This window comes from Stenotrophomonas sp. ZAC14D1_NAIMI4_1 (assembly GCF_003086775.1).
Taxonomy (GTDB): domain Bacteria; phylum Pseudomonadota; class Gammaproteobacteria; order Xanthomonadales; family Xanthomonadaceae; genus Stenotrophomonas.
This window is the reverse complement of record NZ_CP026001.1, coordinates 2,397,135-2,508,589: the sequence shown is the minus strand read 5'-3', so window position 1 is coordinate 2,508,589 and position 111,455 is coordinate 2,397,135. Positions and strand designations below refer to the sequence as shown.

The window sequence follows — 111,455 nt, the reverse complement described above, 5'->3', positions numbered from 1 at the left end:
CTGTGACGCCACGCCCAGCTCGTCGAACAGGGCGGTCAGCAGCGGATAGTGCTCGGGGTTGAACACGATGAAGCCGGTATCCACCGACAGCGGGCGCCCGTCTACCTCCACCTGATGGGTGTGGGTGTGACCGCCCAAGTAGTCGTTGGCTTCGTACAGGGTGACTTCGTGCTCGCCGTCCAGCCAGTACGCGCTGGCCAGCCCTGCAATGCCCGAACCGATGACCGCGATGCGCATGCTCAGTCCTTCGCCTTGGCCAGCACCCACTCGGGAATCGGCTTGAGACCACTGACCAAGCCCACCGCGGCCAGCAGCCGCAGCCCGTACCAGGTCAGGTCCACTTCCCACCAGCGGAAGCCCTGGCGGGCCGTCCCCGGGAAGAAGTGGTGGTTGTTGTGCCAGCCTTCGCCAAAGGTCAGCAGGGCCAGCCACAGGTTGTTGCGGCTGTCATCGCGGGTGTCGAAGCGGCGGCTGCCGAAGCGGTGGGCCAGCGAATTGATGGTGACCGTGGCATGGAAAAGCACTACGGTGGAGATGAAAAAGCCCCACACCAGCAGCTGTGGGCCCGTGGTATTCAGGCCGGGGGCCACGCGCTCCAGCAAGGCGCCGATGGCGTAGAGGGCTGCGGCCAGCAGCACCGGTACCGCGATATCGAAGCGGTCCAGCCAGCGCAGTTCGGGATAGCGGGCCAGATCGGGCACGCGGGACAGGTCGGTGGCGAAGGCCTCGCGGGTCAGAAACCAGCCCATGTGGCTGCGCCAGAAGCCACCGGTAACGGGCGAATGCGGATCCTGCGGCTGGTCGGCGTGGCGATGGTGGTGGCGATGGTGGGCGGCCCACCACAGCGGGCCGCGCTGCACGCTGGCCGCGCCGATCACCGCGAACACGAACTGCACCGGGCGCGATGCGTGGAACGTGCGATGCGAGAAGTAGCGGTGGTAGAACCCGGTGATGGCGAACATGCGCACCGCATACAGCGCCAGCGCTACCGCGACTGCGGTCCACGACACCCCCACCCAGATCACGCCCAGGCACGCCACGTGCAGCAGCACGAAGGGCACCGCGCGCAGCCAGTCGATGCGGCCGCGATGCGCCGCATCGGCCTGCGCTGCAGCGGCCTCGGTATCGAACCAGCGTCGCAGGGTGCGCAGCAGTCGCTCACGTCGGCGTGGAAGGGGCGCGGCGGCGGACATGGGCGAGGTCTCGAGGGCGTGTCTGTCTACATCTACGCGACAGGGCGCCAATTGGATGCAGTGAATGCGGATCGCGTGCGGCTTCACCTGCTGCTCACGGTGCAGCTCGCCACCAGCGGCTGCGACCAGGCCTGCTGCCATTGCGCCAGCGGCTGCGGCGACGCGGGCGCGGCGAAGCGGACAATGACGGCCGGATAGGCGCCGCGTGCATCGCGGAGGTTGCTGGTGCCGCGGAACTCGAGCAGGCGGCGGTCATCATCGGCATACACCAGCGACAGCCGGGGGGCGACCACGCCGTACCACGCCGCCAGGCGCACCTCGATGGCCTGCGCGGGGATGCCCTGCCAGTGCAGTGCGCCGGTCCGGCGCACGCTGACCGGGTAGAAGCGTTGCCGCCCCGGGACCAGGAAGGGCAGCTGGACCTGCTCGCCCTTCATCAACGCCGGCCAATGCGCGCGCACCGCCGCGTCGAAACCGGTGTCGATCACCGCGTCGGCGGGCAGTGGCACGCGGGCCTGGCGTTCGGCCTCCGCCGCGCTTTCCTTCCAGTCGATGCTGACCCGTGTGCCGGCCACCACCACGCGTGCGGCCTGGCCGCTGCGCCCGTCCTGCAGCAGGTAGCCCCGTGCCAGCGGCTGCGCGGTGCCCGGCAATTCCTTGCGGGCGAACGGGCGGCCATCCGGGCACAGGTACTGCACCCAGCGCTGCGCGCCCTCGGGCGCCCCGCGCCGCCAGTGCACTTCGCGGTAGGCGGGGGTGCCGTCGGCCAGGCTGGCAATGCCTTCGGTACGCAGCAGGGGCGTGGCGCTGGCCACGGTGGACAGGTACAGCAGCAGCCCGGCGGTGTGCATGAGGGGTCCTGGCGGTTGGCCTGCAGGTGATACGCATGGCAGCCCGGGTTGGATGCACGGCAGCGGGCTGCATCCAAACCGGCCTCTGCTGCGTACAGCACACAGACCCCCTTCACCTGCCTGATCGCCGCCCGGATGTACCCTGACGCCGCCAGCCCTTCCTTTGACTTCGATACCGCGCGCATCGTGTCCAGTTCCCAGCAGCCGAGCAACGAGCCGACGAACTGGACCGGTGACATGGACGGTGTGGCGCGCCTGCGCGACCGCGCCTGTTTCATGCGCATCTATGACCACTTCATGCCGCGGCTGTGCGTCTACCTGCGTGGCCTGGGGGCGCCGGAGGCGGTGGCCGAGGAATTGGCCCAGGAGTGCCTGCTGCGCCTGTGGCTGCGCGCCGCCGATTACGATGCGGCGCAGGGGGCGCTGAGCACCTGGCTGTACCGCATCGCGCGCAACCTGCAGATCGACCGGGTGCGCCATGAACGCAGCTGGATGCAGGTCCAGGCCGCGGTGGAGGAGGCGTCCAGCAGTGATGCGCAGTCGCACAGCAGTGCCGAGCACTATGCTGACCAGGCCAGGCTGCGCCAGCGCATCAACGAACTGCCGGCGGTGCAGGCACGGCTGGTGCGCATGTCCTATTTCGAAGCCAAGAGCCACGGTGAAATCTCCGAGGCGCTGGGGATGCCGCTGGGTACGGTGAAATCGCACCTGCGCCGGGCATTCCTGCAGCTGCAGTCGAAGGTGGGGGGCATGCCATGAACCCGCACCACCACCTGCATGAATCGACCCTGCTGAGCTACGCCGCCGGCGCGTTGCCCGCGCCGCTCAGCGTGGTGGCCGGTACCCACCTGGAGCAGTGCCCGCACTGCCGCCAGCGCCTGCGCGAGGCCGAGGCCATCGGTGCGGCGCTGATTGAACAGACCCAGCCGATGGTGGTCAGCGGGCGCGGCCCGGCACTGCGTGCAGCCATGCTGGCCGAGCTGGAGCGCAGTGAGCCTGCCGTGGCTGCCGTCGCCGTCGCCCGGCCGGCCGAGCCGCCGGTGGAGCGGCCTGAAGTGAATGCGGACCACCTGCCGGCCTCGTTGCATCCGTACTTCGGGCGCTCGCTGGGGGGACTGCGCTGGCGCTGGATCGCCCCGGGCGTGCATTGCATCCGCTCCGCAGAAATGCCGTCGCTGATCATGCTGAAGATCGCACCGGGCAAGTGCCTGCCGATGCACAGCCACGGCCGCAGCGAGCTTACCCAGATCCTGCGCGGTTCCTACAATGATGCGCTGGGCCTGTTCGCACCGGGCGATGTGGCCGACCTGGATGAAGATGTGGAGCACCAGCCGGTGACCGCACCCGGCGTGCCCTGCATCTGTGTGTCGGCGCTGGATGCCCCGCTGGTGTTCAGTGGTTGGCTGGCGCGCAAGATCCAGCGGTTCGTCAAGCTGTAGCACGCTGGGAGGAGGACCCATGGACAACGGCAATGCGCTGCGGGTGCTGGTGGTAGGCGCCACCGGGCTGGTGGGCCAGGGCGTGCTGCAGGCGTGCCTGCAATCGGCCGATGTGGCCCGGGTGGCCGCGCTGGTGCGGCGGTCGGGCAGCGTGGCGGGCAACGTCGATGAGATCGTGCTGCCGGACTTCCTGCGAGCCGCCACCTTGGGCGATGCGCTTGCGGGATTCGATGCCTGCTTCTATTGCGCCGGTGCGCCGCCCGTGGGTACGCCCGAGGCCGAGTACCGCGAAGTGACGCTGCAGGTAACCCGCGCCGTCGCTGACGCGTGGGCGGCGGCGAACCCTGGAGGATGCTTTCTGTACGTATCCGGTGCACATGCCAACCCGGGCAGCCGCATCATGCCGCTGCGGGTGAAGGGCGAGACCGAGCAGGCGCTGGCGCAACTTCCGGTACGCACGGTGATGCTGCGACCGGCGGGCGTGCGGCCGGTATCCGGTACGGGCACGCGGCACGCGCTGCTCAAGCCGTTCTATCTGCTGGCCCGCCCGCTGATGGCGGTGGCCGAAGGGCTGCTGCCCGCGCTGACCACCAGCAACCGGGCCATCGGCCAGGCAATGATCGCGCTGGCCGGGATGCCGGCACCGCCGGCGGTCGTGGAATGCGCGCAGATCAACCGGCTGGCGCGTGGGCCTTCAGCACGCTGACCACCGACTCCGCCAGATCGCTGCGGGTAAATGGCTTTGACAGCAGGGGCGCCGAGCGGCCCTTGCTGCCTACCGCATCGTGGTCACGCGGGTAGCCGGACGTGAACAGCACGGCCACGCTGGGCCAGCGTTCGCGTACCTGCCGGCCCAGCTCCCAGCCTGACATGCCCGGCATCACGATGTCGGAGAACAGCAGATCGATCTTCGCGTCCGGGCGTTCCAGCAGGCGCAGCGCGGACGGACCGTCGTGCGCTTCCAGCACCCGGTAGCCCAACTGGCGCAGCGCCTCGACGGTGTAGGCGCGCACGTCGTCGTTGTCTTCGGCGACCAGGATGGTTTCTTCGCGCGGTTCGTAGCCGGCCAGCCCGGTGGCTGCCACGGCGGTTTCACAGGGCAGCGCCAGCGACGAGCGCGGGAACATCATGGTGATGCTGGTGCCGCCGCCCTCCACCGAATCGATGAGGACGTGGCCACCGGACTGCTTGACGAAGCCATGCACCATCGACAGGCCCAGGCCGGTGCCACGGCCCACCTGCTTGGTGGTGAAGAAGGGCTCGAAGACCTTGGCAAGCGTATCGGCCGACATGCCGTGGCCGTTGTCGCGCACGCGCAGCATCACATACTCGCCGGGCGTTGCATCGGGGAACAGCGAGGCATAGTCATGGTCGAGGTGGCTGTTGTCCACTTCCACCACCAGGCGCCCACCGTGGGACATCGCGTCGCGCGCGTTCACCGCCAGGTTGAGCACCGAGGCTTCGAGCTGGCTGAGGTCCAGTTCGACACACCAGAGGCCCTCGGCGGTGCGGATGTCGAGCTGGACCAGCTCGCCCAGTGCCCGCTGCAGCATGTCATGCATGCCCAGCAGGGCATCGTTGAGATTGACGGCCTGGCTGCGCAGCGGCTGCTTGCGGGCGAAGGCCAGCAGGCGCTGGGTGAGGCTGGCCGCACGACCCACACCCTTCAACGCGTTGTCCAGCGCACGCGCAGTCATGTTGCCGGGCTGGCCGTCGCGCTGGTTCAGCAGCATCGCGTGTTCAACGTTGCCGGCGATCACGGTCAGGATGTTGTTGAAGTCATGGGCGATGCCACCGGTGAGCTGGCCCACCGCCTCGATCTTCTGTGCCTGCCGCAGCGCATGTTCGGCGTGGATGCGGGCCGTGGTCTCCACGGCCTCGGAAACCACTGCATTCACCGCACCCTCGGCGCCCTGCAGCGGGCGGAAGGAGAAATCAAAGCTGCGGTGGCCCGTCGGCAGTTCAAGGTCCATCGCCTGCAGGGCGCTGCGCCCCTTCGCGGCATCGCCCACCGCCTGCTCGACCATGCGCGCAAGCTCGGGGGTGCCGGCAAACCACGGCGACTCCCAGAAGGGCAGGCCGATGACATCGTCCTTTTCGGCCAGTACCGCAGCGAGCGAGGCAACATTGGCATCGACAATGCGGCCAGACGTATCGAGCAGGACCTGATGCTGGAAGCTGGACTCGAAGATGGCCTGCAGGCGCCGCTTGCTACCCTGCAGTTCGGCGGTACGCGCCTGCACCTGGCGCTCCAGTGACTCGTTGTCCTCACGCAGCGCCAGCTCGGCACGCTTCAGCGAGGACACGTCGCTGCCGAGGCAGGTATAGCCGGTGACGCTGCCATCGGCCGCACGCTCGGGCACGCAGTCCATCTGCACGAAACGTGACTCGCCGCTGCGATGGACCAGGGTGGTCTGGAAGCTGGCCCGCTCGCCGGCCAGTACCCGCTGCAGGCTGGGCAGGGCGTTGACAAAGGCCTCTTCTCCGCCGATCTCGGCAGCAGTGCGGCCGAGGATGCCCTGCAGGTCGGCGCCGTGCCAGTCAAGGAACGCCTTGTTGGCAAAGCGATAGCGGTGGTCGGTGTCGAGGTGGGCGATCAGCGCCGGCACCGCATCGGTGATCTGTTGCAGCTGCGCCTGGCTCTCGTCCAGCGCGGCCCGGGCATGGGCCAGCTGGCTGCGCTCGCTGGCCTCCTGGCGGGCGCGGCGGATCGCATCGGGCAGCCGCTGCAGGCGCTGCTTGACCACGTAGTCGCGCGCGCCGCGGGTGAGCGCCTGCACGGCCAGTTCTTCGGTCAGGGTGCCGGAGACGAAGATGAAGGGAATCTGCGGCGCGCGCTCGCGCGCCAGGTCGAGCGCGGCGTCGCCGTCGAAGCCCGGCAGCACGTGGTCAGCGAGGATGACGTCGAAACGATCACTCTCGATCGCTTCGATGAAGGCATCGCGGGTCCACAGGCGCTCGATCTCGAAATCCAGCCCGGCCCGCTGCAATTGCGCCGTGATCAGCTCCGCATCGAGCGCGCTGTCCTCCAGCATGAGGATGCGCAGGTGCGACGCGCGGCGCGTGGCATCACGCATCGCGGGGACCTGTTCCGATGGACGGGTGCGGCGGCGGCTGGTTGGTGATGCCCCAGAACATGCCCAGGCCCTGGATGGCGTCGAAGAACTCCTTGAAGTCCACCGGCTTGACCACGAAGGCATTCACGCCCAGCTGGTAGCTGCGCACCAGGTCCTGCTCCTCGCGGGACGAGGTGAGCATGACGATCGGCGTACTGCTGAGCGACGCGTCGTTGCGCACCTGCTCCAGGACTTCCAGGCCATTGATCTTCGGCAGTTTCAGGTCGAGCAGCACCACCACCGGGCCGCCATGCTGCGTGCCAGCATAGGCGCCCTCGCAGCGCAGGTAGTCCAGCGCTTCAGCGCCGTCGCGCACGTGGATGACGTCGTTCAGCAGCTGGCAGCGCGCCAGCGCAGCCATCGTCAGCTCGGCATCCTTGGGGCTGTCTTCAACCAGAAGGATGGGCCGCAGATCCCTCATGGGTGTTCTCCGTTTTGATGGGGCAGGGTGAAATACAGCGTGGCGCCCTTGCCAGGCACGCCCTCGGCCCAGGTGCGGCCGCCATGGCGGCCGACGATGCGGCGCACATTGGCCAGGCCGATGCCGGTGCCTTCGAATTCCTCGACGTGGTGCAGGCGCTGGAACACGCCGAACAGCTTGTCGACGTAGCGCATGTCGAAACCGCAGCCATTGTCGCGGACGAAGAAGATGTCTTCCTCGTTGGTGCGTTCGCAGCCGACCTCGATGATGGCGTGCTCGCGTTCGCGGGTGAACTTGACCGCATTGGACAGCAGGTTCTGCCAGACCAGGCGCATCATCGTCGGGTCGGCCTCGATGACCGGCAGCGCGCCGACCTTCCACTCGACTTCGCGCCCGGCATGGTCGAAGGCCAGGGTGCGGCGTACATCGCTGACCAGGGCGCCCATGTCCAGGCGCATGCGCCCCAGCGTCGAGCGGCCCATCTGCGAGAAGCTCAGCAGGTCATCGACCAGCGTGCCGGCCGACTTCGCCGATTCGACGATGGTGTCCAGGAAGCGGCGCTCGGTGGCGTTCAGGCGCTCGGCGGCGGAACTGCCGAGCAGCTCGGAATAGCCCACGATATGGCGGAACGGAGCGCGCAGGTCATGGCTGACCGAATAAGAGAAGGCCTCCAGCTCCTTGTTGCTGCGCAGGAGCTGCTCGTTGAGCTCGGCCATCTCTTCGGCCTTGCGCAGCACGATGTCGACGATGGCGGTGCGCATTTCATGCGCCGCATCGCGGTCGGCATCGGTCCAGGGCAGGCTGCGCTGCTGCACGGTCTCCTTCCACGCCTCGAAGGAATGTCGTGGCGAAAGAACCGTCCCCGGTGCCGCGGTCTTGCGCGGGTCGCCGCCCCAGCGCACGGTGCGCACCACTTCGGGGCGGAACCACATCAGGAAACTGTCGTGCAGCTGCGAGATCGACACCGCCAGCAGTCCACTTGCCGTGTCGGTGAGGGCCTCGCCCGCGGCCCACGCGCTGGCCAGGTGGTCGGTCGCATGGACTTCATCGCCGGCGTGCTCGGTCGCCAGCCAGCGGGCGATGTCCAGCACTTCATGGCGGCTGGGGCACTGGCCCACCAGCAGGCAATCACCCTTGTGCACGATCGCCGCGCCGGCCGCGTTGGTCAGTGACATCAGGCTGGCCGGATCCTGGCGCAGCGCGGCCATGAACTCCTCGTCGCCAGCCATGCGCCCCAGCAGCCGCACCAGCACCGAACGCCGGTTGATGCGTTCTTCCACCGCACGTGCCCGTTCCTTCAAGGCAATCTGCAGCGAGACGATCTGGCCCATGAACTCGCACGCCGTGCGCACCGGGTAGGGCAGGCGGCGGGCGTCCGCGCTGTGGCAGGACACCAGGCCCCAGAGCTGGCCCTCGTGGATGAGCGAGACCGACATGGATGAGCCGGTGCCCATGTTGCGCATGTACTGCAGGTGCACCGGCGAAACGCTGCGCAGCACCGACAGGCTCAGGTCGGTCGGCGCTGCATCGGCATGCCGTGCGGCGCGTACCAGCGGCACTGCGCTGTAATTGGCATCGGCGATCAGGCGCACGCGGTTGCGGCGGTAGAGCTCGCGCGCCTGTGCGGGAATGTCCGATTCCGGGAAGCGCAGGTCGAGGTAGGAGGGCAGAACACCGTTGCCGTCCTCGGCGATGACGATGCCGTTCCAGCCGCTGTCGAACTGGTACACCAGGGTGCGGTCGAAGCCGGTCATCGCGCGCATGTGCTCGGCGGCGATCTGGCACAGCGCCTCCACCGTGCTGGCCGTCTCGATGGCGGCCATCAGTTGCCGGATGGCGGGATACAGCGCTTCAAGCGAGGTCGGCTGGCCCGCAACCGGCGATTCCAGTTCCAGCAGCACGGCCTGCGCCGAGCGGTGGGCCAGTACCTGGTGGCGGCCATGCTCCGCAAGATCGATGGAACCCAGATGCAGCGAACTGTCCGTCGCCAACTGGCGGACCGGCTCGACGCAGTCTGCCAATGCGCCGCCCAGGACCGTCTCGAGCGTCTGCCCGAGCGGATCGCCGAAGCGCTCGAGCAGCGCGGGTTCGCTCACTGCGCGCTCAAGCACCTCCAGGGATGCCGGGTCGATCACCAGCAGCACGCCGTAAGGCTGGATCGCCCCGGGGGTGTGGATGGGCTCCCGCGCGCAGAGATCCAGCGCGACGTCCTGCGAGGTCTCAGTAGAGGCCATCAGCAACGCTCGCAATTCGGGGCAGGTTGGCAGCGCCGCAATGCACGCCACGACGCACGTCTGAGTCGGAAGAAAAAGCCATCGCCACATGGTGAAGCAAAAACCGTGATTCGCATACAACTCTTTCATGTGAAGACGAACGCGCAACGCACTGAACAATTCAGGATCAAGCGCTACATCGGCGGGAGGGATTTCGCGGAACCTGCATCAGGGCTGCACAAGTGCTGCACGCGTACTTGCCTAGATTGCACTGCATCCCTCTCCTGGCGACGCCGCGTGGACCTGCAGCCTTCCGTTCCGTTCTCCTTCCCCCGTCGACCCATGCCGGACAGCGGCCACTTTGAGTTGCTCGATGTCAACGCCCTGCAGGATCCCTGCAGTGGTCGCATCGTCCACCTTTACGCTCTGGTGGCGCGCTGCACCGCCTGCGAGACGGTGTTCAAGGCAGAAGAGGGCGCCGGCCTGGTCAGTACGTCGTCCGCCCGCGTTGTGCGGTGCCCCGCTGGCTGTGGCCAGCAGGCCTTCAGCGGTGCCGCGCTGCGGCAGTGGCGGGCAGCGGCCGCACCCGCGGCCTGATCCGCGCGGTTACAGCTGCGCTGGATTGAGCTGCCAGACCGCATGGTTGAGTGCGGTGGCAAAGCCGACCCAGGCCAGGTAGGGCAGCAGCAGCCAGGCTGCCAACGCACGACGGCGTGCAAACGCCAGCATGGTCGCCACGATCAGCACCAGCAACAGCAGGATGTCGGCGAACGCTGCCGCACCGAGCTTCCAGCCGAAGAACAGCCAGCTCCACAGCACGTTGGCGACCAGTTGCGCGACATAGAGCCCAAGCGCGGTCCGGTTGGCGCGCCAGCCGCCGTGGCGCCAGACCAGCCACGCACTGATCGCCATCAGTACATATAAGAGTGTCCAGACCGGCCCGAACACGCTGGCAGGTGGCGCCCACGAGGGCTGTGCCAACTGGCCATAGAAGGTGGCGGCCGAGATCGAAGCGCGGGCACCCAGTGCCGCAGCCACCAGGGTCACGGCCAGCCAGCCCACCAGGCCGAACAACTGTCGTCTGTGATTCATCGTTGGTCCTTCCGATCGGTATGCAGTGCTGTGTGTCTACGCATGTGCCGCTGTATTGGATGCAGGCGCCGCCACGGTCAGTCCGCGGCGCCGGGACCGGCGTCAGCAGGGAGCAGGGCAGGGCGCCCGTCAAACCATTCCCGTGCGCCCGCCAGGTGCCACTGGCGTTGCTTGCCATCCAGTTCAATGCCAGCGCCGAGCAGGCCCCAGCGCAGGTAGAGGTCACCTCGCTTGTTCTGATCGAGCAGATCCAGGCGCGCACGTAGGGACAGGCGCTCGTTTTCCGCCTGCAGGCCATCCAGCACAATGTGGCCGGCCTGCCAGCGCAGGCGGGTCGAGGCATTCACCTGCCCGGCATCCAACAGCGACAGCACCCAGCGCGGATAATCGCCGCGCTCGGCGAACACCGCCAGCAAGGGGCCGGCATCACTCATCGTCAGATCGGCGTTGGCATCGACCCGGAACGGCGCCTGGGCATCGATGCGGCCCTGCTTGAACTGCACGCGGCCCTCCCACGGGGCCTTGCGGTCCTGCTGGCCGACCTGCACGTTGCGCAGCTGCACCGAGGTGCCGGACAGGTCGAAGTAGCGCTGCTTGAAGTCGCCGCGCCGCAGGGTTGCGTCCACCTGGGCATTGCCCAGCAGGTCCAGCCCGGCCACCCGCATCCGTGCCCCGCTGCCCAGCAACGTGGCCGTGCCGTGGCCGACGCGGCCATCGGTATCCAGCTCCACATCGCCGGTGAGCGTGCCAGTGCCACCCAGCAGCCTTACCTGCTCCTTGCCCAGATAGCGGTTGTAGGCGGTCAGGTCGGGAATGGTGGCGTTGTTGAAGCGCAGCCGCGCGCGCATGTCCTTGCGGAACTCGCGCAGCCGGCCATCACCACTGAGCTGCAGGGCCAGGTCGCGGCCGTCGAACAGGGTGTCCCCCTTGTCACCACCGGCGCGGGCATTGAAACGCGGCACGCGTACATCCAGCACCGCGCGGGTGGGCGTGCCGGGCTTCAGTTCACCGTGCGCGCTAGCCGTACCGGCCATGCGTACGCCCGCCACCTCGGCCGACGCCGCGGCCTCGGGAATGTCCACCGTACTGCCAGCGGCAAGCTCGCCCTGCTGCAGCTGCAGGTCGGCACGCACGGTGCCGCCGCCATCGAGCTGCAGCCATGGTTTGCGCAGGAACAGCGCGGGTATCCAGTTGAGCGAGGTGAACGTCCATTCGCCCTGCACGCGGCCGGAGGTGCGTTCGATGAGCTGGGCGGGCTCGCGGAAGGGAATCTCGCGTCCGCCGATGCGCAGGTCGGCATCCAGCGAGGCACCCGTATCCTCGCGTGCCGGCAGGCGTGCCTGCAGGCGGATGTCCTGTGCGGCGTCCATCTGCAGGGCCAGCGTGCCGCGATCGGGCGCGCCCGCACCGGCCTGCAGCGGCACGCGCCACACGGCGCGGCTGCCCGGCTGCAGGGTGCCGCCACTGAGCGTGATGTCTGCCTGCAGCTGCCCGGTGCTGGGTGAACTGGAGACCGCCAGCGTCCGTGCATCGGTGTCCACGCGGATGCCATGGCTCCGCGCATCCACCTTCAACGCGCCGTGGATGATCTCGAACTTGGCGATGCCCGGTGCCTGGTCGCGGTAGTGCCAGGGGTAGCCGAAGCGGGCCTCCACCTTCATCGCGTCCAGCAGCTGCACGCCGTCATAGCTGGCGCTGGCATCGGCGAAGGAGACCTGGGAGTCATACAGTTCCGAGGGGCCGCCGCGCAGCTGCTTGCGGAACCCCACGGTGCCGCTGCCCTTGCCGATGATGAGCAGCTTGCCGAAGCGGGCGTGCTGGATGGAATCGGTATGGATGGCGTCGAAGCGCAGGGTCCACCCCTGGTTCCCGCGGGGCGGCGGTGGCACCACGTCCTCGACGCGGGTGACCTCGGCCGACACCCCCGTGGCCTGCAGGCGCGGCACGCGCACTTCGCGCCGGAACAGCGGCCACAGTGCCAGCCGGGCGCTGGCACGCTCGGCATGCAGGACATACACCGTATGGTTCACGTGCCCGCGCATGTGCACGTTCCAGGCAATGACATGGCCCGGCAGCAGGGTGATTGCCGGGCCGGTGCGCATCACGAACTTCTGCGGCTTGTGGTTGGTGACCCGGTCGAACAGGGGCGTGTTGAGGAACAGGTTGCCCGCCAGCAGGTAGGCGGCGTAGACCCCGGCAATGCTCCATGCCAGCACCCGCCAGGGGCGCGGCCATTGTTTGAAACGTACTGGAAATGCGGGCATCCGGGCTCAGGGACGGGTGGGCGTGCGCCACTATCGCGAAGATGACTGCGTGGCGATGTGAATGCCTGTGGAGGCAAGCGCTGGCGCTCTGTGACCCGTGACGGGGCGTGTGATCTGAATTTCACATGCCGAAAACGTCTTCACAGTGCTTAATACGCTTCCTGACGAGTGGGGGCTCGTCCTTCAGGGTCGGTCCCCGGCGTTTCCAACTACCTGGACCGTACCCATGGCGGCATTGCAGCAGCGCACCATCGATCTCATCCGCGAGCATCAGTCGACCCTGATCGCGCAGTGGCGGGACAACCTCAACGCCGCCGGGCAGAACGACGACAGCCGCATCGGCGCGCGCGACCTGGACATCCAGGTCAACGAATTCTGGCAACTGCTGCTGCCCGCCCTGTCGGCGGTCGATGCAGCCAACCTGCATGGCGGCGAATGGCAGGGCATCCGCCATTTCCTCGAAGATCTCTCGCGCGACCGCGCGATCAAGGGTTTCAGCTCGTCGGAGACGGCCACCTTCATCTTCTCGCTGAAGCGGCCGCTGTTCCAGCTGCTGCAGCAGCACCACAGCGGTGACCCGCAGTCGCTCGGCGAGCAGCTGTGGTCGATCTCCGAACTGCTGGACGTGCTGGGCCTGCACACCGTGAAGGCGTTCCAGCGCACCCGCGAGGATGTCATCCAGCGCCAGCAGGAAGAAATGCTGGAACTCTCCACCCCGGTGGTGAAGCTCTGGGATGGCGTGCTGGCGTTGCCGATGATCGGCACGCTGGATTCGCAGCGGACCCAGGTGGTGATGGAATCGCTGCTGCAGCGGATCGTCGATACCGGCTCGGAAATCGCCATCATCGACATCACCGGCGTGCCCACCGTGGATACGCTGGTTGCCCAGCACCTGCTGAAGACCGTCACCGCCATCCGCCTGATGGGTGCCGACGCCATCATCAGCGGCGTGCGTCCGCAGATCGCGCAGACCATCGTGCACCTGGGCCTGGACCTGCAGGGCATCGTCACCAAGGCCAACCTGGCCGACGCACTGGCCCTGGCGCTGAAGCGGAACGGCGTGACCGTCAGCCAGGCCAACCGCTGATGGACCGCATCCCGATCCTGCAGATGGGCGACCTGCTGCTGGTCACCATCCAGGTGGACATGCACGACCAGCTGGCCCTGAACCTGCAGGACGACCTCAGCGAGCGCATCCGCCGCACGTCCGCGCGCGGCGTGCTGATCGACATCTCCTCGCTGGACATCGTCGATTCCTTCATCGGCCGCATGATCGCCACTATTTCCGCGCTGTCGCGGGTGATGGATGCGACCACCGTCGTGGTGGGCATGCAGCCGGCCGTAGCCATCACCCTGGTCGAGCTGGGGCTGGACCTGAGCGGCGTACGCACGGCATTGAACGTGGAGCGCGGCATGAAGCTGCTGCGCCAGAGTGATGAAGCGCCATGACCGCACGCCAGGGGACGTTACCGGTGCGGGTGGAGCAGGACGTCGTGCTGGCCCGCCAGGCCGTGCGCCAGGCCGCGGTGGCCTGCGGGCTGCGCCTGGTCGACCAGACCAAGCTGGTGACCGCAGCCAGTGAGCTGGCGCGCAACACCGTCATCTACGGCGGTGGCGGGCAGATGGACTGGGAACTGCTGGATGAAGGGCTGCGCCGTGGCGTGCGCCTGGTGTTCTCCGACCAGGGCCCCGGCATTGCCAACATCGAGCAGGCGTTGACCGATGGCTGGTCGTCGGGCAAGGGCATGGGCCTGGGCCTGTCCGGCTCCCGGCGGCTGGTGGATGTCTTTGAGCTGGACAGTGCACCGGGCCAGGGCACGCGCATCACCATCACCAAATGGACGTGAGTTTCTCCGGCCACGTCACCCGCGTCGTGGCCGTGGAGGAATCGACCCAGGTCGGACAGGTGCGCCGTGAGGCGCTGGCCCTGGCGGCGCGGATCGGTTTCGATGAAACGGACAGCGGCCGGGTTGCACTGGCGGCCAGCGAGCTTGCCAGCAATCTGCTGCGCCATGGCGGTGGCGGCAAGGTCCATCTTTCGGTCGTGCAGGGGCGCGACGCCCGTGGTATCGAGCTGTACACCGTGGACGCTGGTCCCGGCTTCGTGCTTTCGCAGGCGCTGGTGGAAGGCTATTCCACCGGCGGCAGCCAGGGCCTGGGCTTGGGGGCGGTCAAGCGCCAGGCGGCGCTGCTCGACAGCTGGTCGGATGCGCGTGGCACGATCGTCGTCGCCCGCATCTATCCTGATCGTGCCGGTCCACGCGTTGACCTCGCCTATGGCGCCCTGCGCCTTGCCATGCGGGGTGAAGAAGCCTGCGGCGATGCCTGGCACCTGTCGGTGCGCGAAGGGCAGGCAACGCTGACCGTGATCGATGGCCTGGGCCACGGCCTGCCTGCGACCGATGCGGCGCAGGCCGGCACGCGCGCGGCCGCGGAGGCGGGCGTGGAGTCACCGAATCCGCTGATTGAAGCGCTGCACCGGGCCATGTCGGGCACCCGCGGCGGCGCCGTCGCCGTGGCGACCCTGCCGCTGGCCGGGGGTGAGCTGCAGTTTTCCGGGATCGGCAACATCAATGCCGGCATTGCCGACGCCGCGACCTACCGCGGCCTGGCCTCGATGCCCGGCATCGTCGGCGTGCAGTACCGCAAGGCACAGGCATTCAACGTTCACGCCGCGCACGGCACCCTGCTGCTGATGCACAGCGATGGGCTGCAGGGACGCTGGCGGTTGCAGGACTATCCGGGCCTGGTGCATCGCCACCCGGCCCTGGTGGTGGCCGTGCTGCAGCGTGATTTCGACCGTGGGCGTGACGATGCCAGCATCGTTGCCCTGCGCATGGGAGCGTGGTGATGGGGCAGGAGCAAATGCAGGAAGAAAACGCGCGCCTGGCGGCCGAGAATGCCGCGTTGCGGGCGGAGCTGGAAGAAACCAACCAGGGCGTGCTGGCGCTGTATGCCGAGCTGGACCAGCAGGCGGTGCAGCTGCGCGAGGTGTCCGATCTCAAGAGCCGGTTCCTGTCCTACATGAGCCATGAGTTCCGCACGCCGCTGGGCTCCATCCTCAGCATGACCCGGTTGCTTGAGGACGGCTTCGACGGGCCGCTCAACGATGAACAGCTGCGCCAGGTGCGCTTCGTCAGCGCCTCGGCTTCGGAGCTGCGCGAGATGGTGGACGACCTGCTGGACCTGGCCAAGATCGAGGCGGGCCGCATCACGATCTCGCCGGGCTGGTTCGACCTGATGGACCTGTTCGCCGCCCTGCGCGGCATGTTCAGGCCGCTGGTGGAGAGCAACCAGCGCATCGAGCTGGTGTTCGAGGATCCGCCGCCGCTGCCGATGCTCTACACCGACGACAAGAAGCTGGCACAGATCCTGCGCAACTATATTTCCAACGCCATCAAGTTCACCCCGGAGGGGCAGGTGGTGGTGTCGGCGAGGATGGAAAGCGAGGTCGAGGTCCGCTTCACCGTGCGCGACACCGGCATCGGCATCGCGCAGGAGCTGCTGCCAGCGCTGTTCGAAGACTTCGTGCAGGTGGATTCGCCGCTGCAGAAGCGCCTGCGCGGCACCGGCCTGGGCCTGTCGCTGTGCAAGCGCTTTGCCGAACTGCTTGGTGGCCGCGTTGCGGTGGAAAGCCTGCCCGGCAGCGGCTCCGCCTTCCATGTCATCCTGCCGGTAGCACTGGACGAGGCGACGGAGGCCGCCAATGCCCCACTTTGATCGCATACTGGTGGTGGACGACAACGCGGCCACGCGGTATTCCGTGCGGCGCGTGCTGGAGCACCATTGCTACAGCGTAAGTGAAGCCGCCACCGGGCAGGAGGGGCTTGACCGGCTGGCCGGCTCGGAGTTCGGCGCGGTGGTGCTGGACGTCAACCTGCCGGACATGAGCGGCTTCGACGTGGTGCGCCAGCTGCGTTCGCAGGCGCGCACCCAGCTGCTGCCGGTAGTGCACGTTTCGGCCGCCTCCATTGCTACCGGCGACATGATCACCGGCCTGGACAACGGCGCCGATGGATACCTGATCCACCCGGTGGACCCGGATGTCCTGCTGGCGACCCTGCGCAGCCTGCTGCGCGCGCGCCGGGCCGAAGAAGCATTGCGTGACGCAGACGCGCGGTTCCAGGAGATCTTCAGCCAGGTCAACGCGCCCATTGCCGTGCTCGATGAGCAGCTGCAGGTCCACGAGAGCAATCCCGCGTTCGCGCGCCTGCTCAGCGACGCCGATGCCAATGGCTCCCTGTTTGCCATGATGGGCAGCAACAAGGAGTTTGTGCTGGACCTGCAGGACGCACTGGCCCGGCAGGAGCGCTGGCAGGGCGTGCTGGTCATCGCGGGCCGGCAGGGCCTGCGCACCACGCAATGGCGGCTGACGCCGGACCGCCGCACCGGCCATGGGCTGGTAGTGGTGGAAGATGTGACCGAGCATCACGTGCGCGCCCGCGCACAGCGCGCCGAACTGGAAACAGCCACCAGCGAGCTGGCCCACCAGATCGCCGAGCGCACCCGTACCGAAGGCGAGCTGCTGCAGGCACAGAAGATGGATTCGCTGGGCCAGTTGACCGGCGGCATCGCCCATGATTTCAACAACCTGCTGACCACCATCATCTCCGGCCTGGACATGATCGAGCTGGCCGTTGCCTCTTCCCGGCTGGAAAAGGTGCCCCAGTACAGCAGCATTGCCGCCGCATCGGCCCAGCGCGCCGCCGCCCTGACCCAGCGCATGCTGGCGTTCGCGCGCAAGCAGCCGCTGGATTCGCGTCCCTTCGACCTGGTCGCACGCACGCGCTCGCTGGAAGACCTGCTGCGCCGCTCGATCGGCGAGAACATCGAGCTGGAGTTCGAGCTGGGCGAGGAACCGCTGGTGGCCATCGCCGACGTCAACCAGTTCGAGAACGTGGTGTTGAACCTGGTCATCAATGCCCGCGACGCACTTGCGGGCCGCGGCCTGATCCGACTGCGCGCCGAAGCCTGCGAGGTCCAGCGGGAGAACAAGTTGACGCCGGGCCGCTATGTCAGCCTCAAGGTGATCGACAACGGGCCGGGCATCCCGCTGGACCTGCTGGACAAGGTCTTTGAACCCTTCTTTACCACCAAGCCGCAGGGCGAGGGCACCGGGCTGGGCCTGTCGATGACCTATGGTTTCGCGCGGCAGTCAGGCGGGGTGGCGCGCATCGCCAGCGAGCCGGGCGAGGGGACTGAGATTGAATTGCTGCTGCCTGCCGGTGAACCGGTCCAGACCGATGCCAGCATCGACCAGGCCGCCCCCCCACGTGGCCAGTCCGAGCGCATCCTGCTGGTGGATGACACCGATTCGGTCCGGATGATGGTCGGCGAGATGCTGTCCGAGGCCGGCTACCAGGTCACGCTGGCGGCGGATGCCCGCCAGGCGCTGCGCCAGCTGAGGCATGACCCCGCATTCGACCTGCTGCTGTCCGACGTCGGCCTGCCGGGCATGGACGGGCGCGAACTGGCCGATGCCGCGCGCGAGATCAATCCGGTACTGCCGGTGCTGTTCATCACCGGCTATACGGAGCGCGCCGCGGTGCGCGAGACCTTCCTCGGGACCGGCATGAGCCTGCTGCCCAAGCCGTTCAGCCTGCTGGAACTGATGGCCGCCGTGCGCGCGGCGCTGTAGCCGTATGGGCTACGCTTGACGCATGTCCCAGAGCCCTGAACTGCTGCGTCGCCTGCTGCGTGCCATGGACCAGATCGACCGGGCCAGCCACGAAGACTGGCCGGTGCTGCGCCTCGCGGAAGTCAGCGCGGTTTCGCCGGCCCACTTTGCACGCGCGTTCAAGCAGGCCTTCGGCGTACCTCCTCACCGCTACCTGCTCAGCCGCCGCATCGAGCGCGCGGTCGCCCTGTTGCGGGAGACCGATCTTCCTGTCACCGAGATCGCTGCACTGACCGGCTGGGTCAGCCTCGGCACGTTCGGGCGCATCTTTCGCGACATTGCCGGCGACAGCCCACGGGCGGTCCGCGAGCGCGAGCGCAGCAAGCTGGATGCCCGTGCGCCGATGCCGGAATGCCATGCGCGTGCCGCGCAGCGCCCCGACCTGAAGACCGCAGTTTTGGAGAAGCGACGCCGCGCCGCGCTTGATAGCGTGAGCCCCACTACAGAGGAGGGGTTATGACCGGTACCGTGAACGTGGTGGGCCTTTATGTGCGTGACCAGGACGAAGCACTCGATTTCTACGTCAGGATCCTGGGCTTCAGGGTGCATACCGATGTCGGCAGCGGTGAGTATCGTTGGCTTACCGTGCAGGCTGCAGGTGATGAGGGCTTCCAGCTCGGGTTGTTCAAGCCAGGGCCGCCGGTGCACGACACGGCGACCGCACAGGCATTGCAGCAATTGGTCGCCAAGGGCGCGATGCCGCCCCTGGTGCTGGCTGTCGAGGATTGCCGCGCCAGCCATGCGCAGCTGCTGGCCAAAGGCGTTGAATTCACCCAGGAGCCGGTCGAGCGCTACGGCGCGGTCGACGCTGGATTCCGTGATCCATCCGGCAATGGCTGGAAAATGATCGAGCGACCAGCGAAGGAGCGGGTGGCGCACTGAGATGGCGTGCGCACAGCGTCTGCGTGGATGGGGTGGCTGCGGCCACCCCGGGTGCAGTGATCTGCGAATCCGGCAGGCGTCTCAGCCTGGCAGCTCGCACTGCATCTTGCCGTCCACGTAATAGGGCTTCGGCACGTTCGGGTTTTCGCTGGTCTTCTCGAAGACCACCTCGAACGAGTCCGATTTTGGCGTTCCCTTGCGGTCGGTGCAGGCGTCGCTGAGTTTCTTCTTCACTGCGGTGATGCCGGCATCGCGGTTGGCGCCGTCGGCGCTGTTGGTCAGGTTCACCGTTTCGGCCAGGGCCAGCGGGCTGAGGGCCAGCAGGCTGGCGGTGACGATCAGGCTGTGCAGACGGGTCATGCAATCTCCTCGTGCGTTCCATTGCGGGCGCGCCGCAGGCGTGCGACGCGCAGACAGCATAGGCAACGCCGGTTAAGGCACCGTGCTCGGCCATCGAAGCAGCGGCGCTGCGACCGATTGTCGCGCCGATGCTAGTGGGAACCATTCGCATCTGATATGATTTAACGCGCCCTTAACCAGCGCCGCTGCCGCCGCCCCAGGCGCGCCTCCTATCAGCAGGTCCCCCATGTCCCATACCCGTTCTTTTGCCCGCGAGCCGATGCGCTCGCTGCTGTCCGTGTCCGTTGCCACGCTGCTGGCGCTTCCGATTGCCGCACAGGCCCAGTCGGCGATGCCGGACGGTGCCACGCCCACCGATCTGGATGCAGTGCACGTCAACGCCTACCGCACGATCACCCACACCTCGGGTGCAACCAAGACCGATACCCCGGTGGCGGAGATGGCCAAGTCCGTCTCGGTCATCGCCCGTGAGGAGCTGGACGCACGCGGCGTGCAGAACCTCAATGAGGCGATGCGCTACGTGGCCGGTGTCTCGCTGGAAAGCACCGGCATCGACAACCGCGTGGATGATTTCCGCATCCGCGGCTTCGATGCCGGCAGCTGGAGCAACAACGTCACCGTCGATGGCATGCGCGCCCCGCAGGGTGGGCAGTGGAACCGGACCATGGTCGACAGCTGGAACCTGGACCGCGTGGAAGTCCTCAAGGGCCCTTCGGCCGTGATGTACGGCCAGGTGGCACCGGGCGGCATGGTCAACCAGGTGAGCAAGACACCCACCCCGGACCAGCAGCAGGTGCTGCAGCTGGGCGTGGATGGCAACGGCCAGTACAGCACCGCCTTCGACGTAGGCGCCGGCAGCGATGACAGGCGCCATCTCGGCCGCCTGGTTGGCCTGTACCGCGACGGTGACACGCAGATCAAGCACACCGAGCAGGAGCACTGGTTCCTCGCCCCCAGCTATACCTGGCAGATGGCCGAACGCACCCGCCTGACCGTGCTGGGCCTTTACCAGCGCGATGATGGCGGCTCGACCTACCAGTTCCTGCCAATGGCGGGCACCCTGGTGGCCACGCCCCACGGCCACATGAAGAACAGCACCTTCATCGGTGAGCCGACCTGGAACACCTATGACCGGACCATCTGGTCCGGCGGCTGGTTGTTCGAACACGCCTTCAACGACCATTGGACGCTCAGCCAGAGCGCGCGCCGGTTGAACGTGGAATCGAGCTTCCGCAGCGTGGTGACCAATGGCGCGCTGAACGCCGATGGCCGTACGCAGAAGCGTCGTTCCACCTGGGGCGAAGGCGATTCGCGCGGCGATACCGCCGATACCCGCCTGACCGGCAAGTTCAGCACCGGCGCGGCCGAACACACCCTGCTGGTGGGCGTGGACTGGCAGAAGGCCGACTGGACCGCCGCGCGCGGCGCGATGGGCACGGCCACCGATACGCCCACCGCCATCGACATCTTCAACCCGGTCTACAGCGGCTACATCCCGGCCACCACCTCGATCAGCTACTCCGGTGGCATCAACCGCCAGACCGGTGCCTACCTGCAGGACCAGATCGCGCTGGACAAGTGGCGCTTCACCGTCGGCGGCCGTTACGACTGGACCAAGGATGACACCTGGACCCAGGCCTACACCGTGGCCAGCGATCGCTTCGGCGCACGCGCACCGAGCCACATCAAGAACGATGCCTTCAGCGGCAACGCCGGCATCCTGTACGTGGCCGACAACGGCCTGACCTCGTACCTGAGCTATGCCGAATCGTTCCAGCCGGCCGGCAGCACGGCCACGCAGTCCTTTGAGCGCACGGCGTTCGATCCCATCACCGGCAAGCAGTGGGAAGTGGGCCTGAAGTACCAGCCCGCCAGCTTCGACGGCCTGATCACCGTGTCGGCCTACGACCTGCGCCAGCAGAACGTGCTGACCGATGATCCGGACAGCAGCCACAACACCTGCGGCACCACGGGCACCAGCCAGTGCCAGGTGCAGGATGGCGAAGGCCGCGTGCGCGGTGTCGAACTGGAGGGCCGTGTCACCCCGCTGCAGGGCTTCAGCGTGATCGGCGCTGCGTCGTGGATGGAGTCGGAAGTCACCCGCAGCAACAACGGCTACCGCGGCAAGGAACTGGCGATGGTGCCCGACTGGACCGCCTCGCTGTGGGGGGATTACACCTTCCAGGCAGGTGCCCTGGAAGGCCTGAGCCTGGCGGCGGGTGTGCGCTACAACGGCACGAGCTATGGCGACAGCGCCAGCCTGTACCGCATTCCGTCCTACACCCTGTGGGATGCGGCCATCCGCTATGACGCCGGCCTGCATGGCGCAGTGGGCACGCTGCTGTCGTTGAACCTGAGCAACCTGGCCGACAAGCGTTTCGTGTCGACCTGCACCGGCGTGTCGTCGTGCTACTACGGCACCGGCCGCACGGTGACGGCGACGGCGCGATTTTCCTGGTGACGCGCACCTGGTGATGCGCACCTGGTGATGCAAGGCTGCCGCCGCACCCGGAAGGGGCGGCGGCAGCGCCGATCACGCGGCTGCGTTGGCGGCGTACGCGGCCAGCACGGCCGGCAGCGCGTGCATCGACTCGAAGATCACGTGGACACCGGCTGCACGCAGGGCTTCGGGCGTGCTGTGGTACTGGCCGCCCGGGCTGTAACCGAAGACCGTGGCGCCGGCAGCAACGCCCGCGGTGGCGCCGGTCACGGTGTCTTCGATGACCGCGCAGCGGGTCGGATCGACGCCCAGCGACGCGGCGGCGGCAAGGTACACATCGGGGTGCGGCTTGGTCCGCGGCTGGTCCTGGCCACTGAAGATCTGCCCGCCGAAGGCATCGAGGATGCCGATCTTGCCCAGCTGCAGGCGCACCTTCAGCAGATCGGCGCCCGAGGCGCAGGCGATCCTGCCGCCGGTGGCCGCCTGCAGCGCACGCACGGCGGACGGTGCGCCGGGTATTTCAACCAGGTCGCGCTCCAGCGCCACGTTGCGCTGGTGGCGGAATTCATCCAGCCACGCCTCGGTGAAGGGCTTGCCGGTGCGTTCCTCGATCAGGCCAGCCAGGCCCGCCACGGATTTGCCGAGGAAGATCTCGCCGGCCTGCTGCTGGGTCAGCGGCCAGCCGCGCTCGGTCAGCATTTCCGAAAGCACGCGGGCCACCAGCGGCTCGGAATCGACGAGGACGCCATCGCAGTCGAACAGCACGGCATCGAAGGGGAAGGGGGACATCAGGAACTCCTTGCAACAACCAACGGGGGAAGCTGCCCGTCATTTTCCCACAGGCGGCGGCGGGGTGCGCTGCGCCTCGATGAACGCCGCGATCCGCTGCAGCGTGGCCGCGTTGCCGGCGGTGTAGACGATCATCGACAGGTCCGGGCGTGCCTCCACCGAGAACGTCGAGAATTCCAGCTCCAGCGGGCCCAGCTCCGGGTGCTTGAGCCGCTTGCTGCCATCGCCTTCGCTGGCCACATCGTTGCTGCGCCAGAGCGCCGCGAACTCGGGGCTGCTGGCCGAAAGCTCGGCCGCCAGCTGCGCCACCTCCGCCTCGGCACCGGCGCGGATCGCGTCGGCCCGCAGCGATGCCACCACGAAGCGTGCAACGCTGCTCCAGTCTTCCTGCGCCGCGCGTACCCGGCTGTTGCTGAAGATGAAGCGCAGGATGTTGCGCTCGCTGGGCGGCACCTGCGCGTAGTCGGTCAGCAGTACCGTGGCGGCGTGGTTCCAGGCGACCACATCCCAGGTCGGGGTGCGGATCAGCGCCGGGCTGTAGGGCAGGGCATCGAGCACCCGCTGCAGGCGCGGCGAGATGCTGTCACCGCTGCGGTATTTCACTTCCGGCGGGCGGCCCAGCCCCAGCATGTACACGTGCTCGCGTTCTGCATCGGTCAGGCGCAGGGCGGACGCGATGCGGTCCAGCACCTCGGCCGAGGGTGCGCCACCGCGGCCCTGTTCCAGCCAGGTGTACCAGGTCGGGCTGATGCTGGCCCGTTGCGCCACCTCCTCGCGACGCAGGCCTGGCGTGCGTCGGCGGCCGGTGGCGAAACCGAAACTGGCCGGATCCAGCCGTGCGCGGCGGCTCTTGAGGAATTCTCCGAGCGAGTGCTGGTTCATGCCGTTCCCTGCCTGTCAGTCGCTATACCCGTATAACGTCACTACTTTAACAGGATGCGCGGAGCCGGATACTGGTCCCACTTTCCAGCGGAGCAGCATCCCATGCGTGTATTCCTGACCGGCGCCACCGGCTTCATTGGCCGCCGCGTATGCGAGCAGTTGCAGGCGGCAGGCCATGAGGTCATCGGCCTGACCCGCTCGGACGCGGGCGCCGAGGCCCTGCGTGCCGCAGGCGCCCACGTGCAGCGCGGCGAGCTGGGCGACCTGGCCAGCCTGCGCGCAGGCGCGGCGGCAGCCGATGCGGTGATCCACACCGCGTTCGACCACGATTTCAGCCGCTTCGCCGCCAACTGCGAGCAGGACGCGGCCGTGATCGGCGCACTGGGCGAGGTACTGAAGGGCTCGCCGCGCCCGCTGCTGATCACCTCCGGCGTCGGCATGGGGGAGGCCGCGCCCGGCCAGCCGGCGCTGGAAACCGTGTTCAATCCTGGCCATGGCAACCCGCGCATCGCCTCCGAACGCGCGGGCAACGCGCTGCTCGACGCGGGCATCGACGTGCGGGTGATGCGCCTGCCGCAGGTGCACGATACCTTCCGCCAGGGCCTGATCAGCTACTTCATCGACATCGCGCGGAAGCAGGCGGTGGCCGCTTACGTGGGCGAGGGCGGCAACCGGTGGTCTGCGGCCCATGTGGATGATGTGGCCCGTGCCTACGTCCTGGCCCTGGAGCGCGGCCACGCCGGTGAGCGCTACCACGCCGTGGCCGAGGAGGGCATCAGTGCCCGCCGCATCGCCGAGGTGGTGGGTGCGGGGCTGGGCGTGCCGGTGCGCAGCATTGCTGCGGAAGACGCGGCCGCGATGTTCGGCTGGTTCGGCCTGTTCGCCGGCATGGACCTGCCGGCATCGAGTGCACTGACCCGGCAGCGCCTTGGTTGGCAGCCGGTCGGCCCGACGCTGCTGCAGGATCTGCAGGACATGGAGTATCGCGAGGGGCGCTGACTACGGATGAATGGCCCTGCACCGCGCTTGCATCCGCAGGCGCGGATACTGCAGGCCATCGATCCCCGCACGGGGTTGCCGGGGTCACCCTTCATGCCACGCCGGAAAACGCTGCGCATCGCCACCTTCAACGTCAACGGCATCGGCCCGCGCCTGCCGCATCTGCTGGCATGGCTGGACCGCGAAGCGCCCGATGTGGTGGCCCTGCAGGAGCTGAAAGCCACCGATGCTGCCTTCCCGGCAGCCGAGCTGGAGCAGGCGGGCTATGGCGCGATCTGGTGCGGCGAGGCGCGCTGGAACGGCGTTGCGCTGCTGGCGCGGGATGCGGTGCCGATCGAAAGCCGTCGCCGGCTGCCGGGGGATCCCAAGGACAGCCAGAGCCGCTATCTGGAAGCGGCCGTGCATGGCATCGTCGTTGGCGCGCTGTATCTGCCCAACGGCAATCCGCAGCCTGGCCCGAAGTTCGATTACAAGCTGCGCTGGATGCAGCGGCTGCTGCGCCATGCCCGCTCGCTGGTCGATCTGCCCCACCCGGCGGTGCTGATGGGCGACTTCAATGTCATCCCCACCGACCTGGACGTGTATGACCCCAAGGCCTGGAAGCGTGACGCGCTGTTCCAGCCCGACGTCCGCGAGGCATTCGAGCAGCTGCTCGCGCAGGGCTGGCGCGATGCGCTGCGCGAAATACACGGGGAAACGGTCATCTACACCTTCTGGGATTACTTCCGCCAGCACGCCGAGCGCGACCGCGGCCTGCGCATCGATCACCTGCTGCTCAACCCCGCATTGGCGCCGCGCCTGCAGGACGCAGGCGTCGACCGCTGGGTGCGGCTGCAGGAGAAAGCCAGCGATCACGCGCCGACGTGGCTCACCGTCAGCATCTGAATCCTTCATCGTGGCTGTAGGCGCTGGTCGTGAGGATGCACTGCCAAAGCATTCATCCATTGGACACGCCGGCAAGACAGCAATGTGATCGGGCAGCGCCTACGTTGCAGTTCTATCCCTTGCGATTGACACGAAATGCTTGCTCCGGTGCTGCCTCCCCCATTGTCCAACCTCGCCCGGCAACGCCTGCTGCAGGTGCCTGGTCTTCCACTTCCGGGCCAGGGCCACACACTGGAGCGCTGGCGGGCGCTGGCTGCCCTGGGCCATGAAGACCTGTGTCTGGCCAAGGTGCTTGAGGCGCATCACGATGCAGTGGCGATCCTGCATGAACTACGCGTGCCCGTCCCAGCAGAGCAACTGCTGGCGGTGTGGGCGGCTGAAGGCCCCGCCAGTACGCTGCGGGCCGAGCACACGGGACGCCTGCGCGGTGACAAGCCCTGGTGTTCTGGAAGCAATCTGGCCGACACCGCGTTGGTGACCGTGCGCGGTGAGTCGGGCGTCCAGTTGTACAAGGTGGACGCGTCGCAGTGGCACTGCATGGAGAGCGAGCCGTGGCCGGCCGCCGGCATGGCCGGCGTGCCCTCCACCACGGTGCGCTTCGACGACGCTGAGGCCGAAGCGGTCGGGCCCGTCAACGGTTACCTGGAACGTCCCGGCTTCTGGCACGGTGGTGCCGGCATCGCCGCGGTCTGGTTCGGTGCGGCGACCGCGCTGGCCGAGCGCATGCAGCACGCCTGCAGTGAGGGCCTGCGTGCACGCCTGCTGGGCAAGGCTGACCTCGCGCTGGCCCCGGCAGCGGCACTGCTGCGCGAACTGGCCCATGCCATCGATGCAGCGCCACAGCTTACCCACCGGGTGCAGGTCGTGCGCGTGCGCAGCGTGGTCGAACGCGCCGCCACGCAGGTACTGGACCTGGCCGGCCGCGCGCTTGGCCCGGCGCCGATGTGCATGGAAGATGCCCATGCGCGCCGCTGGGCCGATCTGACCGTGTTCATGCGGCAGAGCCATGCCGACAAGGATTGGGAATGGCTGGGCGGACAGTGCGCCCGGCAGGTGATGCCATGGGCGCTGTAGCCACCATCCACGGGCAGGGCTCTGACGAACGCGCATGGGAGCACTGCGATTGGCTCTGGCAGCAGCCCGAGACGCCTTTGGCCGAACTCGTTGCCGGGGCAGGGCGCATCGTGGTGGTCGCGCCGCATCCGGATGACGAGGTATTGGCCTGTGGCGGATTGCTGTGTGCGGCGGCAGCCATTGGCGTGCCGGTGCAGGTGGTGGCGGTGACCGACGGCGAGGCCTGCTATCCGGGCGAAGCCTGGTGGACACCGCAGCGCCTGCGCCAGGCACGCCGCGAGGAACTGCGCGACGCCCTTGGCGAGCTGGCCATCGATGCTGCGTCCATCGTCCACCTTGGCATTGCCGACGGCGGGGTCAGCAATCACGAAACGGGCCTGGAAGATTGGTTGTGGCAGACGCTGCGCGAGGACGACCTGGTGCTGGCACCGTGGCGCTTCGATGGACACCCCGACCATGAAGCAGCGGGCCGTGCTGCCTGGCGTGCCGCGCGTTCGGCCGGATGCCAGCGCCTGGAGTATCCGGTGTGGGGCTGGCACTGGCTGGACCCAGGTTGCGCCCACATGGCCTGGGAAGCGCCACGCCTGCTCGATATTTCCGCTGTCGCCGCGCGCAAGCGTGAGGCCATCGCCCAGTTCCGCACCCAGACCGGCAATGTGCCCCGGCTGCAGGCCGAGCCCATCCTTCCGGCCCACGTGCTCACCCGCTTCTACCGTACCCACGAGGTCTACTTTGCATGAGCGCCCAGCCTTACTTTGACGAAATCCACGCCAATGAAGATCCCTTCGGCTACCGCACCCGCTGGTACGAAGAGCGCAAGCGCGACCTGCTGATGGCCAGCCTGACACGACCCGGTTTCCAGCGCGGCTGGGAGCTGGGCTGCTCCAACGGGGTGCTCACCGAGCGCCTGGCCGGCCGCTGTGAGCGCCTGCTGGCCACCGACATCAGTCCGCGCGCCGCCTTCCAGGCGCGTCGCGGGTTGGCCCATCTGCCGCATGTGCAGGTGCACTGTGCGCAGCATCCGCAGCAATGGCCCGCTGGTCGCTTCGATCTGATCGTCTGCGGCGAGATGGGCTACTACCTCGGCCCAGATGCGCTGGTGGAACTGCGCGATGGGCTGCACGCCGCGATGAAGGACGACGGCCTGCTGGTAGCCTGCCATTGGCTGCCGTCGTTCCCGGGCCGGGCCACCCGCAGCGCGCTGGTGCATGAGCGATTGGGGCATGGCCTGCAGGAGGCGTTCTGCTATCGCGACAGCGATTTCATCCTGCAGGGCTGGACCCGGGCGCCGCTCTCGCTGGCCAGCAACGAGGGGCTGAGATGATCGGCGTGCTGGTGCCGGCACACAACGAAGCCGAGCACCTTCCGGCGTGCCTGCGCTCGCTGGCCATTGCCGCAGCGCATCCCGGGTTGGCTGGCGAGCCGGTGCAGATAATCGTTGCCCTGGATGCCTGCACGGATGGCAGCGCTGAGGTCTGTGCAGGGATGGCCGCGGAAATCCTCAGCCTGCAGGCACGCTGCGTCGGCGCTGCGCGCGCGGCTGCTGCGGGCGTGCTGGTTGAACGTGGCGCTACGTGGCTTGCCAGCACCGACGCGGACAGCGAGGTCCCGGCCGACTGGCTGGTTGCCCAGCGTGGCGCAGGGACCGATGTGTTCTGTGGCGTCGTCGATCTTGGGGAACTGGCGCCGCAGCAGGCTTGGCTGCGCAGCTGCTTCCAGCGCAGCGAGCGCTGGGGTGAGGGGCATGGTCGCGTGCACGGGGCCAACATGGGCGTCTCGGCGGCTGCCTACCAGCGTGCGGGCGGATTCGCTGCGAAGCGATGTTCGGAGGATGTGGATCTGGTTCAGCGATTGGAAGACGCAGGTGCGTCGGTCCGCTGGGCCGCTGCTCCCGTCGTGACGACGAGCAGCCGATTGTCAGGTCGTGCGACGGGCGGCTTTGCCGACCATCTGGCCCGCCTGGCTGCGCTGCAAGCCTCTCCGCATCCAGAGTTCGCTCTTGCGTACTGAGGAGCGGATCACCGTCGCAACGTGAAGCATTCAGCCGCGCGAGCGGGTTTGCGTTGGTGACCCTGCAGCGCTTGCCTATCATGCGATGCTCGTTCAACTGCCACTGAATTCCTTCTTCCATGCCTTCCAACGCGCAGGCCGCGCGACGTTCCGCCCGCGCCGCCGGGTATGTCTTTCCTGAGCATCTGCGTGAGCAGGCACAGGCGCTCCCAACCCAACCGGGGGTCTACACCTTTCATGGGCGCGAGGGTGGCCTGCCCCTGTACATCGGCAAGAGCATCAATCTGCGCACGCGTGTGATGGATCACCTGCGCACGGCCGAAGAGGCAGCGATGCTGCGTCAGTCCGAGCGGATAAGCCATCTGCCAATGGCGGGAGATCTGGGCGCGCAGCTGCTGGAGGCAGCCATGGTGAAAGCCGAGCGCCCCCTGTACAACCGGCTGCTTCGGCGGCTGCCGCGCCAGTTCAGCATGCGGCTGTACCGCGGCGAGATCAGCGTGGTGAACTCGGCAGAGGTGGATCTGACGTCCACGCCGATGTTGTACGGCATCTATTCGAGCGCCCGCGCTGCACGCGAGGCACTGCGCCGCGTGGCGGATGAGAATCGACTCTGCTATTCGCTGCTGGGTCTGGAGCGCCTGCCAGCGGGTCGGCCCTGCTTCCGCTCGATGCTGCGCCAGTGTGCCGGTGCCTGCTGCGGCGGCGAGACCCTTGCCGAGCATCAGCAGCGGCTGGCCGATGCGCTCATGCTGCTGGAGATTGCCGAATGGCCCTACGCCGGCCCCGTGGCCATCGAGGAGCGCGGCGAAGCGATGCGGCAGTTCCACGTCGTTGATGGGTGGTTCTATCACGGCAGCGCGAAGACCCTGGCCGCTGCCCGGCGCGTGCGTCGGACTGATCCGCTGTTCGACCGCGACGCGTACCGCATCCTTCGCAAGGGGCTGTCGTTGGGCCAATGGGCCCTGCACCCGCTATAGCATGTCGCGTAGACAGAGTCACGCAGCGTGGACGACCTGTTCTGTATCCCTCCGTGCAGGCCATGCAGGGAGAAGACCGTGAGCGATCTGTTCGAGCTGGGCATGCCGTGGTTTGAGTTCGTACTACGGGCCACCGCCGTTTACGTGGTGGTGCTGCTGTTGACGCGGCTCAGTGGCAAACGATCGATCGGGCAGTCCGCACCGTTCGATATGCTGGTGATCGTCCTGCTGGGTACGGCGGTGCAGAACTCGCTGATCGGTGAGGACACCTCGCTGCTTGGCGGACTCATCCTTGCCGCCACGTTGCTGGGTCTGAACTGGCTGGTGGGTTTCGTGACCGCGCGCAGCCGGCGCCTGCATCGCTGGGTCGAGGGCGCGCCGGTGGTGCTGGTGCGCAACGGCAAGGTGTTCTGGGAGCAATTGCGCCGTTGCAATGTGGCGCCGGAGGACCTGGACGTGGCCATGCGCAAGGCAGGCTGCGATGGCCATCACCAGATCGAACTGGCCATGCTGGAAACCTCGGGAGAGATCACCGTGGATGCCGAAGGCCGATGAAGCTGCAACAGTGGAATCCACACGCCGCACACGACAAGGTCACCGTGGGCACAGCCGTGCCCATGCAACCCTGCAGTCCCCAACGGCAGGAGAACGACGATGCAGGCGCTGACCTATCACGGCCGTAAGGATGTCCGCGTTGAGACCGTCCCCGACCCGGTACTTGCCGCAGAAGACGACATCATCCTGCGTGTCACCGCCACCGCCATCTGTGGCTCGGACCTGCACCTGTACCGGGGGAAGATCCCGGATCTGCACACCGGCGATGTGCTGGGCCACGAGTTCATGGGCATTGTGGAAGAGGTTGGCAGGGGCGTAACCCAGGTGCGCCCCGGCGACCGGGTGGTCATACCGTTCGTGATTGCCTGTGGCGAGTGTTTCCACTGCCAGTTGGCGGAGTATGCCGCGTGCGAAACCACCAACCCAGGCAAAGGCGCGGCGCTCAATGCGAAGGGATTGATGCCACCAGCCGCATTGTTCGGATACAGCCACCTCTACGGCGGGGTCGCTGGCGGCCAGGCAGAATTCGTGCGTGTGCCCAAGGCCAATGTCGGTCCCCTGCGGATTCCGGATGGGGTGGCCGACGAGCAGGTGCTGTTCCTGTCCGATATTCTGCCGACGGGCTATCAGGCCGCGCTGAATGCAGGGGTGAAGGCGGGCTCGACGGTTGCGATCTTCGGTGCCGGACCGGTCGGTTTGATGAGCGCCGCGTGCTGCCGGCTCCTGGGTGCGGAAACCATCTTCATGGTGGACCATCTGCCGTATCGCCTGGACTTCGCGCAACGCACCTATGGCGTCACGCCCATCGATTTCGGCAAGGTGGACGATCCGGCGGATTACATCATCAGCCAGACCAGCGGCCGGGGCGTGGATGCCTGCATTGAAGCCGTCGGGTTTGAGGCCGAGGGTAGTTCGCTTGAGACCGCACTGACAGCGGTCAAGCTCGAAGGCAGCAGTGGCGTGGCGATCCGCCAGTGCATCGCCGCCGCCCGGCGCGGCGGGGTGGTCAGCGTTCCCGGGGTCTACGCCGGTTTCATCCATGGCTTCCTGCTGGGGGATGCATTCGACAAGGGGCTGACCTTCAAGATGGGGCAGACCCATGTGCAGGGGCTCATGCCCGAGCTGTTGACCGCCATTCTCGAAGGCAAGCTGGACCCGGGCAACATCATCTCGCACCGCATGAGCCTGGCCGAAGCAGCGCAGGGCTACGCGATGTTCGATGCCAAGGACGACGACTGCCGGAAGATCGTGCTGACCCCGTGACCGGCAATGAGCACTCCGCCACTGACACCCGACAAGCGCTACATCGTCGTGCGCGGCCGACTCTGGCGCGCCACCAACCCGAACCTCACCGCGACCGAGCGTGCGCGGTGGGTAGCGGCGTTGATGGACGCGCGGCGCGCGGTGCAGGCCGCGATGAGGAGCGGAGAAGCGGCGGCGCTGCGGAATGCACGCCGTGCGGTGGATGCGGCTAAACGAGGTCTCGGCGAGCGTGGCCCGGTGTGGTGGACAGATGGTGGCAAGGACTACAACCGCTACCTGGCAAAGAATACGCCGTACGCGAGCTGGTTCGACGGTCTTTGAAGGGGAGGGAGGCAGCTCAGTCTTTCGACCCTCGACGACCTCCCGTTGGATCGACCTCAGGTCGCTCGTAGTCGTCGGGATGTGCCGTCTCGTTCTGTTCCGGCATGTCCTTGCCTTTCTTCCAGCTCTGGTCGGTACGGACCTTGTCCGGCGTATGCGCCTTGTCCTGGTCGCTGGCGTCGCCCGTGGGGTTGAACGGTAGCTTGCTCATCGGAGGAATTCCTTGCGGTGGGTGCAGTTTCAGCGCTGTAACGGTTGTCTGCCACGGCTCTGGGCCAGCGTCTGGTTCACTGCTTCCTGAAGTTGCGGGATGTGGAACGGCTTGGCGACGAAGCGTGCTTTCTGGTGTCGGGCTGGCACGACCTGATCGTAGACGGCTGAGGCGAACAGGAAGGGCACGCCCAGCTCCGCCAGCCGGTCAGCGACCGGGAACACCACGCCGTCGCCGAGCTCGATATCAAGGATGGCGGCATCGAACTGCTCGTTGCGCAGCAGGCTGAGTGCCTCGAATACGCTTTCAGCGTGCGTGATGGTGTTCCCCTCGTTGGACAGCGCATCCTCAACCAATTCAGCCAGATCCAGCTGATCCTCTACCAATAACAGGCAGTGCTCCTGCGTCTGTTCATTTCCATACTTCTGCATACGCAGGTCGTGCTCGTATTGTCATGTTGCCCCTATGTTCCGCTTCCGGGCATCAAGCCAGCGGCTGGCTGCCGTGTGCGCGGCGCGAAGGTCGCATGACCCGATGGATGCGGGTCGCAGTCGGCGGGCGGACGTGAACCGCCCTGGTAGATGCCCACCTTGGTGGGCCGTAGGGCCGGGGGCCAACCAAGGTTGGCATCTACCGAAGCCCGTCCAGTCACCGGAAACCGCCTTGGTAGATGCCCACCTTGGTGGGCCGTAGGGCCAGGGGCCAACCAAGGTTGGCATCTACCGGAGCCATCGCGGGCGATCACGCTGTGTTGGTTTTCTGCGCGCCACACTGGACCACCCCCTTCACAGGATCCAGCATGAGCCAGGTATTCATCGTCGGCGCAGCCGGCAAGGTCGGCCGTTCCCTTGTCGAGCAGGCCAGCGCACGTGGCCATCGCGTACTGGCCCTGCATCGCGGTCAGGACCAGGCCGCCGAACTCACCGCCCTCGGCGCCGGCCCGGTGCAGGGCGATCTGCTGCAGCTGGATGTCGCCGCGCTGGCGGCGCTGATGAAAGGCTGCGACGTGGTGGTGTTCTCGGCCGGTGCCGGTGGCAAGGGCGGCGCGTCGATGACCGACGCCATCGATGGGCGCGGACTGGAACTGGCCGTGGCCGCGGCACAGGCCGCGGCCGTGCCGCGCTTCCTGCTGGTGTCGGCCTTCCCGGAAGCCGGTCGTGGCAAGCACCTGTCGGATACGTTCGAGAACTACATGGTGGTGAAGAAGCGTGCCGACGTGCACCTGGCCGAAAGCCCGCTGGACTGGGTGATCCTGCGCCCGGGCACGCTCACCGACGAACCGGGCACGGGCCGGGTGCGTGCCGGCCTCGCCATTCCCTACGGCAACATCGCCCGCGCCGACGTCGCTGCCACGCTATTGGCATTGATCGAACACCCGCAGCTGCGCCGCTGCATCATCGAACTCACCGAGGGCGAAACCCCGGTGTTCGATGCACTGCAGGCGCTGTCGCCGGCATGAGGGCTTGACCACGACAACGCGCTGATGCAGCATCGGGCGCATGGTCCTCCGCGCCGCCGCCGTCACTACCACCACGACTGCCCCTGGCAGGTCGTGAGGTCGTTACGTGACGTGATGTAGCGCCGCCCCTCAGGACCCCGCCAGTCATGGACGGGGTCTTCTGTTTCTCCGTCCGTGCCCACCCCACAGGAGAAACACCATGAGCCCATCCCGAATCCCCCGCCGCGGCCTGCTGGTCATCGACATGCAGCACGGCCTGTTCAACGGCGCGCATCGCCCTTACCGCGCTGACGAAGTCCTGGTCAACATCAATGCGCTGATCGACCGCGCACATGCCGCCGATGCCCCGGTGTTTGCCGCACGCCACGTCGGCCCCGCAGGCTCGCCGCTTGCCAGCGACAGCCCGCTGTCGCAGCTGCTGGCTGGCCTCGCCATCGATCCGGCGCGCGACACCGTGTTCGAGAAGACGCGGCCCAGCTGCTTCTTCGAGACCGGCCTGGTCGAGCGACTGGCCGCGGCCGGCGTCGAAGAACTGGTCATCGTCGGCATGAAGACCGACTACTGCGTGGATACCACCTGCCGCGCCGCGCGCGACCTCGGCGTTGCGGCCGTGCTGGTGGCCGACGCGCACACCACCACCGATTCGGCCGTGCTTGAGGCGCAGACCATCGTCGAGCATCACAACGCCACGCTGCGCGGGGCGTTTGTCAGCCTCGTCGCCAGCGCAGACTGCACGTTCGCGGCAGGGTAAGCTCCAGTCAACGAAGTCAGCCAGGAGGGCAGATGGGACCGATGACCCAGACACGGACACTCCGCAACAGCCTTGTGCTGATGCTGCTGTCCGCAGTGGCAGGCTGCAGCACAACGGGGGGCGGTGATCGCCATCCTGCGCCACAGCTGCGGGCGGTAACGCTGACGCCTGAAGCGTCGACGGTCTGGTTGACCGCTGCTTCCATCGGCACCATCGAGCCCATCGGCTCGTGCGTCTACTTCGTTACTGGATCGGGTCAGCGCCTTCTGGCGCTGTGGCCGGACGGCTTCGAGCTGGAAAGAAAGGACGGCGTGGCCGTGGGCGTGCGCTACACCCGAACCGGCAAGGGTGTGGCCTTCGGCACGACGCATACTTTTGGCAGCGGCGCACTGTCCGCATTGCCGGGCAGCCTGGCCGACCCCCTGCCTGCAGACTGCAGCGGGCCGGCCACGATGCTCTGGTTCGACTGAGACCTGCGCAGCCTCAGCGCTGCTCGTCCTTGCGCGCGCTCAGTTCACGGTCGGCGCGCAGGAACACCGCGCTGGTGCTTTCCTCGCCGGTACCGCCGGCGGCGCCCAGCAGCAGCGGCCGGGCCAGCCGCGAGGAGGCATCGTCGGCCACCGCCTGCAGCGCCGCCAGAGTGTCGCTGGCCTGGTCGCTGCCCAGCACCGCGATGAACTCGCCGCTGCCGGTGACCCGGTTGATGCTGTCGCCGCGCGTGGCGTCCAGGCACTGTTCCAGCGCCACGTCCAGCTGCTGCAGCTGGCGCTCCAGGCTGCGCTCGCCCATCTGCTCGGCCAGGGCCGCCAGGTCCTGCAGCTCGAGGATGACCACGGTGCAGGCGGTGCCGGTGGTGGCGTGTGCGGCTTCCACCAGCGGGCTCTGTTCGAGGATGGTCGCCACTTCCTGCTCGCGCTCGCGGCTGCGCGCTTCCATCAGGGTCATGGTCAGCCGGGCCAGGGCCTGCAGGGCGTCACGCTGCTCGGCGCTGAGCGAACGCGGCGTCAGGTCCACCACGCAGACGCTGCCCACCGCCGCGCCCTCGCGGGTGACCAGCGGCATGCCCGCATAGAAGCGCGCGCCCATCTCGTTCAGCACCGGGTTGTCGACGAAGCGGCTGTCCTGCTTCAGGTCGCCCACTTCCAGCAACTGATCGGGCTGGCGGATCGCGTGGTCGCACACCGCCACGTCGCGGTCGGTTTCGCTGCCCTCCACGCCGATGCGCGCCTTGAACCATTGGCGGTCACGATCGATCAGGGTCACCAGCGCCATCGGCGTACCGCAGACGGCGGCGGCCACCTTCACGATGTCATCGTAGGCCGGCTCGGGCAGGCTGCCGACCACGTGCAGCGCATCCAGCGCGTGCTGGCGTTCGGTTTCAGTGAATGCGGCAGAAGAATGATCCGTCATGGTGATCCTGGGCAGTCAAAGGACGTGGCCCATGCTAGAACAGGCCGGCGTCCAATGGATGAACCACCCCCGCAGCGGCCCGGGTTTCGGGCAGAATCGTCGGCATGGACCGGCCGGAAGCGTGATGCGTCACGCCGCAGGGCCTTCGCACTGCCCACTCATGGAAAGAGGACACGCCATGGTTGTTCGCCCCTTGCTGCTGTCGGGTTGGCTGCTGGCTGCAGCGTTGCCTGCGGCTGCACAGCAGATCCGTTCTGCCACCGGGCCTGCGCCCAGGCCGCTGCCCGCAGCACCCCGGCCGGCGCACAACTCGATGGCCAAGAGCACGACGCCGTTCAACTGCGACCAGTACGCCTGGCCGAACCACCCGCATCCCGGCATGAAGGCGTACTGCGCCAGCGTTGAAGCCGGCATCCTGCAGAACGAAGCGCGCCAGGCCGGTCGTCCCGGTCCGTCCGCCGAGGTGGGCGTGCTGCCGGCGCTCGGTTCGGCCGAGGCCAAGCGCACCGGCACGGCCTGCATTGGCGGGCAGGCCTTCCGCCGGCTGGCCAACGGGTGGGAACAGATCTCGGCCCCTGCGGGCGGCTGGCTGCGCTGCCGCGAGCGCTAGCCGCTCTTTGCCGCGGGCGGCGGCAGCGACAGCGACTGCAGGTCCACGCCGCTGCGCAGGATCTGCAGCGCCCCCAGCGCCAATGCATGCATGCCCTGGGCGAACTCGCGGTCGACCTCGCTGGCGTCGCGCGCGCGCGTTCCTGCGGGCACCGCGTCCTTGCCCGCGCCGGCATACAGCGTGTCGGCCACGGCGATGCAATGGAACGCCACGGTCGACATCAGCCAGCGTGCCTGCTCCACCGGCAGGGCATACGCCGCTGCAACCTCGCTCTGGTGCCCGGCGATGCGCGCACTCATCGTGGGTGACGCCACCGAGCGGCGCAGCAGGTAAGGGGTCAGCCCGGGGTGTGCGATCACCAGATCGCGCAGCGAAGCGATGAAGTCGATCAGATAGTCCGGCAGCGCCTGCCCATCACCCCGCTCGACAGGTGGCATCTGCCAGCGCTCGAAGATGGCTTCGGCCACCGCGACTTTCAGCGCCTCCAGGCTGGCGATGTGGTTGTAGAGCGTCATGTGGGTCACCCCGAGTGCCCCCGCAAGCCCGACGAAGGTCAGGTCGCGCAGCCCCATGGCCATGCCGGCCTCGACGATGCGTGCATGGCTGAGCTTCTTCGGGCGTCCGCGCGTCGGTGCCTGTTCGCTGTCTTTCATCGGCGGCTTGACCATTTATTTTATAGTAATGATAATTAATCGCACCACGCAGCGCACCACCTGCGCGCGGCGTGATCGTAGCAATTGCGCCTCACCGCTCCCAGCCAGGCATCGGCCCAGCCAGCAACCCCGCCTGCACCCGCCCATCCCGCATCCGCCGGGCCCATTGCCAGGGCGCAGGCCTCGTCATACCCAGGTACACCCATGACGTCCGATGTCCGTTGCCATGCTCCCTTGTCCTGCCTGCGTGCAGGCCGAGCCACCCCGCTGCTGCTTGCGCTGGGCGGCGTTCTCATCCTTCCCGCGCCTTCGGTGCTGGCCCAGGCCATTGCCGCCGCCGATCGCGCGCCGCAGGTGTCCACTCTCGATTCGGTCAACGTGCACGAGCGCCGCACCGTCACCGATCCCTATGCCGGGGGCCAGGTGGCGTCGGGCGGGCGCGTGGGCCTGCTCGGCAACCGCGATTTCATGGATACGCCGTTCAACACCATCAGCTACACCGAGGCCTACATCGCCGATCGTCAGGCACGTGACATCACCTCGGTCATCGCGGCGGCAGATCCGACGGTGTTCACCAACAATGCCTCCGGCGCGTGGAGCGAGAACTACGCCATCCGCGGGTTCGCCTCCAGCACCACCGACATGACCGTGGACGGACTGTTCGGCATGGCGCCGTTCTATCGCACGTCGCCGGAAATGTTCGAGCGGATCGACGTGCTGAAGGGACCGTCGGCGCTGCTCAACGGCATGCCACCGGGCGGCTCGGTAGGCGGCACCATCAACCTGATTCCCAAGCGTGCGGACGATACGCCGCTGACCCGGCTGAGCGTGGACCATGGCTCCGACGCGCAGTTCGGCGGCCATGTGGATGTCGGCCGCCGCTTCGGCAACCGCAATCAGTGGGGCGTGCGCGTCAACGGCGTGCACCGCGAAGGCGAGGGCGCCATCCGCCACCAGGACAAGGCCTACCAGCTGGGCTCGCTGGCCCTGGACTGGCGCGGTGAGCGCAGCCGTGCATCGCTGGACCTCTACACTGCCGAGGATCTCATCCATGGCCCAACCCGCGGCGTCAGCCTGGATGTTGGCGTGGCGGTACCAAAGCCGCCGCGCGCCGATGTGCTCATCAACCCCGAATGGGGCAGGGTGGAGAGCCGTGACAAGGGCGCGATCCTGCGCGGTGAAGTCGACTTCAACGATCACCTGATGGGCTATGCGGCCTTCGGTGCCAGCGAGACGGACTACAGTTACAACGGTGCCATCAGTGCGTTGGTGCTCAACGACGCCGGTGACTTCCGCACCACCGTGGCCCAGCTCGCCTTCCACACCCGCAAGCAGTCGGCTGATGTGGGCGTGCGTGGCAGCTTCCGCACTGGGCCGGTCAGCCACCAGCTGGCCGCCAATGCGACCGCCTACCAGCACAAACAGGATGACTACGGCCGCCGCAGCGTGCCCGAGGCCAGCTGGGTGACCAACCTCTACGCGCCCACCTGGAATGAGGCGCCCCCGTTCATCACCCCGCACATCATGCATACCGAGGTGAAGCTGCGCAGCGTAGGCGTGGCCGATACCCTGGGGTTTGCCGACGATCGCGTGCAGGTCACGCTGGGCGTGCGTCGCCAGCAGGTGCAGAGTGATGCGTTCGACATCAACACCGGTGCACTGTCTTCGCGCTACAAGCAGAGCGCCACGACCCCGGCCGCCGCGGTGCTGTTCAAGCTGGGCGGCAACGTATCGCTGTATGCCAACAGCATCGAGGGCCTCAGCCAGGGCGCGACCGCGCCGACCACGGCCGCCAATGCCGGCGAAGTGTTCCCGCCGTTCAAGACCCGGCAGAAAGAAGTCGGCCTGAAGCTCGATGCGGGCCGCTTCGCACATTCCTTCAGCCTGTTCGAGATCAAGCGGCCCAATGGCTACACCGATCCGGTCTCGAACATCTATTCGTTCGGCGGCGAACAGCGCAACCGCGGCGCGGACTGGAGCTTCTTCGGTTCACCGCTGGACGGTGTACGCCTGATGGGCGGCGTGGCCTACGTGCAGCCCAAGCTCACGCGTACCCAGAGTGGCATCAACGAAGGGAAGCTGGCCACCGGGCTGCCGAAGGTGCAGGGCAAGATCACCGCCGAATGGGATCTGCCGATGCTGGAAGGCTTCAGCCTCAATGCGGGCATCACCTCCATGTCCCGGCAGTTCATCAGTGCCGACAACGCGCAGTGGGTGGCCGGGCACACCGTGTACGACCTCGGAGCGCGCTACGCGACCCGGCTCTCCGGTCGCCCGCTGACCCTGCGCGGCACGATCAACAACCTGACCAACACGGCCTACTGGGGCCAGCCCTTGCTGTCCAGCCTGGCGCTGGGTGCACCGCGGACCTTCACGGTGTCGGCCACCGTCGATTTCTGATGGGAGGGAGCGCAGGCTTCAGAGCCTGCCTTCGGCCACGTAACGCGCGGCGCCCTGGTCGACCAGCGCCTGCAGTTGCTGCAGCAACGCGTCGTCCCAGTGCGAGAAGTTGAAGCAGGATTTGCCCTGCATGTGTTGTTTCAGTGCGGGGCTGATGCCTGCCAGCAGCTCGGGAAAGTCGTAGACGGGCATCAGGTGGAAGGCGTGCCTGCGCCCCGATACTTTCACTGCAGCGAAGAACTGCGCCTTGCCGTTGGCGCCCGGCCTGCGGCAATTGGCGTAGAAATGCTGGTCTGTATCGTGGACGACGAGCAGGCCGTCGCCATGGCGCAGCAGCATCTGCCGCAGGGCGCCGAAGAGGTCGGGCGGGACCGTGCCGGTGGCCGCCGTGGGTATCGCTTGGGTGCGCGTCATGGGAACCTCCCGGCCTGGGGCTCTGCAGGTTGCCGCTGCGCGCACCGTAGCATGGGGGAGGGATGCGATCCGGACATGCCTGCCGGATCGCCCCTTCATCGGGTTCAGGCCTTGGCCACAGCCTGGATCAGCACTGCAGCCGCTTCAGCCGACGAGCCCGGGTTCTGGCCGGTGACCAGCAGGCCATCGCGCAGCACATACGAGCCCCAGTCCGGGCCCTTGCTGTAGTCACCGCCCAGGTCCTTCAGCATGTCCTCCACCAGGAAGGGCACGACGTTGGTCAGGCCGACGGCGTCCTCCTCGGTGTTGGCGAAGCCGGTGACCTGCTTGCCGGCGACCAGCGGCTTGCCATCGGGTGCCTTGACCTGGCGCAGCACGCCCGGCGCATGGCAGACCAGGCCGACCGGCTTGCCACTGGCAACGAACGCTTCGATCAGCGCGATGGAATGGGTGTCGTTGGCCAGATCCCACAGCGGACCGTGGCCGCCCGGGTAGAACACCGTGTCGAAGTCGACGGCATTGACGCTGTCCAGGCGGACGGTGGCGGCCAGCTGCGCCTTGGCGGCGGCGTCGGCTTCAAAGCGATGGGTCAGCTCGGTCTGGAACGCCGGCTCGTTGCTCTTCGGGTCCAGCGGCGGCTGGCCACCCTTGGGCGAGGCCAGCACGATCTCCGCACCCGCATCCTTGAAGGCGTAGTAGGGCGCAGCCAGTTCTTCCAGCCAGAACCCGGTCTTGTGCCCGGTGTCACCCAGCTGGTCGTGCGAGGTCAGAACGATGAGGACTTTCATGGTGGTGCTCCTGTTGGGAGAGTGGTGCAGTAGACCGGTCGTCTAGCGCCCGGCCGCCAAAAAACACTTCGCGGGAAGTGTGGCGTACGCACCCCTCGCTCAGCGTGAGGGATGCAGGATCTGTCGGGTGGCACGCTGCGCGTTGTCGAAGGGCTGCGGCCCGCGCACGATCTTGACCATGATGCTGGCGCCCAGCCACAGCTGGTAGAGGCTCTGCGCCAGCGCGGCCGCATCGCCGCTGCAGGCCAGCGAGCCATCGGCCTGGCCGTCCTCGATCGCCCGTGCCAGCCGCTGGATGATGCCGGCGGTGCCGCTGCGCAGCGCCGCACGCATCGCCGGCGACAGGTCCGCAACTTCCGCACCCAGCTTCACCGCAAGGCACTTGCCCTGGCAGTCCTCGAAGGACTGGCTGGCCATCCACGCGGCGAAGTAGCTGTCCAGCTGCTGGGCCCTGGTCTGGCCGCCGGCGCGGAAGATCTGGTCCATTTCGGCCAGGTACTCGTCGAAGTAGTCCTGCAGCAGGGCCTCTCCGAAGGCTTCCTTGGAGCCGAAGTAGTGGTAGAACGAGCCCTTGGGCACGCCGGCCGCGGTCAGCACCTCGTTCAGGCCGACCGCCGAGAAGCCCTTGCCGCCCATGGTGCGGCGGCCGCTGGCCAGGATCTTCTGGCGGACGTCGGTGCCTGCGGTGTCGGTGGCGGTGTTCATGGGAGCGACGATACGCTCGATTAGACCGGTCGTCTAGTGGGCTGTGCGGTACGCGCATTTTCCGTTCAGCATCGCCAGACCCTACTTTCGCGGCATGGCCCGGGTACCGATGCCGGTGCTAGGTTCCAGCAACGCTGGCAGCCGCTACGGAACACGATGACCTTCCCTGGAAGTGCGCCCCATGACACGCCGCACCGGGTGATCTTCGCTGGCATCTGCGCACTCGTCCTCACCGTGGGCCTCGCCCGTTTCGCCTATACGCCCATGCTGCCGATCATGAAGGCGCAGGCGGGGCTGGGATATGTCGCCGCAGGTTGGCTGGCCGCCATCAACTATGCCGGCTACATGTCCGGAACCGTGCTGGCCGCGATGGCCGGCGATCTGCGCCGGCGCTACGTGCTCTATCGCATCGGCCTGGTGGTGGCGGTGGCCAGTACCGCGGCCATGGGCCTGACCAGCAACCCCGTGGCCTGGGGCGTGCTGCGTTTCCTGTCGGGCCTGTCCAGCGTGGCCGGGCTGTTGCTGGCCTCGGGCCTGGTGCTGAACTGGCTGCTGCAGCACGGGCGCCGCCCGGACCTGGGCCTGCACTTCACCGGCATGGGGCTGGGCATCGTGGTGTCCGGTGCGGCGGTGGTCCTGACCCTGCCGGCGCTGCCCTGGTCCGGGCAGTGGATCGCGCTCGGCGTGCTCGGCCTGCTGTTCTTCGTGCCCGCCTGGTTGTGGATGCCCGCTCCGGTACCTGCATCGCCCACCGCCGCTGCACAGGCCGCGCCACCGCCCTCGGCGTCGCGCAACTGGATGCGCCTGCTCAATGCAGCCTATATGTGTGCGGGCTTCGGGTTCGTCATCGGCGCCACCTTCATCGTTGCCATCCTCGAACGATTGCCCCTGCTGCAGGGCAGGGGCGGCTGGGTCTGGGTCATCGTCGGCGTGGCTGCATTGCCGTCCACCTTCATCTGGGACCGCGTCGCCCGCCGCTTCGGCGCAACCCGGGCGCTGCTTCTGGCCTATGTGCTGCAGGGCGCGGGCATGCTGCTGCCTGCCGTATCGTCCAGCGCGCCGGTCAATCTGCTGTCGGCGGCCCTGTTTGGCGCTACGTTCGTGGGCATCGTCAGCCTGACCCTGGCCCTGGTTGGCCGCCATGTGCCATCCAACCCCTCCAGGGCGATGGCGCGCATCACGCTGGGTTATGGCGTGGCCCAGATCGTCGGGCCGATCATCGCCGGGTACATGGCCAGGGCGACCGGCAGCTACCAGGGCGCACTGCTGGCGACGGCGGTGTTGATGGGCTGCGGCGCACTGCTACTGTATGCGGCCGACCGCCAGGTGCGGCACCTCACCTGACCTGCCTGCACACCGCCCCGCACCATGGAAACGGCCATGAACGAAATCGGGTTTGCCACCGCACGCGCCCTGGCGGCGCAATCGCTCGTGAGGGAGCCGGCATACGAAGGGGAGCCGATGCTGACCTTCGTGGTCCTCGACAGCCTCACCGAGGAGTACCCGGGCGGCTGGCTGTTCTTCTACGGCACTGCCGCGTTCGCAGCAGGCGACGAGGACGCGCCGATCATCGCGGGCAACGGGCCGATCTTCATCGAGCGCACAGGCACATTGCATTCGCTCCCTACCTGGCAGCACTGGCACGCGTGGCTGGCGGAACGCGGCTTCCGCGAGCCCTCGGACACTTGACGCCCCGCCGAGCCGACGATGAAGATCGGCACCACGCGCCAACGCTCAAGGATTGACCATGCCGGGCTTCATCGTTGACCTGCTGGAAGGCATTGCGGATTTCTTCACTGATGTCTGGCTGCTGCGCCGCCAGCGTGAAGCAAGGGGGCGGGCCTCGAACCGCTGGGGCGAGGACGCAGCCGATGTGGTCGTGTTCAATGGCTGGGTGATTGCGATTTCCATCCTTGCGCTGGCTGCTGCGGCGTTGTTGTTGTTCGCCTTCAAACTGCCCTTGTGGCTCAGCCTGGCGCCGATTGTTGCGGGTGGCGTGTATGTCGGCTACCGATGGATGGCGCTGGTGCGCGCCTGACCACCGCCCAGGCACCTTGCGGAAGGCACGGATACGTTGCCGGCGACAACGATACATTTCGCCAGATTTCACCAATTGATAACCAATCGCATTTGGCATAGCATTCCGTCCGCCAGCCCCGGACCTTCGTCTCGCCAGCGCCCACGCTCACCGACACGAAGGCCCCATGAAGACTCTTTCCCTGCTCGCCGCCGCCGCGCTGGCGATGGCTGCATCCCTGCCGGCATACGCCCACACGCCTTATCTGGTGCCCAGCAATTTCGCGCCACGGGCGGGGCAGACGATTGCCATGGACGCCTCGTTTGCCGAGACCTTCTTCATTCCGGAAACTGCGTTCGATGACAGCCAGTTCACGGTAACCGGCCCGGACGGCACGCAGGCGCCGCTGGCGTCGCAGGTGATGAAAACCCGCACCGTGGCCGAGTACACGCTGCCGGCGGGAACGGGCACCTACCGCCTCAGCACCGGCCCGCGCCTGGGCGCGCTGTTCCGTACCTGGGAACGCAACGGCAAGCGCGAGAGCTCGCGCGACCCGGCGGTGAAGATTCCGGCCGGGGCGAAGGTGATCTCCGATTTCCAGTCGCTTACCCAGGCTGACAGCTACATCACCGTGGGCGCCCCGGACCGCGCCGCGCTGGCGCCGCGCAACAAGGGGGTGGAGCTGGTGCCGGTCACCCATCCCAGCGATCTGTACGTGGGCGAAGCCTTCGAGTTCGTCGTGCAGTACGAGGGCGCACCGCTGGCCGACCAGGCCGTGGAGATCACCGAGGCGGTGTGGAGTTCGGATCGCACGCCGCAGGTGGTCAACCTGAAAAGCGATGCTGCCGGACACGTGCGCTTCCCGCTGTCAGCCGCCGGCACCTGGGTCGCGCTGACCCGCCACCGTACGGCCGCACCGGCCGGTGCACCGGTGGCCGAGTACAGCAACAGCGTGACGCTCACGTTCCGCGTGCTCAATCCCTGATTTCCCCGTAACACCGCCTTCGAGGTCGACATGAAAACCACCGTGCTTGCCAGTGCGTGCGTTGCCGCGCTGCTGCTTTCTTCTGCTGTATCCGCACAGACCGCGCCCGGCCCGCGCCCGCTGGTGGGCGGCCATGGCAACAACGTGCTGGCCTTCATCGCCGAGCATGACGACAACGCCGATGGCCGCGTGACGTGGCAGGAGTTCGAGACGTTCCGCCGCGCCCGCTTCGACGCCACCGATACCGACCGCAACGGCACCGTGGAGGAGGCCGAGTACGTGGCCGAGTTCGACGCCCGGGTTGCGGCCGAGATCGAGCGCGAGCGTGCCGCCCAGGTTGAACAGACCAAGGCCCGCTTTGCCGCGCTGGACACCGACAAGAGTGGGCAGGTGTCGCGCGCCGAGTTCGATGTTGCTGGTGAAAAGACCTGGCAGGGCGGCCAGAAGGCGCTGGCCAGCAGAACGAGTGAAAGCAAGGCCGCACCGGAGCGGGAAGCAAAGACCGCCGCCGGTGCCCAGCGCTTCGACAACCAGCGCCGCAGCCGCATCGGCATGCCCACCAGCCATACCGCGGCCGGCTTCCTGGAGCTGTACGACGAGAACGGCGACGGCAAGGTCGAGCGTGCCGAGTACGAGCGCGTACGCGATGCACAGTTCGCCCGTACCGACAGCAACGGCGATGGCCAGCTGGCCCTGGATGAGTACCTGGCCGAGTTCGAGACGCGCGTGGATCGTCGCATCGATGCACTGGACCAAGGCGGCGATCGCCAGGTCCACGTGCGTTTTGCCGTGCTCGACGCGGACAAGAATGGCCATATGACCTTCGCCGAGTACCAGGTGTCGGGCAAGCGCCTGTTCGAAACCGCGGATCGCAACAAGGACGGCGTGGTCGACGCTGTCGACGCCCGGCTGCCCGCGCCCGAACCGCGCCGCTGATGGTCCGGGCCACCCGAACGGGGTGGCCCGCTGTCTTCCCCTTCGTTGCGTTCATCCACCGGTCCGCCCTGGACCGGCTGGGCAACGCTGTGCCTGATCGAGCCTTCGATGAAGCGATGTTCCCTCTTTCTGCTGGCGACCTGCATGGCCCTGGGCGGCCTGCCTTCCGTCGCCGCGGGTGCGGCCGAGCTGCATCGCGATGATGTGCTCGGCACCTCGCTCGACCTGCGCATCGACGCGCCTGCAGCCCAGGCGGCGGCCGCCGGCCGTGCGGCGCTGGCCGAGATCGAGCGGCTGGACACGCTGCTCAGCCGCTGGCGTGCGGACAGCGAGCTGAGTCGCTTCAATGCCACGACCGCGCCGCAGGATCTGTCCCACGACCTGCGCGCCGTGCTGCGCCTGTGCGAGGAATGGCGGGCGCGCACCGAAGGACTCTTCAGCTGCCGCCTGGGCGGACTTGCCCAGCGTTGGCAGCAGGCCCAGGACAGCGGCGTCCTGCCGACGCGCGAAGCCCTGCGAGCACTGGCCTCGGACGCGAACGCCGCTGAGGTCCGCCTGGACGATCGCCAGCCGGTGGCGCGCCCACCCGCGGTGATCTTCGACGTGGACGCGCTGGCCAAGGGCTACATCATTGATCGCGCCCTGGCCGCTGCCCGCGCTGCCGCACCGGCGGCCACCGCCATCGGGCTGGATATCGGCGGCGATGCCCGCTACTGGGAGGCCGATGGGGCAGGGCAGGCTTGGCCGGTGGGCGTGGCCGATGCGCGTGCGCCACGTGACAATCGCGCCGCACTGGCCACCGTGGGCCTGCGCTCGCAGGCCATCGCCGCCAGCGGCCATGCCACGCGCGGCTACACGGTAGGCCGCCGGCACTACAGCCACATCCTTGATCCCTGGTCGGGCTGGCCGATGCAGTTCGCACCGTCTGCAACCGTCGTGGCGCCCGATGCCAGCAGTGCCGATGCGCTGGCCACCGCACTGTCGGTGATGCCGATCCGCTCCGGCCTGGAGCTGGCCGATGCGCTGCCGGATGTCGCCGCGCTGATCCTCAGTGATACCGGCACGGCCTTCGCCTCGCAGCGTTGGCCCGACCTGCTGTTGCCGGCAAGCGGCACGACCGTCGCTCCCGAACGGCTGGTCATTGATTACCAGGTGCCCTCGCTGGCCAGCGAGCGCTACCACGCACCGTACCTGGCACTGTGGATCGCCCGCGACGACGGCAGCCCGGTGCGCCAGTTGCTGGTCCTCGGCGAGCGCTCGCGTTACCTGCAGGACCTGCCGCAATGGTGGCGCCGCTATGGCCGCGACGATCTACCGGCGATCCAAGGCATCGCGCGGCCCACGCGCCTGCCGGGCCACTACTCGGTGGCGTGGGATGGGCGCGATGACCGCGGCCAGGCCATGCCGCCGGGCGCGTACCGCCTGCAGGTCGAGGCGGCGCGCCAAGGCGGTGGCCACGAATTCCTCTCCGTGCCCATCGATACCGGCCAGGGCAGCGACCTGCCCACGCAGGCGCACGGCAGCAGCGAGATCGGCACCGTGCAGGTCTCAAAGCCCTAGCCACCGTTCTTTCCCGATTACTCCCAGCAACGCAGACCGCGCCGCACCCCGGCGCTCCGCAGCCAGGAACGCCCGGGCGCCACCCGCCCGCGGCACCACTACCTTCCACAAATGCGGAGTCTCCGATGAACATGAAACCCTCGCTGCTGGCCCTGGCCGTCGCCACCAGCCTTGCCGTGCCCACGCTCGCCCGCGCGGCGGCGCTTGAAGCCGACAGCACCCTCGACACCATCCAGGTGACCGAGACGCGCAAGAAGTCCGACAACCAGAACGTCACCACGCTTTCGGCGAAAAACCTGCGGCAGCAGGGCGCGCAGAGCATGGAAGACGCCATCCGCTACGTGCCCGGCGTGGAAATGGTCGACCTCGGGCGCGCCGGGTTCAACGGCTTCAACATCCGGGGCCTGGAAGCCGACCGCGTGTCGATCACGCTGGATGGCCTCAGCTTCCCGCAGAGCATGGACCCGGGCAGCTACCAGCCGTACGAATTCTTCCGTTCCGGTCGCGGCAGCGTCGATCTGGAGGCCGTCAAGACGGTAGAGATCATCAAGGGGGCCGACGCCATCACCGCCGGCAGCGGCGCACTCAGCGGCGCGGTGATGTTCACCACCAAGGATCCGGCCGACTTCCTCAAGGCCAGTGGCAACGACAGCTTCGGCTCGGTGAAGTACGGCTATACCGGATCCAGCGACGAGAACATGGGCTCGCTGACCCTGGCCAACCGCACCGGCAGGTTCGAATCGCTGCTGGTCTATACCAAGCGTGATGGCCACGAAACCGAATCCTGGTACGACACCACCCTCGACCGGCTGGGCCCGGGGCGCCGCACGCCGGATCCGGTGGACCGCGAAAGCGACAACCTGCTGTTCAAGGTCAACTTCCTGGCCACCGATACCCAGACCCTGGGCGTGGTGTATGAGCGGGCCCGTGCCACCAATGATGTCGACAACTGGACCCGCAGCGACGGCACCGGCTCATACTACTTCCGCAGCGCCGAAGACCGCAGCGACCGTGACCGCTATGGCCTGAAGTACACCTGGCGGGCAGGCAACGCGCTGTTTGACAGCATGGAAGCCACCGCCGACCACCAGAAGAACTACATCCAGGGCCAGACCAACGTGCTGGTCGCCAACGGCACCGCCGCGACCTATGGCACCCGCTGCTCGATCACCGACCCGTGCTCGCGCCAGGAAGACCGCTGGGATACCCAGAAGCGCAACCGCGTCGCCCTGGATTTCGACAAGAGCGTGGAGGCTGGCGGCCTGCGCCATGACATCGTGTACGGCGCAGCCTGGCAGCAGGCGAAGATCCACTGGAACTCGGTGGATTCGCGCTGGGGCAACGATGGCAGCCTGTTCACCCGTGACACCGATCCGTCGCTGTGGCCGGACACCCGCGAGACCGACCTGACCGCCTATGTGCGTGACCGCGTGCGCCTGCTCGATGACCGCCTCAGCCTGACCGGCGGCCTGCGCTACGACAGTTACAAGTACACCCCGGAAACCTCGGCCAGCGGCAACGGCCAGTCCGGCTACGAAGATGGCGGTGGCAGCGTCGGCGTCTCGAAGTTCTCCTCGCCCACCTGGAACCTCGGCGCGGAGTTCAAGTTCACCGACACCCAGTCGCTGTGGGTGCAGGGCGGCCGTGGCTTCCGCGCGCCGGGCGTGAATGACATGTACGGCACCTCGTCCACCACCGAAGTGACCCGCGTGTCCGACGGCGCGACCGTCACCGTGCCCGATGGCAAGAGCAACCCGGACCTGGATGCCGAGCGCAGCCTGAACCTGGAACTGGGCTGGCGCTACCAGAGCGACCGCCTGCGCCTGGGCGCCTCAGTGTTCCGTGACAAGTACAGCAACTTCATCGACACCGCGCAGTTCGTCGCCGATGCGGGCACCCAGTACAGCACCACCACCCGTGGCGTCACCACGGTCACCAACGGCTACACCTACACCATGCCGATCAACCGCGGCAACGTGGAAGTGAAGGGCGTGGAAGCGGAGGGCATGTGGCTGCTGGCCGATGACTGGCTGGCCCGCGTGGCCTATTCGTACAACGAAGGCACCGACAACGACGGCGAACCGCTGGCCAGCATCATCCCTGCCAAGGCGGTGGGCGGCCTGACCTACAACGCACCGTCGCGACGCTGGAGCGTCACCGCCAACGTCACCCACCAGCAGCGCAAGGATCCCTCGGATTACGGCAGGAGCATCACCAACGGCAGTTACGGCGTGGAAGTGGTGCCGGTCTACGCCTACAAGGCCCGCGAGTACACGCTGCTGGATGTGTTCGGCAGCTACGCGATCACCCCGAAGATCAACCTCACCGCCGGTGTCTACAACGTCTTCAACAAGGAATACTACCTGTGGAACCGCGTGCGCACCGCCGGCGCCGGCACGGCCATCTTCCAGGGGGCAACCAGCCCTGATGGCATCGGCCGCTGGTCGCAGCCGGGTCGCAACGTGCGCTTCACCCTCAGCTACGACTTCCTGTAAGCCGAGCAGGGGTCGGAAGCCATCCACGCACGGCGTGGATCTACTGGGCATGGCACCCGCCTTGGTAGATCCACGCCACGCGTGGATGAACCGCCGGAGACCATCCACGCACGGCGTGGATCTACAGCGTCCTCTCATACTGGACTTTGATTCCCATCCTGCTGTCGCTGCCGGTGTAGCGCGACACCGCGCCATCTGCATCCCGATACAACGTGCGCGAGCCCTGCCGCTGCTGCAGTACATTGGACAGCGACAGGTTCAACCGGCTGGCGTCGTCCAGCCTCCAGTCGGCAGCAACATCCAGCGTGCGCTCGGGCGTCGATGCCCGCGTCCACTCGGCGCTGAGACGGTTCGTGCCGCCGCCACTGTAGCTGTAGTCCACACTGCTGGAGAACCGCTTCGATGCCTGCCAATGCAGCCCCACGTTCCCGCTCAGGGGCGTCTGGTCGGCCAGCCGGTTGTCCGGCCCAGGCACGGACGCCACGCGTGACACGTTGCGGGTCAGGTTCGCCGTGAACTGGACATCGGCCTCGGTCGGCAGAAGGTCGGCGAGTGCGAAGCGCACATCGAGGGTCAGCCCATGGGTATGTGCCCTGCCAGCGTTGTAGGGCGTGGTGGTCCACAGCCCGTCCTGCACGTACAGCGAGCGCAGGATCACATCATCGATGCGGCGCGCATACGCCCCCAGGCTGACCAAGCCATCCTTGCCGATGTAATGCTCGTAGCTGGCATCCAGGCCCCAGGCGATTTCCGGGCGCAGCGCGGGGTTGCCCTGCTGGTCAGGGTTGGTCGGGCCATTGCTGTTGTTGACCGAATACCGGCGCGGCAGCAGTTGCCATGGTTGCGGCGCGCTGAACGTGCGCGCCAGGCCCAGGCGGAACTGGTCCTTGCTGGAAAGCGAGGGCTTGAACACCCATTGTGCGATGGGGCTGAGCACGCTCGAACGGTTGTGCAGGGTACCCGTGATGCGGCTGCCCACTGCGGTTTCCAGGCCCTCCCAGCGCAGGCCTAGGTAGGTCTGCAGGCGTGGCGAGGTGCGCCACTGGTCCTGGGCGAACAGCGCGAGGCGGCGGATATCGGCCTGGTAATCGTCATCGATCAGCCCCAGGGGACGTCCATCGGCGGACTGGTCGCGCTGCACGCGATGTTCGTTGCGCTCGGTATAACCACCATCCCAGCCGAAGGCCAGATCATGCCGTTCGCTGACACCGCTGATGTACTTGCCGGTGCTGGAGTAGGCCGTGTGGGTTGCCTGCGTGCGCACGCTGCGGTCCAGTGCGAAGTCGCCTGCGGGCGCAAAGCCGAGAAAGCCAAAGTCGATGTCACGGCTGAAGTGCATCACCCCCAGTTTCATCTCCAACGTATCGTCATCACCGATCCGGCGCTTCCATTGGCCATCGGTCTTGGCCGTCCACGTGCGCGCGTCGTTGATCCAGCGGTTGCGCGTGTACTCGCTCGGGCCACCCTCACGCACGGCTTCGTTGCGATCGCGGGTCCAGGCTTCCTTCCTGTACTGCAGCAGGCTCTGCCAGCTGACCTCGTCGCGCTCGCCAAGCGTCCACGTCAGCTTCGGCGCAGCATTGAAGGTGCTGGTCTGGCCGTCATAGCGCTCGCGCGTACGGCGCTGGTACAGCACCGCCCCCAGGGCGTCGCTGGCCTGGTCATCGATCGTCGCAGCGCGGCGCTCCTTCGGGGCCGACGCCGTACCGCTCACCGACCACGCCAGGCCCTGCTGCTTGCCCGACAGCAGCAGGGTGGCCGCGGGCGTGATGCCGCCGCCCAGTTGTGCCGCACTGAGCTTGAGCGTGCGCTGGCGCGCCTCCCCCGTGCGGCGCACGACGATGTTGATGGTGCCGGCAATCGACCGCGTGCTGTACTCGGCGACCGCCGTCGGCAGGATCTCGATGCGCTCGACCAGCTCTGGCGAGATCGAATCGATCGAGAACCCCGCGGGCGCCGGGTCACCATCGATCAGGATCTGCACGTAGTCGCCACCCAGCCCGCGCATGCGGATGCCATCGGCAGTGACCGTGACGCCGGGAAGGCGGCGCAGCACGCTGCCGAGCCGGTCATCGTGGTGGCGCAGGATGTCCTCGCGGCCGATGCTGACGCGCAGGGTGGGGTCGTCGCGGCGCAGGTCCGCCGCAGAGGGGCCGGTGACCTTGACCGCCTGCAGGTCGGTCGCGCGGGTATCCCGTGCAGGCGGTTCAGCAGGCTGGGCGTGTCCAGTATCGACCAACAGGCTGATGCCCAGGGCCAAGCTCCCGGCCAGGGTTCGCCGTGGCGGGGCGGCGGGGTGGGTTTGCACGCTTCCATTCCTTCAGGGGTCGAGGGGCGTCCTGCCCGAGCAACTCTATCGACCCCGGCCCGCGCGCAGCAGCGGAATGTTGTTGCAGCAGCCATGAGCAGGATTCATGGCAGGACCACCTGTCCTTGCCAACCAAGGGTGGCATCTGCCACAGCATCAAACGATGCTCGGGTCATGCATGCCCCGCAGCTTCTTCTTGTTGATCTTGCCCACGCTGGTACGTTCCAGCGAATCCACGAACGCGACCCGTTCGGGAATCGCATAGCGCGACAGATCACCAGCACGGCTGCGCGCGGCGATCAGCTCGATGATCTCCGCCTCGTCCACTTCACTGCCTGCATGGCGCACCACCAGTGGCAGGGGACGCTCGCCCCATTTCGTGTCGGCGATCCCGATCACCGCCACCTCGTTCACTGCCGGGTGCAGGGCGATGATGTCCTCCAGTGCAAGCGAGGAGATCCACTCGCCACCCGTCTTGATCACATCCTTGATGCGGTCGGTCACCCGCAGGTAACCGCCCGCATCGATGTTGCCGATATCGCCGGTGTGCAGGTAACCACCCGCCCACAGGGCCGCCGATGCATCGGGGTTGTGCAGGTAGCCCTGGGTCAGCCAGGGCGCACGCACCACGACCTCGCCGGTGGCGATGCCGTCGTGGGCCACGTCCTGCAGGTCCGGATCGACGATGCGCAGGTCGACCAGCGGCACCGGGATGCCCGCCTTGGTACGCAGCGACAGCGCCTCGCCAGCATCGTCCAGCGCGTCAACGTCGATCTGCGCCAGGGTCAACAACGGGCAGGTCTCGGACATGCCGTAACCCCCGAAGATATCGACGCCCAGCGCCAGCGCACGCTGCGCCAGTGCCCGCGGCAGTGCCGCGCCGCCGATGATGACTTTCCAGTGGCTCAGATCGGTCTGCGCCGCGCTGGGATGTTCCAGCAGCATGTGCAGGATGGTCGGCACGCAGTGCGAGAAGGTCACCTTCTCGCGGGCAATCAGCGCCAGCAGGTTGCCGGGCAGGTAGCGGCCGGGATAGACCTGCTTGATGCCCATCAGCGTCGCGACGTAAGGCACGCCCCAGGCATGCACATGGAACATCGGGGTGATCGGCATGTAGACATCACCCCGGTGCATCCGGCCCTGGCTGGCGGCATTGCCCAACGCGGCCATCGCCGCCAGCGAGTGCAGCACCAGCTGGCGGTGGCTGAAGTACACGCCCTTGGGCAGGCCGGTGGTGCCGGTGGTGTAGAACATCGTGGCACGCGTGTTCTCGTCGAAATCCGGGAACGCGGTAACAGCAGTGGCGTCGCGCAGGCCAGCCTCGTACTCGGTCACGAAACCCGCCGGCAGCTCTCCGCCGGCATCATCCAGCAGGATGCGCGTGCGCAGGTCGGGCAGGTGTTCCTCGATGCCGTCCAGCACCGGCAGGAACTCGCGGTTGGCCAGGATCACCCGCGCACCGCTGTGGTTGAGGGTATAGGCGATCTGCTCCGGCGCCAGGCGGATGTTCACCATCATCAGCACCGCGCCGATCATCGGCACCGCGAAGTAGGCCTCCAGGTAGCGGTTGCTGTCCCAGTCCATCACCGCCACGGTGTCACCGGGCTTCACTCCGAGCGAAGTCAACAGACCCGCCAGCTGGCCGATGCGCGACTGCAGGGTGCGGTAGTCGAAGCGCACCTTGTCGCCGTAGACGATTTCCTGCCCCGGGTTCACCGCCAACGGGGTGAGCAGCAGCTGCTTGATCAACAACGGGTAGGCATGTGCTTCGGGTGCAGCGGTGGTGGAGGGCATGGACGGTCCTTGTGGGCGGCGCATCGGCGGCCGTTCTTCATGCAGCCACACTAGCAACCCGGCACGCACGCACCAGCGTACCTAGGTACCCGTGCCCGGCTGCGGATGTTTTGCTAATCTCGCTTGAACATGCCAACCCTGCTGATCGCCGACGACCATCCCTTGTTCCGCGCCGCACTGCATCGCGCGGCGGAAGAGGCCGTCGCCGATCTGCAGATCAGCGAGGCAGACTCGCTGGACAGCGTGCTGGAGACCCTCGAACGCCAGTCGATCGACCTGATGCTGCTGGACCTGCACATGCCGGGCAACCACGGCCTGGCCGGGCTGGCCACCATCCGCGCCCTGCAGCCGGGGCTGGCCATCATCATTGTCTCGGCCAACGAGGAACCGCAGGTGATCCGCCGTGCCATCGATCTGGGTGCGGCCGGTTACCTGCCCAAGAGTTCGGGGTTGAGCGAGCTGCAGCTGGCCCTGCAATCCGTGCTGGAAGGCGAACGCTGGATCCCCGCGATCCTGCGCGAGCCGGTCTCGCGGGTCGCGCCCTTCAGCAAGGATGCGGACCTGGCCGCGCGCCTGGCCAGCCTGTCCGCGCACCAGTACAAAGTGCTGGGGCTGGTGGCGGAGGGGCTGCTCAACAAGCAGATCGCCGACCGCCTGGGCGTGCAGCTGCGCACGGTGAAGGCGCACATGACCCGCATCATGGAACGGCTGGGCGTGCGCAACCGCGCCCAGGCCATCCGTGTGCTCCACGAGATGGGGCTGAGCGACCCCTCGCGGCAGATCGAAGGCGCGCAGGACGCCTGATTCCTCAGGCGGGCAGGGTGCCCGGCGCTGCCAGCAGGTGGTTGATCGCCCAGCGCAGCGCCAATGGCTTGAACGGCTTGTTCAACAGCGAGAGCCCGGCGCCGCGCACGGCGTCGCGCGTGTCGCCACCGGTGTCGGCGCTGAGAATCACCGTCGGTCGTGGCCCATGGCGCGCCACCAGACGGTGCCAGAGCGCTACGCCGGTGTCGCCGTCATCGAGGTGGTAGTCGAACAGCCACAGCGCAGCGTCCTCCGCAGATGTACCCACCGAACCGGCGTCGGCCACCGCAACCACGTCACAGCCCCAGGCCAGCAGCATCTGCCGCATCGCTTCCAGCGCGTCGGCATCGTTGTCGACCACCAGCACGCGCAGGCCCTTGATGGTGCTGCTGCCGCCGGCCGCCGGCAGGGTGCGTGGCGCCACCGGCGGCGCTGCCCGCACCACGCTGATCGAGAACGCCGAGCCTCGTCCCGGCACGCTGCGCAACTGCAGTGGCGCATGCAGCAGGCCGGCAATGCGATGGGCGATGGTCAGGCCCAGGCCGAGGCCTTGGCCGTTGCTGCGGTCGAGGCGGTGGAATTCTTCGAACACCACGGCCTGCTGCTCGGGCGCGATGCCTGGGCCACTGTCGTGCACGCCGATCGACAGCCGGTCGCCCTGACGGCGCACGCCCAGCAGCACGCCGCCACTGCGCGTGTAGCGGATGGCATTGGCCAGGAAATTCTGCAGCACCCGACGCAGCAGCAGCGGATCGCTGTGCACCCAGGTACGGGTGCCGACGTAACCGAAGTGCAGGCCGCGCGCCGCCGCCAGGACCGCAAACTCCTGCGCCAGCGGATCGAGAACGCTGGACAGCGCGAAGGGCCGCGGATCGGCCACCAGGCCGCCGGCTTCCAGCCGCGAAATATCCAGCAGCCCCGAGAGCAGGTCATCGGTGGAATCCAGCGCGCCACGGATCTGCCGCAGGAAGCTGTCGAGGAACTCCGATTCGATGTGCTGCGACATCGCATCGGTCAGCAGCTGGGCCGCATGCAGCGGCTGGATCAGGTCGTGGCCGACCGCCGTCAGGAAGCGGGTCTTGGCCACGTTGGCCCGTTCGGCCTGGTGTACCGCCTGCTCCAGGCGCGCAGTGCGGTCCTGCACGCGCCGCTCCAGCGTTTCATTGCTGCGCTTCAGTGCATCTTCGGCGCGGCGGAACGCGGTGACGTCGGTGAAGGTGGCCACGTAACCACCGCCGGGCATCGGGTTGCCGCGGATTTCGACGATGGTGTTGTCCGGGAAGATGCGTTCGGACAGATGCGGGGTGCCTCGGCGCATATGCACCACGCGGCGCTGCAGGGCCTTGTCCGGGCTGTCGCCGGGTACATGGCCGATGCGCAGCTGGCCCAGCGCCCACGCAGTGAGGTTGGCCACCGGCTGGCCCACCTGCAGCAGCTCGGGCGGGAACTTGAACAGCGCTGCGTAACGGCTGTTCCAGGCCACCAGCTGCAGCTGCGCATCGACCACGCTGATGCCCTGGCTCATGTTCTCCAGCGCCGCTTCCAGCAGGCGCTGGTTGAAGCGCAGCACCTGGGTGGCTTCGCCCACGGCGCGGGTAACCGCATCCAGCGGGGCCGCGCCGCCGTCACGTGCGGCCTCCACCAGCAGGCGCGCCATGCCCGCACCGACCACGGCCGTCAGTTCACGCTCGATGGCGGTGACCCGTTCGTCATCCAGCACCTGCCCGGCGTGGCCATCCATCAGCTGCCGTGCGCGCTCCGGGCCGAGGAAGCGCACCGCGGTCTTGCGCAGGGAGACGGCGGCCACCGCATCGCGCTGGCGTGGCAGCGGCGGGCGCACCGCGCGTGCCACCAGCAGCACCGCCAGCAGGTTGGCCGCCAGGCTGGCACCCATGCTGATGGCGATATGCCCCGGTTGCAGCCGCATCGACAGCAATGCCAGCCAATGCACGCCGTCCGTGCCCGCGCCGTGCGGTACGGCCGGGACGATCATCGGCAGCAGCACCAGCCACAGCCACACCAGCGAACCCACCACGATGCCGGCAATGATCGCCGGCGAAGGCGTGCGTGGCCGGTACACCGCCAGCAGCACCGCCGGTGCCAGCTGCGATAGCGCAGTGAAAGACATCAGGCCGAAGTCGCTGAGCGCTTCCGTGTCGCTCATCGCGCGGCTGTACAGCCAGGCCATCAGGAATACTGCGATGATGCCGGCGCGACGGAAGGCCAGCACGCGGGGGCGCAGGTCACCCGCGGACAGGCCACCATCGATGCCGCCCAGCAGGCGCGTGCCCACGCCATGGTTGCCCAGCATGATCGACAGGGTCAGGCCGGACAGGATCATCATGCCGGTGGCTGCGCTCAGGCTGCCCAGGTAGGCCACCAGGCCCAGCAGGTGGTGGCCGCCGGCCAGCGGCAGGGCCAGCACGTACAGGTCCGGCGACACGGAAGCCGGCAGCTGCGAGGCACCGTACAGCGCCATCGGCACCGACGGCAGGCCGATCAGCAGCAGGTACACCGGGAACAGCCAGCGCGCTGTCTTCAGGTCCGATGGCTGGCGCAGCTCGACCACGCCCACATGGAACTGATGGGGCAGGGTGAAGGCGGAAATCGCACCCAGCGCCACCATGGTCAGGTAGTCAGGCACCACCGCCGGCGGCGGCAGCGTGGCCATCTTTTCCAGCAGCGGCGCACCGGCCTGCTGCACCGACAGCCCGGCATACAGGCCGATGGCCAGCAGGGCCACCAGTTTCAACACCGATTCCAGGCCCAGCGCCACGACGATGCCGCGATTGTGTTCCGTGGCCGATGCCTTGCGCGCACCGAAAAGCAGGGTGAACGCCGCCATCGTCAGCGCGAACCAGAACGACATGTCCAGCTGCCAGCCGGCCGGGGTGAAGCGGTCGCCGAGCAGCGCGCCCAGGCCTTGGCTGACGGCCTTCAACTGCAGGGCGATGTAGGGAATGATGCCGAACAGCGCAACCACGGTGATGGTGATGCCCAGCCCCTGGTCGGCACGCAGGCGTGCCACCACCAGGTCGGCAATGGTGGCGCTGTTGTGCTGCTTGGCCAGGCGCCCCAGCCGGGCCAGGAAAGGCAGGCCGAAGGCGAAGATCAGTGCCATGCCCACCAGCGTCGGCGGAATCGGGAAGCCCCATTGCACGCCCTGCGAAGCCGCACCGTAATAGGTCCAGGCCGTGCAGTGCACCGCCAGCGACAGCGCGTAGATGGCCGGCCACACGCGCGCAAGCCGGTGCCCCTGGCGTTCGCCCCAGAGGGCCACGCCAAACAGCAGAACGGTCCACGCAATACAGGCGAACAGGACGATGGAAGGCGTCAACATCGCTCCAGTGTAGAGAGAACCGCCGCCAGCGTGCAGCGGGGCAGGGCCCGGTCAGCCGGCCAGCACCACCAGCGCGAGCTGCTCGGCCACCAGTGCCACCTCGCCATCGGGCAGGCGTTCAACGGGCTTGCGCTGGGTCAGCAGCCACTGCCCGGGTCCGCGCGGTTCCAGCGTAACGAGCTGCGATCGCACCCGAATCTCGCTGCCACTGGGCACCGGCGCCAGGAAGCGCACCTTGTTCAAGCCGTAATTCAGCACGTGGGCGATGCCTGCAAAGCCGGTCAGCGCGGCCACATCGTCGTCCACGGTCATCGACAGCAGCAGGAAGCCGTGGGCGATGGTCTGCCCGCCCGGCAACTGCGCCTGTGCCCGTGCCGGATCGACATGGATCCAGTTGTGGTCGCCCGTGGCTTCAGCGAAGGCATCGATGCGTGCCTGCGAGATGCGCGTGGGCGTACCCAGCCGCTCGCCGGCCGCCCAGTGCTGGAGAGGGCGCAGGGCGGCCGGCAGCGCTTCAGCGGCGTCCGTCGTACTCACCGCACGGCCGCCAGCAGGCCGAGGATCGCGCCGCGCGCCTCCGGCTCGGACAGCATCGGTGCGTGGCCCACATCGAGCACTTCCACCAGGCGGGCGCTGGGTGAAGTCGCAGCCATCTGCCGCGCCACGTCGGCCGGCAGGATGTCCGACAGCGCGCCACGCACTACCAGTACCGGTACCCGTGCGGTCAGCTTGCGCACCGCACGCCACAGCACCGGGCGCAGCAGCCACAGCACCCACGGCCGCGTGGTGCGGATGATCGCCGGGTCGTAGTCCAGCTCCATCAGTCCATCGCTGCGGTGGCGGAAGGTGCGCAGCGCCATCGCCCGCCAGTCTTCCTGGGTGTAGCGCGGGAATGCGGCCTGGCCGATGCTGCCCATGTAGGCCGCCGCCTGCTGCAGGTCCATCGGCGGCACCGGCTTGCCCGCGTACTTGCCAATGCGCGCCAGCGCTTCGCGCGGTACCCGCGGGCCGGCATCGTTGAGGACCGCGGCGGCCACCAGGTCCGGCGCGCGCGAGGCCACGGTAAGGGTGACCAGCACGCCCAGCGACGTGCCCACGAACACCGCCCTGGCGATGCTCTGCGAGCGCAGCAGCGCGACCATGTCATCGGCGTAGGTACGAGCGTTGTAGCTGGTCGGGTCATGCGCGCGTTCCGAACCGGCGCGCCCACGCAGGTCGACCGCGATCACCCGCCAGCCCTCGTCGGTCAGCGTCTGGGCGAGAGCATCGAAATCGGCGGCATTGCGGGTCAGGCCCGGGATGCAGACCACCGTACCGCGGGGCGCGAGCCCCACGGCCGGTGCATGGTCGCGCGCGTGCAGGCGCAGGCCGTCATCACTGTTCCAGTACAGATCGTCGTAAGACTGCGTCATGCAGAAGCTTCCTAGAAATCGTAACGGGCGCTGAGACTATACTGGCGTGGCGCACCGTAGAACCCGATCAGCGTCCCCACCGCCGGGATGTTGTAGCCGGTGGTGCGGTATTCCTTGTCGGCCAGGTTGGTGCCCTGCAGCGAGAGCGTCCAGGTGTCATCCACGCGCCAGACCACGCCTGCATTCACCAGCCCGTAGCCGCCCTGGCGGATCACCGGGCTCAGATCGGTGGTCGGCCACACTTCGCTCTGGTAGCTGTAGCTCACCCGCGCGGACAGGTTGCCGCCGTTGGCCAGGTCGGTGCGGTACTCCACGTTCAAGGCACCCGAGTACTCCGGCGCATTGGTGAACTTCATCTGTTTGGCCACGTTGACGCCGCGGTCCATGTACTCGTCGTACTTCGCATCCAGCCAGGCCAGGTTGCCCGAGATCAGCCAGTGCTGGGTGGGCAGGTACTGGTACTCGATCTCCAGGCCGTTCACCGTGCCCTTGCCCGCATTGGTGAAGTCACCGAAGAAGGAATCGTCGATGCCGTCGCCGTTGGTGTCGATGCCGGTGAACACCGAGAGCTGGATGTCCTTGTACTTGTTGTGGAACGCCGACAGGTTCAGGAACAGGCGCTGGTCGAGGAAGGCCATCTTGCTGCCGATCTCGAAGCTGTCGACCGTCTCGTCATCGAACGGTTCGGCCGAGCGCGGCACCGCCACCGCATTGGCGCGGATGTTGTAGCCGCCTGACTTGAAGCCGCGCGTGGCCAGCCCGTACACCATGATGTCCGGGGTGATCTGGTAATCCAGCGAGACCTTGGGCGAGACGTTGCTGAAATTGGTCTTCTTGTCGAAGTCCGCAGTCACCGCCACCGGCCGGACAAAGCCGGGATCGGCGTACAGGCGGTTCAGCACGATCGCGCGCTTGTCCTCATCGGTGTAGCGGGCGCCCACATCCAGCTTCAGCTTGTTGGTCAGGTCGAAGGTCCAATCTGCATACAGCGCAATGCTGTCGGTGAGCACCTTGCCCTGGTTGTCGGCGAACTGCGCGCTGAAGTAGTTGTTCTGGATCTGGCCGCCGGCCTCGCCCTTGAACTGGTACAGGCCCACCACGCCACGGACGCGGCCGCCGGCATCGTAGTTCAGCTGCAGCTCGTTGCTCACCTGGTTGTCGTCGTAGGTGCCGCTGACGTCGGCCAGCTTCACCGGGGTGGTATCGAAATCGACGTTGCCCTGGCTGTCCGACTCGCGCTTTGCGATCACGTACTTCAGCGCGACGTCCTCGTTCGGACGCCAGTTCACCGTGGCCGAAGCGCCCTTGCTCTCCACGTTGTTGAGGTTGCGCATGCCCGAGCGGATGTCATAGCGGCTGTCCATCGGCGGGTAGCCGGGCAGGAACGGGTTCGGCGCCAGCATCTTCGAACCGCGCATGCCCGAGGTATCGTCGGTGTAGTCCAGCGCGAACTGCACGTCGAAGTCATCACCGGCATAGGCGCCCAGGTTGAAGCGCGCCGCCTTGATCTGCTTGTCGCTCACCGGCTGGCCGTTGAACGTGTTCTCGCCGAAGCCATCGTTGTTGAGGCTGGCCACCGCCACGCGGGCGCGCAGGCCGCTGTCGGCGCCACCGATCGGGCCGCCGATGGCGGCCTTGGCATCCAGCTGGCTGTAATTGCCCACCGTGATCTGGGCAAAGCCTTCGGTTTCGGTAGGCAGGCCGCGCGAGATGTACTTGATGGCGCCGCCGATGGTGTTCTTGCCGTACAGCGTGCCCTGCGGGCCGCGCAGCACTTCGATGCGGGAGACATCGAACACGTCCAGCAGGGCACCCTGCGGCCGCGCGATGTAGACGTCATCCAGGTAGATGCCCACGCCCGGGTCGGAACCCCAGGTGGGATCGGACTGGCCGACGCCACGGATATAGGCGGTGACCGTGCTGCTGGCGCCGCGCGCCGCATAGATGGTCATGTTCGGCACCTGGGGGCCCAGCGCGCTGATGTCCTGCACGTTCAACTTGTCCAGCGCCTCGGAGGTGAACGCCGTGACGGCCACCGGCACTTCCTGCAGGGTTTCCTCACGCTTGCGCGCGGTCACCATGATGCTGTCCAGGTTGGTGGCCGAGGCGGCCTTGCCGGCCGTCGATGCGGGCTGCGGCGCGTCCTGTGCCAGCACCGGTCCGGAGGCCAGCAGCACGCCGATCATCAGGCTCAAGCAATTCCGTTTCATTCATTCCCCCCCAGAGGGCATGTCCATTGCAGATGGCCCATTGCCACCCATGGCCCCAAGGCTAGCCGTGCCTTGGTGCCGGGCGCGAGTGGACCTAGGTCCAGTCGGCACCGCCGTGCAGATGCGGATACTGGCCCCATCCCCACACGACGGTGCCGTATGGCACCGCCTCCCGGTACCACGTCATCCACGACTCACGCATGAGGATCTGGGCATGAACTCTGGAATCGATTCGATCAGGACGCTGTTGCTGGGGGTGTGCACCTGGCTGGCGATGAGCGCCACGGCGTCCGCGGCAGACACCCCGGGGCATTGGGATTTCGGCCTGTACGGCAACGCGTATGGTGCCCGCGAGTACCAGGTCTGGGTGCCCGCCAACTACCAGCCCAGCCAGCCGTTACCCGTGCTGCTGGTGCTGCACGGCTGCGTGACCGGCCCGAACCTGATGGGCGAGGCGTCCGGCTTCAACGATGTGGCCGACACCGAGGGCTTCATCGTGGTGTACCCGCGGCAGAACGTCACCGCCAACCCCACGCGTTGCTGGAACTGGCAGCTGCCGGTGAACCAGGCGCGCGGCAGCGGTGAAGCCTCCATCCTGGCCGGCATCGTGGATGAAGTGAAAGCCGGCTACGCAGTCGATCCGCACCGGGTCTACGTCACCGGCATTTCCGCCGGCGGGGCGATGACCTCGATCATGCTGGCGTGCTACTCGGATGTGTTCGCTGCCGGCGCCATCCATTCCGGGGGCATGTACAAGGGCGCCACCACGATTTCCGGCAGTGCGTATGCGCTGCTGGCCGGCAGCATCTATTCGCCGGACAGCAACGGCCGACTGGCGTGGCAGTGCTCGGGTTCACCGAAGCCGCGGCCGCTGCCGGTGCTGGTGTTCCATGGCACGGCCGATTCCACGGTCAACCCGATCAATGGCCAGCAGGCCGTGCGCCAGTTCCTGCAGACCAACGACCTGGCCGACGACGGCGTGGACAACGACTCGGTGAAGTACGTGCCGACCAGCACCTACCACGGCCAGGTGCCGGGCGGCCGCGCGTACACGGTGGACACCTACGCCTACAACGGCAGGATCCTGGCCCAGCATTACGTGGTGCAGGGCATGGGTCACGCCTGGAGCGGCAGCCAATCCGGCCTGCCGTTCACCGACCCGCAGGGGCCAGACGCCACCCTGATCACCTGGCTGTTCCTCAAGGACAACCAGCGCTGACCAGTCGGCTTGGGGGACCATCGCCAGTGCGGCGGCAACATGTTTCCGCACTGGCGCATGGTTTTGGTAGCGGTCGAGCTTGCTCGACCAGGGCCTCCGAACCGGCATCTCCGTGCTAGCCTCCGCGTCGGGAACGCACGCCTGACAGGGGGAGGGCATGGATATCCGCACCGCGCATCTGGCAGTCGCGCTCATCGCCTTGGCGGTCCCGCTGACATCCTCCGCCCACAGCGGCGGACTGGACAAGAACGGCTGCCACACCAATCGCAAGACCGGCGACTACCACTGCCATCGCGGTGCATCCATCGCGCCGCGCAGCATCGAATCACCCCGCAACAACCTGGCCCCCTGGCCTGCAGGCAGCAACCGCCCGTTCGCCAACTGTGCCGAAGCGCGCGCCGCAGGCGCAGCCCCCGTGCGCCGGGGCGAACCGGGCTACGGCCCACACCTGGACCGCGACAATGATGGGATAGGGTGCGAGCCCTATCGGGGTCGCAGATAAGGCCCGCTCAGCGCGCCCGCTGCAGTTCCTTCATCCTCGCCTTGCTGCGGTCCAGCCACAGCGCGTTGTGGCTGCGGGCGTGGCGTGACCAGTGCCGGGCATCGTCCAGAATGCTGGCAAACAGGCTGTGGCTCCGCTCACGGTCCGCAGCGTCAGGCTGGGTCAGCAGCCACTCCGCGTACACGCAGCGTGCTTCGGCATCGTTGCCGCATTCCACGGCGCGCTCGAAGGCGGCCTGGGCGCCAGGCGAACGGGCACCAGCCAGCGCCTGCGCATACAGCAGGGTCTGCTCGGGCTTGCGGCGAACGTCCGGATGGCGGGCAAACAGACCTTCCAGCGTCTCCACCGCAAGCGCGGCCTGTCCGGATTCAAAACGCGCGCGGGCAAGGCCCGTCAGGATGTACGGGTCATCCCCCAGCGGCGAGCTGGCGGCCAGTTCAAGCAGCTCCCGGGCTTCCTCGGCCTGGCCCGCCCCCAGCAGCTGCATGCCCAGGCGGACGCGATTCTGCACGGTCGGCGTTCGGGAAAGTTCGGCCCGCGCATTGCGCAGGTCCTTGCCTGGGTCGATGAACTGCTTCGCCGAACTGACCACTTGGCGCGCGCCGCGCGAATGGCGGATTTCCGGCAGGTAGATCGCCAGACCGTAGACCACGCTGCCCAGCAGCGGGAACGAGAACAGCAGCAGGAGCCAGTACAGGCTCTGGCCTGAGCGGATGGCGTGTACCGCGAAATAGATCGCGGCGATGAAGTGGAGTCCTATTCCAAGGTAGGGCATGGTGCGCCAGCAGTTCCGTCTGAGGGAGGGAACTATACGGGATCGCACCGTTTACCTTCGCGGGAAGACAGGGATCGGACTTTTCCTACGCTGCGACAAGGGCTTTCCCTACGCCGCAGCACGTAGCGATCTGCTCAACAGGGCGCCAGCACAGTCACTCATCAACCCCTAGAAACACACTCTCCTCCAGCGGTATCCGCACCTCCACGCACGTCCCTCCCTCCGGCGCCTCCCCCAGCACCAGCACCCCCCGCAGCAGCCGCGTCCGCTCCTCCATCGTGATCACCCCCAGCCCGGGCCCGCGCGAGCGCCGTGCCTGCCGGGGCAACCCAACGCCGTCATCGCAGATGCGCAGTACCGCCAGATGCGCGTCGGTGCTGAATGAAATCGTGGCCGACTCCGCCTGGGCGTGACGCACCACGTTATGCAGCGCTTCCTGGGCGATGCGGAACAGATTGATCTTCTGCTCCCGCGTCAGGTCGTCCTCGGTTTCGGCACAGCCGACAAAGGTCACGCGTGGCGGCCCGGAGTGCGATTGGCACAGGCTCTCCAGTGCAGAGGCGAGGGTACTGAAGTGCAGGATGCTGGGATGCAGATCGTGCGAGATCTGCCGCACCCGCTCGGAAACATCGGTCAGTTTCCACTGCAGCACCGAAAGGCTGTCCTGGTACGGCCCCGGCAACTGCCGCCTGACGCTGCTCAGCTGGATGGACACGGCAGCGATGGACTGGTTGATGTCATCGTGCAGATCGCGTGCAATGCGCGTGCGTTCCTCCTCCTGCACCTTGATGAGTTGCCCGGCCATCACCGCCATGCGCGCATCGGCCTCTTCCAGCGTGGTGCGCAGGTGCCGCCATTGCTCGGAAATCACCACCATCATCAGCAGGCCCATCACCGCCACCAGCGCGCCGATCTGGATGACGGTCACTGCCGTGCTGCCTTCCCATGGCGTGGTGGCCTCGCCTTCTGCGAAATTCACCTGCAGGCAGCCCAGCGTGAGCATCAGCAGCGACAGGAACGCGGTGCCCGCACCGCACAGGAACAGCACCACCAGCAAGGTGCGCAGCAGGCTGACCACCAGCAGCGTGTGCGCAAGGGCGGCACTGGAACTGAGATTGGCCCACGCGGTGGCCGCCAGCGCGATGAAGATGGCCAGCGGCGCAACCTGGCTCAGCGACAGGCGCGGGCCAGCCCCCGTGCCGCGATGCGTGAGGCCGACGTGGATGGGAACGAACAGCAGGAAGCCCAGCGCCTGCGCGAGGAAGTTGGAATGCCAGTAGGTCTGCCACGGCGGCAGGCCCAGCGCGCCGCCCACCATCCAGTACATCGTGGCGATCAGCAGCGGCAGCACCAGCCCGCAACACACCACGAAGCGCAGCACCCATGCCGAGCTCTGCAGTGGGTTGGCGCCGCGAGCGGGCAGGGCCAGGTAGCGGGCAGCAGGGAGCAGCAGCAGGCAGTAGGCGATGTGCAGCGGCAGATACGCGGGAAACGCGACGTCCGTCGCAATCTGCGCCGAAATGCCGCCGACCCAGACGGCACTGGACCAGACGATGGCGCGCGTGCCATGGGTGGACAGCAGCACGCACAGGAACATCGCACCCAGCAGGCAGAGGCCCTGCGGGCTGGAGGAGGCATGCCAGACGTCCATCGTGGCCAGCTGCCCCAGCGCGGCGGACACGGCAATAAGCACAGCCGGCAGCAGCACGGCCGACCCGGGGTCTGTCTTGCCTTGGGTCAGCGCACCAGCGTCCAGGCGTGGGGGAGCGGGGGAGGCCGGACGCACAGGGTCGATGAACTCGCTCATGGAGTCCGGTTGTGTTGGACCGCCGATGATGTTAAGACACCATTCAAGCTGCGCTATCCATTTCCCGACATCTACAGGTGTTGCAGATGGAAACCTGTGCCTCAGTCTCACGTTTCAGCGCCTTCACGCTGAGTGGTTTTGATCCAGAGATATTGCGGGGCGTGGTCCATCACAGCTGTTTCGACCAGCGCCTGCTGGCCGGCGGCGGTTTTACCGCGCGGGTGGAGCGGTTGAGCCTGCAGCGGTGCAGCCTGGATTGCGGCGTGTACTCGCTGCCGGTCTTGGCGCGTGGGGAATTCGATCGCGATGTGATGACGATCGCGATGGCCGTCAGTTGCGATCAGCCACTCTGGGCCAGCGGCCACGTGGTCGAGCGCGGCCGCCTGATGGTGTTTGCCGAGCAGTACGCCGTGGATGTCTCCATTCCTGCGCACTGGCGCTGGTGCGTGCTGCGCATCGAGCGCGAACTGCTGATGCGCACGGCCCAGCAACGCCTGGGCGTCGAACCACGGTTGCCACGGATCGGCTGGCAGCTGCTGGCACCGCCAACCCAGCGCTGCCTGATGCTGTGCGAGCGCATTCTTTCCGTCCTCGACAGTGCATCCCGCTGGGACGAAACGGCGCAGCAGTCCGCCTTTGCCACGGTCGAACAGTACTTGATCGATGCCTTCGTCGACGCCGTGGTGGAGTGTACGGCCGAGCCCTTCCACGTCAACGAGCTGTTGCAGCGCCGCCTGCGTGCGCTGGCCCAGGCCGAGCGGATGATGGAGGAGAGCCTGGCCGAGGGCATGAAACTGGAGGCGTTGTGCAGTGGACTGGATACACAACCCCGGCAGCTTGAACGGCTGTTCAAGCAGGTCCATGGCATCGGCCCGTGCCGCTGGTACAAGCTGGCGCGGTTGAATGAAGCGCGCCGCCGGCTGGCCACTGGCGCGCCTGCCGACGGTGTCACCGGCGTGGCCATGGAGCTGGGCTTCAGCCACCTGGGACGCTTCTCCGCCGACTACCGGCATCTGTTCGAGGAGTTGCCCGTGGAGACGCTGGCCGCAGCCAGGGCACGCCGGGCTGTGGCTAAGTAAATCTACCGAAGCAGGCGTCAGCGGCCGGCGAACTGACACCTCCTTCACGAGTTGGCACCAATGATCGAGCACGAATGGCGCGCCCGCGTAACGCGGAACGGAAGCTCTGTGCGGAGCCACGATGTCCAGCCCCCAAGCGCAAACGCGGATACTTGTTGCGGACGACCACGTGCTCGTCGCCGAAGGAGTGGAGAGCCTGCTGCCACCCGGTGGTGCGCGTCGATTCCGCTGAGCGGCTGCTGCAGCAGGTGCAGTCCGGCAGCTTCGCGCTGGTCATCTCCGATATCAGCATGCAGCACGCCAACGGCCTGGACGCGATGCGCCAGTTGTACGCCACGGGCCTGCAGGTGCCTTTCATCTTCCTCACCATGCACGCCGATCCGTGGCTGGCCAGGGATGCGCTGCGCGCGGGTGCGATGGGCTACGTACTAAAATCCGCAGCCGGCGAAGAGCTGCTGCGCGCGGTGGAGGACGTTATCAACGGCCGCCATTACGTGAGCCCGGCGCTGGCGGCACCGGTGATCGCAGGCGGGTCGTGCCGCACGCCACCGCTCACCGACAAGCAGCGGCAGATCCTCAGCCAGGTCGCGCTGGGCCTGCGCTCAAAGCAGATCGCCTATTCGCTGGGCATCTCGGTGCGCACCGTGGAATCGCACAAGTACGCCCTGATGCAGGCCTTCGGCGTGCACGGCACCATCGAGCTGGTGCGCCGCGCACACGAGCTTGGCCTGGTGGAAAGCGCGACGCGTCACTTTTAGTGATGGCCGTTGCAGAAGACACGGCATAACCGGTAGAAGTACTGAGGCGCAGCGAAAGGGAATGGGCCACTATGCGCCCACTGACCTTGCCAGCCGGTGGAGCGTTTGCCATGTCTTCCTCCCACCTGATCAAGATGACACGCACCCAGCTCACCGCCATGGTCGTCGGCGGAATGATCGGTGCAGGCATCTTCTCCCTTCCACGCACGTTTGCAGGCGCCACCGGGCCACTGGGCGCGGTGGTGGCCTGGCTCATCGCCGGCCTGGGCATGTACACGCTGGCGCGCGTGTTCCAGCTGCTGGCCGAACGCAAGCCCGACCTGGATGCGGGCGTGTTTGCCTACGCCAAGGAAGGGTTCGGCGACTACCCCGGCTTCCTCTCTGCGTTTGGCTACTGGATCGGCAGCTGCATCGGCAACGTGTCCTACTGGGTGCTGATCAAGTCCACGCTCGGTGCCTTCTTCCCGGTGTTCGGCGATGGCAATACCGTGGTGGCCATCCTGGTCGCGTCGATCGGCATCTGGCTGTTCCATTTCATGATCCTGCGCGGCGTGCAGCAGGCAGCGGCCATCAACAAGATCGTGACCATTGCCAAGGTCATTCCCATCCTGGTCTTCCTGGCCATCATGGTCTTCGCGTTCCGTACGGAGATGTTCACCCTCAACTTCTACGGCGGTGACCTGGAGGGCGGCATCTTTGCCCAGGTCCGCGCGACCATGCTGGTGACCGTGTTCGTGTTCCTCGGCATCGAGGGGGCCAGCGTCTATTCGCGCTATGCCAAGGATCGACGCGATGTCGGCTCGGCGACCATCACCGGCTTCCTGGTGGTGACCACGCTGATGGTGCTGGTGACCCTGCTGCCGTATGCGGTGGTGCCGCGTGCGGACATCGCCGCGATGCGCCAGCCGTCGATGGCCGCGCTGCTGGAGGCGGTGGTGGGGCAATGGGGCGCGATCTTCGTCAGCGTCGGACTGCTGGTATCGGTACTGGGCGCCTACCTCACCTGGTCGCTGATCTGCGCCGAAGTGCTGTCCGCGGCCGCGCGCACCCGGGACATGCCCAAGGTGTTCGCCCGCGAAAACGCCAACGGCGTGCCTTCGGCGGCCCTGTGGGCCACCAACATCATCATCCAGCTGATCGTCATCAGCACCTACTGGTCGCGCGATGCCTTCAGCCTGATGCTGAACCTGACCAGCGCGATGTCCCTGATTCCGTTCTTCCTGGTGGCCGCCTACGGGCTGCAGCTGACGCGCAAAGGGGAAACCTATGACGTCTGGCCGCAGGACAGGGGGCGCGATCTGTTCCTCTGCGTGGCCGCCACCATCTACACCGCCTTCCTGCTCTGGGCCGGCGGCATCAAGTACATCGTGCTTTCGGCCGTGCTGTATGCGCCGGGCAGCCTGCTGTACCTGTGGGCGCGGCGCGAGCAGGGGCAGAAGTTCATCACCCGGTCCTCCGACGCCGCGATCCTGGTGCTGGCCATCATCGCCGCCCTCGTGGGCGTCTACTGGATCGCGACCGGGTACATCGAGATCTGAGCGCAGCCGGGGAGGGTGCACGATGAACCCGGCGCAGACCCGGCAGCTTTCCCGGCTGGAGCTGACCGCCCTGGTGGTCGGCTCGATGATCGGCTCAGGCATGTTCGCGCTGCCTGCGGCCTTTGCGCTGCGCACCGGCGGCCAGGGGGCGATGATCGCCTGGGCCATCGCCGGCAGCGGCATGCTGATGCTGGCGCTGGTGTTCCAGTCGCTGTCGCGGCTGAAGCCGGAGCTGGATTCGGGCATCTACGCCTATGCGCGGGCCGGCTTCGGGCCCTATGCCGGCTTTCTCTCGGCGGTGGGCTACTGGCTGGGCTGCTGCCTGGCCGATGTGGCCTGCCTCATACTCATCAAGGCCACCCTCGGGCATTTCTTTCCGGCGTTCGGGGATGGCACCACCGTGCTGGCGATTGCGTCCGCATCGCTGCTGCTGTGGGGCTTTCACTTCCTCATCCTGCGCGGCATCAAGGAAGCAGCGCTGATCAATACCGTCGCCACCGTGGCCAAGCTGGTGCCGCTGGGGGTGTTCGTCTTCTTCCTGCTGCTGCATTTCCAGCCGGATGTCTTCATCGCCAACCTGGCCGGCGGCAGTGACGGTGCTCCCGAGCCGCTGTGGCAGCAGGTGCGCGGCACGCTGCTGGTGACCGTGTTCGTGTTCGTTGGCATCGAAGGGGCAAGTGTCTATTCGCGCCATGCGCGCCGCCGCGAGGACGTGGGCATTGCCACGGTCGCTGGGTTCCTGGGTGTGCTGAGCCTGCTGGTGATGGTCACGTTGCTGTCCTACGGCATCCTGCCGCGTGCCGAACTGGCGGCGCTGCGCACCCCGTCCGTTGCCGGCGTGATGGAAGCCATGGTCGGGCGCTGGGGCGTGCTGTTCATCAGCGTGGGGCTGCTGGTGTCGGTGCTGGGCAACTACCTGTCGTGGTCGCTGCTGGCGGCCGAGGTGCTGCATTCGGCCGCGAGCCACGATGCGATGCCGGGGCAGCTGGCGGGCGAGAACGCACGCGGCGTGCCCTCCGCCGCCCTGTGGCTGACCAATGGCGTGATCCAGCTGTTTCTGCTGGTGAGCTGGTTCGCCGAGTACGCCTTTACCCTGGCCCTGATGATGACCAGCGCCATGACCCTGGTGCCGTACCTGCTGGTGGGCGCCTACCAGTTGAAGCTGTCGCTGGGCGGCGAGGGTGCCTCCATGCGCTGGGTGGCGGCGCTGGCCACGCTGTACGCCGCGGCGATGCTGCTGGCCGGTGGCACCCGCTACCTGCTGCTGTCCAGCCTGCTGTACGTGCCCGGCTCGCTGATGTACTGGGCCTGGCAGCGTGGTCGCGGCGTCAGGCTGCAGCGCGGCGAACGGTTCACCCTGGCCCTGCTCACGGTGATGGCGCTGATCGGCCTGGCCGCGCTGGCAAGCGGGCACCTGCGGCTGTGAAGGGGCCTTCCCTGAAAAAGGGAACCGTCCGGCACGCGGGGAGGGGAGGTCCGGGCCGGACGGCCTGATCGATTGCCACACCAAAGCAGACCCTAGGGGGGAGGGGCCTTCGAAGTACGCGCCAGGCGCTCGGTGATGGCCAGCACCAGGGCAGACACCAGCAGCAGGCCGTGGATGACCGCCATCATCCGCAGCAGTTCCGGCTCGACGTGCTTGCCTTCTTCCAGCTTCATGAAGGTACGCAGCAGGGCAATGGCCGAAATGGCGATGATCGACCCCATCAGCTTCATCTTCATCGCCGCGAAATCGACCGTGCCCATCCACGACGGGCGCCGCTCCTCGCCCGAATCGATGCGCGCGACGAAGTTCTCGTAGCCGGCCAGGGTGACGATGAGCAGCAGGTTTGCCACCAGTGACAGGTCGATCAGGCTGAGGGTGAGCAGCACCGCGTCAACCGGCGAGAGCTGGGGCAGGGCCAGCAGGCCCTCGGCCAGCTCGCGCAGGAACACCACCAGCAGCAGCACCAGGGCCACCACCAGGCCGAAGTAGAACGGCGCCATGATCCATCGCGCATCGAACAGGCTGCGCGATACGCCGCGGGCCAGCAGGCTGCGCAGGCGGGACATCAGCTGGCCGGCTCGCCGATGTAGTCCGCCGGCCGATCACTGACGTCCGGCCCGTTGTCCTGGCTCACATCGGTCGCGCGATCACTGCGGGTGGTACTGCGCATCTCGCGCCGCGCGTCACGCAGGCCGGTGGCATCCAGCGGGCGGATGCGCATGATGCGGCACTGCTGCGCCATGGGCATGCTGGCCGTGCGTGGGATGACGCTGTCCCAGCGGGCGCTGACGATGCCGAACGAGTTGGTCATCTGCACGGTGTGGGCAAACGACAGGCCCGTACAGCGCCCGCGCAGCTGCAGCAGGTAGCCGCGGCTCTGTGTGGTCCACACCGCAAGCGCGCGGTCACCGAGCGGCGTCCACTGGGTCTGGCGCACGAAGCGGGTGAGCCGGAACGAGGGCACCGGGTCGCCAGCATGCTCGAAGTAGAGCGCGATGCGCTCGTTGGTGGTCATCGTGGGGGTGGTGCTGCAGCTGGATGCCAGCGCCAACGCAAGGGCGGACAACAGGACAGTACGCATGGCGACCTCTCCTTTCAGGCGGGCTTATCGGCTGACGCGGGTGGTCACGCCATCGCTGGAGACGCGGACGCGATCACCGACCCGGTAGTCGGCGGCATTGCCATCCTGCGCGACGGCAACGGTGCGGCCGTTTTCCAGCTGTACGGTGATCTCCACGCCATTGCGTGCACCGCGCGCCAGCGCATTGCCGGCCGCACCGCCCGCAGCGGCACCGACGATCGCACCGACGGCATTCGCGCGCCGGCCACCACCGATGGTACTGCCGGCAATGCCGCCGACGGCAGCGCCGGTGACGGTCGCCACGCCGCGTGAATCGTTCTGGATCTGCACGTCACGGATGGACTGGATCGTGCCCCATTCGACGGTCTGCGCGCGGCCCACCTCGGACCGGTTGAACGTGCTGGGGGTGGTGTGGGTGGCACAGGCGCCAAGCAGCAGGGACGACGCCAGCAGCGCCGATGCGGCGCTCACGTTTCGCAAGCTCATGATGCTTCTCCAGCAGGGAGTGAGGGAACTATCGATTGCCAGCCGAGCATCCCTGGCATGCAGGGAACCTTCCTCGCTGCGTGCGATTGGCGCAGCGCTACCTCAGGGCCAACGATACTGAAATACGCGCACGAGCGCGCCGCCATCGGGGTAGGTATTTCTACTGTTTTCTACCTAAAACAAGCCATTTCCTGCATTCCGGCGACTAGGATGCGATCACCCCTTTCGTTGATGCGGAGTCTTCCATGTCCAGCGCACCGGTGTATGGCGTCCACTCTGAAGTGGGTGTTCTCAGGAAGGTGATGGTGTGTTCACCGGGCCTGGCACACATGCGGCTGACGCCGCGCAACAAGGACGACCTGTTGTTCGATGACGTGATCTGGGTGGACAACGCCAAGCGCGACCATTTCGATTTCATGTCCAAGATGCGCGACCGCGGCGTGGACGTGGTCGAGATGCACAACCTGTTGGCGGAGACCCTGGAGATCGACGAGGCACGCAACTGGATCCTCGACCACCAGATCAATGCCAGCGAGGTGGGCCTGGAGTTCATGGCCGAGGTGCGCGCCTACCTGCAGGAGCTGCCGCCGCGGCGCCTGGCCGAGACGCTGATCGGCGGCCTGAGCGTGCTCGACCTGCCCGAGGACTTCGCCGGCCCGACCCTGCAGACCATGCGTGCCATGCCCGAGCTGGTGGGCTACCTGCTGCCCCCGTTGCCCAACACCCTGTACACCCGGGATACCACCTGCTGGATCTACCAGGGCGTGACCCTCAATCCGCTGTACTGGCCGGCACGCCACGAGGAAACCATCCTGACCACGGCGATCTACCGGTTCCATCCGGATTTCGCCAAGGCCGACTTCCCCATCTGGTTCGGCGATCCCACCGTCGACCATGGCAATGCCACCCTGGAAGGGGGCGACGTACTCATCGCCGGCAACGGCATCGTCCTGATCGGCATGAGCGAGCGAACCTCGCGCACCGCCATCACCCAGCTGGCACAGTCGCTGTTCCGCAACGGCGCGGCCACCCGCATCATCGTGGCGGTGATGCCCAAGCTGCGCTCGGCCATGCACCTGGATACGGTGTTCACCTTCGCCGACCGCGACGTGGTGACCGTGTTCCCCGGCATCGTCGACCAGATCCATCCGGTTTCGTTGTACCCCAGCGACAAGGAACCCGGCTTCGAGATCGTCTTCGAAAAGCGCCACTTCAATGACGTGGTGGCCGAGGCGCTGGGCTTCCAGAAGCTGCGGATCGTCGAGTCCGGCGGCGACCGCTATGCCGCCGAACGCTCGCAGTGGGACAGCGGCAACAACCTGGTGGCGGTCTCGCCCGGCGTGGTGGTGGCCTACGACCGCAGCACCGCCACCAATACGGGCCTGCGCAAGGAAGGCATCGAGGTGATCAGCATCGTCGGCGCCGAGCTCGGCCGTGGCCGCGGTGGTGGGCACTGCATGACGTGCCCGCTGATCCGCGACCCGGTGCAGTTCTAGGCCGGCCGGGCCCAGCCTGGCTTTCCTGCGCGGCCGGGCAGCCCGGCGCGCCACGGTGCGGAGGTCACGATGATGCCTATCCTGCGATGTGTGGCCTGGCTGGTGCTGACCGCGCCGCTGCTGGCTGCGTGCGACCGCAGCGGCAACGCCCCCGGTGGCGCGCGGCCGCCGACGCTGGTGGATGTGGAAGTCGTGCAGGCGCAGGTGGTACCGAACCTGGTGGAGCTGCCAGGCCGGGTCGAGGCAGGGCGCTCGGTCGAGGTGCGCGCACGCGCCGACGGCATCATCGAGCAGCAGTTGTACGTGGATGGCACCACGGTTGCCGCGAATGCGCCCCTGTTCCAGATCGACCCCCGCGATCTGCGCGCGAGGCTGCAGCAGGCCAACGCCTCGCTGGCTTCGGCCCAGGCTGCACGCGCACAGACCTCCGCACTGCGGGCCCGGCTGGCCCAGCTGGTGCAGCGCAAGGCCGTGAGCGTGCAGGAGTTCGAGTCCGCGCAGGCCGGCTTCCGCCAGGCCGATGCCGCGCTGCAGGAGGCGCAGGCCGCCGTTGCACGGGCCAGGCTGCAGCTCGACCATGCACTGGTGCGCGCGCCGATTGCCGGCCGCGCCGGGCGCGCCCAGGTCAGTGAGGGCGCGTTGGCCAGCGCCGCCACGGCAACGCTGCTCACCCGCATCGACCAGCTCGACCCCGCGTTCGTGATCTTCAATCCCTCGCACGTGGCGATGGACGCGATGGAGCGCGATGTCAGCGAGGGCAGGGTGGTGCTCGGGCCAGACCAGCGGGTGGACGTCACCCTGCTGCTGGAGGGCGATGCGCGTCCGCCCATGGTCGGCACGCTGGACTTCAGCGAAACCGCCATCGATCCCTCCACCGGCAGCCGGGTGCTGCGGGCCCGGCTGAAGAACCCGGAGGGCCGGCTGCTGCCCGGCCAGTTCGTGCGCGGCCAGCTGGCGGTCGGCACCCTGCGCAACGGCATGAGCGTGCCCGAGCGCGCCGTGCAGATCGGCGAGGACGAATCCTCGGTGATGGTGGTGACGGCGGAGGGCATTGCGCAGCGTCGGCCGGTCACGCTGGCCGGCCAGGCCGGTGGCCGCTGGATCGTCAGTGCCGGGCTGGAAGCGGGTGACCGCGTGGTCGTGGACGGCTGGCACAAGGTGCAACCCGGCCAACCGGTGGCAATCAACACGGCGCCGCCGGGCAAAGGCAAGGCGCCGTGAACAGCGTCTTTGTCTATCGGCCGGTGCTGGCATGGGTGATCGCCCTGTTCGCGATCCTGTTTGGTGGCATTGCCTTCCAGCAGCTGGCGGTGGAGCAGTACCCGGACGTAGCCCCACCGTCGCTGAGCATCTCGGCCACGTTTGTGGGTGCCGATGCACAGACGCTCGACCGCACGGTCACTTCGGTGATCGAGAACGAGCTGAGCGGGGTGGATGACTTCCTGTTCATGAGCTCGACCAGCCGTGCCAATGGCACCGCGCAGATCCGCGTCACCTTCCGCAGTGGCACCGACCTGGATATCGCCCGGTCGCAGATCCAGGACCGGCTGGCGCGGGTCGAGCCCCGCCTGCCCGATGAAGTGCGGCAGATGGGCGTGCGGGTGACCCAGGCCAACAGCGGCTTCCTGATGCTGGTCGCGCTCACCTCGGACCAGAACCGCTTTTCGGCGCTGGAGCTGGGCGACTTTGCCGCCAACAACGTGGCTGACGAACTGCGGCGGGTGCCTGGCGTCGGTGATGTCTCCCTGTTTGGCTCCAGCTACGCCATGCGCATCTGGCTGGACCGCGAGAAGCTGCTGAGCTATGGGCTGGCCCCGGGCGAAGTGATTGCCGCCATCCGCGAACAGAACGCGCAGACCGCCGGCGGTGGCCTGGGCCTGCAGCCCATCGCGCCCGGCACCGAAACCACTGCACAGATCGTACTGCGTGGGCGCTTCAGCACGCCCGAGCAGTTCCGCCAGATCATCCTGCGGGCCACGCCCGGCGCTGCCACGGTGCGCCTGTCCGATGTTGCCAGGGTCGAGCTGGGACGCGACAACTATGCCTTCTCGCTCAGCCTCAATGGCCGCGAAACGGCCGGCCTGGCGGTCTCGCTGGCCAGCGGTGCCAACGCGCTGGCCACCGCCAACGCCGTGCGTGCGCGCATGAACGACCTGCAGGCCAGTTTCCCCGGTGGCATGTCCTGGGTGACCCCGTTCGACACCACGCCGTTCATCACCGAATCGGTGCGTGGGGTGACCACAACCATGGTGCAGGCGCTGGTGCTGGTGTCGGTGGTCGTGCTGCTGTTCCTGCAGAGCTGGCGCGCGGTGTTCCTGCCCACCATCGTGGTGCCGGTCTCGCTGCTGGGTGCCTGCATGGGGCTGCTGGCCTTCGGCGTCTCCATCAACCTGCTGTCCCTGTTCGCCATGGTGGTGGCCATCGGCATCCTCAACGACGACGCGATCGTGATCGTGGAGAACGTCGAGCGCATCATGCGCGAGGAAGATCTGCCGCCGCATGAGGCAACCGTCAAGGCAATGGGCCAGCTGACCGGCGCGATCATCGCCACCACGCTGGTGCTGCTGGCGGTGTTCATTCCGATGGGCTTCTTTCCCGGATCGGCAGGCGGCATCTACCGGCAGTTCGCGGTGACGCTGAGCATTTCGCTGGTGGTTTCGACCATCCTCTCGCTCACCCTGGCCCCGGCCATCTGCGCGGCGGTGCTGCGCCCCAGGGACGAAACAAAGGGCCGTGGCGGCCCGCTGCGCCGCCTGTACACAGCGGTCAACAGCGGCCTGGAGCGCAGCAGCCGGACCTACACCGACTGGGTGGGCCGCATGCTGGTGCGGCCCTGGCTGTGGATCGGCATCTTCCTGGGCGTGGTGCTGCTGACGGCGGCGATGTACGTGCGCCTGCCCAGCGGCTTCCTGCCCACCGAAGACCAGGGCTACCTGTTCGTGGCCTACAACGCGGCGCCGGGCTCGACGATGGAGCGCACCCGCGCGGCAGCGGCGCAGGCCGAGGCGATCCTGCACCAGCAGCCCGAGGTGCGGAACGTGGTGACCGTGGTGGGCTTCAGCTTCTTTGGCCAGGGCCAGTCAGTGGGCATGTCGTTCGTCGACCTGCATCCGTGGGCGGAGCGGCGTGGCGCGGCACACAGCGCGATGACGCTGGCCAACCGCATGAACATGGCCTTCTCGCGCATTCCGCAGGCACAGGTGTTTGCGATCAATCCGCCGGCCATCCAGGCGCTGGGCAACGCCTCCGGCTTCACCATGAAGATCGAGGACCGTGGCGGCGCCGGTGCACAGGCGCTTGCGGCGGCAGCGATGGGCATCACCGCCCGCGCCGCCGCCAGCCCCAGACTGACTGGCGTGCGCCCGGAAGGCATGCCACGCGCGCCCCAACTGTTCGTGGACATCGACCGTACGCAGGCACGTTCGCTGGGCGTGCCGCTGTCGCAGGCCAACCAGGCGCTGGGCATCCTGTTCGGCTCGGCCTACGTGAATGATTTCGTGCGCCAGGGCAACGTCCTGCGGGTGTTCGTGCAGGCCGACGCCGAGCAGCGCATGCGTGCCGAGGATGTGAGCGATCTGCGCGTGGTCGGCAGTGGCGGGCAGTCGGTACCGCTTTCGGCATTCGCACGCACGCGCTGGACCACCGGCGAGCAGCAGGTGGAACGGTACAACGGCTTCCTTTCGGCAACGGTCTCCGGCGAAGGCGCGGCGGGCGTTTCCAGTGGTGCTGCCCTGGAGGAAATGGAACGTATCGCCGCCGAGGTGCTGCCGTCGGGCATGCGCTTTGAATGGACCGGGACGGCGCGGGAGGAGCGCGAGGCCGCCGGGCAGGTGGGCCTGCTGCTCGGCCTGGCTTTCGTGGTCGCCTTCCTGCTGCTGGCCGCGTTGTACGAGAGCTGGCTGACCCCGGTGATCGTGCTGCTGGTGGTGCCGCTGGGCATTCTCGGCGCGGTGCTGTTCACCGCCCTGCGTGGCATGTCCGCCGATGTGTACTTCACCGTGGGCCTGGTGACGATCATCGGCCTGGCCGCCAAGAACGCGATCCTGATCGTGCAGTTCGGCCTGGACGAGGAAGCGCGCGGGGTTCCCGTGCGCGAGGCGATCCTGCAGGCCGCGCACCAGCGCCTGCGGCCGATCCTGATGACCAGCCTGACCTTCATCGTCGGCATGGTGCCGCTGGTGATCGCCAGCGGCGCCGGTGCGGCCAGCCGCCAGGCCGTGGGCACCGGCGTGCTGGGCAGCATGCTCAGCGCCACCGTGCTCGGCATCTTCTTCACCCCGTTGTTCTACTACCTGCTGCGCCGTTGGCGCGGGCAGCGCCGGCGGGAGCAGCGCCGGCGGGGGCAGGAGCAGGGAGCCGACGATGCGGCCTGACCGTCTCTTCGTGCTGGCAGCCAGCGCGACACTCGCGGTGCTGCTGGGCGGCTGCAACCTCGCCCCGGCCTACCTGCGCCCTGACGGCAGCGTGCCGGAGCACTATCCGCAGGCCGACGCGGCCGCCACGGCCGTGGCTCCGCCCCCGTGGCAGGCGTACTTCAAGGATCCCGTGCTGGTCGGGCTGATCGGCCAGGCGCTGCAGCAGAACCGTGACCTGGGCGCGGCCGCGGCCCGCATCGAACAGGCACGCGCGCAGTACCGCATCCAGAACAGCCAACGCCTGCCATCACTGGATGCGCAGGGCTCGGCCCAGCGCGTGCGTACCCCGCTCAGTGCGGCGGACGACGCGCCGCGGGTAACCGTGGACAGCTACGCGGTGCAGGTGGCAGTGCCCAGCTTCGAGCTGGACTTCTGGGGCCGTGTCGCCAACCTCAGCGAGGCTGCCCGGCGCCAGTACCTGGCCACGGTGGAAGCGCGCAACATCGGCGAACTGAGCCTGGTGGCAAACGTGGCCGCAAGCTACTACGCGCTGCGGGCAAGCGAGCAGGGCATCGACCTGGCCGAGCGTTCGCTGGACAGCCGCCGGCAGACGCTGGAACTGGCCCAGCTGCGGATGGACGCGGGACTGACCTCGTCCATCGATTTCAACCAGTCGCAGGCCCTGGTACTGCAGGCTGAACTGCAGCTGGCACAGCTGCGCCGCAGTCGTGCATTGGCCGAACAACTGCTGCAGTTCCTGGTGGGTGCGCCGCTGCCGTCGCCGCTGCCCGAGGGCCTGCCATTGCAACCCGACGCCCAGCTGGCCCGGCTGGCCGCGGGAGCGCCCTCGGCATTGCTGGAGGCGCGGCCGGACATCCGCATGGCCGAACAGCAGCTGCGTGCGGCCAATGCCAACATCGGCGCGGCGCGTGCGCTGTACTTCCCCACGATTGCCCTGACCGGCGCAGGCGGCTATGCCTCCAATGAGCTGTCCGGCCTGGTCTCCGACAGCAATCGGGTCTGGTCCTTCGGCGCGGGCGCGCTGCTGCCCCTGTTTGATTGGGGCGCACGCCGTGCGCGTGTCGACGCCGCGCACGCAGCACGAAAAGAACGCGAACTGAGCTACCAGTCCACGGTGCAGAACGCATTCCGTGAAGTGGCAGGTGGCCTTCAGGCCACCGAGCAGAACGATGTGCAGATTGCCGCCCAGGTGCAGGCCGTAGCCGTGCAGGCCGCGCTGGTGGCCACCGCGCAGGACCGCTATGGCGTCGGCCTGACGCCGTACCTGGAGGTGCTTGATGCCGAGCGCAACCACTTCAGTGCCGAACAGAACCTGCTGCAGCTGCGGGCCAATGCCCTGCAGGACGCGGTGAACCTGTACGCCGCCCTCGGAGGCGGCCAGGCCAGCCCCACCGACGCGCCACGCTGACCGATCGACCTTCCATCCCCCGGAGGCTGCTGCCATGCACGTGCTTCTTCGCGCCATCTGCCTTGCTTCTTCGCTGACACCCGCCTACGCACTGACCCAGAGCCGCGATGCCGGCCAGGACGCGGAGCTGAAACAGCTGCGCGAAACCGTCGAGGTTCTCACCGCACGCATCCAGGCGCTGGAAGCCAGCCAGGCCGCAACGCCACCGGGCGCGGCAACGCCTGCACTGGCTGGCAACACCGCCCAGGCGGCCGGCACTTCCGCTGCGCCCGCGCTGACGATGCCGACGGCACTGAAGCTGATCATCTCCCCGTTGCCGGCGCGGGAATCGTTCGACGAGGACGACCAGGCCTCGGCCCGTGCCGACAACGAAGTGCCGACGGGCTCGGACCTGGACGGCTTCTTCCAGGTGCCCGGCACGGCAACGTGGATCCGCCTGGGGGGCTACGCCAAGCTGGATGCGATGTGGGACAACGGCGATGCCGGCGACAGTGACCAGTTCATCACCTCGGACATTCCCGTCGATGGCGGCCGCGACAGCAGTCGCTTCAACATGCATGCGCGGCAGACCCGCTTCACCTTCGAGGCGCGCCGCGATACCGAGCGCGGCCAGCTGCGCATGCTGCTGCAGAACGATTTCTTCGGTTCCGGTGGAAGTTACGGCTACCGCCTGCGCCATGCCTGGGGCCAGCTCGGCAATACCTACGCGGGCTTCGGCTGGTCGGCCTTCATGGACCTCGATTCGGGCCCGGACCTGATTGATTTCGCCGGCCCGGGCGCCTCGCCGTCGGCGCGCGTAGCCAGCATCCGCCAGTACTTCCCGCTGGGCAAGGGCAACCAGTTGCTGGTGGCGGCCGAGCACCGCTCGCCCGAACTGCAGCTGCCCGGCGCCACCCAGCAATCGCGCAATGCCGCGCCCAGCCTCGTCGCCGCTGCACGCCATGAGGCAGACTGGGGCCACCTGCAGCTGTCCGGGGTGATGCGCTACCTCGCCTACGATTCGGCCCGCGACAGTGGCGAGGGCAGGGACGGTGCCTATGCCGGCGGCCTGGCCCTGAGTGGCTCGTGGAATATCGACAGCGGCGACTACTTCGTGTTTGGCGCCGTGGGCGGCGAAGGCATCGCCTCCTACCTGGGTGACCTGGGCGGCCTGGACCTGGACGGCGTGGTCGATGCACGCGGTGACCTGCAGACCCTGCAGCAGTACGGTGGCTGGGTCGGCTATACGCACCTGTGGTCCGGCCGCTTGCGTTCGACCTTGACCTACAGCCAGCTGCGACTGGAGCGCGACAGCCTGCTTGCACCGAGCATCTTCCGGCGCAGCGACTACGCGGCCGTCAACCTGATCTGGCAACCGGCCCCGAGCTGGAGCTGGGGTGCCGAAGTGCTGTATGGAAAGCTGGAGCAGCAGGATGGCGCCAGCGGCGATGTGTTCCGCGTGCAGACCGCGCTGAAGTACGACTTCATCCGGTGACCGACCATGAACCCGGTGCTCCGTCCGTGCTTCCTTCGCCCAGGCCTGCTGGCAGCGGCGATATGCGCTTCGCCGCTGGCAGCGGCCCAGAACGCGACCCTCGGCTCGCTGCTCGAGGAGCCGCAGAGCGCGGGACTGGGTGGGCTGATGCGGATCGAGGCGTCGCCCTACAAGGGCGCCGATGACCGTGTCGACCTGTTGCCGCTGTATCTGTACGAGGGCGATCGCTTCTTCCTGCGCTCCAACACTGCCGGCATCAAGCTGACACAGCGCGAGGACGAGGGCATCGAGCTGTTCGTCGAGCGCCGCCTGGAGGGCTATCCGGAGGATGAGACGCCGCCGATCCTGGAGGGCCTGCGCACCCGCAACAGCGAGGCTGACCTGGGCGTGCGCGTCTACTGGAAACGCGATGCACACCTGCTGGACCTGACCGTCCGCCAGGATGTTTCGCGCACATCCAAGGGCAGCGAAGTGCGCTCGTCCTACGGCTACACCTGGCGCGGCGAACGCTGGGCCCTGCAACCGATGCTGAGCCTGCAGTGGCGCAGCGCCCGGCTCAACGACTACTACTTCGGCGTGGAACAGGATGAGGCCGACGACCTGCGGCCGGCGTACGCCGCAGGCTCCGGGCTGGATGTCACCGCCGGCCTCTACGGTCGGCGTCGCGTGCTGCAGAACTGGAGCGTGCTCGGTGGCGCCTATCTGACCCGGCATGCCAGCGCCATCGGCAACAGCCCGCTCGCGCGCGATGACCTGCAATGGGGCGCCATGCTCGGCGCGGCCTACGACTTCGGCAACGGCAACGTCGCCTGGAACAAGCCGCAGACGCCGACCTGGGTGAAAGTGTTCTACGGGCGCGACTCGGCCGAGGGCTGCCACATGATCAAGATCATGACCCTCAGCTGCACCCGCCTCAATTCCGACGACCCCACCGACATCTGGGGTGTGCACATCGGACGGCCCTTCGTCTCGCGCCTCAACGGCTGGCCGCTGGACCTGGTGGGGTATGTCGGCATCCTGCGCCACGAAGAGCGCGGCATCCAGCCCGATGCCTGGCAGATCGATGCTTACATGAAAGCCTTCTATTACGGCTTCCCGTGGTCGCACCGGGTGAATACCCGCATCGGCTTCGGCTTCGGCCTGTCGTATGCCGAGCGCGTGCCGCACACCGAAGTGCAATCGCAGGCGCGCCGCGAGCGCAACACCTCCAAACTGCTCAACTACCTGGATCCCAGCATTGATGTCAGCGTAGGCGACATCATTGGCAACCCGCGCCTGCACGATCTCTACTTCGGCGTGGGCATCTCGCACCGCTCGGGCATCTTCGGTTCTGCGCGCATGCTGGGCACCGTCGATGGCGGGTCCAACTACATCTATGCCTACCTGGAAGGCGCGTTCTGACCCCCCGGGCCGCCGCGCCCACGCGCACGGTCACGCCGCAGCAGCAAGGCAATGCCGATATAGGCCAGGCCCATCGAGAGCAGCGCGAGGCCTACGCCCCACGACGCCGACGCGCGCCCGGCCCACGCCACCCCGGCCACCGAGAGGAAGGCCGCCACCAGTGCCGCCAGCCCGGATACCAGCGGCACCCAGCGCTTGCCGCCTGCTTCAAAGCGCAGCGCCAGCCCGATCAGGGCCAGAGCCTGCACCGCCAGTACCACCGTGACCGTCAGCGCGATCGCGTAGGCCGCCCACTCGGGATGGGTGTAGATCGCCACGCCGGCAATGACCTGGGCGGCACCCAGCGCGATGGTGATGGCGAAGCTGAGCATGCCGCGCAGCAGGAACGCCTGCGACAGCTGCAACGCACCGGCGATGACCAGCAATGCCGCCACCAGCAGGGTCATGGCATGCGCCACCAGCGAGGATGCGTACAGGCCAAGGATGCCCAGCACCACCAGTACGGCGCCGAGTACCAGCATGAGCCGCCACCGGGCCTGCATGGCCACGCCGATGGAAGTGGGATCGTTGCCGAGGCGAGAGAGCACAGTCATGAGCGCGTCCCCAGGATGAGAGCCGGATCCAGTGCCAGCCGTACCCGGCTACTATGCCGCCAACGGCCGGCATGCGCGCTCAGGAAAAGTACGCAGGAACCGGCTGGATTCCTTCACGCCGGGCGGCGCTAGAGCAGCCCGCTGGTCGCCTTCAGGCTCAACACAAGCTGGGCAACACGCAGGGTGATGAACACGTACGCCGCGCACAGCAGGAGCTGCAGCGTCAGGTGCGATTTCAGCTTGCCCAGCCGCCACAATCCGTCCGAGAGATTGAGCAGCAACAGGCCCGCACCGATCGCGGTCACGAAATAGCCAACGATGGTGGGGTTGGCCAGATCGAGCTCGCCAGGGCTGGAGCGCACGACCTCCAGGCCTGCCGCGGTGATGAGCGAGGCCACGGCGAGATTGCGTGCGTTCTCGAAGACCTGCTGCAGCACGCCGCGCTCGAACAACAGGATGGCAAAGCGTCGAACAGTGGCAGGCAACATGGCGGCGCACCGGGTCGGGATGACCTGCAGCAGCCTTGCGCGGCAGCCATGAATGCGGCGTGGAGGCATCCGCCTGCGGCCTCAGTAAATCTACCCAGGCGGGTCAGTGCGGCTCCAGGCCGTCGTCGCCCAGGCTGAGGATCCCGCGCTGCAGTGACAACGTCACAGCATGCGTCCGATCGCGCGCGCCCAGCTTGCCCATCGAATTCTTCATGTGCGCCTTCACCGTCTGCTCGGAAATGCCCAGCTGGTCGCCAATGCGCTTGTTGGAACAGCCGGCGGCAACCAGCACCAGGATTTCGATCTCCCGGGGCGACAGCGCGTCGTGGGTGACATGTGCAGCGATGTTGGTGGCCACCTCGGCCGGCAACGGGACGCGCCTGCCGGAATGCACCAGGCGGATGGTCGACAGCAGGTCGTGGCGCAGCATGTCCTTCAGCAGGTAGGCGCTTGCACCGGCGTGCAGTGCCTTCACCGCCTTCGCATCGCCGCTGTAAGTGGTCAGCACGATGATGCGCGCTTCCGGCGCGGTGGCACGTATCCGTGCAATCGCCTCGATGCCATCCATGCGCGGCATCTGCAGGTCCATCAGCACCACGTCCGGGCGATGTTCGAAGTAGGCGCTGACGGCCTGCACGCCATCGCCGGCCTCGGCCACCAGCTCCATGTCGGGGCTGCTCTGCAGCAGGGCCAGCAGGCCTTCGCGCAGCAGGGGGTGATCGTCCACGACCAGGATGCGGATCGGAAGGTTCATGTCAGCTCCTCAGCCGTTTCAGCAGCCGCGACCACGGCGCGGCCGCCCGGGAATGGTTCAATCGGTGCGTGGAAATGGACAGCGCAACCTCGGTCCCCAGCCCAGGGCGCGACCAGATCTTCAGCTCCGCGCCCAGGCGCAAGGCACGTTCGCGCATGCCCTGCAGGCCCCAGTGGCCTTCCCGCACCCGGTCCGGCGCCATGCCCTGGCCATCGTCACGCACATGCAGGCGGAACGTCGTGCCGTAGGCAATCTCCACCTCGATGGCCGAGGCGCCCGAGTGCTCGATGGCGTTGCGGATGGCCTCGCGGCCGATCAGGTAGATCTCTTCCAGTGCCTCGGTACGGATCCGGGTCGGCTCACCCTCCACGGTCACGCGCAGCCGGCGGTCATCGGGTTGCGTGTCCTGGCGGAACACGTCCGACAGGGCAGCGGCAAGATCGGCGCGGTGGTCCGCTTCCTGGCGCAGCGCGGTGACGCGGTCGCGGCCCTCGCGCAGGCTGTCTTCGGCGGCGTGCATGGCTGATTCCAGGCGCTCCTGTGCACCGGGGGGCAGGGCAGGCATCACGCTGATTGCATGCAGCCGCAGCAACAGCCCCTGGCTGCCCTGCAGCAGGGTGTCATGCAGGTCGCGCGCGATGCGTTCGCGCTCGTGCAGGCGCTCCTCGTAGCGCGCCTTCACCAGCGCGGTGATGTTTCTCGCGCGCATGCGTGCGGCCGCTGCAATCAGCAGGATGATGGCAATGGCCACCAGGCTGCGGAACCAGAACGTCTGCGTCAGCAGCGGCTCGATGGTGAAGCTCGCCGTGGTCGGTGCAGTACCCCAGACGCCATCCTCGCTGGCCGCGATGACCTCGAAGGTGTAGGTGCCGGGCCCAAGGTTGGTGTAGTACGCGGTGGTGGCACTGCCGGCATCGCGCCAGCCGGCATCGACGCGGGACAGGCGGTAGCGGTAGCGATTGCGTTCCGGCCGGGCAAGGGACTGGGCGATGAAATCGATCTGCAGCTGGGTGATGCCAGCCGGAATCGTCGCACCGTCCGCCAGCGGCTCCTGCTCATCGCCATAGTGGATGTTGCCGATGCTGGTGACTGGTGCGGATCGGCTGCGGTTGGGCTTCAGGGTGTCCAGCCATGCCAGGCCCTGGTTGGTGCCCAGCCACAGCAGGCCATCCGGTGAAAGCTGCGCGGTGGGCAGCGGCCCGCTCTGCAGTGCGACGCCCGGCATGCCATCGACATCATCGAACAGGCGCGGGGAGACCACGATGCCCTGGGTCGCGCTCTCAAGGGCGGTGGAAAGATCGAGCCGAACCAGGCCGCGGCCGCCGTTGAGCCAGAGCTGCCGTGAGCGATCGACCACGATGCCGGTGATGCCTTCCAGCACGCCGGCGATATCGGTCCTGACCTCGCCGAACGCCTTCGCGCCACTGCGAATGGCCAGGCCCTTCTCACCGGCAACCAGCAGCAGGTCGCCCGCCGCCAGGATCGAGGTGATCGGCCCGACGTCCAGTCCATCGGCCTTTCCCAGCGTGTGCAGCCGCTTGCCGTCGTAAAGCGCAACGGCACCATCGGCGAACCCGGCGATCAGGCCGCCCCGACCATCCGCGGCCAGCGCGCTGCAGCTGTTGCGCTGCAGGTCCACCGGGCTGCGCCACGCGCCATGGTCGTAATGGCTGAGGAAGGTTCCCTGCACGCAGGCCCAGGCTTCGTGCGCATTGGGAAAGTACAGCGCCTGCGGCTGCAGGCCTTGAGCCGAGCCGGGAAACTGGATGCGCTGCAGCTCGCGCCCGCGCCGCATGACCAGGTTGGTCCATTCAAACTGCCAGAACGGCGTGCTGTTGCGGAGGGCCGCCGTCTGCAGGCCGGCACGCGGCAGGCCGAGCGTCTGCCGCTGCAGGGCGTAGGGAACGGGATCCTCACCATAGCCGAGCAGTTCGCCCGCGGTGTTGCGCCCGACCACGCGGTACGGATCGGTTGGCCCCTCGCTGAGCGTGCGTACGCTCTGCGCGCGGAAGCGGCTGAGGCCGAGATTGGTTCCGATCCAGATGTTGCCTTCGCGATCCTCGAACACGGGCACCGCCGCCGGGGAAGTCAGGCCCTGGGCGACGTTGAAGGTTTCCATCGACACCGCCGTCTTGCCGTCGAAGATCACCCGCGCCGCGCCGCCGACACCGTCGATGCCGCGCATCGGCGCCCACATGACACCATCGGCGGTGAAATGCAGGCGGCTGGCGATGATGCCGGGCAGGCGGCGCGCCTCGCGCTCGGCCTCGGCCAGCATGCCGTGGGCATCGGCGATCGGCATCGTGCCGCGACCGCGGTCGGCCAGCCAGATTTCGCCCGAAGGGCTCTCGGCGAGTGTGGACATCTGTGCGACGCCGATGCCGGTCGCAATGAACGTCGCACCGCCCTTGGGGATGTACCAGACCTGCTGGCCGACCAGCGCCCAGAAGGTGCCGCGCGAATCCTTCAGCAGCCAGTGGCCGCGCCGTTCGGGCACGCCCATCGAGGCCGGCAGCTTCTCCCAGCGCCCATTCCTGAAGCGCCGAAGGCCTTGCTCCACGGCCGCCCACAGCACGCCCTGGTCGTCATAGGCAAAGCTGGACACCACGCCGGGCGGCACGCCTTCGCCGCGCTGGTAGGTCTTCAGCGTGCTGCCCTCGGTCAGGTGCCCGATGCCTGCGTGGTAGTAGCCGATCCACATGCTGCCGGGGCGATCGGCAAACAGCGTGATCATGTTCAGCGAGGGCGCGCCGGCGCCGGCCACGCTTTCCTGGCGCTCGAAGCGCTGGCCATCGAAGGTATAGAGGCCCGAACCCGTGGCCAGCCACAGCCGGCCGGTTTCGTCCTGCTGGATATCCCAGATATCACCGGGTGCGCCCTGGCCCGCCCGCCATGCCGTGTGGTTGTAACCACTGAAACCGGCGTGCACCGGAGGGTTCTGCGTGGCCCAGGCAACCGGACACACCGCCAGCAACGCGCTCAGCAGGAGCCCGCGGAGCGAGCGACGGGGAAAGGCGCGGCAGAGAATCATGCGGGAAATACGGCGGGGATACTGCGGGGTAGGGAATGGCCCCGAGGGCGCGGACAGCGGCCAGCCAGCAGGGAGCGGGCCGAGCTTAGCACCCGCTCACGCCGCGCAGCCATAACGAAATGGCAGTAGTCGCCCGCACTGCTCAAGGGCCCGACATACCCCGTTCGGGGCAGGTGGAAACCGATTACATCGGCTACTAATGCGCTTCATGGCTCAGGGGGAGCGATCTTGCAGCGGCTCTACGTAATGTTCCCTGACAGGGCGCCCGGCATCGGGCTGCTCTGGATGCGCCTGTGCCTGGCCGCATCGCTGTGCCTGTCGATCGGCGATGACCCCTGGCACACCGCGGCATCGCTGCTGGTCTCGGCCCTCGTCGCGGCCGGATGGCTGACGTTGTTCGCGGTGCTGCTGGCGACCGGCGTGATGCTCTGGACCGGACCACTGACCGCACTGGTGCTGCTTCCACTGGGCTTGCTGCTGCTAGGGCCAGGTGCGTATTCGCTGGATGCGTGCTCCTTCGGCCGCCGTGTGATCGATCTGGTAGGCGTGGGTCGTAACCCGAAAGAGTAACCAACGCGGCCAACCAACAGGGCTACGCCGTTGGGCGAGGCACCGGCAAGCTGTGCTGCCCCCACGAATCCCTGCGGTCGATGGCCCACACCGTCCCCTCCGATGCCGCGCGGCCAGCGAAGGCACACAGCCAGAGCGCGGCACTGGCTCGCGCCCTGCGCTACATCGCGTGCCACCTGGACACGCCACTGCGCATCGAGGACGTGGCGGCCGCCGCCTGCGTGAGCCGCTTCCACCTTTCGCGCCTGTTCCGCACCGGGCTGGGAACCACGCCATCCCGGTATGTCCGCCGCACGCGCATCCAGCAGGCCAGCCTGGCGCTGCACCGGCGCCGCCAGCCCATCGCCCAGATCGCAGCCCAGTTCGGCTTCTTCGACCAGAGCCATTTCGTGCGGTGTTTCCGCGAAGAAATGGGCTGCACCCCCACGCTTTACTCCGCACGAAGCACCTGAACCCCCAAAGGACATCGACATGACCACCGCTACCGCCACGCCTGCCAAGGGCCTGCTTTCCCCGACCGACCACGCCCTGGTGCTGATCGACTTCCAGTCGCAGATGGCGTTCGCCACCCACACCATCGACATCTCCGCGCTGCGCAACAACGTGTCGCTGATCAGCAAGGGCGCCAAGGGCTTCAACGTGCCGGTGGTGCTGACCACGGTTGCCGAGCAGTCGTTCTCCGGCCCGATGTTCCCGGAACTGCCGGAGATCTTCCCCGGCCAGGCTGTGTTCGACCGCACCTCGATGAATACCTGGGAAGACCAGCCGGTCATCGATGAGATCAACCGCATCGGCAAGCAGCGTCTGGTGCTGGCGGGTCTGTGGACCAGCGTGTGCATCGTCGGCCCGACCCTGTCGGCGCTGGAGCAGGGCTTCGAGGTCTACGTGATCACCGATGCCTGCGGCGATGTCAGCGACGAAGCGCACGAGCGTGCCATCACCCGCATGGTGCAGGCCGGCGCGCGCCCGATCACCAGCGTGCAGTACCTGCTGGAACTGCAGCGCGACTGGGCACGCGGCGAGACCTATGGCCTGACCACCGGCATCGCCCGTGACCACGACGGCGGCTACGGCATCGGCATCCAGTACGCCAAGGCCATGTTCGGCGCGCAGGAAGGCGGCCACTGATGAAAAAGGCCGCAGAAGTGAACCTTCAACGTGATGCTGCCGTGCTCCTTCTGCGGCTCAGTGCGGGCGGCTTCCTGCTGCCGCACGGCCTGGGCAAGCTGTTCGGCTGGTTCGGCGGCCCGGGCCTGGGCGGCTTCGTGCAGGAGCTGGCCCAGTTCGGCCTGCCGGCCACGCCGGCCGTCGCCCTGGTGCTGGCCGTGGTACAGAGCCTGTTCGGCCTGACCGTGCTGCTTGGCGCCTGGACCCGCATCTCCGCGATCGTTGCCGCCGGCTTCATCGCCACCACGGTGTGGATCGCGCTGCCGCACGGCTGGTTCTGGATGGGCACGGGCGTGGAATACCCGCTGATGTGGCTGGCGGCACTGCTTTCGGTCGCGCTGCTCGGCGGCGGTCGTTTCTCCATTGATGGCCTGCGGGCCTCGAACCTGGATGGAAGATCATGAGTGACGAACCGATTCTCCCGTCGCGCCGCAACGTCATCGTCGGCGCAGGCGCCGCCCTGGCCATGGGCTTCGTCGGCCGCAGCTTCGCCAAGGTGTTCTCGCCCGAACAAAGCAAGCGGATGAGCACCCTGGTCATCCGCAACGCCCGCATCACCACCCTCGACCCGGCCATGCCGCATGCAGAGGCGCTGGCCGTGCAGGATGGCCGAATCGTGGCCGTGGGCACCAACGAAGAGGTCATGCGGGGCTGGGCCGCCGAGGCGACCATCCTCGACGGCCAGGGGCGCCGGCTCATCCCCGGACTCAACGACAGCCACACCCACCTGATCCGCGGTGGCCTGAACTACAACCTGGAACTGCGCTGGGATGGCCTGCGCTCGCTGGCCGATGCCATGGCCATGCTGAAGGCCCAGGTCGACCGCACCCCGGCACCGCAATGGGTGCGCGTGGTCGGTGGTTTCACTGCCGCGCAGTTCACCGAGAAGCGCCTGCCGACGCTGCAGGAACTCAACGACATCGCACCGGACACGCCGGTGTTCCTGCTGCACCTGTACGACCGCGCACTGCTGAATCGCGCGGCGCTGCGCGCGGCGGGCTACACCAAGGATACGAAGGATCCGCCGGGTGGCCAGATCGTGCGCGACTCGCTGGGCAACCCGACCGGCCTGCTGCTGGCCAAGCCCAACGCGCTCATCCTGTACGCAACCCTGGCCAAAGGCCCGCGCCTGCCGATCGAGTACCAGGCCAATTCCACCCGCCACTTCATGCGCGAGCTGAACCGGCTGGGCATCACCTCGGTGATCGATGCCGGTGGTGGCTTCCAGAATTACCCCGAGGACTACCAGGTCATCGAACAGCTGCACCGCGATGACCAGCTGACCGTACGCATCGCCTACAACCTGTTCACCCAGAAGCAGGGCCAGGAGATGGCCGACTTCGAGCGCTGGACGGACATGCTCACGCCGCGCCAGGGTGATGACCTGCTGCGCCACAACGGGGCCGGCGAAATGCTGGTGTTCTCGACGGCTGATTTCGAGCTGTTCAACGAACCGCGCCCGGAACTGCCGCCGGAGCTGGAGCCCGAACTGCACGACGTGGTCAAGCTGCTGGTGCAGAAACGCTGGCCATTCCGCATCCACGCCACGTATGACGAGAGCATCACCCGCATCCTCGACGTGTACGAGCAGGTGAACCGCGAAATCCCGTTCGACGGCCTGCGCTGGTTCATCGACCACGCCGAAACCATCACCCCGCGCAACATCGAGCGCATCCGTGCGCTGGGCGGCGGCATTGCCGTGCAGCACCGCATGGCCTACCAGGGCGAGGCGTTCGTCGAGCGCTACGGCGTGCAGGCCGCGCGGCACACACCGCCGGTCAAGCGCATGCTGGCCGAAGGCGTGCCGGTGGGTGCCGGTACCGATGCCACCCGCGTGGCCAGCTATAACCCGTGGGTGGCGCTGTCATGGCTGGTGACCGGACGCACCGTGGGTGGGTTGGCGCTGTATGGCGAAGAGAACCTGCTCGAACGCGAACAGGCGCTGCGCCTGTGGACGCAGGGCAGCGCGTGGTTCTCGGGTGACGAGAACACCAAGGGCACCCTGAAGGTCGGCCAGCTGGCGGACTTCAGCATCCTGTCCTCGGATTTCTTCCGCGTCGACGACAGCCAGATTGCCGATATCACCAGCCTGCTGACCGTGGTCGGCGGCAGGATCGTGCACTCCGATGGCGATTTCGAAGGCCTCGCTGCACCGCTGCCGCCGGCGATGCCGGACTGGTCGCCGGTCAACAAGTTCGGTGGCTACCACGTCGGCGGCACCGCCACCGGCCTGGCCATGGCCCATCACCACCACCACGGCGCGCCCTGCGGTGCCCACGGTGCGCACGGCCATGCGGCGCTGCACGCCGCGCCGACCAATGAACTGACCTCGTTCTGGGGTGCAATGGGATGCTCATGCTTCGCGTTCTGACCCTGGCCCTGCTGGCCACGCCGTCGCTGGCCCTGGCCTGCGGCGGTGGCGCCTGTACCGACGTAGGCGATGGCCAGCTGCAGCTGGATGCCTCGCTGCGCCTGCGCGGCATGTACTACGACCCGACCCGGTTCGGCATCGGCGAAAGCGAGGACGGCTACGGACTGCTGCGCGCCCTTGCATCGGCGCGGTACCGCCAGGACAACTGGCAGGCCATGCTGCAGCTGGGTGCCCATGCCGAGGAAGGCAAGGCCGGCGGCCCGGGCAAGACCGATCGTGGCGCGCTCGACATCCAGCAGGCGTACTGGCGCTGGGAAAACAACGGCATGCACGTGCAGCTGGGGCGGCAGGAAGCCGGCTACGGCAGCTCGCGGCTGCTGTCCGTGCGTGACGGGCCGAACATCCGCCTGGCGTTCGACGGTGCACGCGTCGGCTGGAACGGTCGCCTCGGCACGCTGGACCTGATGGCACTGCGCGCGGTCGAGAACCGCCCGGGCGCGTTTGATGACCGTGGCGAACAGGGCGCGCACCTGTGGGGTGCCTATGCCACCACCGCACGCGGCCACGGGCCCGGCCAGTGGGACCTGTACCTGCTCGACTACCGCAGGGAGGCGGGCCGCTTTGCCGCCGGCAGCGGCATCGAGCGCCGCCAGACCCTGGGTGCGCGCTGGTTCGGCCGCGCGGGCGGCCTGGACTGGAACACCGAGCTGGTCGCCCAGGGCGGCGAACTGCGCACCGCAGCGGCCGACCTGGACATCCGTGCCTGGACGGTGGCCACGGACACCGGCTGGCAGTGGCAGAACGTGCCCTTGCAGCCGCGGCTGGGCGTCAAGGCGGACATCGCCAGTGGCGATGGCAACCTGCACGATGGTCGCCTGGGCACGTTCAATGCGTTGTACCCGAAGTCGGCCTACTTCAGTGAAGCCAGCCTGCTGGCGCCGGCCAACCTGATGGACATCCAACCCACGCTGGCCCTGCGCCTGCATGAAAAGGTGACCACCGAACTGGGCGTGCAGCTGGCCTGGAAGCACCGCCGCGCCGATGCGGTCTACACCACGCCGGCGCCGCTGGTGGCCCTGCCAGGTACGGCAGGCGGCCCCCGCCGCATCGGCAATCAATACAAATCCGAAACACGCTGGCAGGCCAGCGAACACTGGCAATGGCAGCTGCAGCTGGCCTGGATGGATGCGGGCCCTGCACTGAAGCAGGCCGGCGGCCAGGACACGCTGTTCGCCTCGATCGTTGGAGCATGGCAATGGTGAATGCAGCCGCATCACAGAACACTTCGCAGGCCGGTGCCTGGTCCCCGTTGAAGATCGGCATGTTCCGGTCGCTGTGGCTGGCCATCCTGGCCAGCAACATCGGCACCTGGGTCAATGACGTGGCCGCGGCCTGGGTCATGGCCGAGCGCACCGGCTCGCCGTTGATGGTGGCCCTGGTGCAGTCGGCCACCACGGTGCCGATCGTGCTGCTGGCACTGGCCGCCGGCACGCTGGCCGACATCGTCGACCGCCGCAGGTACCTGGTGTTCACCCAGGGCTGGATGCTGCTGGTGGCACTGGTGATGGCCGTGCTGACCCACCTGCAGATGCTCACCCCGGAACTGCTGGTGCTGCTGACGTTCTGCATGGGCTGTGGCGCGGCCATGGCGATGCCCGCGCAGGCCGCGATCGTCTCCGAACTGGTGCCGCAGCCGATGCTGGCTTCGGCGGTTGCACTCAACTCGATCGGCATCAATATCGCGCGCTCGATTGGTCCAGCCATCGGTGGCGTCATCGTGTCCCAGCTCGGTGCGATGTACGCGTTTGCCTTCAACGCCATCACCTTTGCCGCCATGCTGGTGGTGGTGTGGGCGTGGAAGCGCGATGCAGCCGCTTCGAGCCTGCCGCCGGAAGGTTTCGGCGCCGGCCTCAAGGCCGGTATCCGCTACGCCACGAAGGCGGGCAAGCTGCAGGCGGTGCTGATCAAGTCGGTCGGCTTCTTCTTCTTTGCTGCCGCCGCCAACGCGCTGCTGCCGGTCGTCGTCCGCGGCCAGATGCACGGCGGGGCAGGGCAGTACGGCATGTTGCTGGGCTGCATCGGCATCGGTGCCGTCGGTGGCGCACTGCTGCTGCCCAAGCTGCGCGCGAAGCTCGACCGCGACCTGCTGGTGCTGCTGGCCACGCTCTCGCTGGCCGCCAGCCTGGTGGGCCTGGCACTGCTGCGCAGCTGGTACCTGCTGCCGCCGGTGATGATGATCAATGGTTTTGCATGGATCACCGTGCTGTCCTCGCTGCAGATCGCAGCGCAGACCGCGGTGCCGGCGTGGGTGCGTGCGCGTGCCCTGGCGCTGTACATCATGATCTTCTCGGCCGGCGTGGCCGCCGGTGGCCTGAGCTGGGGCGCGCTGGCGCAGCAGACCTCGCCGGAGCTGGCCCTGATGGTGGCCGCCATCGGCGCGGCGGTCGGTGGCCTGCTGGTCTGGCGCGTGCGTATTGCCGGTACCGAAGAACTGAACCTGCGTCCTGCAGGGCACTGGCCCGCACCGGAGCTGTCGGTGGCCGTCTCGCATGATCGCGGCCCGGTGCTGGTCACGCTCGAATACCGCATCGACGAAGCGGATCGCGCGGCCTTCCACAAGCACATGCATCAGCTCGGCATCATCCGCCGCCGCGACGGTGCCGTGGTCTGGGGTGTTGTCGAGGATGTGGCCAGCCCGGGCATCCACCTGGAGTACTTCGTCGCCGCGTCCTGGCTGGAACACCTGCGCCAGCACGAACGCATCACCGCCGACGACAAGCAGATCCAGGAAGCGCTGCGGGCGCTGCACAGGGGTGAGCGCGCCCCGGTTGTCCGCCACTTCGTGGGCGGCGGCGATGCGCCGGTGGCTCCGCCTGCACACCACCACCAGGACATCTGACAACGCCGTTGTCTGCCGCACGTGGCTACACCGCAGGGCGCCCTACAAGGCGCCCTGCGCACATCAGGCCTTTCCGGAAACCCCCGATGCAGTACCTGGCAACACAGACATCCGCAGGCCTCATGGGCCTGGTCGACGAGGCGCTGCGCTCGAAGTCACTGCCCGAGCTGCATCGCTGGGGCCTGCACCGGGGGCTGACCTGCAGTGGATCGGTACACCACGAGGCGGCGGGCACCATCCGCGGCCGGGTCGGCGAGGGCTACTTCGAGCTGCTCTGGGAAAAGCAGAAACAACCTGCGCGCTGTGACTGCATCGCCATGTCCTGCGCACTGTGGGCCGCCAACCGGATCCTGGTGCTGGAGAAGGGCCGCATCGCTGCCGGCGGCTGCGACGCCATCGCCTGCGCGCGGCCGTGATCCGCACAACGGTGCAAGACGATCTATCAAGTATTACAGACCATACATCACCGATGCGCCTGCAATCGGGCGCACAGTACGTCCCACACCACCCACCCAAGCGAGTTCATCCATGAACACCTTCACCCGTACCCTGGCCGCCGCCGCGCTGGCCCTGTCTGTCCAGGCTGGCCTGTCCGCACAGGCCGCCGAACCGGCCAAGCCGGCTGCCGTCACCAGCATCGCGCGCACCGCCAGCTACATCACCACCGCCGATGGCGTGCAGCTGTACTACAAGGACTGGGGCCCGAAGGACGGCCCGGTCGTCACCTTCAGCCACGGCTGGCCGCTGAACTCGGACAGCTGGGAATCGCAGATGATCTTCCTGGCCAACCACGGCTACCGGGTGATCGCGCACGACCGTCGTGGCCATGGCCGTTCCAGCCAGCCCTGGGATGGCAACGACATGGACCACTACGCCGATGACCTGGCCACGGTCATCAACACCCTGGACCTGCACGACGTGACCCTGGTCGGCTTCTCCACCGGTGGCGGTGAAGTGGCGCGCTACATCGGCCGCCATGGCACCAGCCGGGTCAAGAAGGCCGTGCTGATCAGCTCGGTGCCGCCGTTCATGCTGAAGACCGCCGACAACCCGAACGGCCTGCCGATCGAAGTGTTCGATGGCATCCGCAAGGCGCAGATGGAAAACCGCGCGCAGCTGTACAAGGACATTCCGTCCGGCCCGTTCTACGGCTTCAACCGCCCGGGCGCAAAGGTCTCGCAGGGCCTGATCGACGCCTGGTGGGCGCAGGGCATGCAGGGTGGGCACAAGAACACCTACGATTCGATCGCCGCGTTCTCGGCCACCGACTTCCGCGCCGACCTGAAGAAGTTCGACGTGCCGACCCTGGTCATCCACGGTGATGACGACCAGATCGTGCCGATCGACGTGGCCGGCCGCATGTCGGCCAAGCTCATCAAGGGCGCAAAGCTGATCGTGTACCCGGGCGCACCGCACGGCCTGACCGACACCCACAAGGACAAGGTCAACCAGGACCTGCTGACCTTCCTGCAGGAAAAGTGAGTGACGGGGCCCTGGCATGTGCCGGGGCCCTGTTCCGGATGTCATCCGGCCTGGATGCGCAGCGCCTCGATGACCAGCGCGAAGGCAGGGGAGTGCTGTTTCCTGCTCGGGTAGTACAGGTGGTAGCCGGAGAAGGGCGGGCACCAGTCCTGCAACGTGCGGACCAGCCGCCCTTCCTGCAGATGCGGCGCGAACTCCTCTTCGGGCAGGAAGGCGATGCCGAGGCCTTGCAGTGCTGCCAGCACGATGTGCGGCGAACTGTTGAAGGTCGCCTGTCCATCCACCCGCACATTCACCTGCCGGCCGCGTCGCTCGAATTCCCAGACGTACAGGCCGCCGGTGGTGGGAAAGCGCATGTTGATGCAGTTGTGCGTGGTCAGATCGGCCGGCACCTTCGGTGCCGGGTGCCGGCTGAAGTAGTCCGGTGTTGCCACGGCGGCCATCCGCAGCCGGGGTCCAATCGGCAGCGCGACCATGTCGCCGTCGATGCTCTCGCCCAGGCGAACCCCGGCATCAAAGCGGTCGGCGACGATGTCGCGCAGGCCATAGTTCACGTCAAACTCGATGTTCACGTCGGGGTAGCGCTGCATCACAGGCAACAACCGCGGCAGCAGCACGGTTCGCAGTACGTGATCGCCGCAGGTCAGGCGCACCGTACCCGCAGGCTTCTCGCGCAGTTCGGTCAATGCATCGAGTTCGGCCTCGATTTCATCAAAGCGATTTCCGATCGCCTCCAGCAGGCGCTCGCCAGCCGGCGTGGCCGAGACGCTGCGCGTGGTGCGGGTCAGCAGACGGATCTGCAGCCGCTCTTCCAGCGCCTTGATGGCCTGGCTCAGCGCCGACTGGGAGACGCCCAGCACGGCGCCCGCGCGGGTGAAGCTGCCTTCCCGGGCGACCGTGACGAAGGCAAGGAGATCGTTGAGGTTGCGTCTGGCCATGGGGCGAAGTGTGGCACGGCAGATTGATTAGCAGGGCTAATAGACCCTAAAAGGTTCAATTGGCTAATCAAGCCAATAGGGGCTCGGCACAATGGCCGCCACCTCCCACCCCAGGATGCATCGGCCATGTCCCTGACCGTCAAAGCCTACGGCGCCCATGCCGGCGACCGCCCCCTTGAAGCCATCGACATCACCCGCCGCGCGCCCGGCGCGGACGACGTGCAGATCGCCATTGCCTTCTGCGGCATCTGCCATTCAGACCTGCACCAGGCCCGCGCGGAATGGGCCGGCACCCTGTTTCCCTGCGTGCCCGGGCACGAGATCGTCGGCCGCGTAGTCGCCGTGGGCGCCCAGGTGCAGGGCTTCAACGCCGGCGACCTGGTGGGTGTCGGCTGCATCGTCGACAGCTGCCGTTACTGCCAGGACTGCGGCGATGGCCTGGAAAACTACTGCGACGGCATGGTGGGTACCTACAATGGCCCCACCAGCGATGCGCCGGGCCATACCCTCGGCGGCTACGCCGAACAGATCGTCGTGCACCAGCGCTACGTGCTGCACGTCCGCCACCCGGAAGACCAGCTGGCCGCCGTCGCGCCCCTGCTGTGCGCCGGCATCACCACCTGGTCGCCGCTGAAGCACTGGAACGCCGGCCCGGGCAGCAAGGTCGGCATCGTCGGCATCGGCGGCCTGGGCCACATGGGCGTGAAGCTGGCCCATGCGCTGGGCGCACACGTGGTGGCATTCACCACCTCGGAAAGCAAGCGCGAAGCGGCTCTGGCGCTGGGTGCCAATGAAGTGGTCGTGTCCCGTTCGGCGGACGAAATGGCCGCGCATGCGAAATCGTTCGATCTGATCATCAACACCGTGGCGGCCCCGCACGATCTCGACGCCTACCTGGTCCTGCTCAAGCGCGATGGCGGCATGGTGCTGGTCGGTGCACCGGCAACGCCGCATCCGTCGCCGGCGGTGTTCAACCTCATCATGAAGCGCCGCACGCTGGCCGGGTCGATGATCGGCGGCATCGCCGAAACACAGGAAATGCTCGACTTCTGCGCCGCGCACAGCGTGGTGGCCGACATCGAGCTGATCCGCGCCGATGAAATCAACGACGCCTACGAACGCATGCTCAAGGGCGATGTGAAGTATCGCTTCGTGATGGACACCGCCACGCTTTCGGCCTGAAGGGAGGCCTCACCATGAAGCACTTCCTCCTCCTTGCCGGCCTGCTGGCCGGTTCGATGACGGCGTCCGCGCAGGACCTGTCCCGCGGAGCCGACAATTTCTACCGCAGCGAGCGCGTCACCTCGCAGAAGGTGACGTTCCACAACCAGTACCAGATGAAGGTGGCCGGCAACCTGTTCCTGCCCAAGGACCGCACACCCGGCACGAAGTACCCGGCCATCGTGGTCGGGCACCCGATGGGGGCGGTGAAGGAGCAGAGTTCCAATCTCCATGCGCAGAAACTGGCCGAGCAGGGTTTCGTCACCCTGGCCATCGATCTTTCCTTCTGGGGCGAGAGTGAAGGGACGCCTGGCCACATGGTCGCACCGGAGATCTACGCCGACGACATCAGTGCCGCCGTGGATTTCCTGGCGACCCAGTCGATCGTCGATGGCAGCCGCATCGGCGCGCTCGGCATCTGCGGCAGCGGCAGCTTCGTGATCAGCGCGGCGAAGATCGACCCGCGCATCAAGGCCATCGCCACCGTCAGCATGTACGACATGGGGGCAGCCATGCGCAACGGCCTCAATGCCTCGCAGAGCCTGGCCCAACGCCAGGCGATGATCCAGTCCGCCATCGAGCAGCGCCAGGCGGAATTCAATGGTGCCGCACCACGCTATGTGCCGGGCACGGTCACCGAACTCAGCGCGGACACGCCCGAAGTGCAGCGCGAGTTCTTCGATTTCTACCGTACCCCGCGCGGCGCCTACACCCCATCCGGGCAGCAGGCGGACCAGACCACCATGCCGCTGTTCAGCAGCCTGGTGAAGTTCCTCAACTTCCATCCGTTCAACGACATCGAGACCATCGCGCCGCGCCCGATGCTGTTCATCAGTGGCGACCACGCCCATTCGCGCGCGTTCAGTGAAGATGCCTATCGCCGCGCCGGCCAGCCGAAGGAACTGTACTGGGTGAAAGGGGCGGGGCATGTGGATCTCTACGATCGCACCCAGCTGATTCCCTTCAGCCGGCTGGCGGCGTTCTTCCAGAAGGGACTGGCGGCGCCGTGATGACCGACGACCAGAACGCACCGGCGCGCGCACATTGGGGCGGCGTCTTCGCCATGACCCTGTGCGTGTTTGCGCTGATCGCCTCGGAGTTCATGCCGGTCAGCCTGCTTACCCCGCTCGCTGCCGACCTGCAGGTGAGCGAGGGATTGGCGGGCTACGGCATCGCCATCTCCGGTGCGTTTGCCGTGCTCACCAGCCTGTCCATTGCGCGCCTGGCAGGGCGCCTGGACAGGCGAACGGTCCTGCTGCTGCTCACCGCGCTGATGGCGGTGTCCGGCGTGGTCGTGGCCACCGCGCACAGCTACGCGGTGTACATGGCCGGGCGCGCGCTCATCGGCGTGGTCGTCGGCGGCTTCTGGTCACTGTCGGCGGCGACCGCCATGCGCCTGGTGCCACCCTCGCATGTCCCGCGTGCCCTGGCCATCTTCAACGGCGGCAATGCGCTGGCCACGGTGGTCGCGGCGCCGCTGGGCAGCTATCTCGGCGGGATCATCGGCTGGCGCGGTGCGTTTCTGTGCCTGCTTCCGGTCGCGGCGCTGGCGTTCGCCTGGCAGTGGGCCAGCCTGCCACGCATGCCTGCGCGCACCACCGCCGCGCCAGGCAAGGTGCTGGCCCTGCTGCGGCGCCGGCCGGTGCGATGGGGCATGGCTGCCTGCGGTGCCTTCTTCATGGGCCAGTTCGCACTGTTCACCTATGTCCGCCCGTTCCTGGAAACCGTCACCCATGCGGGCGCCACCGCGCTTTCCATGGTGCTGCTGGCGATCGGGGTATCCGGTTTCATCGGCACCGTACTGGTTGGCCGCGCACTCGCGCACGGGCTGTACCGCACGCTGGTGTGCATCCCGATGCTGATGGCAGCCATCGCCCTGCTGCTGGTGCCGTTCGGCACCCAGCTCTGGCCGGTCGCGGCGCTGCTCTCGGCGTGGGGCCTGCTCGCCACCGCCGCCCCCGTGGGCTGGTGGAGCTGGCTGGCGGACACCTTCAAGGACGACGCCGAGGCCGGCGGCGGCCTGATGGTGGCGGTCGTGCAGTGCTCCATTGCCGTGGGCTCCACCCTGGGCGGCGCACTGTACGACCACGGTGGCCACGGCAGCACCTTCGCGGCCAGCGCAGGCGTACTAGGCGTGGCCGCCGTCCTCGCCTGGCGCACCGCGGCGGGCCAACGCCCGCTGGCGCCACGTGTAACCCGCAGCCAATCCGAACCCACCTGGACACGTCAGCCCGAACCCTCCACGCAGGAGCCAACACCATGAACACTTCCTTCCTCATGCTCGCCCTTGGCGCCACCGCGCTGCCTACCGCGACTGCTGCCGCAGCCGACACAGGCCAGCAGACCATCGCCCGCGCTGGCGAGCAGGCATCGCAGCCCGGGGCAGAGGCGTACTTCACCGGCCGCGTGCGGATCGACCCGGTCTGGCCGGCCGAGGGCGGCATTCCAGCCTCCGGCGGCCTGGTTACCTTCGAACCGGGCGCGCGCTCGGCCTGGCACACCCATCCGGCCGGTCAGCGCCTGCTGGTCACCAGTGGGGTGGGGCTGGTACAGGAATGGGGCAAGCCAGTCCAGGTCATCCGCCCGGGCGACGTGGTCTGGTGCCCACCGGGCGTAAAGCACTGGCACGGCGCCGCCCCCGAGACCGCCATGACCCACCTTGCCGTGACCGGGACGATCGATGGCCGCAACGTGGAGTGGATGGAGAAGGTGGACGATGCGCAGTACCACGCCCGCTAGAACGAAGTCGTGGCTGCTGCTGGCCACACTCATCCTGGCGGGACTGCCCGCCACGAACGCACAGGAGCCATTGCCCATGAACACTTCACCCCGTAACGAAATGCCGCCCCTCGCGTCGCTGAGCCAACGGCAGCAGGCGCTGGTTCCGATTGCGGCGTTCGCGGCCTCAGGCAACCTCGAGCGCCTGAAGCCGGCGCTGGAAGCAGGACTGGATGCGGGACTCAGCATCAGCGACGTGCGTGAGGTCCTGCTGCAGCTCTACGCCTATGCCGGCTTTCCGCGCAGCCTCAACGCGCTGGGCCAGTTGATGGAGGTCGTGCAAGCGCGCGCGGCGCGTGGCCTGCACGACGACCCCGGGCGCCAACCCAGCACGCCTGCCCCGCAGGGCGAGGCCCTGTTGAAAATCGGCACGGACAACCAGACGGTGCTGGCTGGCGCCCCGGTGGCGGGTCCACTGTTTGATTTCGCACCCGCGGCCAACACGTACCTGCGCACCCATCTTTTCGGTGACATCTTCGCGCGCGACAACCTGGATTGGCAGAGCCGTGAACTGGCCACGCTCAGCATGCTGTCCATGATCGAGGGGGCGGATGCACAGGTAATCGCCCACATCGGGATGAGCATGAACATCGGCGTAGGGAAGGACGCGCTGGCCGAGCTGGCCGATACCCTGGAGACCTGCGTGGATGCCGTTCCGGCGCAGCGGGTCCGACAGGCACTGCTGCGGAAAACGCAACCATAACCCCAACGTCGCAGGCCGTGAGACCGCCCTCCGTATCCTCTGGGCCATGCTTACGCCCTCCGCACATCAAGACGTCAATCGCGCACGCATCGTCTCCGGCTGGGTGCAGACCGGTGAGCGCTGGGTGCTGTGGTGGAACGCACGCGAAATCGCCGCGGTCGCCCCGGACGGGCGGCCGGGCGTTCGTCTCTGGATGAAGGGGCAGAAGATGTGGCAGACCAAGGATGTGCGTGCTGCCAGCATCCGCCAGGGCAAACGCTTTGCCGAGCGCTGGTGCGCAGCACGTCTCTACCCGGAACTGCGGCTGCGCGATGCCGTGGCACGGCTGGTCAGTGCAACACCGCCTCCCCAGGCAGCGCCACCACCGCCGCCGCTGCCGCCCCTCGAGCGACAGCAGGTGCGGCGGCTGGCCGACGCGGGCGGCCGCGATATTGCACGCATCAAGGAAGCGCTGGATGCGCGCCGCCAGCCGCAGGTGCACTGAGCGCGCGCAGCAGAGCGGAACCCATGGCTCACCACGGGTTCCGCCAGCAGCCGTTACTTCGGCATCAGCACACTGTCCACCACATGCACCACGCCGTTGGACTGCATGACATCGGCGGTCGTCACCGATGCCTTGCCGCCCTTGGCATCGATCACCCAGACCTTGCCGTCCTGCAGCTTCACCGTCAGCGGCTCACCCTGCACGGTCTTCAGGGTACTGGTGCCACCGTGGCTGCGGGCGGCCGCCGTCAGCTGGGTGGAGGTGTAGGTGCCTGACACCACGTGGTAGGTCAGCAGCTTGCTCAGCTTGGCCTTGTTTTCAGGCTTCAGCAGGGTGTCCACCGTACCGGCGGGCAGCTTCTCGAAGGCCTGGTTGGTGGGCGCGAACACCGTGAACGGGCCCTTGCCGCTCAACGTGTCCACCAGGCCGGCCGCCTTCACCGCGGCCACCAGGGTGCTGAGGTCCTTGGCCGTCGAGGCGTTCTCCACGATGGTCTTGTTGGCATACATCGGCACGCCGCCCACCATCGGGTTATCGGCCGCAAACGCTGCGGGTGCGGCACAAGCAACCGCGATGCCCGCGGCAATGGCAAGACGCTGGATCTGGCTACGCATGTTCGTGTCCTCGCTGGACGAGGCCCTTCGGCCTCTTCATGAATGCAGGAATGCCTGCGGATAACGCGCCCATGGGAGCCTTGCCAGCGAGTTGTGCCTATCTCTACGAGTCATGCAGGGCGCTTGGATGCGGCCGATTGCAACCGTCTTTTGAATGGTTCAACGACGTTGACGAGGCGTGACGAAGGGCAGGCGCCGTAGACCCGGCACGCGCCAGAAAAACGGCACTATTTGGCCCGCGCGCGGGCTTTGCTACCCTTCGTCCGGGGCGCGACCACGCGCGTCCCGGACGCCAAGAGGACGCTTCGGCAGATGCCCAACAGAGCAGCACGGAAATGGCAGGGCCTGCCGAAATTCCAGGAGGCACCGCGCCGCAGGAAGATCGGCACCATCCTGTCACTGGCAGGCATTTCTTCGATCCTGCTGGGCCTGGGCTGGACGGCGTGCTACCTGTACGTCGACCGTGCCGAGCTGGCCGCGCCTTTCCTCGGGGTGATGGCGGTGGGCGTACTGGCCGTTGTCCGCAGCCGCCGCGCCGACGGCACGTCCCTGCTGATCGTTGCCCATGGCGTTTTCCTCTCCGTGGTGGGCGTGGCCATCATCGACGCTCCCATCGCCTGGGTACCGCGTTCGGGGCACCTGTTCCTGCTGCCGCTGGCCGCAGGTGCCGCCTTTACCTTCGATGCGCGCGAACGCTACGGGTCACTGGTCTTCCCGCTGGTCTGCCTGGCCACGTTCGCCGCGTTTGCCATCGGCGCGCTGGATTTCCTCGCGCCTGGCACTTCGCCACCCATCGAAGTGCGCGTGTGGGGCGCGCGTTCCAATACGGTCATCTCGATGATCCTGCTGGCCGCGATCTTTGCGATCTACCGCAAGGACATCGGCAACCGCCTGCGGCTGGAGCGCGAGCTCGGCCGTGCGGTGCGCAATGGTGAGATCGAAGTGCACTACCAGCCGCAGGTACACGGCAATGGCGTGGTCACCGGGGTGGAAGCGCTGGCGCGCTGGCGGCGGCCCTCCGGCGATCTGCTGCCACCGGGCGCGTTCATCGCGCAGGCGGAGGAGAGTGGCGCCATCCGGGACATCGGCCTGGAAGTCCTGCGGCAGGCCTGCGAAACACTCAAGCAATGGTCCAGCACAGCGCATGCACGGCACCTGCGCGTGGCGGTCAACATCAGCCCGGTGCAGGTACTCGACGATGCGTTCGTTCCCTCGGTGGCTGCAGTCATCGCCCAGGCCGAGGTCGATCCGGCGCTGATCGAACTGGAACTGACCGAATCCGCGCTGTCGCACGATGCTGGCATGGTGATCGAGAAGATGAAGGCGCTCGAGTCCCTGGGGCTGACCTGGGCGCTGGATGATTTCGGCACCGGCTACTCTTCGCTGGCAACCCTGCGCACGCTGCCGGTGCGCAAGCTGAAGATCGACCGGCAGTTTGTCGTCGAAGCCGTGAGCCAGGAGAACGCGCAGCGCCTGCTCGGCAAGATCCTGGAAATTTCGCAGGTGATGGGCATGAGTGCCCTGGCCGAGGGCGTGGAAACAACCGCGCAGTGGGAGCTGCTGGTGGGCCTGGGCTGCGATCACTTCCAGGGCTATCTGTTCGCCCCGCCGATGCCGAAGGACGCGCTGGAGCAGTGGCTCGCCGCCCGGGTAGAGTCGAGCTTGCTCGACTGATCAGCTGTAGTGCCGAGCCCGTGCTCGGCTGCATTTGGCGGAGAGCAGCCGAGCGTTGGCTCGGCCCTACACCTGCGCGCTGGGCGACTTCGGCACCGGCTTTTCCGGGCCCAGCCGCCGCATGCCGCAAGGTGGGCCGCCACGGCGGCTGCTTTCGCAGGCCGGCCAGACTGACCATACTGCTGCCCATGAACCCGTTCCGCCGCATCCAGGCCTCTCTGGCCGGCCACCTGCGCAGCGAAGCCTGGCGTCGCCGCGCCGCGCTGTGGATCGGCGCAGTGGCCGTCGCGCTGGTCGCCATCCTGTTCGCCAAGGCCAGCGACGCAGCGTTCGGCCTGTTCCAGCGCGCCATCAACCACTCGCCGTGGTGGGCGCTGCTGCTCACGCCGGGTATCTTCGCCTTGCTCGCCTGGCTGACCAGCGGCGCCCTGCGCCCGACCCGGGGCAGCGGCATTCCCCAGGTCATCGCCGCGCTGGAAAAGCCCGATGAAACCTTCCGCCAGGTCAATCTCTCGCCCGGGGTTTCTGCCGGCAAACTCCTGTTGACTTCGCTTTCGCTGCTCGGTGGCGCATCAGTCGGCCGCGAGGGGCCCACCGTCCACGTCGGCGCCAGCCTGATGTATCTGTTCGGGCGCTGGTTCGGCTTCAAGGATCCCAGAGAACTGTCGCACTTCCTGCTGGCAGGCGGTGCTGCCGGTATCGCGGCGGCGTTCAACACGCCCCTGGCCGGCATCGTGTTCGCCATTGAGGAGTTGAGCGGGCGCTTCGAGCATCGGTTCTCGGGCACGCTGTTGACCGCGGTCATCGTGGGCGGCGTAGTCTCGCTGGGCCTGCTCGGCAACTACACCTACTTCGGCCACGTGACCGCGCGCATGCCGCTCGGCCAGGCCTGGTTGGCCATCCTGATGTGCGGGGTGGTCGCCGGCCTGCTGGGCGGGGTATTCGCACGCATGGTGCTGGCCAGTGTTGCCGGCCGGCCGCGCTGGTTGGGCACGCTGCGGCAACGGCACCCGGTGCTGCTCGCCGCAGGGTGCGGCCTGGTGGTGGTCGGCCTGGCCGCCGCATTCGGGGATGGGGCGTACGGCACCGGTTATGAGCAGGCACGCAGCCTGGTGCAGGGGCACGCCGAGGTGGGGCACGAGTTCGGCTTGATGAAACTGCTCGCCAACCTGGCCTCGTACATTGCGGGCATTCCCGGCGGCCTGTTCTCGCCGGCACTGGCCGTGGGCGCTGGCATCGGCCACAACCTTGCCGCATTGATGCCCGCCGTCGACCCGCGCGCCTTCGTGCTGCTGGGCATGTGCGCCTACCTCACCGGCGTGACCCAGGCGCCGCTGACATCGGCGGTGATCTCGCTTGAGCTGACCGACAGCGGCGACCTGCTGCTGCCCATCCTGGCTACGGTGTTGATCGCCCGCGCGGTGTCCGGGCTGGTCTGCCCGGTGCCGATCTATCGCGGCCTGGCCGAGCAGCTGCTTGTGAAGTGAAGCCCCGCTGCCGGATCTACGTCGGCATTCTTTCCGGCCGATGCTCGGTAGTGCCGGCGGCTGGCCGGCAAACCATCAACACACGTTCGGCCAGAAGCACGCGATTGCGCGGTTTGTTCAATCCCACCCCGGGGCGGAACGCGAAACTACAGCGCTGCTCAAACCGATTGCTCTGATGAACGAGCCAGACCGCACTCCCATCCACCCAACGACCGCCTGCCGCCGCTGCATCATCGGCGGCGAACGGGAAGGGCGCTCCGCGCCGCCGCCGCAGCAGCAGCCAGATACGATCACCTTCGCATCGTTGTCTTCGTTGGCTGCGGTGTTGAGCGATGAGAACCGTCGCCTCCTGCGCACGCTGCACCAGCGCGAGCCGCAATCCCTGACCGAGCTTGCCGGGTTGACCGGACGGAAGGTACCAAGTCTCTCGCGCACCCTGAAGGTGATGGAACGCTACGGCCTGGTGGAATTGAAGCGGCGAGGGGTGGCCGTAATACCGTCAGCGCTGGCCATCCGGTTCTCCGTGGTCCTGGACTGAGGCCTTGGCCCCGTTCTCAGGTGGCGCTGCCTCGGGCCAGGCGCTCGGGCAACGCGATTGAGCGCCTTGACCTGCTCGCCCGTAGCGGCCCCAGCCATGGCGAGCAGCTGGCCCTGGACCTGCTGGCATTCGCGCAGCAGTCCCGCAACTGCCGTTGCGTCCCATGTAAAGGCAGGCCAGCCGGGCTATTGTCAGATCCAACGGGGCGCAGACATGTGCATTTCTCCACCGAGCCGCAAATGGCGGCTACGCGTCCGGTCGTTCCAGCAAGCGGCGCAGAAGAACCACCCCACCGACATGCGTGCCGGAATCATCAAGCGAGTGGTCCACGGTTCCCCAGCGAGCGACGAACAACCGGTCCAGCACGGTATTGGGCTGCATGAGGCAGCTCATGTCCCACGCGGGAAATCGACGCGCATCGATCACGGCATCGCCCAGCATGTGCAACCGATCATGGTCGGCACTGGCGCGGATGCGCCCGATCGCCCCCTCGATCCCATCCGCTGGCCCCTCAACGTACTGCAGGAAGCGTGCCCCATCGAACAGCATGGCACCGGTCACGCCCGCCATCCGGTTGAAGCGCTGGGCGCCCTCCACGATGCGCTCGAGGCGTAGCGCATCAATTCCCGGCACGGCAACACTTCGGTAGGCGACAGCACGCAGCATGGAGGGGTCCGGTCATGGGTTGGAAACAAGGTACTCCTTCCAGCCGTGGTCCGCTTGACCATTTCCGCCCAGTGGATTTCCCGACTTTCCCCCGTCTTCACGCAGGGATCAGGGGCGCAGCACGCCATGTTCCCCGGCAAAGCAGGATGCTGCACCAAACGCCACGGCTGGAAACCATATGTGCGAGCGAGAGGAACACCACAGCTGCGGTGCCGCCGGCGAAACCGGCCGCTTTCGACTGGACCAGGTTGAATGCCTGGACGTCGCTCGACCGGACGGGCCGAGCATCGTCAAGGTGCACGCGCACTGCCACACCTGCGACAGCGACTTCGTCGCGCGCGAGCCGGTCGGACTGACAGCGATTTCCGGGGGCGCCGTATTGAGCTGCACCCATTGCAGCAATCGCCAGGCGATCGGCCAAGGGGTCTTTGACAGCCTGCCGCGCTCCGGCCGCCGCAATTCTGCGTGATGCCGCCGCCACGCAGCCTCTACAGCATGAAAGGGATGCTCTGCGCTCCCCGGTTGCAAGCCCGCAGCCGGCATACAGAGCCTCCCCCATGCGCGACCAGGTCAAATCCACCCGCTACGCAACCCCGTCCCGCATCCGCGAAGGCCGCCCGTTCCCGCAGGGCGCCTCATTCGATGGGCAAGGTACGAACTTCGCGCTCTTCAGTGCACACGCCACCAAGGTTGAACTCTGCCTGTTCGACGAGTACGGCAACGAGCAGCGCATCGAGTTGCCCGAGTACACCAACGAGATCTGGCATGGCTACCTGCCCGATGTGAAGCCCGGTCAGCGCTACGGCTACCGGGTGCATGGCCCCTATGCGCCAGCGGAAGGGCACCGCTTCAACCACAACAAGCTGCTGCTCGACCCTTACGCACGTGAAATCGATGGTGACTTGACCTGGGCCGATGAACTTTACGGCTACACCATCGGCCACCCCGATGGCGATCTCAGTTTTGATGAACGCGACAGCGCACCGTTCATGCCCAAAGCCGTGGTGGTGGAAGACACCTATGACTGGGAAGGCGATGAGCGCCTGCTCACGCCCTGGAACCGCACCGTCGTATACGAAACCCACGTGCGCGGCTTTACCCAGCGCCACACCGAGGTCAGCGACGACGTGCGCGGAACCTGTGCCGGCCTTGCCCAGCCTGCCGTGCTGGACTACATCCGCGGCCTCGGCGTCACCGCAGTAGAGCTGCTCCCGGTCCATGCCTATCTGGATGACAACTATCTGCTGGACAAGGGCCTGCGCAATTACTGGGGCTACAACACGCTGGCGTTCTTTGCGCCCAAGCGCCGCTACCTGGCCAGCGGGCACCGCGACGAGTTCCGCGACATGGTCAAGGCCATGCACGCGAAAGGGCTCGAGGTCTTCATGGACGTGGTCTACAACCACACCGCCGAAGGCAACGAACTGGGGCCGACGCTGTCCTTCAAGGGCATCGACAACGCCAGCTACTACCGCCTGGCCGAAGACAAGCGGTACTACATCAACGATACCGGCACCGGCAACACCTTCAATCTGAGCAACCTGCAGGCCATCCGCTTCGTCTGCGATTCCCTGCGGTACTGGGCGCATGACATGCACGTGGATGGCTTCCGCTTCGATCTGGCCACCATCCTGGGCCGGGAACCGACCGGTTTCGATCAGCGAGGTGGCTTCCTCGATGCGGTTGGCCAGGATCCGGTGCTCAGCCAGGTCAAGCTGATTGCAGAACCCTGGGACTGCGGCCCCGGCGGCTATCAGGTCGGGCATTTCCCGCCCGGCTGGGCAGAGTGGAATGACAGGTTCCGCGATACCGCGCGCGGCTTCTGGAAAGGCGATGAAGGCAAGCTGGCTGAGTTTGCCACCCGATTGACCGGCTCGGCGGACCTGTTCGACCGACGCGGCCGCCGCCCGTGGGCATCGGTCAACTTCATCACCGCGCACGACGGCTTCACCCTCAACGACCTGGTCAGCTACAACGAGAAGCACAACGACGCCAATGGCGAAGGGAATCAGGACGGCTCCAACAACGATTCGTCCTGCAACCATGGTGCCGAGGGTCCGACCGACGACGCGGGCATCAACGCGCTGCGCGAGCAGCAGATGCGCAACCTGCTGGCCACCCTGCTGCTTGCGCAGGGCACGCCGATGATGCTGGCCGGTGACGAGCGGGCGCAGACGCAGGGCGGCAACAACAACACCTATTGCCAGGACAACGAAACGGCCTGGATCGATTGGGGACGCGATACCACCGAAGGCCGGTTGGCCCAGTTCGTGCGTGATCTTCTGGCGCTGCGCCAGAGCCATCCGATCCTGACCCGCGGCCGCTTCCTCAACGGCCAGTACAACGAGCAGGCCGGCGTGCGCGATCTGACCTGGCTCAACCCGGCCGGCCGGGAAATGACCGATGACGACTGGAATGACGCGAGCGCACGTTCGGTCGGCCTGCTGCTGGAGGGCAGGGCACAGGCATCGGGTGTGCGTGAACATGCGAGCGACGCCAGCGTGCTGGTCGTCATCAACGCCTATCACGAGGGCGTCGATTTTGCGCTGCCGGACGACGAAGGTGCCGCGCTGGACTGGTCGATGCTGCTGACCACCGATGCGGGCCTCACTGACGAACAGACCGTGCAGAGCGCTGGCCAGTTCCTTGCCCCGCCACGCAGCCTGACTGTTTTCCGGTGCGGGGCAGCGGCTGCAGGCTGAGCAATACAAAGAAGCCCCGCTCATGCGGGGCTTCATCTACTTACGCAATATCCCACTTGTGCGTGGCTGCGGGCTTCTGCTTGTAAATGGTCCCGCCGAAATCAACGTGCAGTTCCATCCAGTCGCCGCCCTTCTGCCGGGCCAGTACTTCGAAGTGCTTGGGGTGACGCTGCGGCTCACCGGCAGGTGTCCACCCCGCCTGCTTCACGGCGTCCAGTGCTGCGGCGGGATCTGCGTCTGCGTGCTTCCCCGCATGATGCGCCTTCCCATGGTGCGGCTTCTTGTGCTCGATCTCCACCCGCGTGCCGCCAGTGCGGGCAATGCTCAGCACCTTGATCTCCGACGGACGTCGTTCACCCTCCAGGCTGACTGGAAGGCCCGGCTCGATGGAAAAGGCGTCTGCACCTTTGGGCCCCAGATCGGCCAGATAGGGCTGGCCATCTGCCAGCAGCGTGAAGCGGTGGGCAAACACGTGTTCAACGACGCCGGACAAGGCGATTTTTTCATGGTGCGGCATGTATTTCTCCTGAGAGCGCCCATGCGTGGGCGCAGAGATCAGGTGGGAGCTGCGCGCCGCGCGTGCAATGCAATGCCATGACGGGATTCAGCCCAGGTTGCCCGCCGCAGGGCAGTGCAACGCTCAGCCAACGCCCGTGGGCCCCTCCAGCACCAGCCGCACCTTGCGCAGCAGCTGCTGCCGGTTGAACGGCTTGTTCAGCACCTCGTATTCCGAGCCACCCGCATCGGTGCGCTCGAGTCCGGCTTCGGCGTAGCCCGTGGTCAGCAGCACCTTCATTCTCGGCAACCGGCGCTTCGCTTCGCGCGCCAGAAGCACGCCATTCATGCCGCCCGGCATGATCAGATCGGTGAACAGCAGATCGAACACCTCGCCCTGTTCCAGCAGCGCCAGCGCCGATGCCCCATCGTTGGCAACGCGGGTCTGGTAGCCGCCGGCCTCCAGCAGCATCTGCGCCAGTTCGGCCACGTCATCGCGGTCCTCGACAATCAGGATCCGCTCGCTGCCACCGCGGTCCATGGCCATGTTGGAGGGCGCAACATCCTTGGTCAGCGCATCGGGCGTGGCAGGGAAGTACAGGCTGACGGTGGTGCCCACGCCCGGCTCGGAGGCGATGCGCACGGTGCCGCCGGACTGCTTGACGAAGCCATACACCATGGACAGTCCCAGCCCGGTTCCTTCACCTTCGTCCTTGGTGGTGAAGAACGGGTCCATCACCCGGCGCACGATATCCGGCGACATGCCACTGCCGTTGTCCTGCACCGAAATGCAGACCAGGCGCCCGGCAGGCAGATGGTCGAGATCACCGGAGGAGACACTCTTGGAAACTTCCACGTTTCGCGTGGCCAGCAGCACCCGCTGATCGGGACGTCCCTTCAACGCGTCACGCGCATTGATGACCAGGTTGAGGATGGCGACTTCGGCCTGGGTGGTGTCTATCCTGCAGTTCCACAGGCCCGGCGCCAGATCCATCTCCAGTTCCACCTCGGCGCCCACGCGTTGGGCGGCCAGTTCCACCGTGGAGGACACCAGGGAGTTCAGGTTGACCGTGCGGCCTTCCAGCTTCTGCCGCCGCGAGAACGCCAGCAACTGCTGGGTCAGCACCGCCGCCTTGTTGGCCGCCGACTGCGCCTGCGTCGCCGCGCGCCTGACAAAGCTGTCCGGCCCAAGCTCCTGCTCGGAGGTGCCGGTGATCATTTCCAGGTAGCCGGACATCACCTGCAGGAGGTTGTTGAAATCGTGCGCGATGCCGCCGGTCAGCTGGCCAAGCGCTTCCATCTTCTGCGCCTGGCGCAGCGAATCCTCCGCATCGCGTCGCCGCGACACGTCCAGCTGGGAACCGAAGAAGTACACCAGCGTGCCGTCATCGTCGAAGACCGGCGACACGAAAAGGGCGTTCCAGAAGGTCGAACCGTCCTTGCGGTAGTTCAGCACCTCGGTGGCCGCCTCGCGGGTCTCGGCAATGGCCTCACGGATCTCGGCAATCGCATCAGGGTCGGTGTCCGGACCCTGCAGGAAGCGGCAGTTGCGGCCAACCAACTCCTCGCGCTCGTAGCCGGTCATTTCCACGAAGGCCCGGTTGGCGAAGATGATGGGGTTATCGGGCTGGTGCGGGTCGGTGATGATCATCGGCATCCGCGTGGTTTCCACCGCGCTGAAAAAGATATCCGACCGTCTGTCACCCACGCCCGCTTGCTGGTGGCTTCTGACAGCGGGTGAGGGGAATCCCTTGAATTGATCGTTCGACACGCCATTCCCTGCTTGGATGCGACGGGTGCCAGCGTAAACACCGGGCTCGTCAAAGCCCGGCACCTTGCCACAACGCGCGTGAAAATGACCGCGTTCAGCCTGAATAATTCAGATTCAGCGTACGCAGGCTCAAGCGATGCCCGCGCCACCGGTGACGCCGAACACTTCACCGGTCAGG

The 111,455-nt window shown here is 67.2% G+C and carries 107 protein-coding genes and 1 pseudogene (2 of these 108 cut by a window edge); 68 read left to right on the top strand and 40 right to left on the bottom strand.

The annotated features are described in order from the left end of the window. The 3 genes from C1927_RS11625 to C1927_RS11615 form a co-directional block, all read right to left on the bottom strand. Positions 1–237: the beginning of an FAD-dependent oxidoreductase gene (locus C1927_RS11625; RefSeq protein WP_108746755.1), read on the bottom strand. It extends 1,041 nt beyond the left edge of the window; the window shows 237 of its 1,278 coding nt (coding positions 1–237); it begins with the start codon at positions 235–237; the stop codon falls past the left edge of the window. Positions 238–239: 2 nt separating this feature from the next. Continuing rightward, positions 240–1,193: a fatty acid desaturase gene (locus C1927_RS11620; protein WP_079221995.1), complete on the bottom strand. Its 954-nt coding sequence runs from the start codon at positions 1,191–1,193 to the stop codon at positions 240–242. Between the two features lie 83 nt (positions 1,194–1,276). Then, positions 1,277–2,044, bottom strand: coding sequence for a hypothetical protein (locus C1927_RS11615; RefSeq protein WP_108746754.1), 768 nt, complete (start codon positions 2,042–2,044; stop codon positions 1,277–1,279). A gap of 135 nt (positions 2,045–2,179) precedes the next feature. On the opposite strand from C1927_RS11615, the gene C1927_RS11610 reads away from it, so the two are divergent. The 3 genes from C1927_RS11610 to C1927_RS11600 are packed head-to-tail and all read left to right on the top strand — an operon-like array spanning position 2,180 to position 4,189. Then, the gene (locus C1927_RS11610) at positions 2,180–2,803 is read left to right on the top strand and encodes a sigma-70 family RNA polymerase sigma factor (protein ID WP_108746753.1); all 624 of its coding nucleotides are present in this window, start codon (positions 2,180–2,182) and stop codon (positions 2,801–2,803) included. Further along, a complete protein-coding gene (locus C1927_RS11605; protein WP_108746752.1) occupies positions 2,800–3,483 on the top strand; it encodes a ChrR family anti-sigma-E factor in 684 nt (227 codons plus the stop codon). Before C1927_RS11610 ends, C1927_RS11605 begins: the two co-directional genes overlap by 4 nt. A gap of 19 nt (positions 3,484–3,502) precedes the next feature. Beyond that, on the top strand, positions 3,503–4,189 hold the full coding sequence (locus C1927_RS11600; RefSeq protein ID WP_108746751.1) for an NAD(P)H-binding protein: 687 nt from the start codon (positions 3,503–3,505) through the stop codon (positions 4,187–4,189). Here C1927_RS11600 and C1927_RS11595 read toward each other — a convergent pair. The 3 genes from C1927_RS11595 to C1927_RS11585 are packed head-to-tail and all read right to left on the bottom strand — an operon-like array spanning position 4,155 to position 9,254. Further along, positions 4,155–6,560, bottom strand: coding sequence for a hybrid sensor histidine kinase/response regulator (locus C1927_RS11595; RefSeq protein ID WP_108746750.1), 2,406 nt, complete (start codon positions 6,558–6,560; stop codon positions 4,155–4,157). The two genes, C1927_RS11600 and C1927_RS11595, sit on opposite strands and share 35 nt — an antisense overlap. Further along, positions 6,553–7,020, bottom strand: a complete 468-nt coding sequence (locus C1927_RS11590; RefSeq protein WP_079221989.1) for a response regulator — start codon at positions 7,018–7,020, stop codon at positions 6,553–6,555. Before C1927_RS11590 ends, C1927_RS11595 begins: the two co-directional genes overlap by 8 nt. Then, positions 7,017–9,254: an ATP-binding protein gene (locus C1927_RS11585; RefSeq protein WP_108747833.1), complete on the bottom strand. Its 2,238-nt coding sequence runs from the start codon at positions 9,252–9,254 to the stop codon at positions 7,017–7,019. Before C1927_RS11585 ends, C1927_RS11590 begins: the two co-directional genes overlap by 4 nt. Before the next feature lie 276 nt (positions 9,255–9,530). Between C1927_RS11585 and C1927_RS11580 the strand changes: the two genes are divergently transcribed. Further along, entirely contained in the window at positions 9,531–9,830 is a 300-nt protein-coding gene (locus tag C1927_RS11580; RefSeq protein WP_079221987.1) for a hypothetical protein, read from the top strand. A gap of 9 nt (positions 9,831–9,839) precedes the next feature. Here the strand turns inward: C1927_RS11580 and C1927_RS11575 are convergent, their stop codons facing one another. Both C1927_RS11575 and C1927_RS11570 read right to left on the bottom strand, forming a co-directional pair. Further along, the gene (locus tag C1927_RS11575) at positions 9,840–10,325 is read right to left on the bottom strand and encodes a TspO/MBR family protein (RefSeq protein WP_079221986.1); all 486 of its coding nucleotides are present in this window, start codon (positions 10,323–10,325) and stop codon (positions 9,840–9,842) included. Between the two features lie 77 nt (positions 10,326–10,402). Further along, complete coding sequence (locus tag C1927_RS11570) at positions 10,403–12,589, bottom strand: hypothetical protein (protein WP_079221985.1); 2,187 nt, start codon at positions 12,587–12,589, stop codon at positions 10,403–10,405. Between the two features lie 226 nt (positions 12,590–12,815). Between C1927_RS11570 and C1927_RS11565 the strand changes: the two genes are divergently transcribed. Genes C1927_RS11565 through C1927_RS11530 form a run of 8 tightly spaced genes read left to right on the top strand, consistent with a single transcriptional unit; the run spans position 12,816 to position 19,148 of the window. Further along, positions 12,816–13,676, top strand: coding sequence for an STAS domain-containing protein (locus tag C1927_RS11565; protein WP_079221984.1), 861 nt, complete (start codon positions 12,816–12,818; stop codon positions 13,674–13,676). Next, on the top strand, positions 13,676–14,038 hold the full coding sequence (locus C1927_RS11560; protein ID WP_079221983.1) for an STAS domain-containing protein: 363 nt from the start codon (positions 13,676–13,678) through the stop codon (positions 14,036–14,038). The genes C1927_RS11565 and C1927_RS11560 overlap by 1 nt, the downstream gene beginning before the upstream one ends. Further along, a complete protein-coding gene (locus tag C1927_RS11555; RefSeq protein WP_079221982.1) occupies positions 14,035–14,436 on the top strand; it encodes an anti-sigma regulatory factor in 402 nt (133 codons plus the stop codon). Before C1927_RS11560 ends, C1927_RS11555 begins: the two co-directional genes overlap by 4 nt. Next, positions 14,427–15,440 carry an ATP-binding protein gene (locus C1927_RS11550; protein ID WP_079221981.1) on the top strand — a complete coding sequence of 338 codons (1,014 nt, stop codon included), beginning with the start codon at positions 14,427–14,429 and terminating at the stop codon, positions 15,438–15,440. The genes C1927_RS11555 and C1927_RS11550 overlap by 10 nt, the downstream gene beginning before the upstream one ends. Continuing rightward, positions 15,440–16,309 (top strand): ATP-binding protein, encoded by an 870-nt coding sequence (locus tag C1927_RS11545; RefSeq protein ID WP_079221980.1) that lies wholly within the window; start codon positions 15,440–15,442, stop codon positions 16,307–16,309. Before C1927_RS11550 ends, C1927_RS11545 begins: the two co-directional genes overlap by 1 nt. Next, positions 16,296–18,227, top strand: coding sequence for a response regulator (locus C1927_RS11540; protein WP_079221979.1), 1,932 nt, complete (start codon positions 16,296–16,298; stop codon positions 18,225–18,227). Before C1927_RS11545 ends, C1927_RS11540 begins: the two co-directional genes overlap by 14 nt. 22 nt (positions 18,228–18,249) lie before the next feature. After that, entirely contained in the window at positions 18,250–18,726 is a 477-nt protein-coding gene (locus tag C1927_RS11535; RefSeq protein ID WP_079221978.1) for an AraC family transcriptional regulator, read from the top strand. Beyond that, positions 18,723–19,148: a VOC family protein gene (locus tag C1927_RS11530; protein WP_079221977.1), complete on the top strand. Its 426-nt coding sequence runs from the start codon at positions 18,723–18,725 to the stop codon at positions 19,146–19,148. Before C1927_RS11535 ends, C1927_RS11530 begins: the two co-directional genes overlap by 4 nt. 81 nt (positions 19,149–19,229) lie before the next feature. On the opposite strand, the gene C1927_RS11525 is transcribed toward C1927_RS11530, so the two are convergent. Beyond that, positions 19,230–19,508: a hypothetical protein gene (locus C1927_RS11525; RefSeq protein ID WP_079221976.1), complete on the bottom strand. Its 279-nt coding sequence runs from the start codon at positions 19,506–19,508 to the stop codon at positions 19,230–19,232. Positions 19,509–19,734: 226 nt separating this feature from the next. Here C1927_RS11525 and C1927_RS11520 point away from each other — a divergent pair, with 226 nt between their 5' ends. Continuing rightward, on the top strand, positions 19,735–21,969 hold the full coding sequence (locus C1927_RS11520) for a TonB-dependent siderophore receptor (RefSeq protein WP_254051464.1): 2,235 nt from the start codon (positions 19,735–19,737) through the stop codon (positions 21,967–21,969). 72 nt (positions 21,970–22,041) lie between these two features. Here the strand turns inward: C1927_RS11520 and C1927_RS11515 are convergent, their stop codons facing one another. Together C1927_RS11515 and C1927_RS11510 are read right to left on the bottom strand one after the other, a co-directional pair. Continuing rightward, the gene (locus C1927_RS11515; RefSeq protein ID WP_108746749.1) at positions 22,042–22,737 is read right to left on the bottom strand and encodes an HAD family phosphatase; all 696 of its coding nucleotides are present in this window, start codon (positions 22,735–22,737) and stop codon (positions 22,042–22,044) included. Positions 22,738–22,776: 39 nt separating this feature from the next. Beyond that, positions 22,777–23,619, bottom strand: a complete 843-nt coding sequence (locus C1927_RS11510; protein WP_108746748.1) for a helix-turn-helix transcriptional regulator — start codon at positions 23,617–23,619, stop codon at positions 22,777–22,779. 102 nt (positions 23,620–23,721) lie between these two features. Here C1927_RS11510 and C1927_RS11505 point away from each other — a divergent pair, with 102 nt between their 5' ends. The 10 genes from C1927_RS11505 to C1927_RS11460 all read left to right on the top strand — a co-directional run bounded on the left by C1927_RS11505 (position 23,722) and on the right by C1927_RS11460 (position 31,703). Next, positions 23,722–24,618, top strand: coding sequence for an SDR family oxidoreductase (locus C1927_RS11505; protein WP_108746747.1), 897 nt, complete (start codon positions 23,722–23,724; stop codon positions 24,616–24,618). A 93-nt stretch (positions 24,619–24,711) separates the two neighbouring features. Beyond that, complete coding sequence (xth, locus tag C1927_RS11500; protein WP_079225232.1) at positions 24,712–25,503, top strand: exodeoxyribonuclease III; 792 nt, start codon at positions 24,712–24,714, stop codon at positions 25,501–25,503. A 135-nt stretch (positions 25,504–25,638) separates the two neighbouring features. Beyond that, on the top strand, positions 25,639–26,577 hold the full coding sequence (locus C1927_RS11495; protein ID WP_079221972.1) for an acyl-CoA/acyl-ACP dehydrogenase: 939 nt from the start codon (positions 25,639–25,641) through the stop codon (positions 26,575–26,577). After that, positions 26,565–27,317 (top strand): PIG-L family deacetylase, encoded by a 753-nt coding sequence (locus C1927_RS11490; protein WP_079225231.1) that lies wholly within the window; start codon positions 26,565–26,567, stop codon positions 27,315–27,317. The genes C1927_RS11495 and C1927_RS11490 overlap by 13 nt, the downstream gene beginning before the upstream one ends. Then, on the top strand, positions 27,314–27,901 hold the full coding sequence (locus C1927_RS11485) for an SAM-dependent methyltransferase (protein ID WP_079221971.1): 588 nt from the start codon (positions 27,314–27,316) through the stop codon (positions 27,899–27,901). Before C1927_RS11490 ends, C1927_RS11485 begins: the two co-directional genes overlap by 4 nt. After that, positions 27,898–28,587, top strand: coding sequence for a glycosyltransferase (locus C1927_RS11480; RefSeq protein WP_079221970.1), 690 nt, complete (start codon positions 27,898–27,900; stop codon positions 28,585–28,587). Before C1927_RS11485 ends, C1927_RS11480 begins: the two co-directional genes overlap by 4 nt. Positions 28,588–28,706: 119 nt before the next feature. Further along, positions 28,707–29,564: an excinuclease Cho gene (gene cho, locus C1927_RS11475; RefSeq protein ID WP_079221969.1), complete on the top strand. Its 858-nt coding sequence runs from the start codon at positions 28,707–28,709 to the stop codon at positions 29,562–29,564. Positions 29,565–29,642: 78 nt separating this feature from the next. Further along, positions 29,643–30,119 carry a YetF domain-containing protein gene (locus C1927_RS11470; protein WP_079221968.1) on the top strand — a complete coding sequence of 159 codons (477 nt, stop codon included), beginning with the start codon at positions 29,643–29,645 and terminating at the stop codon, positions 30,117–30,119. Positions 30,120–30,218: 99 nt separating this feature from the next. After that, positions 30,219–31,382 (top strand): zinc-dependent alcohol dehydrogenase, encoded by a 1,164-nt coding sequence (locus tag C1927_RS11465; protein WP_108746746.1) that lies wholly within the window; start codon positions 30,219–30,221, stop codon positions 31,380–31,382. 6 nt (positions 31,383–31,388) lie between these two features. Further along, positions 31,389–31,703 carry a hypothetical protein gene (locus C1927_RS11460; protein WP_108746745.1) on the top strand — a complete coding sequence of 105 codons (315 nt, stop codon included), beginning with the start codon at positions 31,389–31,391 and terminating at the stop codon, positions 31,701–31,703. Between the two features lie 16 nt (positions 31,704–31,719). Here the strand turns inward: C1927_RS11460 and C1927_RS11455 are convergent, their stop codons facing one another. Then, positions 31,720–31,914 (bottom strand): hypothetical protein, encoded by a 195-nt coding sequence (locus tag C1927_RS11455; protein WP_079221965.1) that lies wholly within the window; start codon positions 31,912–31,914, stop codon positions 31,720–31,722. A gap of 29 nt (positions 31,915–31,943) precedes the next feature. Then, positions 31,944–32,345 carry a response regulator gene (locus C1927_RS11450; protein WP_079221964.1) on the bottom strand — a complete coding sequence of 134 codons (402 nt, stop codon included), beginning with the start codon at positions 32,343–32,345 and terminating at the stop codon, positions 31,944–31,946. A 368-nt stretch (positions 32,346–32,713) separates the two neighbouring features. Between C1927_RS11450 and C1927_RS11445 the strand changes: the two genes are divergently transcribed. From C1927_RS11445 to C1927_RS21420, 3 genes are all read left to right on the top strand, one after another. After that, a complete protein-coding gene (locus C1927_RS11445; RefSeq protein WP_079221963.1) occupies positions 32,714–33,373 on the top strand; it encodes an NAD(P)H-binding protein in 660 nt (219 codons plus the stop codon). Between the two features lie 199 nt (positions 33,374–33,572). After that, a complete protein-coding gene (locus C1927_RS11440; protein ID WP_079221962.1) occupies positions 33,573–34,124 on the top strand; it encodes a cysteine hydrolase family protein in 552 nt (183 codons plus the stop codon). A 32-nt stretch (positions 34,125–34,156) separates the two neighbouring features. Beyond that, positions 34,157–34,594, top strand: a complete 438-nt coding sequence (locus tag C1927_RS21420; RefSeq protein ID WP_159095353.1) for a hypothetical protein — start codon at positions 34,157–34,159, stop codon at positions 34,592–34,594. A 13-nt stretch (positions 34,595–34,607) separates the two neighbouring features. Here C1927_RS21420 and C1927_RS11430 read toward each other — a convergent pair whose 3' ends face one another. Next, positions 34,608–35,534 (bottom strand): GAF domain-containing protein, encoded by a 927-nt coding sequence (locus tag C1927_RS11430; protein ID WP_108746743.1) that lies wholly within the window; start codon positions 35,532–35,534, stop codon positions 34,608–34,610. Between the two features lie 178 nt (positions 35,535–35,712). On the opposite strand from C1927_RS11430, the gene C1927_RS11425 reads away from it, so the two are divergent. Then, positions 35,713–36,144, top strand: coding sequence for a hypothetical protein (locus C1927_RS11425; protein WP_237772056.1), 432 nt, complete (start codon positions 35,713–35,715; stop codon positions 36,142–36,144). Here C1927_RS11425 and C1927_RS11420 read toward each other — a convergent pair. After that, the gene (locus C1927_RS11420) at positions 36,141–36,797 is read right to left on the bottom strand and encodes a TetR/AcrR family transcriptional regulator (RefSeq protein WP_108747831.1); all 657 of its coding nucleotides are present in this window, start codon (positions 36,795–36,797) and stop codon (positions 36,141–36,143) included. The genes C1927_RS11425 and C1927_RS11420 overlap by 4 nt on opposite strands. A 204-nt stretch (positions 36,798–37,001) precedes the next feature. Between C1927_RS11420 and C1927_RS11415 the strand changes: the two genes are divergently transcribed. After that, a complete protein-coding gene (locus C1927_RS11415) occupies positions 37,002–39,197 on the top strand; it encodes a TonB-dependent siderophore receptor (RefSeq protein WP_108746742.1) in 2,196 nt (731 codons plus the stop codon). 18 nt (positions 39,198–39,215) lie between these two features. Here C1927_RS11415 and C1927_RS11410 read toward each other — a convergent pair whose 3' ends face one another. The 3 genes from C1927_RS11410 to C1927_RS11400 all read right to left on the bottom strand — a co-directional run bounded on the left by C1927_RS11410 (position 39,216) and on the right by C1927_RS11400 (position 41,104). Continuing rightward, positions 39,216–39,611: a hypothetical protein gene (locus tag C1927_RS11410; RefSeq protein ID WP_108746741.1), complete on the bottom strand. Its 396-nt coding sequence runs from the start codon at positions 39,609–39,611 to the stop codon at positions 39,216–39,218. A 104-nt stretch (positions 39,612–39,715) separates the two neighbouring features. After that, positions 39,716–40,399: a type 1 glutamine amidotransferase domain-containing protein gene (locus tag C1927_RS11405; RefSeq protein ID WP_108746740.1), complete on the bottom strand. Its 684-nt coding sequence runs from the start codon at positions 40,397–40,399 to the stop codon at positions 39,716–39,718. Positions 40,400–40,498: 99 nt separating this feature from the next. Beyond that, positions 40,499–41,104, bottom strand: a complete 606-nt coding sequence (locus tag C1927_RS11400; RefSeq protein ID WP_108746739.1) for a TetR/AcrR family transcriptional regulator — start codon at positions 41,102–41,104, stop codon at positions 40,499–40,501. Between the two features lie 156 nt (positions 41,105–41,260). On the opposite strand from C1927_RS11400, the gene C1927_RS11395 reads away from it, so the two are divergent. The 7 genes from C1927_RS11395 to C1927_RS11365 all read left to right on the top strand — a co-directional run bounded on the left by C1927_RS11395 (position 41,261) and on the right by C1927_RS11365 (position 49,097). After that, positions 41,261–42,448, top strand: a complete 1,188-nt coding sequence (locus C1927_RS11395) for a YbfB/YjiJ family MFS transporter (RefSeq protein ID WP_108746738.1) — start codon at positions 41,261–41,263, stop codon at positions 42,446–42,448. 36 nt (positions 42,449–42,484) lie between these two features. Then, positions 42,485–42,793: a YrhB domain-containing protein gene (locus tag C1927_RS11390; protein WP_159095352.1), complete on the top strand. Its 309-nt coding sequence runs from the start codon at positions 42,485–42,487 to the stop codon at positions 42,791–42,793. Between the two features lie 58 nt (positions 42,794–42,851). Then, positions 42,852–43,142, top strand: a complete 291-nt coding sequence (locus tag C1927_RS11385) for a hypothetical protein (protein WP_108746736.1) — start codon at positions 42,852–42,854, stop codon at positions 43,140–43,142. Between the two features lie 166 nt (positions 43,143–43,308). Beyond that, entirely contained in the window at positions 43,309–44,106 is a 798-nt protein-coding gene (locus C1927_RS11380; protein WP_108746735.1) for a DUF4198 domain-containing protein, read from the top strand. 30 nt (positions 44,107–44,136) lie between these two features. After that, on the top strand, positions 44,137–45,042 hold the full coding sequence (locus tag C1927_RS11375; RefSeq protein ID WP_079221951.1) for a hypothetical protein: 906 nt from the start codon (positions 44,137–44,139) through the stop codon (positions 45,040–45,042). A gap of 108 nt (positions 45,043–45,150) precedes the next feature. Continuing rightward, positions 45,151–46,602 carry a DUF2271 domain-containing protein gene (locus tag C1927_RS11370; RefSeq protein WP_108746734.1) on the top strand — a complete coding sequence of 484 codons (1,452 nt, stop codon included), beginning with the start codon at positions 45,151–45,153 and terminating at the stop codon, positions 46,600–46,602. Between the two features lie 125 nt (positions 46,603–46,727). After that, positions 46,728–49,097: a TonB-dependent hemoglobin/transferrin/lactoferrin family receptor gene (locus C1927_RS11365; protein ID WP_108746733.1), complete on the top strand. Its 2,370-nt coding sequence runs from the start codon at positions 46,728–46,730 to the stop codon at positions 49,095–49,097. Between the two features lie 121 nt (positions 49,098–49,218). Here the strand turns inward: C1927_RS11365 and C1927_RS11360 are convergent, their stop codons facing one another. Both C1927_RS11360 and C1927_RS11355 read right to left on the bottom strand, forming a co-directional pair. Beyond that, positions 49,219–51,405, bottom strand: coding sequence for a TonB-dependent receptor (locus C1927_RS11360; RefSeq protein WP_108746732.1), 2,187 nt, complete (start codon positions 51,403–51,405; stop codon positions 49,219–49,221). A 156-nt stretch (positions 51,406–51,561) separates the two neighbouring features. Beyond that, entirely contained in the window at positions 51,562–53,199 is a 1,638-nt protein-coding gene (locus C1927_RS11355; protein ID WP_108746731.1) for a fatty acid--CoA ligase, read from the bottom strand. Between the two features lie 129 nt (positions 53,200–53,328). On the opposite strand from C1927_RS11355, the gene C1927_RS11350 reads away from it, so the two are divergent. Continuing rightward, a complete protein-coding gene (locus tag C1927_RS11350; RefSeq protein WP_108746730.1) occupies positions 53,329–54,003 on the top strand; it encodes a response regulator transcription factor in 675 nt (224 codons plus the stop codon). Positions 54,004–54,007: 4 nt separating this feature from the next. Here C1927_RS11350 and C1927_RS11345 read toward each other — a convergent pair whose 3' ends face one another. The 4 genes from C1927_RS11345 to C1927_RS11330 are packed head-to-tail and all read right to left on the bottom strand — an operon-like array spanning position 54,008 to position 60,941. Next, on the bottom strand, positions 54,008–57,343 hold the full coding sequence (locus C1927_RS11345) for a PAS-domain containing protein (protein WP_108746729.1): 3,336 nt from the start codon (positions 57,341–57,343) through the stop codon (positions 54,008–54,010). A gap of 51 nt (positions 57,344–57,394) precedes the next feature. After that, the gene (locus tag C1927_RS11340) at positions 57,395–57,880 is read right to left on the bottom strand and encodes a MaoC family dehydratase (protein ID WP_108746728.1); all 486 of its coding nucleotides are present in this window, start codon (positions 57,878–57,880) and stop codon (positions 57,395–57,397) included. Continuing rightward, a complete protein-coding gene (locus C1927_RS11335) occupies positions 57,877–58,755 on the bottom strand; it encodes an alpha/beta hydrolase (protein WP_108746727.1) in 879 nt (292 codons plus the stop codon). The genes C1927_RS11340 and C1927_RS11335 overlap by 4 nt, the downstream gene beginning before the upstream one ends. A gap of 11 nt (positions 58,756–58,766) precedes the next feature. After that, positions 58,767–60,941 (bottom strand): TonB-dependent receptor, encoded by a 2,175-nt coding sequence (locus tag C1927_RS11330; RefSeq protein WP_108746726.1) that lies wholly within the window; start codon positions 60,939–60,941, stop codon positions 58,767–58,769. A 238-nt stretch (positions 60,942–61,179) separates the two neighbouring features. Between C1927_RS11330 and C1927_RS11325 the strand changes: the two genes are divergently transcribed. Further along, complete coding sequence (locus C1927_RS11325) at positions 61,180–62,184, top strand: PHB depolymerase family esterase (RefSeq protein ID WP_079221942.1); 1,005 nt, start codon at positions 61,180–61,182, stop codon at positions 62,182–62,184. Between the two features lie 157 nt (positions 62,185–62,341). Continuing rightward, the gene (locus C1927_RS11320) at positions 62,342–62,686 is read left to right on the top strand and encodes an excalibur calcium-binding domain-containing protein (protein WP_079221941.1); all 345 of its coding nucleotides are present in this window, start codon (positions 62,342–62,344) and stop codon (positions 62,684–62,686) included. A 7-nt stretch (positions 62,687–62,693) separates the two neighbouring features. On the opposite strand, the gene C1927_RS11315 is transcribed toward C1927_RS11320, so the two are convergent. Together C1927_RS11315 and C1927_RS11310 are read right to left on the bottom strand one after the other, a co-directional pair. After that, the gene (locus C1927_RS11315; protein ID WP_079221940.1) at positions 62,694–63,461 is read right to left on the bottom strand and encodes a tetratricopeptide repeat protein; all 768 of its coding nucleotides are present in this window, start codon (positions 63,459–63,461) and stop codon (positions 62,694–62,696) included. Between the two features lie 154 nt (positions 63,462–63,615). After that, entirely contained in the window at positions 63,616–65,379 is a 1,764-nt protein-coding gene (locus C1927_RS11310) for a histidine kinase (protein WP_159095351.1), read from the bottom strand. On the opposite strand from C1927_RS11310, the gene C1927_RS11305 reads away from it, so the two are divergent. From C1927_RS11305 to C1927_RS11290, 4 genes are all read left to right on the top strand, one after another. Beyond that, entirely contained in the window at positions 65,355–66,347 is a 993-nt protein-coding gene (locus C1927_RS11305) for an AraC family transcriptional regulator (protein ID WP_159096647.1), read from the top strand. The two genes, C1927_RS11310 and C1927_RS11305, sit on opposite strands and share 25 nt — an antisense overlap. Positions 66,348–66,559: 212 nt before the next feature. Next, positions 66,560–67,105 (top strand): response regulator transcription factor, encoded by a 546-nt coding sequence (locus C1927_RS11300; protein ID WP_159095350.1) that lies wholly within the window; start codon positions 66,560–66,562, stop codon positions 67,103–67,105. Between the two features lie 110 nt (positions 67,106–67,215). Then, positions 67,216–68,643 (top strand): basic amino acid/polyamine antiporter, encoded by a 1,428-nt coding sequence (locus C1927_RS11295; protein WP_079221936.1) that lies wholly within the window; start codon positions 67,216–67,218, stop codon positions 68,641–68,643. 22 nt (positions 68,644–68,665) lie between these two features. Further along, on the top strand, positions 68,666–70,069 hold the full coding sequence (locus C1927_RS11290) for a basic amino acid/polyamine antiporter (protein ID WP_079221935.1): 1,404 nt from the start codon (positions 68,666–68,668) through the stop codon (positions 70,067–70,069). 92 nt (positions 70,070–70,161) lie between these two features. Here C1927_RS11290 and C1927_RS11285 read toward each other — a convergent pair whose 3' ends face one another. The 3 genes from C1927_RS11285 to C1927_RS11275 are packed head-to-tail and all read right to left on the bottom strand — an operon-like array spanning position 70,162 to position 71,696. Further along, entirely contained in the window at positions 70,162–70,695 is a 534-nt protein-coding gene (locus C1927_RS11285) for a YqhA family protein (protein WP_079221934.1), read from the bottom strand. Next, positions 70,695–71,210, bottom strand: a complete 516-nt coding sequence (locus C1927_RS11280; protein WP_079221933.1) for a DUF6491 family protein — start codon at positions 71,208–71,210, stop codon at positions 70,695–70,697. Before C1927_RS11280 ends, C1927_RS11285 begins: the two co-directional genes overlap by 1 nt. Positions 71,211–71,234: 24 nt before the next feature. After that, positions 71,235–71,696, bottom strand: coding sequence for a glycine zipper 2TM domain-containing protein (locus tag C1927_RS11275; RefSeq protein WP_108746722.1), 462 nt, complete (start codon positions 71,694–71,696; stop codon positions 71,235–71,237). Positions 71,697–71,941: 245 nt separating this feature from the next. On the opposite strand from C1927_RS11275, the gene arcA reads away from it, so the two are divergent. The 6 genes from arcA to C1927_RS11245 all read left to right on the top strand — a co-directional run bounded on the left by arcA (position 71,942) and on the right by C1927_RS11245 (position 81,851). After that, positions 71,942–73,192, top strand: coding sequence for an arginine deiminase (arcA, locus tag C1927_RS11270; protein WP_108746721.1), 1,251 nt, complete (start codon positions 71,942–71,944; stop codon positions 73,190–73,192). A gap of 72 nt (positions 73,193–73,264) precedes the next feature. Next, complete coding sequence (locus C1927_RS11265) at positions 73,265–74,413, top strand: efflux RND transporter periplasmic adaptor subunit (protein ID WP_159095349.1); 1,149 nt, start codon at positions 73,265–73,267, stop codon at positions 74,411–74,413. Next, on the top strand, positions 74,410–77,565 hold the full coding sequence (locus C1927_RS11260; protein WP_108746719.1) for a multidrug efflux RND transporter permease subunit: 3,156 nt from the start codon (positions 74,410–74,412) through the stop codon (positions 77,563–77,565). Before C1927_RS11265 ends, C1927_RS11260 begins: the two co-directional genes overlap by 4 nt. Further along, entirely contained in the window at positions 77,555–78,976 is a 1,422-nt protein-coding gene (locus tag C1927_RS11255; RefSeq protein WP_108746718.1) for an efflux transporter outer membrane subunit, read from the top strand. Before C1927_RS11260 ends, C1927_RS11255 begins: the two co-directional genes overlap by 11 nt. 34 nt (positions 78,977–79,010) lie before the next feature. Next, positions 79,011–80,450, top strand: coding sequence for a DcaP family trimeric outer membrane transporter (locus C1927_RS11250; RefSeq protein ID WP_108746717.1), 1,440 nt, complete (start codon positions 79,011–79,013; stop codon positions 80,448–80,450). Positions 80,451–80,456: 6 nt separating this feature from the next. Continuing rightward, on the top strand, positions 80,457–81,851 hold the full coding sequence (locus C1927_RS11245) for a MipA/OmpV family protein (protein ID WP_108746716.1): 1,395 nt from the start codon (positions 80,457–80,459) through the stop codon (positions 81,849–81,851). Here the strand turns inward: C1927_RS11245 and C1927_RS11240 are convergent. From C1927_RS11240 to C1927_RS11225, 4 genes are all read right to left on the bottom strand, one after another. Beyond that, positions 81,830–82,444, bottom strand: a complete 615-nt coding sequence (locus C1927_RS11240; protein WP_079221925.1) for a DUF308 domain-containing protein — start codon at positions 82,442–82,444, stop codon at positions 81,830–81,832. The two genes, C1927_RS11245 and C1927_RS11240, sit on opposite strands and share 22 nt — an antisense overlap. 128 nt (positions 82,445–82,572) lie before the next feature. Continuing rightward, positions 82,573–82,932, bottom strand: a complete 360-nt coding sequence (locus tag C1927_RS11235; protein WP_108746715.1) for a hypothetical protein — start codon at positions 82,930–82,932, stop codon at positions 82,573–82,575. A gap of 103 nt (positions 82,933–83,035) precedes the next feature. Then, a complete protein-coding gene (locus C1927_RS11230; protein ID WP_079221923.1) occupies positions 83,036–83,686 on the bottom strand; it encodes a response regulator transcription factor in 651 nt (216 codons plus the stop codon). A 1-nt stretch (position 83,687) separates the two neighbouring features. Beyond that, a complete protein-coding gene (locus C1927_RS11225; RefSeq protein WP_159095348.1) occupies positions 83,688–86,615 on the bottom strand; it encodes a sensor histidine kinase in 2,928 nt (975 codons plus the stop codon). A gap of 330 nt (positions 86,616–86,945) precedes the next feature. Here C1927_RS11225 and C1927_RS11220 point away from each other — a divergent pair, with 330 nt between their 5' ends. The 9 genes from C1927_RS11220 (at position 86,946) to C1927_RS11180 (ending at position 95,206) form a co-directional block, all read left to right on the top strand. After that, positions 86,946–87,287, top strand: coding sequence for a hypothetical protein (locus C1927_RS11220; RefSeq protein ID WP_079221921.1), 342 nt, complete (start codon positions 86,946–86,948; stop codon positions 87,285–87,287). Between the two features lie 80 nt (positions 87,288–87,367). Further along, positions 87,368–87,739: an AraC family transcriptional regulator gene (locus C1927_RS11215; RefSeq protein WP_108746713.1), complete on the top strand. Its 372-nt coding sequence runs from the start codon at positions 87,368–87,370 to the stop codon at positions 87,737–87,739. A 19-nt stretch (positions 87,740–87,758) separates the two neighbouring features. Then, positions 87,759–88,415, top strand: coding sequence for a hydrolase (locus tag C1927_RS11210; protein ID WP_108746712.1), 657 nt, complete (start codon positions 87,759–87,761; stop codon positions 88,413–88,415). Further along, positions 88,415–88,858, top strand: coding sequence for a DoxX family protein (locus C1927_RS11205; RefSeq protein ID WP_108746711.1), 444 nt, complete (start codon positions 88,415–88,417; stop codon positions 88,856–88,858). Before C1927_RS11210 ends, C1927_RS11205 begins: the two co-directional genes overlap by 1 nt. 119 nt (positions 88,859–88,977) lie before the next feature. Further along, the gene (locus C1927_RS11200) at positions 88,978–90,825 is read left to right on the top strand and encodes an amidohydrolase (RefSeq protein ID WP_174208727.1); all 1,848 of its coding nucleotides are present in this window, start codon (positions 88,978–88,980) and stop codon (positions 90,823–90,825) included. Next, positions 90,804–92,087 (top strand): alginate export family protein, encoded by a 1,284-nt coding sequence (locus C1927_RS11195; RefSeq protein WP_108746709.1) that lies wholly within the window; start codon positions 90,804–90,806, stop codon positions 92,085–92,087. The genes C1927_RS11200 and C1927_RS11195 overlap by 22 nt, the downstream gene beginning before the upstream one ends. After that, the gene (locus tag C1927_RS11190) at positions 92,081–93,724 is read left to right on the top strand and encodes an MFS transporter (RefSeq protein ID WP_108746708.1); all 1,644 of its coding nucleotides are present in this window, start codon (positions 92,081–92,083) and stop codon (positions 93,722–93,724) included. The genes C1927_RS11195 and C1927_RS11190 overlap by 7 nt, the downstream gene beginning before the upstream one ends. An 86-nt stretch (positions 93,725–93,810) precedes the next feature. Then, the gene (locus tag C1927_RS11185) at positions 93,811–94,140 is read left to right on the top strand and encodes a hypothetical protein (protein WP_108746707.1); all 330 of its coding nucleotides are present in this window, start codon (positions 93,811–93,813) and stop codon (positions 94,138–94,140) included. A gap of 112 nt (positions 94,141–94,252) precedes the next feature. Further along, positions 94,253–95,206: an alpha/beta hydrolase gene (locus tag C1927_RS11180; RefSeq protein WP_079221913.1), complete on the top strand. Its 954-nt coding sequence runs from the start codon at positions 94,253–94,255 to the stop codon at positions 95,204–95,206. 41 nt (positions 95,207–95,247) lie between these two features. Here the strand turns inward: C1927_RS11180 and C1927_RS11175 are convergent, their stop codons facing one another. Then, entirely contained in the window at positions 95,248–96,144 is an 897-nt protein-coding gene (locus C1927_RS11175; RefSeq protein ID WP_079221912.1) for a LysR family transcriptional regulator, read from the bottom strand. Between the two features lie 126 nt (positions 96,145–96,270). Between C1927_RS11175 and C1927_RS11170 the strand changes: the two genes are divergently transcribed. The 6 genes from C1927_RS11170 to C1927_RS11145 all read left to right on the top strand — a co-directional run bounded on the left by C1927_RS11170 (position 96,271) and on the right by C1927_RS11145 (position 101,330). Beyond that, positions 96,271–97,326, top strand: a complete 1,056-nt coding sequence (locus C1927_RS11170; RefSeq protein WP_202818514.1) for an NAD(P)-dependent alcohol dehydrogenase — start codon at positions 96,271–96,273, stop codon at positions 97,324–97,326. Between the two features lie 14 nt (positions 97,327–97,340). Next, complete coding sequence (locus C1927_RS11165) at positions 97,341–98,375, top strand: alpha/beta hydrolase (RefSeq protein WP_108746706.1); 1,035 nt, start codon at positions 97,341–97,343, stop codon at positions 98,373–98,375. Beyond that, entirely contained in the window at positions 98,375–99,628 is a 1,254-nt protein-coding gene (locus tag C1927_RS11160) for an MFS transporter (protein WP_108746705.1), read from the top strand. The genes C1927_RS11165 and C1927_RS11160 overlap by 1 nt, the downstream gene beginning before the upstream one ends. Continuing rightward, positions 99,625–100,104, top strand: coding sequence for a cupin domain-containing protein (locus tag C1927_RS11155; RefSeq protein WP_079221909.1), 480 nt, complete (start codon positions 99,625–99,627; stop codon positions 100,102–100,104). The genes C1927_RS11160 and C1927_RS11155 overlap by 4 nt, the downstream gene beginning before the upstream one ends. Before the next feature lie 76 nt (positions 100,105–100,180). Beyond that, entirely contained in the window at positions 100,181–100,846 is a 666-nt protein-coding gene (locus C1927_RS11150; RefSeq protein ID WP_174208685.1) for a carboxymuconolactone decarboxylase family protein, read from the top strand. Positions 100,847–100,892: 46 nt separating this feature from the next. After that, complete coding sequence (locus C1927_RS11145) at positions 100,893–101,330, top strand: hypothetical protein (protein ID WP_079221907.1); 438 nt, start codon at positions 100,893–100,895, stop codon at positions 101,328–101,330. A gap of 53 nt (positions 101,331–101,383) precedes the next feature. Here C1927_RS11145 and C1927_RS11140 read toward each other — a convergent pair whose 3' ends face one another. Next, a complete protein-coding gene (locus C1927_RS11140; RefSeq protein WP_079221906.1) occupies positions 101,384–101,944 on the bottom strand; it encodes a fasciclin domain-containing protein in 561 nt (186 codons plus the stop codon). A 312-nt stretch (positions 101,945–102,256) separates the two neighbouring features. Here C1927_RS11140 and C1927_RS11135 point away from each other — a divergent pair, with 312 nt between their 5' ends. From C1927_RS11135 to C1927_RS21600, 3 genes are all read left to right on the top strand, one after another. Continuing rightward, entirely contained in the window at positions 102,257–103,618 is a 1,362-nt protein-coding gene (locus C1927_RS11135; protein ID WP_108746703.1) for an EAL domain-containing protein, read from the top strand. A gap of 188 nt (positions 103,619–103,806) precedes the next feature. After that, on the top strand, positions 103,807–105,105 hold the full coding sequence (locus tag C1927_RS11130; RefSeq protein ID WP_108746702.1) for a chloride channel protein: 1,299 nt from the start codon (positions 103,807–103,809) through the stop codon (positions 105,103–105,105). Between the two features lie 175 nt (positions 105,106–105,280). Continuing rightward, complete coding sequence (locus C1927_RS21600) at positions 105,281–105,643, top strand: helix-turn-helix domain-containing protein (protein WP_237772053.1); 363 nt, start codon at positions 105,281–105,283, stop codon at positions 105,641–105,643. On the opposite strand, the pseudogene C1927_RS11120 reads toward C1927_RS21600, so the two are convergent. Both C1927_RS11120 and C1927_RS11115 read right to left on the bottom strand, forming a co-directional pair. Next, a pseudogene (locus tag C1927_RS11120) lies at positions 105,559–105,813 on the bottom strand (hypothetical protein); the annotation flags it as partial. The gene C1927_RS21600 and the pseudogene C1927_RS11120 overlap by 85 nt on opposite strands. Positions 105,814–105,889: 76 nt before the next feature. Next, a complete protein-coding gene (locus C1927_RS11115) occupies positions 105,890–106,309 on the bottom strand; it encodes a BLUF domain-containing protein (protein WP_079221903.1) in 420 nt (139 codons plus the stop codon). Positions 106,310–106,487: 178 nt separating this feature from the next. Between C1927_RS11115 and C1927_RS11110 the strand changes: the two genes are divergently transcribed. Together C1927_RS11110 and glgX are read left to right on the top strand one after the other, a co-directional pair. Further along, complete coding sequence (locus tag C1927_RS11110; protein ID WP_108746701.1) at positions 106,488–106,778, top strand: hypothetical protein; 291 nt, start codon at positions 106,488–106,490, stop codon at positions 106,776–106,778. Positions 106,779–106,866: 88 nt separating this feature from the next. Next, entirely contained in the window at positions 106,867–109,011 is a 2,145-nt protein-coding gene (gene glgX, locus C1927_RS11105) for a glycogen debranching protein GlgX (protein WP_108746700.1), read from the top strand. A 40-nt stretch (positions 109,012–109,051) separates the two neighbouring features. Here glgX and C1927_RS11100 read toward each other — a convergent pair whose 3' ends face one another. From C1927_RS11100 to C1927_RS11090, 3 genes are all read right to left on the bottom strand, one after another. Continuing rightward, on the bottom strand, positions 109,052–109,528 hold the full coding sequence (locus tag C1927_RS11100; protein ID WP_108746699.1) for a hypothetical protein: 477 nt from the start codon (positions 109,526–109,528) through the stop codon (positions 109,052–109,054). 123 nt (positions 109,529–109,651) lie between these two features. Beyond that, the gene (locus C1927_RS11095; protein ID WP_254051587.1) at positions 109,652–111,214 is read right to left on the bottom strand and encodes a histidine kinase famiy protein; all 1,563 of its coding nucleotides are present in this window, start codon (positions 111,212–111,214) and stop codon (positions 109,652–109,654) included. 192 nt (positions 111,215–111,406) lie between these two features. Continuing rightward, a protein-coding gene (locus C1927_RS11090) for an SDR family oxidoreductase (protein ID WP_108746697.1) crosses the window boundary here: on the bottom strand, positions 111,407–111,455 show its end. The gene runs 845 nt beyond the window's last position; 49 of the gene's 894 nt are visible here — the last part of the coding sequence; its start codon lies off the right edge, out of view — the gene reads right to left on this strand; the stop codon is at positions 111,407–111,409.

What these genes read in the sequence shown, in the direction of transcription:
- C1927_RS11620 (WP_079221995.1), bottom strand. Translation starts at nt 1,193, where the DNA reads ATGTCCGCCGCCGCGCCCCTTCCACGCCGACGTGAGCGACTGCTGCGC.
- C1927_RS11615 (WP_108746754.1), bottom strand. Translation starts at nt 2,044, where the DNA reads ATGCACACCGCCGGGCTGCTGCTGTACCTGTCCACCGTGGCCAGCGCC.
- C1927_RS11610 (WP_108746753.1), top strand. Translation starts at nt 2,180, where the DNA reads ATGTACCCTGACGCCGCCAGCCCTTCCTTTGACTTCGATACCGCGCGC.
- C1927_RS11605 (WP_108746752.1), top strand. Translation starts at nt 2,800, where the DNA reads ATGAACCCGCACCACCACCTGCATGAATCGACCCTGCTGAGCTACGCC.
- C1927_RS11600 (WP_108746751.1), top strand. Translation starts at nt 3,503, where the DNA reads ATGGACAACGGCAATGCGCTGCGGGTGCTGGTGGTAGGCGCCACCGGG.
- C1927_RS11595 (WP_108746750.1), bottom strand. Translation starts at nt 6,560, where the DNA reads ATGCGTGATGCCACGCGCCGCGCGTCGCACCTGCGCATCCTCATGCTG.
- C1927_RS11590 (WP_079221989.1), bottom strand. Translation starts at nt 7,020, where the DNA reads ATGAGGGATCTGCGGCCCATCCTTCTGGTTGAAGACAGCCCCAAGGAT.
- C1927_RS11585 (WP_108747833.1), bottom strand. Translation starts at nt 9,254, where the DNA reads ATGGCCTCTACTGAGACCTCGCAGGACGTCGCGCTGGATCTCTGCGCG.
- C1927_RS11575 (WP_079221986.1), bottom strand. Translation starts at nt 10,325, where the DNA reads ATGAATCACAGACGACAGTTGTTCGGCCTGGTGGGCTGGCTGGCCGTG.
- C1927_RS11570 (WP_079221985.1), bottom strand. Translation starts at nt 12,589, where the DNA reads ATGCCCGCATTTCCAGTACGTTTCAAACAATGGCCGCGCCCCTGGCGG.
- C1927_RS11565 (WP_079221984.1), top strand. Translation starts at nt 12,816, where the DNA reads ATGGCGGCATTGCAGCAGCGCACCATCGATCTCATCCGCGAGCATCAG.
- C1927_RS11560 (WP_079221983.1), top strand. Translation starts at nt 13,676, where the DNA reads ATGGACCGCATCCCGATCCTGCAGATGGGCGACCTGCTGCTGGTCACC.
- C1927_RS11555 (WP_079221982.1), top strand. Translation starts at nt 14,035, where the DNA reads ATGACCGCACGCCAGGGGACGTTACCGGTGCGGGTGGAGCAGGACGTC.
- C1927_RS11550 (WP_079221981.1), top strand. Translation starts at nt 14,427, where the DNA reads ATGGACGTGAGTTTCTCCGGCCACGTCACCCGCGTCGTGGCCGTGGAG.
- C1927_RS11545 (WP_079221980.1), top strand. Translation starts at nt 15,440, where the DNA reads ATGGGGCAGGAGCAAATGCAGGAAGAAAACGCGCGCCTGGCGGCCGAG.
- C1927_RS11540 (WP_079221979.1), top strand. Translation starts at nt 16,296, where the DNA reads ATGCCCCACTTTGATCGCATACTGGTGGTGGACGACAACGCGGCCACG.
- C1927_RS11535 (WP_079221978.1), top strand. Translation starts at nt 18,250, where the DNA reads ATGTCCCAGAGCCCTGAACTGCTGCGTCGCCTGCTGCGTGCCATGGAC.
- C1927_RS11530 (WP_079221977.1), top strand. Translation starts at nt 18,723, where the DNA reads ATGACCGGTACCGTGAACGTGGTGGGCCTTTATGTGCGTGACCAGGAC.
- C1927_RS11525 (WP_079221976.1), bottom strand. Translation starts at nt 19,508, where the DNA reads ATGACCCGTCTGCACAGCCTGATCGTCACCGCCAGCCTGCTGGCCCTC.
- C1927_RS11520 (WP_254051464.1), top strand. Translation starts at nt 19,735, where the DNA reads ATGTCCCATACCCGTTCTTTTGCCCGCGAGCCGATGCGCTCGCTGCTG.
- C1927_RS11515 (WP_108746749.1), bottom strand. Translation starts at nt 22,737, where the DNA reads ATGTCCCCCTTCCCCTTCGATGCCGTGCTGTTCGACTGCGATGGCGTC.
- C1927_RS11510 (WP_108746748.1), bottom strand. Translation starts at nt 23,619, where the DNA reads ATGAACCAGCACTCGCTCGGAGAATTCCTCAAGAGCCGCCGCGCACGG.
- C1927_RS11505 (WP_108746747.1), top strand. Translation starts at nt 23,722, where the DNA reads ATGCGTGTATTCCTGACCGGCGCCACCGGCTTCATTGGCCGCCGCGTA.
- xth (WP_079225232.1), top strand. Translation starts at nt 24,712, where the DNA reads ATGCCACGCCGGAAAACGCTGCGCATCGCCACCTTCAACGTCAACGGC.
- C1927_RS11495 (WP_079221972.1), top strand. Translation starts at nt 25,639, where the DNA reads ATGCTTGCTCCGGTGCTGCCTCCCCCATTGTCCAACCTCGCCCGGCAA.
- C1927_RS11490 (WP_079225231.1), top strand. Translation starts at nt 26,565, where the DNA reads ATGGGCGCTGTAGCCACCATCCACGGGCAGGGCTCTGACGAACGCGCA.
- C1927_RS11485 (WP_079221971.1), top strand. Translation starts at nt 27,314, where the DNA reads ATGAGCGCCCAGCCTTACTTTGACGAAATCCACGCCAATGAAGATCCC.
- C1927_RS11480 (WP_079221970.1), top strand. Translation starts at nt 27,898, where the DNA reads ATGATCGGCGTGCTGGTGCCGGCACACAACGAAGCCGAGCACCTTCCG.
- cho (WP_079221969.1), top strand. Translation starts at nt 28,707, where the DNA reads ATGCCTTCCAACGCGCAGGCCGCGCGACGTTCCGCCCGCGCCGCCGGG.
- C1927_RS11465 (WP_108746746.1), top strand. Translation starts at nt 30,219, where the DNA reads ATGCAGGCGCTGACCTATCACGGCCGTAAGGATGTCCGCGTTGAGACC.
- C1927_RS11460 (WP_108746745.1), top strand. Translation starts at nt 31,389, where the DNA reads ATGAGCACTCCGCCACTGACACCCGACAAGCGCTACATCGTCGTGCGC.
- C1927_RS11455 (WP_079221965.1), bottom strand. Translation starts at nt 31,914, where the DNA reads ATGAGCAAGCTACCGTTCAACCCCACGGGCGACGCCAGCGACCAGGAC.
- C1927_RS11450 (WP_079221964.1), bottom strand. Translation starts at nt 32,345, where the DNA reads ATGCAGAAGTATGGAAATGAACAGACGCAGGAGCACTGCCTGTTATTG.
- C1927_RS11445 (WP_079221963.1), top strand. Translation starts at nt 32,714, where the DNA reads ATGAGCCAGGTATTCATCGTCGGCGCAGCCGGCAAGGTCGGCCGTTCC.
- C1927_RS11440 (WP_079221962.1), top strand. Translation starts at nt 33,573, where the DNA reads ATGAGCCCATCCCGAATCCCCCGCCGCGGCCTGCTGGTCATCGACATG.
- C1927_RS21420 (WP_159095353.1), top strand. Translation starts at nt 34,157, where the DNA reads ATGGGACCGATGACCCAGACACGGACACTCCGCAACAGCCTTGTGCTG.
- C1927_RS11430 (WP_108746743.1), bottom strand. Translation starts at nt 35,534, where the DNA reads ATGACGGATCATTCTTCTGCCGCATTCACTGAAACCGAACGCCAGCAC.
- C1927_RS11425 (WP_237772056.1), top strand. Translation starts at nt 35,713, where the DNA reads ATGGTTGTTCGCCCCTTGCTGCTGTCGGGTTGGCTGCTGGCTGCAGCG.
- C1927_RS11420 (WP_108747831.1), bottom strand. Translation starts at nt 36,797, where the DNA reads ATGAAAGACAGCGAACAGGCACCGACGCGCGGACGCCCGAAGAAGCTC.
- C1927_RS11415 (WP_108746742.1), top strand. Translation starts at nt 37,002, where the DNA reads ATGACGTCCGATGTCCGTTGCCATGCTCCCTTGTCCTGCCTGCGTGCA.
- C1927_RS11410 (WP_108746741.1), bottom strand. Translation starts at nt 39,611, where the DNA reads ATGACGCGCACCCAAGCGATACCCACGGCGGCCACCGGCACGGTCCCG.
- C1927_RS11405 (WP_108746740.1), bottom strand. Translation starts at nt 40,399, where the DNA reads ATGAAAGTCCTCATCGTTCTGACCTCGCACGACCAGCTGGGTGACACC.
- C1927_RS11400 (WP_108746739.1), bottom strand. Translation starts at nt 41,104, where the DNA reads ATGAACACCGCCACCGACACCGCAGGCACCGACGTCCGCCAGAAGATC.
- C1927_RS11395 (WP_108746738.1), top strand. Translation starts at nt 41,261, where the DNA reads ATGACCTTCCCTGGAAGTGCGCCCCATGACACGCCGCACCGGGTGATC.
- C1927_RS11390 (WP_159095352.1), top strand. Translation starts at nt 42,485, where the DNA reads ATGAACGAAATCGGGTTTGCCACCGCACGCGCCCTGGCGGCGCAATCG.
- C1927_RS11385 (WP_108746736.1), top strand. Translation starts at nt 42,852, where the DNA reads ATGCCGGGCTTCATCGTTGACCTGCTGGAAGGCATTGCGGATTTCTTC.
- C1927_RS11380 (WP_108746735.1), top strand. Translation starts at nt 43,309, where the DNA reads ATGAAGACTCTTTCCCTGCTCGCCGCCGCCGCGCTGGCGATGGCTGCA.
- C1927_RS11375 (WP_079221951.1), top strand. Translation starts at nt 44,137, where the DNA reads ATGAAAACCACCGTGCTTGCCAGTGCGTGCGTTGCCGCGCTGCTGCTT.
- C1927_RS11370 (WP_108746734.1), top strand. Translation starts at nt 45,151, where the DNA reads ATGAAGCGATGTTCCCTCTTTCTGCTGGCGACCTGCATGGCCCTGGGC.
- C1927_RS11365 (WP_108746733.1), top strand. Translation starts at nt 46,728, where the DNA reads ATGAACATGAAACCCTCGCTGCTGGCCCTGGCCGTCGCCACCAGCCTT.
- C1927_RS11355 (WP_108746731.1), bottom strand. Translation starts at nt 53,199, where the DNA reads ATGCCCTCCACCACCGCTGCACCCGAAGCACATGCCTACCCGTTGTTG.
- C1927_RS11350 (WP_108746730.1), top strand. Translation starts at nt 53,329, where the DNA reads ATGCCAACCCTGCTGATCGCCGACGACCATCCCTTGTTCCGCGCCGCA.
- C1927_RS11345 (WP_108746729.1), bottom strand. Translation starts at nt 57,343, where the DNA reads ATGTTGACGCCTTCCATCGTCCTGTTCGCCTGTATTGCGTGGACCGTT.
- C1927_RS11335 (WP_108746727.1), bottom strand. Translation starts at nt 58,755, where the DNA reads ATGACGCAGTCTTACGACGATCTGTACTGGAACAGTGATGACGGCCTG.
- C1927_RS11330 (WP_108746726.1), bottom strand. Translation starts at nt 60,941, where the DNA reads ATGATCGGCGTGCTGCTGGCCTCCGGACCGGTGCTGGCACAGGACGCG.
- C1927_RS11325 (WP_079221942.1), top strand. Translation starts at nt 61,180, where the DNA reads ATGAACTCTGGAATCGATTCGATCAGGACGCTGTTGCTGGGGGTGTGC.
- C1927_RS11320 (WP_079221941.1), top strand. Translation starts at nt 62,342, where the DNA reads ATGGATATCCGCACCGCGCATCTGGCAGTCGCGCTCATCGCCTTGGCG.
- C1927_RS11315 (WP_079221940.1), bottom strand. Translation starts at nt 63,461, where the DNA reads ATGCCCTACCTTGGAATAGGACTCCACTTCATCGCCGCGATCTATTTC.
- C1927_RS11305 (WP_159096647.1), top strand. Translation starts at nt 65,355, where the DNA reads ATGGAAACCTGTGCCTCAGTCTCACGTTTCAGCGCCTTCACGCTGAGT.
- C1927_RS11295 (WP_079221936.1), top strand. Translation starts at nt 67,216, where the DNA reads ATGTCTTCCTCCCACCTGATCAAGATGACACGCACCCAGCTCACCGCC.
- C1927_RS11290 (WP_079221935.1), top strand. Translation starts at nt 68,666, where the DNA reads ATGAACCCGGCGCAGACCCGGCAGCTTTCCCGGCTGGAGCTGACCGCC.
- C1927_RS11285 (WP_079221934.1), bottom strand. Translation starts at nt 70,695, where the DNA reads ATGTCCCGCCTGCGCAGCCTGCTGGCCCGCGGCGTATCGCGCAGCCTG.
- C1927_RS11280 (WP_079221933.1), bottom strand. Translation starts at nt 71,210, where the DNA reads ATGCGTACTGTCCTGTTGTCCGCCCTTGCGTTGGCGCTGGCATCCAGC.
- C1927_RS11275 (WP_108746722.1), bottom strand. Translation starts at nt 71,696, where the DNA reads ATGAGCTTGCGAAACGTGAGCGCCGCATCGGCGCTGCTGGCGTCGTCC.
- arcA (WP_108746721.1), top strand. Translation starts at nt 71,942, where the DNA reads ATGTCCAGCGCACCGGTGTATGGCGTCCACTCTGAAGTGGGTGTTCTC.
- C1927_RS11265 (WP_159095349.1), top strand. Translation starts at nt 73,265, where the DNA reads ATGCCTATCCTGCGATGTGTGGCCTGGCTGGTGCTGACCGCGCCGCTG.
- C1927_RS11255 (WP_108746718.1), top strand. Translation starts at nt 77,555, where the DNA reads ATGCGGCCTGACCGTCTCTTCGTGCTGGCAGCCAGCGCGACACTCGCG.
- C1927_RS11250 (WP_108746717.1), top strand. Translation starts at nt 79,011, where the DNA reads ATGCACGTGCTTCTTCGCGCCATCTGCCTTGCTTCTTCGCTGACACCC.
- C1927_RS11245 (WP_108746716.1), top strand. Translation starts at nt 80,457, where the DNA reads ATGAACCCGGTGCTCCGTCCGTGCTTCCTTCGCCCAGGCCTGCTGGCA.
- C1927_RS11240 (WP_079221925.1), bottom strand. Translation starts at nt 82,444, where the DNA reads ATGACTGTGCTCTCTCGCCTCGGCAACGATCCCACTTCCATCGGCGTG.
- C1927_RS11235 (WP_108746715.1), bottom strand. Translation starts at nt 82,932, where the DNA reads ATGTTGCCTGCCACTGTTCGACGCTTTGCCATCCTGTTGTTCGAGCGC.
- C1927_RS11230 (WP_079221923.1), bottom strand. Translation starts at nt 83,686, where the DNA reads ATGAACCTTCCGATCCGCATCCTGGTCGTGGACGATCACCCCCTGCTG.
- C1927_RS11215 (WP_108746713.1), top strand. Translation starts at nt 87,368, where the DNA reads ATGGCCCACACCGTCCCCTCCGATGCCGCGCGGCCAGCGAAGGCACAC.
- C1927_RS11210 (WP_108746712.1), top strand. Translation starts at nt 87,759, where the DNA reads ATGACCACCGCTACCGCCACGCCTGCCAAGGGCCTGCTTTCCCCGACC.
- C1927_RS11205 (WP_108746711.1), top strand. Translation starts at nt 88,415, where the DNA reads ATGAAAAAGGCCGCAGAAGTGAACCTTCAACGTGATGCTGCCGTGCTC.
- C1927_RS11200 (WP_174208727.1), top strand. Translation starts at nt 88,978, where the DNA reads ATGAGCACCCTGGTCATCCGCAACGCCCGCATCACCACCCTCGACCCG.
- C1927_RS11195 (WP_108746709.1), top strand. Translation starts at nt 90,804, where the DNA reads ATGCTCATGCTTCGCGTTCTGACCCTGGCCCTGCTGGCCACGCCGTCG.
- C1927_RS11190 (WP_108746708.1), top strand. Translation starts at nt 92,081, where the DNA reads ATGGTGAATGCAGCCGCATCACAGAACACTTCGCAGGCCGGTGCCTGG.
- C1927_RS11185 (WP_108746707.1), top strand. Translation starts at nt 93,811, where the DNA reads ATGCAGTACCTGGCAACACAGACATCCGCAGGCCTCATGGGCCTGGTC.
- C1927_RS11180 (WP_079221913.1), top strand. Translation starts at nt 94,253, where the DNA reads ATGAACACCTTCACCCGTACCCTGGCCGCCGCCGCGCTGGCCCTGTCT.
- C1927_RS11175 (WP_079221912.1), bottom strand. Translation starts at nt 96,144, where the DNA reads ATGGCCAGACGCAACCTCAACGATCTCCTTGCCTTCGTCACGGTCGCC.
- C1927_RS11170 (WP_202818514.1), top strand. Translation starts at nt 96,271, where the DNA reads ATGTCCCTGACCGTCAAAGCCTACGGCGCCCATGCCGGCGACCGCCCC.
- C1927_RS11165 (WP_108746706.1), top strand. Translation starts at nt 97,341, where the DNA reads ATGAAGCACTTCCTCCTCCTTGCCGGCCTGCTGGCCGGTTCGATGACG.
- C1927_RS11160 (WP_108746705.1), top strand. Translation starts at nt 98,375, where the DNA reads ATGACCGACGACCAGAACGCACCGGCGCGCGCACATTGGGGCGGCGTC.
- C1927_RS11155 (WP_079221909.1), top strand. Translation starts at nt 99,625, where the DNA reads ATGAACACTTCCTTCCTCATGCTCGCCCTTGGCGCCACCGCGCTGCCT.
- C1927_RS11150 (WP_174208685.1), top strand. Translation starts at nt 100,181, where the DNA reads ATGAACACTTCACCCCGTAACGAAATGCCGCCCCTCGCGTCGCTGAGC.
- C1927_RS11145 (WP_079221907.1), top strand. Translation starts at nt 100,893, where the DNA reads ATGCTTACGCCCTCCGCACATCAAGACGTCAATCGCGCACGCATCGTC.
- C1927_RS11140 (WP_079221906.1), bottom strand. Translation starts at nt 101,944, where the DNA reads ATGCGTAGCCAGATCCAGCGTCTTGCCATTGCCGCGGGCATCGCGGTT.
- C1927_RS11135 (WP_108746703.1), top strand. Translation starts at nt 102,257, where the DNA reads ATGCCCAACAGAGCAGCACGGAAATGGCAGGGCCTGCCGAAATTCCAG.
- C1927_RS11130 (WP_108746702.1), top strand. Translation starts at nt 103,807, where the DNA reads ATGAACCCGTTCCGCCGCATCCAGGCCTCTCTGGCCGGCCACCTGCGC.
- C1927_RS21600 (WP_237772053.1), top strand. Translation starts at nt 105,281, where the DNA reads ATGAACGAGCCAGACCGCACTCCCATCCACCCAACGACCGCCTGCCGC.
- C1927_RS11115 (WP_079221903.1), bottom strand. Translation starts at nt 106,309, where the DNA reads ATGCTGCGTGCTGTCGCCTACCGAAGTGTTGCCGTGCCGGGAATTGAT.
- C1927_RS11110 (WP_108746701.1), top strand. Translation starts at nt 106,488, where the DNA reads ATGTGCGAGCGAGAGGAACACCACAGCTGCGGTGCCGCCGGCGAAACC.
- glgX (WP_108746700.1), top strand. Translation starts at nt 106,867, where the DNA reads ATGCGCGACCAGGTCAAATCCACCCGCTACGCAACCCCGTCCCGCATC.
- C1927_RS11100 (WP_108746699.1), bottom strand. Translation starts at nt 109,528, where the DNA reads ATGCCGCACCATGAAAAAATCGCCTTGTCCGGCGTCGTTGAACACGTG.